Below are 109085 nucleotides of genomic sequence, written 5' to 3' on the forward strand. Positions count from 1 at the left end.
CCTCCCCGTCGCGGGCGACCTGATCGGCGAGCGAGCGCAGCACGGCCAGCAGCGCCGCCGCAAACGCGGCGCGGGCCGGTTGATCGTCCGGGTTGATGACCACCCCTGCCTCGCCGCTGGCGAGCGCCAGCACGGTGTCGTTGGTCGATGTGTCGCCGTCAACGGTGATCGCGTTGAAGGTTGGCTCGATCGCCTCGCGCAGCAGCTCGTGCAGCAGCTCCGGGGCGATCGCGGCGTCGGTGCACACGAACCCCAGGGTGGTCGCCATGTTTGGGTGGATCATCCCCGATCCCTTGGCGACCCCAAAGATCCGCACCGTCTGGCTCTGCGCGCCGCTGCCCGTCAGCGCGAGCGTTCCGTGGGCGACCTTGGTCATCGTGTCCGTTGTCAGGATCGCGGTTGCGAACCCGCGCGGATCCTCGCCAAGGTTGGTGCCCAACAACGGCATCGCCCCCACGAATTTTTTCGGGTCGAGCGGCACGCCGATCACCCCGGTCGAACAGGTGAGGATCGCAGACACCGGGGCCTCGAGCGGTCCGGCGGCGGCCTCGGCCATGGCCACGTTGGCGGCGACCCCAGCGGCGCCGGTCATCGCGTTGGCGTTGCCGCTGTTGACCAGCACCGCCCGCACGCCGGCAGCGGGCAGCAGGCTCGCGCAGCGATCCACACAGGCCGCGCGGACCAGGTTGCGGGTGAACACGCCAGCCGCGGAAGCGCCGGCCGGGCTCGTGCAGCGGATCAGGCCAACGTCTTTGCGCGAGCGCTTGATCCCGGCGTGGACGCCCGCAAATTGAAAGCCGGCCGGCAGCGAGAGCTGCCCGTCGAGAGAGGTCGAGACGCTGAACATGCTGTTGTCGCTCATGATCGTTACCCGTTGGTCGAAGCCGATGAAGCCGATGAAGTCAGAGTAGAGAACGCGGGCGCGACCCCAGCAGGCAAGCCCACGCGCGGCGCAGGCAGGCCCAGGCCAGGCGCGAGCCCAAGCCAGAGGTTGAGGTTGCACAGCGCCTGGCTGGCGGCGCCCCGCATCAAATTGTCGATGCTCGCAAACACGGGAACCAAGCCGCTGCGCTCGACCGGGCCGACCGCCAACAACGCTTGATGGGTGCCGACCACGTGGCCAAGCCCAAGCCCCTGATCCGGCTGCTCGAGCACGCTCACCCATGGGTGCGCGGCGTAGTGCTGGACCAGCGCGTCGCGCAGCTGCGCTGGCGAAGCGCGGGGCACGACGAAGCTGGTCACGATCATGCCCCGGATGATCGGCAGCAGCTGCGTCACGAAGCTGATCGCCGCGCCGCCGCCAAGGTGGTGCTCGATCTCCGGCACGTGGCGGTGCTCGCCAACCTTATAAGGAAAGCTGTTGCCGGCGAGGTTGCAGAAGTGCAGGTGGTCCGCCAGCCCCTTGCCGGCCCCGGACGCACCGCTGGTCCCCAGCACGGCGATCGGCGTGGGGTTGATCAGCTCGCGCTGAAGCAGCGGTCGCAAGCCGAGCAGGGTGGCGGTTGGATAGCAGCCAGGGTTGGCGACCACGCGGGCGCCCTCGGGCGGTCCACCAAACAGCTCGGGCAGTCCATAGTGGGCGTCGGGATCGCGGCGGCGCGCGTCCGAGAGATCCAGGATCTTGTTCACGCCAAGTCCGAACAGCGCGTCGGTCCACAGCCGCGCGGGCTCCCCAGGAAGCGCGAGCGCGACCACGTCACACGCAGCCAGCTGCTCGCGCCCACGCACTTCGAGATCGGACGGCGTCCGGGCGTCGGGGACCACGGCCTCCATGCATGGATGCTGCATGACGAGCGCATGAAGTACCTGGCCCGCGTAGCCAGAGGCGCCGATGATGCCAACCTTGAAGTGCTGGTCTGCCACGATAGCGGCCATCTAGCGCAGGAGTTGGCCCCGCCGCAAGACTTGGCGTACGCATGCAGCATAATTGCATGCGATGCGAGCGCTGATGCGCGCGGACCCGGGGCGATGTTTGGCTCGGGCGAGCACTTCTCTGCTCGCTGATTCACCGCGGACAGCGGACGGTCTCAGCACGTGAGTTGGGTCGGTATCGGAGCGACTTTTGAGGCTTGACTCGCGGATGCGCTCGGGTAGAGTCCGCACCCCAAGCGGGAGTAGCTCAGTTGGTAGAGCGCAACCTTGCCAAGGTTGAAGTCGCGAGTTCGAATCTCGTCTCCCGCTCGAAGCCCGGTTCCAACCGGGCTTTTTTGTTGGTTTTGGAGTGGCTCGACGGCCGTGATTTTTGCGTTGGGTCCAACACCTGCGCAGACGAAGGTGATCTTGGCGGGATCGGCGTCGTGTGCCAAGCGAGCCCCGACTGTCATGTTGGTCGGCCGCGGGTGCTTGCGCGGCCACGCGAGCGCGGATAGCCTCACCAGCGAAGGTGCGTAGTGGCGTCGACAAGCGGCCCGTGTTGGCCATCGCGTTGCGAGTGCTCGGGGCCGCCCTGATCCTCGTCTCGCTGGTGTTCCCGCGCGCGAGTGCCCAGGCCGCCAAGCCATCCAGCGCCGCGGCGCCCAGTCATTCGGCGTCCATGCGCCCCGCGCTCCCCATCCTCGTGAGTGAGGATGACGGTGGAGAATGCGGCGCGGATCCCCAAGTCGAGACCATCGATTGCGGCGACAAGCTCGCCCACATGGAGCCGCGGATCGACGAGCCCTTCATCATGACCTTGCTGCGCGCCGTCGAGCTGCAGAGCTCGAACATGAGCGAGCAGGCCTGCACGGAGCTGCTCACGGATATTTGGTCGCAAGAGTCGTGCTCGGCCCAGAGCGGCGAGTGCGGCAATATGAACACCGGTACCCCACCGGCCCCGGCCCCCAAGTTGGCTTCGAGCTCTTCGAGCGCGCAGTCGATCTGGTCCGGCCTTGGTCTTGGCGGCGCCGGCAGCCGTCGGCTCGGGCGCCACGCCAACGTGCGTCACCCAAGCTCGCGCGATCTCCAACCCCCCGTTCCGCCGCCTCGGATTCTGGGTCACTGATCACTCGTCATCGACGCCCCCGCCTGATCGAGCGCTCGCTCGATATCAGGGCCAAAAACGGAACCAGGGCGCCGATCCGGCGAGCGGTAGGTCGAGTCTGTCTCGACCGCGAATCGGTGTGAGCGCCCGGTCGACACGACCGGGCCACCCCAGAACCAACGATAGCGGAACCACAATGACATTCTCACTCGAGCCTGCTTCGACGGGGCGGACACGCATGGTGCGGGCAGGCCTCCTGCTCGCCCTCATGGGCCCACTGGTCGCGTGCCCGGCCAAGCCGGATCAACAGCAGGCGGCGGTCGACATCGATCTACGCCGCTTCGTCGTGCAAACCGGCGAGGACGACTATGCGATCGGCGGCGATCAACCCCTCGTGACGATCGTCGTGTGGAGCGACTACGCCTGCGCGCCGTGTGGGCGCTCTTGGCAAGTCATGAAGCACCTGGTCGAGGACTACGGCGAGGATCTTCGCGTGGTCTACCGCGCGGGCACCGTGCCTGGGTTCGCGCATGGCGAGCGGGCGGCCGAGGCCGCGTTCGCGGCCGGGGGCCAGGGCAAGTTCTGGGACATGCACTGGCGCTTGTTCTCGTACCCGGACGACTTCTCGCGCCCGATCCTGCGCAAGCACGCCGAGGCGATCGGCCTCGACGTGCCGCAATTCATGGATGATCTCGACACCGGCCGCTACGCGTCGCCGCGGGTCCGAGATCGACGACAGGCCGCGGCCTTGGGCTTGAGCCCGCTGCCCGCCGCGTTTGCGAACGGCCTGTTCGTGCTTGGCTTCAAAGACGAAGCCGGCTGGCACGCGCTCATTGACCGCGAGATCGCCAGCGCCCGCAAGATGATGCAAGACGGCATCAAGCGCGCTGACATCTACGAGGAATTCATGCGAACCGCCAAGCGCGGTCGCGTTGACGACAACGACGAGGCCAAGCGCCTGCAAGGTGAGCGCAACGCCGCCGCGGAGGCAGCGGATCCCGCCCAGCTCGCGGGCCCCAGCGTCAAAGCCCGCTACGCGGTCCCGACCGGGGCCGCGGGGTTTGGGCCCGCGGACGCGCCGGTGGTCGTTGTCGAGTTCGTCGACTACCAGTGCCCCTACTGCCGCAAGGCCCACAACGAGGTGCTGCCCGCGCTGCGCGAGCAGTACCCCGACGACGTGCGCGTCGAGATCCGCCACCTGCCCCTCGAGATCCACCCGGCCGCAGCAGCGGCAGCCCGGGCCGCGATCACGGCGGGGGAGCAGGGCAAGTTCGGCGAGTTTCATGCGCGCCTGTTCGCCGAGGACATCGGCGGCCTGGGGTTCTCGACCTTCGTTGAAGAGGCTGAAAAGCTCGGCCTCGACATCGAACGGTTCAAGCGCGACTTCCAGACCCGCGAGGTCGGCGACAAGCTCGCCAGCGACGTGCTGCTTGCCCGTCGCCTCGGGATCCAGGGGACGCCAGGCTTCTTCGTCAACGGTCGCTACATCGACGGGGCCCGCAGCGCGGCCACGTACACCGAGATGGTTGACGAAGAGCTCGCGCGCGCCAAGCAGCTCGAGGCGGGGGGCACCCCCCGGGCCAAGCTTCACGCCGCGCTCATGCAAGGGGCGCTCACGCCCGATCAATTTCCCAACGCTCAGCTCGCGGTCGCAGCACACGAAGCGACCCCGAACCCCGAGCCAAACCCCGATCAAGAACCAGTTCCACGACCCGCGCCAGCCACCGACGCTGGCCAACCCTGATCGACTGATCACCAGACAAGGACAAACATCATGAAGCGTTTTGCACTTCAAACCCTCATCGCCGCCGGGCTCCTGTTCGGACTTGGCGCGACCGCGACCACTGGCTGCGTGGCTCCGCCACCCAAGTCTGGGGCCGCTCAAGCTGGCACCGGCACCTTCGTGACCATGGACGAGGTTGACGCCTCGATGAACGACAAGGTCACCGGCGATCGCTACCAGATCACCTACGAGAAGGATGACCTGTGGCACGGCGCGCCCGATGGCGCGCTGGTGACGATCGTCGAGTACTCGGACTTCCAGTGCCCGTACTGCTCGCGCTTGGCCAACTCGCTCAAGCAGATCTCCGAGGAGTACCCCGACGACGTGCGCGTGGTGTTCAAGCAGTTCCCGCTGCCGATGCACGACCGGGCCAAGCCCGCGTCCGAGGCGGTGCTCGCCGCCCACGCCCAGGGCAAGGGCTGGGAGCTGCACGATCTGATCTTCGAGAACGCGCGGCAGCTCAGCGACGATGATCTGATCCGCTACGCCGAGCAGGTCGGCGTGCCGGACATGGCCAAGTTCAAGGCCGATCTCACCGGTCACACCTTCGGCGCGAAGGTCGACGCCGAGATGGAGCAGGGCAAGAAGTTTGGCGTCGGCTCGACCCCGAGCTTCTTCATCAACGGTCGGCCCGAGCGCGGGACCAAGAGCCCCGAGCAGCTCAAAGAGATGATCGAGGCCGAGAAGGTGATGGCCCAGGCGCTGCTCGACGCCGGCTCCAAGAAGAGTGAGATCTACGCCCGGATCATGAAGGCCGCCAAGGCCGAGCGCGCCGCCCCCGAGCGGCCCGCGAACGCCGCGGCCAAGGGCAAGCAGCAGCAGCAGGCGCGCCCCGGCAAGCCCGATCCCGCCAAGAACTACGCCGTGCCGGTCGACGACCGCCCGGCGAAGGGTGAGGCCGGCGCGCTCGTGACGATCATCGAGTACTCGGACTTCGAGTGCCCGTACTGCCGCAAGGTGCTGCCAACCCTCAAGCAGATCGAGGAGAAGTACGGCGCCGACGTGCGCGTCGTGTTCCGTCAGCAGCCGCTGCCGATGCACAAAGAGGCGGGCCCGGCCGCGAGCGCCGCTCTGGCTGCGCATCAGCAGGGCAAGTTCTGGGAGATGCACGACGCGCTGTTCGCCAAGGCCGAGACCCGCGGCCTCAACGACGCGGCCTACATCGAGATGGCCAAGCAGCTCGGTCTGGACATCGACAAGTTCAACGCCGACCGCAAGAGCCCGGCGATCGCCGAGCTGATCGCTGGCGATCAGAAGATTGCGATGCAGTTCGGCGCTGGCGGGACCCCGGCGTTCTTCGTCAACGGCCGCCCGCTGTCTGGCGCGCAGCCCTTCGAGGCGTTTGACGCCGTGGTCAGCGAGGAGCTGGCCAAGGCCAAGGCGTACATGGAGGCCAACAAGGTCGAGCCCGAGCAGCTCTACGAGGAGATGTCGAAGGGCTGGGAGACCGAGGTCAAGCCGCCCCCGATCGCCGATCACATCCGGCGTGACATCGACGTGTCCACGCTCGCGGGCAAGGGCAACCTCAAGAATCCGAAGCTGACCTTGGTCGAGTGCTCGGACTTCGACTGCCCGTACTGCACGCGCGGCGCCGAGCTGGTCAAGGCCGTGTTCGAGGATCCGAAGTACAAGGACGTCACGGCGTTCTACTTCGCCAACTTCCCGCTGCCGATGCACAAGACCGCCGAGGCAGCGCACCGCGCCGCGATCGCGGCCGGCAACCAGGGCAAGTTCTTCGAGATGCACGACCTGCTGTTCGCGGACCGCACCAAGCGGACCGAGGGCGACTTCAAGGCGATGGCCGCTCAGCTCGGGCTTGACGTTGACAAGTTCATGACCGACTGGAACTCCGAGGCGACCAAGCAGAAGATCGTTGACGACAAGGCGCTGTGCTCGAAGCACGGCGTGTCCGGCACCCCGAACTTCTTCATCAACGGTCGCTCGATGCGGGGCGCCGTGCCGCTGCAGATGGCGGCGACGGCGTTTGATGAGGAGCTCGCCGGTGGCTTCGAGGCCGCGGCCAAGGCCGGCGACAAGCCGGCCGAGGGCGCCGCGAAGGACGAGAAGGCGGAGAAGCCCGCCAAGGTGGCCAAGGACAAGGCCGAGAAGGAGGGCTAGCCCTCCCCATGACCCACCGGGCTGGCCTCTCGCGGGTCCGGTGCGGTCCTGGCGAGCCTGGCTCACGACACGCGCGCGTGAGCCCGGCTCGCCAGGGCTGGATCCATCCATGACCTCCTCATTCACCTGCATGTGTGGCCCCCTCAGCGGGGACTGTGGACGCAATTTTCGTGTCCATGGGTCGCACCACGTGCGAGAAAAAAACCAGACAGTAAGCTTCCGCGACCCTGGGCCACCGCCCAGCTGAGCACTCGGAGTCACAGATGTCCGAAGACGACAAGCAAGAGAACGAGCCCGACACCGCGCCCGACACTGACGACCAGCCGGACCAGACGATCGAGGAGTCCTCGCTGCTCGAGCGAAAGGATGCGGCCGACGACGAGCCCGAGGTCGCCGCGGCCAAGCCCGCCAAGTCGGACACGGCTGGCGGGGCGGGGGACAAGCGCAGCAAGTTGCTTGGCAACCTGGTGTTCGTGCTTGGGTTCCTCGCGACCTTGGTGCTCGGCTACTTCGTTGGGCAGTGGGTGCGGGTCAAGTTCGGCGACAAGCCGGTGCCCGAGACTGGCGATCGCTACCACGTCGAGCTACGCGGCGACGAGCCGCAGCAGGGCCCCGACGACGCGCTGGTGACGATCATCGAGTTCGCCGACTACCAGTGCCCCTACTGCGCGCAGTCGGTCGAGCCGCTCGCCGACGCGATGTCTGGCTACGAGGGCGACGTCCGCTTGATCTTCAAGCACTACCCGCTGCCGGGGCACCGGGCCGCGGCGCCGGCCGCCTACACCTCGTGGGCTGCCCACCAGCAGGGCGACTTTTGGGTGTTCCACGATCGCTTGTTCGAGGCCAAGGCTTCGATCGAGCAGGTCCCCGAGTGGGTCAAAGAGCGTGGCCTGGACGCCAGCAAGTTTGGCCAGGACATGGAGTCCCCGGAGGCCAAGGCCGCGGTCGACTCGGACATGCTCGCCGGCTCGAAGGTCGGCGTGACCGGGACCCCGGCGTTCTTCGTCAACGGTCACCTGTACCGGGGCAAGCGCAGCGCGATCGACTGGAAGAAGATCATCGAGGCCGAGCTCGACTACGCCAAAGAGGTCGTCGATGACGGCGTCCCGCGCGGCGAGCTCTACGCCCACCTCATGAAGGACGCGCTCGAGCACCAGGTCGGCGCGCCCACGGGTCCGCCCAAGGCCAAGCGTGAGCGTCGGGCCGGCGAGCCGGACGATACCTCGGTCTACAAGATCCCCATCGAGGGGCGGCCCGTCAAAGGCCCCCACACCGCCTTGGTGACCGTCGTCGAGCTCGCGGACTACCACTGCCCGTACTGCTCGAAGGTCAAGACCGACCTCGATCGTCTGCTCGAGGCCCACCCCGACGAAGTCCGCTTGGTGTACATCCAGCGGCCGCTGACCTCGCTGCACCCGAAGGCCCGCGAGGCCAGCAAGGCCGCGCTCGCGGCCGCCCAGCAGGGCAAGTTCTGGGAGATGCACGAAAAGCTGTTCTTGCGCCAGCTGACCTCGATGCAGCAGTTCGAGAAGGTCGCCGAAGAGCTCGGCCTCGACCTCGAGCAGTTCAAGGCCGACTTCGACAGCGAGCTGATCAACAAGCAGCTGCTCGAGGATCAGCAGCTCGCCGATCGCTTTGGTGTCAACGGCACCCCGGCGTTCTTCATCAACGGTCGCTATGTCTCGGGCGCGCTGGGCTACCAGGCGTTCGAGGCGCTGTTCCAAGAGCACCTCGCTGAGGCCAAGCAGATGGTCGCCAACGGCACCGCACCCAGCGAGGTGTACGGCAAGCTGATGGCCGCCGCGAAGACCACGGTGGACTGAGGTGCGCGCTTGACCAGCGACACACCCAGCGAAGCCAAGGCGGCGCCCGATTTGGCGCCAAGTCGGGCGCCCGACTTGGCGACGGGCGAGCCTGCGGAGCCGCAGACGGAGCCGCCCGCCACGGGTGGGCAACCGCGCGTGCTGATCCCCGCCCCGGACTTGCGCAAGGCGAAGGCGACCCGCGGCGTCGATCCGCTCGGGATCGCGGCCACGCTCACCTTCGTGCTCGTCGGCGGCCTGCTGGTGTTTGGGTTTGCCCAGGCCCTGGTCCCCGCCGTCGAGGCCCAGCTGGGCGCAGCCTGCCGCCCGCTGACACCAACGCCCAAGTCAGGGGCGATCCCGGCGATCGAGCTCGAGGAGCTCGACGGCACCCCGGTCTCGCTCGACGATTTTCGCGGCAAGTTTCTTGTCGTGAATTTCTGGGCGACCTGGTGCGAGCCGTGCACCCGCGAGTGGCCGGACCTCGACATGCTCGGCTCACGCATGGCCGAGCGCGATGACGTGGCCGTGATCGCTATCAGCGTCGATCAGGACCCCGCGTTAGTCGGCCCCTACCTCGAGCGCATGGGCCTGCGCGAGTCGGCGGTCCGGGTCTTGCGGGCCAAGGATCCCGAGGCCTACAAGCTGTTCGGCAGCGAGAAGATCCCCGACACCTACTTTGTCAACGCGCAGGGCGAGTTCGAGGCGGTCTTCATCAACGTGCGCGAGTGGGGCAAGGCCAAAGCCGTCCGCTGCGTTGAATCAAAGGTGTAGTTTTTACCCCCACAGGCGCCTTCGCACTTCGCAGGTCACTCGCTTCGCTCGCTCCCAACGGGCTAGCTGTTTGCGGGCGTATGTGTGGCCCCCTAGGAGGGGGCTCTCGTCTGGCCACCTGTAGCCACCGGATGGCGCTCCAACAACGTGTCGATCCTGGTTCGCTGGTCCGCAAACCAGAAGAGAGGATGGAGCGCCATCTACAACGACCGGACGACGCTCCAACCACGTGTCGATCCTGGTTCGCTGGTCAGACGAGAGCCCAGGCCTAGGAGGGGGCTCTCGTCTGACCACCGGACGACGCTCCAACCACGTGTCGATCCTGGTTCGCTGGTCCGCGAACCAGAAGAGAAGATGGAGCGCCGTCCGGTGGTTGTAGATGGTCAGACGAGAGCCCCCTTCCAGGGGGCCACACATACGCCTGCAAACAGCCAGCCCGTTGGGAGCGAGCGAAGCGAGTGACCTGCGAAGTGCGAAGGCGCCTGTGGGGGTAAAAAATTACAAGCAGGAGCACTCGTCGAGGTTGGGGCCGACCTCGAGATCGACCATGAGCGTGTAGTCGCCCGCGTCACCAAGCGCGAGGTTGCGGCCGTCGGCGACGATCGTGAACCAGTCGGTCTTGAGCGCCTCGTACTCGATCGTCGCGGGATCGGGGGTCTCGCTGCAGACCTTGGCGTTGCCGACACACTCGGCCTCGTCGTGGATCTTCAGGCGCGCGACCCAGTTGTTGGGGTTTTGGGTGACGGTGATCGTGTCGCCCTGGACCAGCCAGATCCTGAAGAAGTGATCGGGGCCCTGATCCAGGTTGACCGGGATGTCGACGGGACCGCAGGCGCCGTTCTCATCGTCGGTCGCGGACCCCGTGTTGCCGCCGAAGAAGAACCCACCCTTGGCCGCGGTCCGGCCGATGAAGTAGGGCCCGTCGCAGGTGTTGGGGGTGCTGTCGATCTTGCCGTCGCACTTGAGGACGCAGGGGTCTTCGGGCTCGCCGTCGCCGTCGCCCGAGTCGCCGTCGCCATCGCCCGGGGTGGTGTCGGCGTCGCCGTCACCCGTGTCGCCGTCGCCCGGGGTGGTGTCGGCGTCGCCGTCACCTGGATCGTCGTCACCGTCACCGTCACCGTCACCGTCACCGCCCATGCTGGCGGTGAAGCTGGCGCTGAAGCTGGATGGGGACTCTTCGCTTTCGCCCCCGGCACACGCAGTGAACAGAAGCAGGAGAGGGATCGAGCGTTTGAACATCATGGAAGTCTCGCCAAGCTAGGCGGCACACGGCACGCGTGCGCCACCCATATCCTAGACCGCCACGGAATTATTTTCAGCTCGGGCGAGGGCTTCTCGCCCGCTTGCGGACGCCTTCTTGGACCTCGCGCTAGACGCTGCTGCACCAGGTCAGAACCTGGTTGAACAGCCCGAGCTCGCCCGGCAACCCGAGATCCATGTTGGCCGGGAACCCCACGTGGCCGCCGCGGCGGGCCCATCGCACGTCGACTCCGGCGCCCGCGCGCGCGAGGTACGGACGCAGCGTCTCGGCCGGGACCATCGGGTCACCCGTGGTCGCGACGAACAGCAGGGGCACGCCGACCTCGCGCAGCTGCGGACCCGCGCTCTGTGAGCGCCAGTAGTGCTCGACGCTGTCGAAGCCGTAGCGTGGGACCACCGTGGTCATGTCCCACTGGCGGATCGAGCGAAACCGCGGGCTGCGGCCGTGGACCTTGACGTGGATCTTGGCCAAGCCATCGAGCACGTGCCGGCGGTAGATCCACGCGCGCGGCTGGTCGATCAGCTCCACGGTTCGCGCGAGGTCGAGTGGCGCACAGATCGCAACGACCGCGGCGATCCGCGGATCGCGTGTAGCTCGCAGTCCGAGCTGAATGCTGACGTGCCCACCCAGCGAGAAGCCAAGCACGAACACGCGCGCGTAGCCGGCGAGCGCGGGGTCTGCGAGCACGCGCTCGAGGTCCGAGGCGAGGCCCGCGTGATAGAAGTCCGCGCTGCTGCGGCCGGCGCCACGCATCGAGACTCGCAAGCTGGCGTGGCCAAGAGCGCGGATCGCCGCGGCGGCCTCGCGCATGTAGGGGCGCTCGGCGTCACCCCCGAGGCCATGGACGAGTAGATAGAGATCACCCGAGTTCGGTCCCCCACGCAGTCCCGCGAGGCGAACCGGCCCGGCTGGGCCCTCGCCGCCTTCGGGATCGTCGATCAACATCGACCAGGGATGATCGTCGAGCCGAGGTGCGCGCACGCGCCCGCGTAGGTCCGACGTGATCGTCCACCAATGTCCGTGCGCGGTCGCAGCCAAGTCCGCGCGATGATGTTCGGCGCCGGTCGCTCCCGCAAGACGTTCTCAGCTCGGGCCGCGAACGGCCAATACCACTGCGATCAGATGTGCCGAGTCTCGCAAATGTTTCTGGGCTCGCTCGCGTTGACCTGTCCAACAGTGCCGAGTAGGTTCGGCGCGCGTGGCGAGGCTCAATGATGGGCAGGATGCCCACATCGACGATCGTGAACGGCCCATCGAGGCTGACCCCGAAGCCGTCACCCCGTCGCCAGGTGGTTCGACCGCGAGCGTGGACAGCTCCCTAGAGTCGGGCAGCCCCGCCGCGGAGCCCGACAACAGCCTCAAGTTCGTGTTCACCGCGATCGCGCTGATCAGCGTCGTCGTCGGTGTGCTCGGCTATTGGCGCTACGCCAACTCCGAGCGATGGGTCGCGCACGGCATCGCCAACATGGACGAGCGCGGCCCCACGCTGGACGCCGAGGGCTGCATCGACGAGGTCGTGGGTTGGTATGGCGCGTGTGATCAGCACGACGCCAACGCGGCCGTCTGCCTGCAGGGCGTTGGGATCTTGATGCAGCACTGTCTGAGCGCGCGCGAGCGCGACCAGACGTGTGAGCAGTATCTCGATCCAGACTCGGGCAAGCACGACGCGAGTGAAGACATGCGTGATCGATCCCGAAATCCGGCCACTGCGGGCGAGAGCGGGCGCTGGGTCTACGCGCGCTGTGAAGATCGGGGCATGGTCTGCCGGAACAAGCGCGAGTGCGCATGTGCCGAGGCCTATCGAGCCATTGACTCTTTCTGTCGGACAGGGCAACAGGCGGTCCAGCTGTGACCAAACCAGCGGATCCGAAGACCAGCCCCGCGCGGGACTACCTGGCGCTGACCAAGCCCGGGATTGTCCGCATGTGTCTGATCATGACGGCCGGTGGGTTGTGGCTCGCGCCTGCGAGCAGCGAGTCCGGCGGCTGGATCGTGTGGGTGGCCGCGCTGATCGGCTCGGCGCTCGCCGTCGCTTCGGCCAACGCGTTCAACATGATCGCCGAGCGCGAGGGCGATCGCAGCATGGCCCGCACGCGCAACCGTCCGCTCGCGGCTGGCCGCTTGAGCGTGGCGCGGGCGAGCGTGTTTGCGGCGGCGCTCGGTGTCGGGTCGATGCTCGTGCTGGGCTTCGGCACCAACGTGCTCACGGCCGGCCTCGCCGCGTTTGCGCTGCTCAGCTACTGGCTGGTCTACACGCCGCTCAAGCGCAAGACTCCGCTCGCGCTGGTGATCGGCGCGGTCCCGGGGGCGGTGCCGCCGGTGCTGGGCTGGACGGCCGTGACGGGCTCGCTGGATCTACCCGGCGCCGTGTTGTTTGGGATCTTGCTGGTCTGGCAGATGCCCCACTTCCTGGCGATCTCGATCTTCCGCAAGCAAGACTACGCCGACGCGGGGATCCGCGTGGTGCCGGTCGTCCGCGGTGAGACCGTCGCCAAGGTCCAAGCGATCTTGTGGGCGGCCCTGCTGATCCCGGTGAGCCTGGCGCTGACGCCCCTCGGCGTGACCAGCGAGGTCTACATGGTGATCGCCGGCGCCGCGGGCCTGGTGTACCTGGGCTTCGCGATCAAGGGCCTGACCACCCACGAGCACGCGGCCGAGCTGCGCTGGGCTCGGCAGCTGTTTGGCTTCTCGCTGATCTACCTGCCGGTCGTGACGCTGGCGCTGGTCATCGATCTGTTGTGGTTCTCGGGGGGCGGGCTGTGACCAGCGCGCCAACCCCGACCACCGCGCAGCCGTGGGACCAGCCCGCGCCGTGGATCCTGTTCCTGCGCAAGCACATCTGGGTGATCGGGATCCTGTTCTTCCTCACCATGATCACGGTGATGCGCCCGCTCTTGGTCCGGCGTCCGCCGCCCCCCGAGGTCGTCGGCGAGGTCCCGGCGTTCACGCTGGTCGACTCGAGCGGCGAGGCCTTCGGTCGCAACGAGCTGCTCGCGGCGGACAAGACCTGGGTCGTTGGGTTCGTGTTCACCCGCTGCCCAAGCACCTGCCCGGCGATCAGCCGCGCGATGCTCTCGTTCCAAGAGCAGATCAGCCGCTCGCGCCTCGAAGAGCACGTCGAGCTGCTCACGATCACCGTTGACCCCGAGTACGACACCCCCGAGGTCCTGGCCGCCTACGCGGCGTCGATCGGGGCCAACCTCGACAACTGGCGGTTCGTCACCGGCGACAAGCAGGCGATCGAGGACTTCGTGGTCGGTGGCTTCAAGCTCGCCGTTGGCGACGCCGAGCAAGTGGCCGACCGCGAGCCTGGCGTGATCGACATCGCCCACTCGACCAAGCTCGCGCTGGTCGATCGCTACGGCAACATCCGCGGCTACTACTCGACCGACGAAGACGGCCTGGCCGAGCTCTATCACCGAACCCTGCGGGTGATTCGGCTCGAGGAGGGCGAATGACCGGCGCAGCTCAGGCTTCAGCGGGATCCATGGCGGGCTTCACCGTGGGGTTGACGCTGCCTGCCATGATCTTGGCTGCCTGCAGCCAGGGCGCGCCCGCGTTCACCGAGCCCATGACGCTCGGCGGCGCCGAGGTCTCACCGGCCACGCTCAACGCCGGACGCGATCTCTACAATCGTCATTGTGTGTCTTGCCACGGCGACGCCGGGGCAGGGGACGGGCCGGCCGCGCGCAACCTCAAATTCCCGCCCTTGGATTTTCGCGTGGGCCAGTTTTCGTTCGTCGCCGACGGCGAGCTGCCAACCCACGAGCAGCTGATCGAGCGGATCCAGACGGGCGTGCCCGAGCGTGGCATGCCGCCTTGGAAGGGCATGCGCGTCGAGGATCTGTCCGCGTTGGCCAACTACATCAAGACTTTTTCACCCCGTTGGTCCACGCCGGCGGCCGAGGTCGCGTCATGAACATGCCGCGAGCTCGCCACACCACCGGCCACCGCACGGGTGTCCACTCGAGCCCTGCAATGCGGAACTGCCGCACTGCGAACCCCATCGACCGGCCGCAAATAGCTACCTGCACCCGTTATTCGGGAGGTTGCCACCAGGTCGGCCGACTGATAGTTTCCGCGCCCGGAGAGCTTCGTTTGGGCGCGAATCACAGCGTTTTGGCGATTTCTCAGCCGAATTCGGGTGGTCGGGGATCGTCCTCGTACCGCAGCCCGCTCACCCGCGGAGTCCCGAGCGAGTCCTGCTCCTCGCCCGCCTGTGAAAGGTGAACTCTCGTGCCGGCCATCTTCCCTCGCTGGACAAACAAAATCCCCCTCGCCCTTGGCGTCGTCACGCCGTTGGTTGGGGCCTTCCTCATCTTCGCCGTCTGGTACTGGTGGTCTCCGCTGTACACGGACGTGGGCTACCGGCCCAAGCAGCCCGTCGAGTACAGCCATGCCCTGCATGCTGGCGACATGGGCATCGACTGTCGGTACTGCCACAACACGGTCGAGAGCGCGCCCCATGCCGCGGTGCCGCCCACGCAGACCTGCATGAATTGCCACTCGCAGGTCCAGACCGAGAGCCCTCGGTTGGCGCTGGTTCGCACCAGCTTCGAGACCGGCGAGGCGATCCCGTGGGTCCGCGTCCACATGCTGCCCGACTACGCGTTCTTCGATCACCGCCCGCACGTGGCCGCCGGCGTCGGCTGTGCCACCTGTCACGGTCGGGTCGACAACATGGTCGTGGTCGAGCAGGCGCAGCCCATGTCAATGGGCTGGTGCCTGGACTGCCACCGCAATCCTGAACCCAACCTTCGGCCGCTCGACCAAGTCACCAACATGGATTGGGACGACTCGCCAGAGAAGGCCGCGTACGACTTCAAGAAGGACCCGGAGCGCAAGCGCATGCCTTCGCCGCCGGTCCACTGCTCGGGGTGTCACCGATGACAAGCCAGCCTAGCGAGACCAAGAAGCCCAACCAGGCGCTCAAGACGTACTGGAGCAGCATCGCGCGTCGCAAGACCAAGCTCAACGTGCTCGGCAGCGCGGGTGCAGGGGCGGAATTCCCCCCGGGCGCCGACGAGCTGGTCGTTGAAGGCGGCGCTTCGCGTCGCAAGTTCATGGGCCTGCTCGGCGCCTCGACGGCGCTGGCCGGGCTCACGTCGACTGGCTGCGTGCGCAAGCCGGTCCAGAACATCATGCCCTTCGCCAAGCGCCCCGAGGATCTGATCCCGGGCGTGCCCACCTACTACGCCACCGCGGTGCAGGTTGGGGCAACGGTCATGGGTCTGCTGGTCGAGAGCCAAGACGGGCGGCCCACCAAGATCGAGGGCAACCCGCAGCACTCGGGCTCGCAGGGCGCCACAGACGTCTGGGCCCAGGCGACGATCCTCAACCTCTATGATCCCGAGCGCTCGACCACGCCGCGCTCGAAGACCGTCAGCGCCCACGCGTTCGCGGCCCCGGGCCAGGGGGTCCAGGCCAAAGAGCAGGTCGCCCACGGCATGTGTGAGCGGCTGCGCGAGCTGACCCTCGAGGACACCAAGTCAATCGACGCTGGCAACGCGGCCAAGACCAAGTGCGAAGCGCTGATCGAGAGCAGCGGCGTCTGGAACGTCTACATCGGCGAGGACGGCCGCGAGGTCACCGAGCTCAGCGTCGAGTGGGACACCCAAGTCCCGACCAACTGGGGCGACGCTTGGGCCGCGCTCAGCGAGAAGTTCGCCGCGCTCCACGGGGCTGGCGGCGAGGGTGTGGCGTTGGTGGTGCCGGGCAGCTTGTCGCCCAGCTTCCGCGCGCTGCAGCAGCGCTTCGTCCAGACCTATCCCAAGGCCATGGTCGTGCTCGACGACCCAACCTATCCAATCAACTCGATCCGCGCCGCCGAGATGGTCGCGGGCGAGGGCGCGCGCGCGTTCCATAGCCTGGAAGAGGCAACGGTCATCGTCGCGGCGGACTCGGACTTCCTGGGCATCGAGCAAGACCACGTCCGCTTGGCCCGCGAGTACGGGAAGCGGCGCAAGCTCGCCAAGCCCGAGGACACGGCCGGGATGAACCGGCTCTACGTCGTCGAGCCCCACCTGACCAGCACGGGCGCGCAAGCCGACGAGCGGCTGCGGCTGCCGGCCGGTGATGTGATCGACTTCCTCGCGGCGCTGATCGTCACGCTGGTCGAAGATCACGGCGTGGCGCTGCCGCCCGGGTCCGAGCAGTTCGCCTCGGTGATCGGGCCGCGCGGTCAGTTCGACCTTCGCACCCAGCGCTTCGTCGCTGCGCTCGCCGAAGATCTGTTCAAGCGGATCCAGCCTGGCGCGGCCGATCAGATCGGCCAGTCCAAGACCGAGCGCGTGTGCGTGCTGGTCGGCGAGCGTCAGCCGCCGCTGGCCCACGGCCTCGCGTACTTGCTCAACGCGACCTTGCTGTCCGCGAGCGCCAACCCGCCTGGGCCGCTGCGCTTCAACCACCGGCTCGACACGGTCCCCTACGCCGATCTGACGGCGCTGGCCGCCGGGCTCGAGGCCAAGACGATCCACACCGTGGTCTGCCTTGGCACCAACCCGGTCTACGACGCGCCCGGCAAGCTCGGCCTCGCAGACAAGCTGGCCAGCGCCAAGCTGGTCGTTCACGCCGGCACCCACCACGACGAGACTGGTCAGATCGCCCACTGGCACCTGCCGCTCTCGCACTTCCTCGAAGCGTGGGGCGACCTCGAGGCGATCGACGGCACGACCTCGATCCAGCAGCCGCTGATCGCACCGCTGCACGACAGCCGCAGCGCCCTCGAGATCCTCTCGATGCTGGTGCCGCACCAAGACGCGGCCAGCGGTGAGTGGGCGCTGAGCAGCGTCGAAAAGCCAGGCGACAAGCTGGTCCGCGACTACTGGAACTCGGAGATCGCCAGCGCCAGCGCGCGCACGGGCAACCCCGCGACCTTGTCGGATCGGGTCTGGCGTCGCTGGCTGCACGAGGGCCTGGTCTCTGGGATCGCCCGCAGCCCAACGATGGTGCGGCCCAACAAGTGGCAGCCCTTCGCGGACATGATGGTCGGTCGCCGGGTCGAAGAGGGCCCCTACGAGATCAACTTCCATCTCGACCCCAAGGTGCTCGCTGGCGAGTTCAGCAACAACGGTTGGATGCAGGAGCTCCCGCACCCGATCAGCAAGCTGACTTGGGACAACGGCGCGTACATCTCGGCGGTCACGGCCCGCGAGCTCGGCGTCGAGAACGGCGACAACCTGGCGATCAAGGTCGGCGACGCGAGCATCTCGGTGCCCGCGTGGATCGCCCCTGGTCAGCATGATCACACCGTCTCGCTCGCGCTCGGCTACGGCCGCCGCGGGATCGGGACCGTCGCCGACGAGGCCGGCTTCGACGTCAACCCGCTGCGCCGCGACGAGGCTCGGTGGTTTGTGCGCGGCGAGGTCAGCCGCGGCTCGGGCAACCACCTGCTGGTCTCGACCCAGGACTACGGCCTGCTCGATCCCGACGGCGAGGCCGGCACGCCGATCCTCAACTACGACGCGCGTCCGATCTACCGCGAGACCGACACTGCGGGGTTCAAGAAGGATCCGAACTTCTCGCAGAAGGGCGACCTGATGCCCAAGGAGCGGCTCAAGGAGCCCTGGTCGCGCTACGACCAGGCCACCCATCCCACGCTGTCGGTGCCGATCATGCACGGCCCGCATCAGTGGGCGATGAGCATCGACCTCAACAGCTGCATCTCGTGCAACGCGTGCGTGATCGCCTGTCAGGCAGAGAACAACATCCCGGTCGTCGGCAAGAAAGAAGTCTCCAACGGCCGCGAGATGCACTGGATGCGCATCGATCGCTACTACACCGGCCCGGAGGACAACCCCGACGCCGTCGTGATGCCGATGCTCTGCCAGCACTGCGAGACGGCGCCGTGCGAGAACGTGTGCCCGGTCGCGGCCACGGTGCACAGCCCCGAGGGCCTCAACGAGATGGCCTACAACCGCTGTATCGGGACGCGCTACTGCGCCAACAACTGCCCGTACAAGGTCCGGCGCTTCAACTTCTTCCACTACAACGAGTACATCCCGCTGACGGAGCAGATGCAGAAGAACCCCGACGTCACCGTCCGGTTCCGCGGCGTCATCGAGAAGTGCAGCTACTGCGTGCAGCGCATCAACTCGGCCAAGATCGAGGCCCACATCGACGGGCGCGACAAGGTCCGCGACGGCGAGGTCGTCACCGCCTGCGAGCAGGTCTGCCCGACCCAGGCGATCGTCTTTGGCGACATCTCGGACCCCGGCAGCCGGGTCTCCGAGCTCAAGTACTCCACCCGCAACGAGGACTACCGTGAGCGCGAGCAATCCTTGCGCGAATACGCGGTCCTCCAAGACCTCCTGACCAAGCCGCGGACCACCTACCTGGCCCGCGTGCGCAACCCCAACCCCAAGCTCGCGTGAACCCGGCGCAGGCGTAGCAGGCGTATCATGGCTTCTAAAGAACGCGATCCTCTCGATCCAGTCCGCGGTCGGAAGCTCCTGGTCGAAGGCGGCCCGAGCTTCCACGACATCACAGAGCAGGTCTGCACGCCCGTCGAGCAGCCCAGCTTGGCGTGGTGGCTGGCGTTCCTGCCTTCGCTCGGTGCCCTCGGCATCTTCGGGGTGTCCCTGTTTTGGCTGCTGTGGCGCGGCGTCGGCGTGTGGGGCCTCAACAACCCCGTCGACTGGGGCTGGGCCATCGTCGACTTCGTGTTTTGGGTCGGCATCGGTCACGCCGGTACGCTGATCTCGGCGGTGCTGTTCCTGTTCCGGCAGCAGTGGCGCACGGCGGTCAACCGATCCGCCGAGGCCATGACCATCTTCGCGGTCATCTGCGCGTTGATGTTCCCCACCTTCCACACCGGCCGCCCGTGGCTGCTGTACTGGGCGCTGCCGCTGCCCAACCAGATGCAGATGTGGCCCAACTTCCGCAGCCCGCTGCTGTGGGACGTGTTCGCGGTCTCGACCTACTTCACGGTCTCGCTGCTGTTTTGGTACATCGGTCTGGTCCCGGACTTGGCGACCATGCGCGACCGCGCAACCACCAAGATCCGCCGCGTCGCCTACGGGATCTTCGCGCTGGGCTGGCGCGGCTCAACCCGCCACTGGCAGCACTACGAGAAGGCCTACCTGCTGCTCGCTGGGCTTGCGACCCCGCTGGTGCTCTCGGTCCACACGATCGTCAGCTTTGACTTCGCGGTCTCGCAGCTGCCCGGCTGGCACACCACGATCTTCCCGCCCTACTTCGTCGCGGGCGCGATCTTCTCTGGGTTTGCGATGGTGCTGACGCTGCTCATCCCGATCCGCAAGTGGTACGGGCTCGAGCACATCATCACGATCAAGCACCTCGAGAACATGGCGAAGATCATCCTGCTGACCGGCAGCTTGGTCGGCTATGCCTACGCGATGGAGTTCTTCGTTGCCTGGTACTCGGGCAACCCCTACGAGAGCTTCGCGTTCGTGAACCGGGCGTTCGGGCCCTACGCCTGGGCCTACTGGATCATGATCAGCTGCAACGTGATCTCGCCGCAGCTGGTGTGGTTCGAGAAGATTCGGCGCAGCCCGGCGGCGCTGTTCGTGCTGTCGATCTTCGTCAACATCGGCATGTGGTTCGAGCGCTTCGTGATCACGGTGACCTCGCTCAGCCGCGACTTCCTGCCTTCTAGCTGGGACTACTACACGGCCACCATTTGGGACGTGGGCTTGCTGGTCGGCTCGTTCGGGCTGTTCTTCACCCTGTTTTGCCTGTTCGTCCGGTTTCTCCCGATGGTCGCCATCGCCGAGATCAAGTCGGTCATGCCCGCTGCCAACCCCCACCCACCGGGTGATCACTAGGAGCTGACTGCCATGGACAAGCCCAAGCCGCTCTCCAAGCAAGCTTCCAAGCCAAAGAAGTTCGGCGTGCTCGCCGAGTACGACAGCGCCGCGGCGATCTTCAAGGCCTGCGAGAAGGTCCGCGACGCTGGCTACAAACGCTGGGACTCCTACACCCCGTTCCCGGTCCACAACCTGGACAAGGCCATGGGCCTCAAGCCCTCGGTCCTGCCCTTCATCGTGTTCGCGTGTGGCATGACTGGGGCGGCCTGCGGCCTGCTCTTGCAGTGGTGGTCGTCAACGATCGCGTACCCGCTGATCGTCGCCGGTAAGCCGCTGTTCTCGTTCCAGGCCAACGTGCCCGTGACCTTCGAGCTCGGGATCCTGTTCTCGGCGTTTGGCGCCGTGTTCGGGATGCTGGGCTTGAACAAGCTGCCCCAGCTCCATCACCCGCTGTTCAACGTCGCGCGGTTCACCCGCGTGACGGACGATCGCTTCTTCATTGCGATCGAGGCCAGTGACCCCAAGTACGACCTCGACAAGACGCGCAAGCTGCTCGAAGCAACGGACGCCGTCGCGGTCGAGGAGGTCGACGACTAATGCGCACGCCACAACAACACGCAACCTTCCGGCGCGGCGGGCAACTCGTGCTTGGCCTCGCCGTGGCCGCGACGATGACGGGCTGCTGGGGCAACCGCTCCGAGGATCCGCCGGTCCACGTGATCTGGAACATGGACTTCCAGGACAAGTGGGACGCGCAAGAGAAGACCGAGATGTTCGAGGACGGGCGGGCCATGCGTGCGCCGGTCGAGGGCACGGTCGCGCGCGGCTACCTCAAGGACGATGACCTGCTGTGGCGCGGTCGTGACTTCGACGGCCGCCTCGCCGACAAGCTGCCCGAGAGCATCAAGCTCGACGCGGCGCTGCTCGAGCGTGGGCACGAGCGCTACGACATCTACTGCTCGCCTTGCCACGATCAGAGCGGGCAGGGGATGGGGCCGGTCACGATGCGCGGCGGCGGCTTCAAGGTCGCGCCGGCCAACCTCCACCAGGAGCGCTTGCTGCCGATGCCGCTTGGCTACTTCTACGAGGTCATCACCGACGGGAAGATGCCGAACATGCTGCCCTACGCAGCGCAGATCCCCGTCGAGGATCGCTGGGCGATCGCCGTGTGGGTTCGGGCCCTGCAGATTCACGGCAAGGACAAGGGCTGGGCAGCTGAGCCGGTTGCCAGCGCGGCGGCCAACCCGGCCACGCCGGCTGACCCGGTCAACCCGCACACGGCTGAGGAGGGCGCACAATGAGTGCTCACCACAAACACGTCTCCGACATCGAAGACAAGCAGATCCAGATCGACAAGGCGTCCCTGTGGGCCAAGCTCCCGATGATCGGGGTCGTGCTGGCGGTCATTGGGTTCGCGGTTGGTTACTTCGCGCCAAGCCCCGGCGGCGTGTTCGCCGAGGATGAACACCTGTGGCACGCCAAGCAGTGGACGGCGTACCTCAACGCGTTCATGTTCGTGATGTCGCTGGGCTTTGGTGGGTTGATCTTCGTGATCATCCAGCACCTGGTCCGGGCCAACTGGTCGATCGTGGTCCGGCGCATCGCCGAGAACGCGATGTTCACCCTGCCGTTCATCGCGCTGGGTGGGCTGCCCTTGTTGATGGGCGACACCGGCCAGAACGTGTTCGAGTGGATGCACGTCGAGGAGATGCTCCACGACCCCATGCTCAAGGCCAAGGCCGCGTACCTGAACAAAGAAGCGTTCGGGGTCCGGTTTGGGTCGTACTTGGTGCTGTGGGGCGGCCTGAGCTTCCTGTTCTGGAAGTGGTCGCGGGCCCAGGACAACGCCAAGACCACCGAAGAGGCCGAGGCGCTGTCGTACAAGCAGCGGTTCTTGGCGCCGATCGGTCTGGTCATCTTTGGCCTGTCGATGACCTTCGGGGCGTTCGACTTCATGATGTCGCTCGACCCGCACTGGTTCTCGACGATCTTCGGCGTCTACTACTTTGCCGGCATCGCCGTCAGCTTCCACGCGTTCTTGGCGATCGTGTGCTTCTTCCTGCAGCGCAGCGGGAAGCTCCAGGGCGTCGTCACGCCGGAGCACTATCACGACCTCGGCAAGTTCATGTTCGGGTTCACTGTGTTCTGGACCTACATCGGGTTCAGCCAGTACTTCCTGATCTGGTACGCGAACATCCCCGAGGAGACCGACTGGTTCCAGTATCGGGCCCACGGCCAGTGGCTGACCCTCAGCATCGCCGTGATCCTGGGTCGCTTCGTGCTTCCGTTCTTCTTGCTGCTTCGCCGCAGCTGGAAGCGCAACCCGAACTACCTGGTGTGGATGGCCTTCTTCGTCGTCGGCATGCAGTTCGTCGACATGTTCTGGCTGATCCAACCGCCCTTCGCCCACCACGCGGCGTCGGCGGCGGACAAGGCCGGCGCGGTCGAGGTCGCCACCTACTTCCAAAACAGCATCACGCTCACGGGCGCTGACGTCGGCTACTTCGTCGGCTTCCTCGGCGTGTTCCTGGCGCTGTTTGGGTGGTCGCTGGTGACCAGCAAGCTGGTCCCGATCCAAGACCCGCGGCTCGAAGAGTCGCTCAACCACGAGAACTTCTAGGGAGCTGCCACCATGTCAGACCACGGACATCACGATCCCGGCGGACACGAGCTCGAGGCGGTCAACACCAAGCTGTTGTTTCGCCTGCTGATCTCGCTCTCGTTCATCACCCTCCTGGCCTGCGTGGTGGTGGTGCAATGGTTCTACTCGCAGCGGCGTGAGCTCGACGCCCAGTACGCGGCCGAAGGCTCGACCTTCTTGCTCGAGTACAAGGCCAAGATGGCCAAGGACCTCGAGGGCATCGATCGGGTCGCGCAGGACGTCGCCGGCAACCCCTCGCTGCTGGTCGCGCCGCCGCCTCCGTCCGGTTGGATGCACCCCGACGACCTCGTCGCGGGTGTGGTGGCGGCTCCGGCTGACGAGCCCGCGGGCGATGCCCACGGTGCAGAGGAGCACGACGTCGAAGCGCCCGTGCCCGTCGAGCCCCCAGAAGGTGACGCAGAGGGCGAGCCGGCAGAGGATGACGGCGACGTCGAGGACGACGCCGCGCCCGAGCCCGCCGAGCCCAAGCCCGCCGACGCCGAGAAGCCGGCCAAGCCCGCTGACGGCGACGACGCCGAGAAGCCGGCCAAGCCCGCGCAGCCGGCCAAGCCCGCTGAAGACGAAGCCAAGCCCGCCGATCCCAAGCCCGCCGACGACGGCGAGTGAGATCGCAGCCGAAGTCCCCACTTTTTGCTGAGCCGTCCAAACTGAGCCGTCCAAACGAGTCCCCCATGACCCCGCGCTCCACAGCCTCCAAGCTCTTCGACGTGATCGTCACGTCGCTCGGGCTATTGGTTGCGGGGTTGCTGGTGTTGGGGACCGCGCAGGCCCGCCCGGGCCGCGACGGCCCGCGCCTGGGTGACGCCCGCGCCGGCAAGAACCTCTCGCCCGAGGCCAACGAGATCGCCGTCGACGAGATGCTCGGCGGTCGGCTCGACATGGATCTTGCGTTCGTCGATCACAACGGCAAGTCCGTGAAGCTCGGCGACTACTTTGACGGTGAGCGGCCGGTGCTGCTCACGCTCAACTACTTCCGCTGCCCAACCCTGTGCAGCCTGCAGCTCAACGGCCTGACCCGCACGCTCAACCAGTTCGACTGGCAGCCCGGCGACGAGTACCGGATCGTCACGGTCAGCATCGATCCCCGCGAAGGTCCCGAGCTCGCCGCCAGCAAGCGGGCGTCGCACCTCGAGGAGCTCGGGGTTCAGGATCTAGACTGGAGCTTCCTGACCGGCGACGCCGCGCAGATCCGCATGCTCGCGGCCCAGCTCGGAATCGGCTACGCCTACGACGCGGAGCAAGATCAGTACGCGCACCCGGCCGTGCTGATGTTCGCGTCCCCCGAGGGCAAGGTCGCCCGGTATCTCTACGGCCTCGAGTATCAGCCCAGCGACGTCAAGTTTGCGCTGATCGAGGCATCCGAGGGGCGCGTTGGCAGCCCCGTCGACAAACTCATCTTGTCCTGCTTCCACTACGACGCGTCGTTGGGGGAGTATGGTCCCTTTGCGATGGGGATAATGCGCCTTGGCGGCGCATTCATGGTCCTCATCGTCGGAATTCCACTGGTCTTCGTCTGGCGGCGCGAACGTCGTCGGCGGATTCACCCCCTGGGTGGAAACCCCAGCGAGCTGGAGGCAACGGCGTGATCGCTACTTTCATCCCTCCCGAGAAACTCGGCACTCCCCAGATGTCGGAAACCCCCTGGGAGCTGCTCCCGACCGCCTCGAACCATGCGGCCTCGCTCGATGGCCTGTATGTGTTCTTGACGATCGTCTGTGGCATCTCCTTTGTGCTCGTCATCGGCGCAATGTTGTACTTCATGGTGAAGTACAAGAAGCGCAGCGATAACGACCGGACCTCGCCGCTGACCCACAGCGGCAAGCTCGAGTTCGCGTGGAGCGCGATCCCGGCGGTGTTCCTGATGCTGTTCTTCGTCTGGGGCGAGCTCGACTTCGTCAAGCTCAGCGCGCCCCCGGCCGACGCGATCGACATCCGGGTGACCGGCCAGAAGTGGTACTGGACCATCGAGTACCCCGGGCGGCCCGTGGCCGCGACGGTCGCCGCGCTCGACGGCGAGGTCGCGCCGCTGCTCGTCGTCCCGCTGAACCAGCCGGTCCGCCTGCTGATGACCAGCAAGGACGTGATCCACTCGTTCTACATCCCCGCGTTCCGCGTCAAGAAGGACGTGGTCCCGGGTCGCTACGCCTCCGTGTGGTTCACAGCCATCGAAGAGGGCACGTTCCCGGTGTTCTGCACCGAGTACTGCGGCGACGAGCACTCCTCGATGCTGGCGATCGTCAAGGTCGTCCCAGCCGATCAGTACGAAGAGGCCGTCCGGGCCGCGACCACCCTCGAGCAAGGTGAGGGCGAGACCGTCGAGCAGTTCGGCGAGAAGGTCTACAAGTCGTTCGCCTGCAACTCGTGCCACAACACCGACAGCACCGCCAAGGTCGGTCCTGGCTTCGGCGGCGTGTTTGGCAAGTCCGAGTCCTTCACCGACGGCAGCAGCGGCGTCGTCGACGAGAACTACATCCGCGAGTCGATTTACAGCCCCAACGCGAAGGTCGTCTCGGGTTTCACCCCGCAGATGCCGTCGTTCGCGGGGCAGATCAACGACGACCAGATGAACGCACTGATTGCGTACATCAAGTCGCTCAAGTGAGTCGGGAGCAAGAGCATGTCTGACGACAGCAAGAAATCCCCGCAGGCCGACAAGTCGGCCTCGAAATCGGACAAGTCGGCGTCCACGCCGGAGCCCAGCTATCTGACCGCCAAGCGCGGCCTGATGTCCTGGCTCGTCACCATCGACCACAAGCGCATCGGCCTGATGTACTTGACGGCCACGATGTTCTTCTTCTTGGTTGCTGGCCTGCTGGCCATCACCTTGCGGACAGAGCTGTTCACTGGCCAGCAGGACTTCATGTCGGCGGCGACCTACAACAAGGTCTTCACGCTGCATGGCGCGATCATGGTGTTCTTGTTCATCATTCCGTCGGTCCCGGCGGCGATGGGCAACTTCGTGCTCCCGCTGATGCTCGGGGCCAAGGACGTCGCGTTTCCCAAGCTCAACCTGCTGAGCTTCTACATCTACTGCATCGCCGCGGTCATGCTGATCCTGACCTTGGTGTTGGGCTCGCTCGACACCGGCTGGACCTTCTACACGCCCTACTCCAAGACCACCGGCAGCGCGGTGATCATGGCAACGATGGGCGCGTTCGTGGCGGGGTTCTCGTCCATCCTGACCGGCATCAACTTCGTGGTCACGACCCACAAGATGCGCGCGCCGGGCATGACCTGGAACCGCATGCCCTTGATGGTGTGGGCGCTCTACGCGACCGCGCTGATCCAGGTCATGGCGACCCCGGTCCTCGCGATCACGCTGTTCTTGCTGGTCATCGAACGGACCTTGAGCATCGGCATCTTCGATCCCGCGATGGGCGGCGACCCGGTCCTGTACCAGCACTTCTTCTGGTTCTACAGCCACCCGGCCGTCTACATCATGATCTTGCCGGGCTTCGGGATCATCTCGGAGCTGATCACGGTCCATAGCCGCAAGCACATCTTTGGCTACCGGGCGATCGCCATGTCCTCGGTCGCTATCGCGGTGATCTCGTTCGTCGTGTGGGGCCACCACATGTTCGTCTCGGGTCAGTCCGAGCTCGCGGGCATCGTGTTCTCGTTCCTGACCTTCGTGGTCGCGGTGCCCACGGCGATCAAGGTGTTCTCGTGGGTCGCAACCCTCTACGGCGGCTCCATTCGCTACACCACGCCGATGTGGTACGCGCTGGTGTTCCTGTGGACCTTCACGATCGGCGGGCTCACGGGCGTGTACCTGGGCACCTTGTCGATCGACGTGCACCTTCACGACACCTACTTCGTGGTCGCGCACTTCCACTACGTCATGGTCGGCGGCACCGTCGTCGCGTTCCTTGGCGGGCTGTTCCACTGGTGGCCCAAGATGTTTGGCCGCATGTACAACGAGACCCTGGGCAAGCTGTCCGCGATCTTGGTGTTCATTGGCTTCAACGCGACCTTCATGACCCAGTTCTTCTTGGGCCATCAAGGCATGCCGCGCCGCTACTACGCGTACCTGCCCGAGTATGAGGCGCTCCACCAGGTCTCGACCATTGGGTCGTGGATCCTGGCGGCCGGCTTGTTCCTCGTGCTGTTCACCCTCGTTCAAGCGATCAAGTCCGGCGAGCGGGCCTCCAGCAACCCGTGGAACGCGATCTCGCTCGAGTGGCAGACCGCCAGCCCGCCGATCGAGCACAACTTCCACACCACCCCGACCGTCACCGGCAGTCCCTACGACTTCCCGGAGATCGACAAGTCGGGCAAGCACTGACATGCGATTGCGACTGGAGCGATTTCCATGAGCACCAAGGCATCAGAACACGAGGAGCGTCCGTGGTTCCTCGCTCACCACTTCGACACCGTCGGCCAGCAGATGAGCTCGGCCAAGCTGGGCATGTGGCTGTTCGCCTGCACTGAGGTGCTGATGTTCAGCGGCCTGTTCTTGGCCTACTTCATCCTTCGGCAGCTGTACCCCGAGATGGTGCTGACCGCGTCCGAAGAGCTCAACAAGACCGCCGGTGGTTTCAACACCATCGTGCTGTTGACCTCCTCGTTCACGATGGCGCTTGGGGTCCGAGCGGCTCAGACCAACAACAACAAGGCGCTCGAGCGCAACTTGTTGATCACGATCGGCTGCGCGATCGCGTTCATGGTCGTGAAGTACTTCGAGTACACGGCCAAGATCGAGCACGGGCTGCTGCCCGGCGCGTGGTACAGCGCGCTCGAGCACGGCTACATGCTGCCCAAGTACTCGCGCGTGTTCTACGGCGTGTACTTCACGATGACCGGGCTGCACGGCGTCCACGTGCTCGTTGGGATCGGCGTGCTGTCGTGGATCTACATCCGCGCGCGGCGGCGCGAGTTCAGCTCGGAGAACTACGTCGCGGTCGAGAACGTCGGTATCTACTGGCACATCGTCGACCTCGTGTGGATCTTCCTCTTTCCGCTCCTGTACTTGGTGAAGTGAGGCACAGCCATGGCGCACTCTGACTCCACTGAAAACACCACCGTTTATCTGAACGGTAAACTGGTCGAGAACCCGCACGAGGACCACCACCACGTCAGCCCGGTGTGGGAGTTCTCGCTCGTGTTCGGCGCGCTGCTGTTCCTGACGATCATGACCTACGTGGTCTCGTTCGCCGGGCTTGGGCCGGCGAGCTTGCCGGTCGCGATGTTCATCGCGTTCCTCAAGGGCTCGCTGGTCGTCGGCTTCTTCATGCACCTCAAGTATGAAGATCGCTTCTACTCGTTCTTGTTCTGCGTCACGCTGTTGTTTGTCTCGATCTTCTTCACCTTCGTGTTGTTCGACATGAAGACGACCGCCGAGCTCAACGAAGAGGCCGGCATCGAGTACAAGCGGCACGTCGAAGACAGCGCCGAAGCGGCCGAGGCCGCCGCCGCGCGCGAGGCCGCCAAGGCGGCTGGGGCTGCGCCCGAGCCCGCTCCCGCAGCGCACTAATATGACCCCCACATAGAGCTGGGACTTCGCCGACTGCAGCCGCTTCGCGGCTGGTCGCTTCGCTCCTCGGGGTCGTTTGTTCGCCTTCGTATGTGTGGCCCCCTGAAAGGGGGCTCATTTTTTTAGCCACTCGGCGACTGGGCTCGTGCTAGCGAAGTTGGCGCCGGAGGGCGTTGGCGCCGCAACCTCTCGCATCCGCGCGCGTGCGGGTGGGTGCACGGGACCCCGCGCTGTGGCAAGCTGTCGACGCGAATGGGGCGTTTTTTTCACGTGTGCGCCCGTTCTCTGGTGAGTTCTCGGGCCGCTTCAACCGAGGCTGGGCGTCGAGCCCGGGGGCGGCCATGAGGCTGGTCCAGGTCCGTCGGGTGGTCGGCGCTGGCCCGGAGCTGTCCGCCCAAGCCAGTGCGTCGCCGGTGTTGGTCGATCGGCTCGAGCGCCGGGTTCGGTACCTGCGGGTCTCGCTGACGGATCGCTGCAGCATGCGCTGCACCTACTGCATGCCGCCCGAGGGGATCGAGCACGTGGAGCGCAGCGAGGTGCTCAGCCTCGAAGAGGTCGCGCGCATGGTCGCGGCCTTCGCCGCGTGGGGGGTCGAGCGGGTGCGGCTGACCGGCGGCGAGCCAACCTTGCGCCGCGGCCTGACCTGGCTGGTCGAGCGCTTGGCCGCGCTGCGCACAGACACGGGGGCGCCGCTGCGGGTCGTGATGACCAGCAACGGCGAGCTGATTGCACGGCTCGCCGGGCCCCTGAAGGCGGCCGGGCTCCACACCCTGACGATCAGCTTGGACAGCCTCGACCGCGAGCGCTTCGCCAGCATCACCCGCCGCGATCGGCTCGAGCAGGTCATCGCGGGCTTCAAGGCCGCCCACGCGGTCGGCCTGCCGCTCAAGCTCAACACCGTGGCCGTGCGCGGGTTCAACGACGACGAGCTCGGCGCGCTGTGCCGGTTTGCCTGGGCTCACGACGCGACCCCGCGCTTCATCGAGCTGATGCCCATGGCCGCGGGTCGGTTGTTCGTGCCCGGCGAGCTGATGCCAGCGGCGGCGATCCGCGAGCGCATCGGCGCCGAGCTCGGCGCCGTCGTCGAGCCCGAGTCCATGGATCCCACCCAGGGCGCGTTTGGCCCAGCCCAGTACTTCGTGCTGCGCGGTGGCGCCCACGACGGACGCCGGTTTGGCACCATCGCCGCGATGACAGAGAATTTTTGCGGGAGCTGCAACCGGCTGCGCGTGTCCGCCACGGGCCAGCTGCACGCCTGCCTCGCGCGCGACGACGCTGGGGATCTACGCAGCGCCTTGCGCCATCCCAGCCAGGAGTCTGGCCAAGGGTCTGGCCAGGGGTCTGGGGCGCTCGAGCGGGTCGTTCGCGCTGCGTTGGGTCACAAGCGTGACAGCCACGGTTTCGAGCAAACTGGCAGCGGCGGCCCACAAAAGGCGATGATCAGCATCGGCGGCTAATCGGAGAACCACATGGCACTGAACACAGGCACTCAGATTGGCATCGGCTTGGCCGTCATCGGCGCGGTCGCGTTCTTGGTCTTCTCGTCCCCCGACGAGGGCGTGCTCGAGTACGTGTACGCTGACAAGGTCGTCAGCTCGCCGGGCGACTTCGTCGATCGCGAGTTCAAGGTCCACGGCAACGTCGTCGAGGGCTCCCTCTCGCAAGACGCCAACGACGACACCTACCACTTCGTGATCGAGTTCAAGGGCAAGCGGCTCAAGGTCGTCTACGACAACTTGTTGCCCGACACCTTCGTCGAGGGCGGCGAGGTCGTGCTGACCGGCACCTTGGATGATGAGGCCATGGTCATCCGCTCGACCGAGATGACCGCGAAGTGCCCGTCCAAGTACGAAGAAGAAGAAATCGCGCCCACCAAGCGCACCTGACAGACCGACTGTGAGCACTCAATGAGCGTCGCAACCCTCGGCACCATCACCCTCCTGGTCCTGTTCGCGGTGTGTCTAACGACCATCGCGCTGGCGATGATCGGCGCGCACCGCAAGTCGGCGCGGCTGGTCGAAGCCTCCGTTCAGGGCATCTACGCCGTCGCCACGCTCGCCGCGTTTGGATCGTCGCTGATCATCTACGCGTTCTTGGCCGACGACTTCTCGATCCAGTACGTCCACAACACCAGCGACTCGGCGATGCCGCTGTTCTACAAGATCACCGCGTTCTGGGGTGGTCTAGACGGCTCGCTGCTGTTTTGGGTGCTGCTGCTGAGCGTGTTCTCGGCGCTGGCGGTCAAGGCCAACCGCCGCCGCCACGAGGACATGATCCCGCACGTGATCTGGATCCTGGCCGCGATCGATCTGTTCTTCATCGCGGTCCTGATCTTCACCAAGAACCCGTTCGAGCCGTTCATCCTCGAGCCGGAGCTGGGCGGGAACTCGCGCGGGCTCAACCCGCTGCTGCAGAACGTCTACATGATCATCCACCCGCCCAGCCTGTACCTGGGCTACGTGTCGCTGGCGGTGCCCTATGCGTTTGGCATGGCCGCGGTGATCACCGGGCAGGTCGACGCGGCGTGGCAGCAGAGCGTGCGTCGGTGGACCCTGTTCTCGTGGACCTTCTTGGCGCTGGGGCTGATCCTGGGCGGGCTGTGGGCCTACGAAGAGCTGGGCTGGGGCGGCTACTGGGCCTGGGACCCGGTCGAGAACGCCGGGCTGATCCCCTGGTTCACCGCGACCGCGTTCTTGCACTCAATCATGATCCAAGAGCGCCGCGGCATGCTCAAGCGGTGGAACATCTCGCTGGTGATCCTCAGCTTCTGGCTGAGCATCGTCGGGACCTTCTTGACCCGCTCGGGCATGGTCCAGAGCGTCCACGCGTTCGGTAAAGATCCGCAGCTCGCGTGGATCTTTGGCGTGTTCTTGATCGTGATCTTCGTTGGCAGCTTTGGCGCGGTCGCCTGGCGCTGGCGGCTGCTGCGTTCCCACGCCGAGCTCGAGAGCCCGCTCAGCCGCGAGTTCGCGTTCTTGCTCAACAACTGGGTGCTGCTGGCGATGGCCTTCTTCGTGCTCGGCAGCACGATCTGGCCCACGATCAGCGAGTGGCTGCTCAGCGATCGCATCACGATCCGCGAGAGCCACTACAACCACTACATGGGCCCCGCCGGCCTGGCGCTGCTGTTGTTGATGGGCGTGGGGCCGCTGTTGGCCTGGCGCCGGACCTCGACAGAGAGCTTGCAGCGGCAGTTCTTGATCCCGCTGGTGTGCGGGGTCGTGGCCACCCTGGTGGCGATGGGCTTCGAGTGGTTTCGCCTGCGCACCCAGCTTGGCGGACCCGAGGTGATGCCAAGCGCGAGCCAGCTCGGCGCGGCCTGGCGCGACCACGTGTGGGCGCTGTCCGGGTTTGGCCTGTGCGGGTTCACGCTCGCCACGATCATCCAAGAGTTCGCGCGCGGGCTCGCGGTCGCCAAGCGCAACAACCCCAAGCTGTCCATGCTCGACGCGGGCATCCGGCTGCTGGTTCGCGCGCGGCGGCGCTACGGCGGCTACATCATCCACCTCGGCGTGGTCTTGATGATCTTCGGGTTCATCGGCAAGGCCTACGGGATCGAGCGCAAGGTCAACGTCGTCCCGGGCGAGGTCGTCCCGCTTGGCGACTACGAGATCAGCCACATGGGTCTGCTCGCGACCGAGGACTGGCAAAAAGAGATGATCACCGCCGAGCTCGGGGTCCTGCGCGACGGCGAGCTGGTCGACGTGCTCCGGCCCGCGCGCTGGTGGTACTTCCAGCTGCCGGATCAGCCGACCACCGAGGTCTCGCGCTACATGACCGTCAGCGAAGACGTCTACGCGTCGATGCAGACCGTCGACCTGACCACCGGCAAGACCCAGCTGCGGCTGTTCATCAACCCGCTGGTCAACTGGGTGTGGCTGGGCACGGTGATCATGCTGTTCGGGGCCGCGGTCTGTATTGGGACCCGGCGCGAGCAGGGGGCCAACCATGGCTGAGGCTCGCGCCGAGTCGGCGGCGGGCAAGCCGGCCACGGACCCGGCCGCCAAGCCCGACGGGGGCAGGTCGTTTTGGCTGTTCGTCGCGCTGTCGTTCGCGGTCGCGCTCGCGGTCCTGTTGGGGCTCGCGCTTGGGGCGGGGGCCGAGCTCAACGCGCCCACGCTGGCGCTGGCGGTGGCCGGCGTCGTGATGATCTGGGCGCTGCGGGCCATGTGGGGGATCGTCGTTGCGCTCGCGCGGCCCGGCGTGCAGACGCTGATCGTCGAGGCCGATCTGGGCGCGGATCACTCGTCGTTCGGCGAGCTGCGCGAGGAGAAGCGCCGGGTGTTGCGGGCGATCAAAGAGCTCGAGTTCGACCACGCGATGGGCAAGCTCTCGGACGAGGACTTTCGTCAAGTCGGGGATCGCTACCGGCTGCGCGCGATCGAGGTCATGCGCCTGCTCGACGACGACGATCAGCTGCACCCGCAGCTGGCCGAGCACCTCGCCGCGCTGGGCCTCAAGCTGGCCGCCGCGGGGGTAACACCCAACGTCGAAGCCGGCTCGAACGCCAAGGTGGTGCCCTCATGAGTCGCGCCGGTGTTCGTCCCGTGCTGTTCAGGGCCGCGCTGGCGTGCGCCGCGACGATTGCGTTCGTCCCGGCGCCAACCCAGGCCGCGCCGCCGCCGGGTATGCCCGATCCCGCCCAGATGTCCGGGATCCCGCGGCCGGATCCAAACCTGATGCCGGGCACCGTCACGGTTCGCTGCCTCGACGGTGGGTTCGCCAACCCGGCGATCGGCGTCGAGGTTCAGCTCGAGATCACGACCGCCGCGGGTCAGCAGGTCCGCACGGCGACCAGCGCGGATCAGGGCCGGGCGATGTTCACCGGGCTCGACGAATTCCTGGGCAACCAGGTGGTGGCCACCGCGACCGTGGCTGGCCAACCGCTGCGCTCGCAAGCGTTCACCTTGGGTCCGCAGGCGGGCGTCGCGTTGTTGCTGGTCGCGACTGGCGGCAACGCCGGGACGGCGGGGGCCGATCCTGGCGCCGCGCCGGGCCAGCCGCCGCACACACCACCGGCCGCTGATCCGCACGGCGGCCAGGGGGCGCAGCCCGTGCCCGGCATGCCGTTCCCGCTCGCGGGCCGACCCCGCGGCACGCTGATCGTGGGCGCCTTGGATCTCGGCACCGCCGATCCAGCGGTAGGCGGGATCGCGGGGCCGATCGCCGACATCGAGGTCACCCTCACCGCGACGATCCCCGGCTCCGACCAGCCGCTCGTCGAGCAGGCGACCACCGACGCGGACGGCCGGGCGATGTTCGAGGGGCTCGACCAACGCCTGCCCGAGGGCGCGACGATCATCGTAGAGGCCGTCTTGAAGCCCGGCGAGGCGCCCCGGCGATCGCAGAGCTTCACCCTGGGCGAGAGCGCCTACGCGTTGATCCTGACCCGCGGCGAGCAGGCCCAGCAGGCCGCCCCGCATCAACCCCCGCCCCAGCAGGGCCGCACGCAGGTCCCGCCACCCCGGGTCGATCGCGGGCTGAAGCCGGGCCAGGCCCGGGTGTTGGTGTTCGACGCCCACGATCAGCCCGTCGCGGATCTGCCGGTGATCATCAACAGCAGCCAGTCAACTGGCGGCGCTGGCAATCGCGTGGGTCGGACCGACGCCCAGGGCATGGCGATCATCGACGGTGTCCCCGTCGAAGACGACATGCTCGCGCAGGTCCGGGTCGTCTACGAGGGCGCGCCCTACTCCAGCACCCTGTTCGAGATGCCAGCCGACGCCGGCGCGGTCGTGATGATGCGGGTGTTCCGGCCCACGGGTGACCGCACCCGGGTTCGCAGCGCCCTGCAGATCGACGTGACCCCGCGCGAGAACGACATCGCCGCGGTCAGCTTCAACTACGCCGTGTTCGTCGACGGCGACGAGGCGTTTTGGTCGCCTGGCGGCATGACGTTGTTCGGCCCGCCCGGCACTCGCAGCATGCACATCATGGAGGAGTCCAAGGCGTGGTTGCTGCACGACGGCGAGACCCCTTGGGCCCAGCTCGACCGTCCGCTCGAGCCCGGCGTCGAGCTGCGCCTGAGCTTCGCGGTTGGGCTCCAGCACGACGGCAAGCTTGCGATCGAGTGGAGCACCCCGTTTCCCCTGGTCGAAGACGCCTCGCTCGTCAGCGTGCCCGAGGCCCTCGCGGTCACCCATGGGGTCGGCGGCGCGCCCGAGGTCGATCCCCACGCGGGCCGCGACGGCGGGCCGATCAAGCTGTACGAGCTGGGCTATCAGCCGTTTGCGATCGGCGTGTGCGATCTGCTGGCCCGCTCTGGCCATGGCTGCCCGTTCAGCAGCTGGGGCGGCACCGACGTCTCGATCGAGGTCGAGGGCCTGCCAACCCGCAACCGCGCGTGGCCCTACACCGCGTGGGGTCTGCTTGGCGTGACCGGCTTGGGGATCGCCATCACCATGCTCTTGCGCCGCCGCGTCGGCGTCCGCGAGGCCCTGCTGGCCCGGCGCGACGCGCTGATCGCCGAGCTCGTGAGCCTCGATGAGCGGGGTGGCGACACCCCCGAGCTTCGCAAGCAACGCGCCCAGATGTTGCGGACGCTGGATCGGGTGTACCGGCAGCTCGAGGCGCTGGGCCCCCACGGAACCAATAAGGTCGCGTAGGGGAGGCCGCGTGCTGGATCGCGTGGGCGCCCCAACCAACACCGCGTCGATCTTGCCCGTCGAGCTGCGCGGGGTGACCTGCCGGTTCGGCCGCAAGGCGGTGCTGCGTGGCGTCGAGCTCGAGCTTCGCGCCGGCGAGATCGTCGGTCTGCTCGGGCAAAACGGCGCCGGCAAGACCACGCTGTTCACGATCCTCGCTGGCCTGCGTCAGGGCGACGCGGGCGTGCGTCGGTTCGCGGGCGCCGAGCACCGCGAGGTCGGGCTCGAGGTCCGCGCCCGCCTGGCCTGGCTCGCCCATGATCCGCAGCTGTATCCGCTGCTCAGCGCCCGCGAGAACGTCGAGCTGTTCGTGGATCTGGCCGGCAGCACCCGCCCAAGCAACGCGCCCACCCCGACCGCCGTGCTCGAGCGCCTGGGCCTGGCCGACGTCATCGATCGGCCCGTCGGCACCTTCTCGCGCGGCATGGCTCAGCGGGTCGCGCTCGCCCGGGCGCTGGCGCTGGTCCCGGAGCTGCTGATCCTCGACGAGCCCTTCACCGCCCTCGATCGCGCGGGCAGGGAGCTGCTCGCCGATCTGCTCCGCGCCGAGGCCGATCGCGGCGCCGCCGTGTTGTTGTCGAGCCACGATCTAGACGTCATCGCCCAGCTCGTCGATCGAGCCTTGGTGCTCGAAGCCGGCGTGATCCAGACCGAGGTCCAGCGCGAGCCGCAAGCGACCAGCGAAGCGTTTCGGCAGCGCCTGAGCGCCAGCCTGTGAACACGCAGTCCCACCGGGGTATAAGCCAGCCTGCGCATGCGCCTGCTGCGACAGACCTGGCTCCTGACCCGCAACGACCTCCGGCAAGAGGCGCGGCGGCTCGAGCTGGTGTTGACCGCCGGCTTCTTCACGCTGGTCGTGGTCGTGATGTTCGCGCTCGCGTTCTTTGCCCTCGACGGCGTCGTGCAGCGCAAGGCGATCCCGGGCATGGTGTGGCTGTGCATCGCGTTCGTCGGCGCGCTCACGCTCACCCGGGTGTTCGATCGCGAGCGCGAGTCCAACACCCTCGCGGCGTTGTTGGCCGCGCCGGTCGACCGGCTCGCGATCTACCTGTCCAAGCTGGCGGTCACGCTGGTCGTGCTGCTCACGTGCTCGGCCTTGCTCGTGCCTGGGCTTGGCCTGCTGTTCCCGGCCTCGCAGGTGTTCGCCGCCGATCCGCTCGCGCTGATCGTGCTGATGGTGCTGGGGTGCCTGGGCTACGCCGCCGTCGGCACGCTGTTCGCGGCTGGGCTCGCAACCGGCAACGGCAAGAACGTGCTGTTGTCGGTGATCCTCTATCCCTTGACCACGCCGGTGCTGTTGTTCGCGCTGGTCGCCACGCAGCGGCTGCTGGAAGGGCACCCCGAGCTGTGGGCGACCCTCTCGCAGATCGCCGCGCTCGACGTCGTGCTGATCGGCGTGGGCGCATGGTTGTTCGAGACCGTGCTGATCGGCGCCGCGCACTCGAGCCAGCCGGCCCGATCGCCCGACGCGTCGTCTCGCGCCGCAGCGGCTCGTGCACGATCCACCCCAACGAACTGAGGAGCTAAGCGCATGAAGTACATCCCCTACGCGCTCTTGCTGGCTGCCGCCGCGCTGTTTCCCTACTGTGTGCAGCGCGTGTTTCTGCACACCCCGATCGAGGCAGAGATGGGCACCGCGCAGAAGATCTTCTACTTCCACGTCCCGCTCGCGTGGATCTGCATGCTGTTCGCCGTGATCTGCGGGGTCGCAGCGGGCGTGCAGCTGCGGCGCCGCTCGGACAAGGCCGAGGCGCTCGCGGTCGCGGCCGGCGAGATGACCGTGCTCGCTGGCGTCGGCGTGTTGATCACCGGCCCGATCTGGGGCGACGCGACCTGGGGGACCCCGTGGACCGGCGACGCCCGCCAGGTCTCGACCGCGCTGCTGTGGCTGGTGTTCGTGGCCTACTTGCTGGTCCGCGAGTACGGACCACCCAACTCCGAGCGCATCGCCGCGGCGCTGGCGATCTTCGGTGCGATCGACGTGCCGATCATCTACTACGCCGTGAAGATCTGGAAGACGACGCACCCGCAGACCGGGGTGGTCGGCTCGCTGCCCCAGAGCATGTGGAACACCCTGTTCGTGTGTCTGGCGGCGCTGATGATGTTGAGCATCGCGCTGGTCTGGATCCGCGCAGCGCAGGCGCGGATGGCGATCGCCCTCGACCAAGCGTGGATCGCCGCGGACACCCAGCCAGGGGCGGCGCAGCCGGCCTGAGGAGCTTTTTGTCATGAACGAACTCGACTTCGAGCAACCCGAGCAACCCGAGCAACCCGAGCAAGTCGGCGAAGCAGCCCAGACGCAGGCGCCCGGCACCAAGAAGGTCGAGGGCCGCGACCCGGCCACCGTCCGGCTCAAGCGCGCCTATGAAGCCGAGGTCGAGAACAAGGTCGCCTCGGACTACAGCCACATCGTGTGGGCCTACGGGGTGATCTGGGCGATCTTCGCGATCTACGGCGCGCTCTTGTGGCGCCGCGCCGTCGCCCAACGTGCCGACCTCGCCGCCCTCCAGGCCAAGCAAAAATGACCCTCGGCCACTTCATCTACATCCCTGGCATGTTGTTGCTCGGGATCGTGATCGGCTACGTGATCGGCGGTCGCAAGGCCGAGCTCGCAGCCGGGGATCAGGCTGACAAAGATCAGCGCAAGGCCGCCCGCGACGCGCGTCGACGTGCGCGCGAGTCCTGACGGATCGCCGCTGTGCCAGGATGAGCCGCGGGGGACTGCTTGCGACCACTCGACGCGGCGGCTATCAATGCCCGCCCGAGGAGGTCCCATGTACAACCCACAGATCAGCGACGAGCAAAACCAGCTAGTCGGAACCGCGCGCAAGTTCACCGCCGAAGTCATCATCCCGGCAGCGCACGAGTACGACGAGACCGAGACCTTCCCCACCGAGATCTTCCGCCAGGCGTGGGATCTGGGCCTGATGAACGTCGAGATCCCCGAGGCCTACGGCGGCCTCGGGCTTGGCACCGTAGAGGGCTGCCTGATCGCCGAAGAGCTGGCCTATGGCTGCCCCGCGGTTGCGACCTCGATGATGTGCAACCACCTTGGCGCGCTGCCCTTGATGGTCGGCGGCAGCGAAGAACAAAAGCACACCTGGCTCGAGCGGCTGATCGAGAACTTCGAGTTCATCAGCTACGCCTGCTCCGAGCCCGACGCCGGCTCCGACGTCGCCGGCATGAAGTCGCGCTTGGTGGCCAAGGACGGCGGCGGCTACTCGCTGACCGGGCAGAAGCGGTGGATCACCAACGCCGGCCAGGCCAGCATGTACACCGGGTTTGCGACGATCGACCCGGCGCTCAAGCACAAGGGCATCACCGCGTTCGTGGTCGATCGCCAGACCAAGGGCGTCAGCGTGGGCCGCAAGGAGAAGAAGCTGGGCCAGCGGGCCTCGGAGACCTCCGACGTGCTGTTCGACGACGTCGAGCTGGCTCCGCAGAACATCTTGGGCGAGCCCGGCAAGGGCTTCTATATCGCCATGGAGGTGTTCGACAAGTCGCGTCCAATGATCGGGGCCTCGTGCGCCGGGATCATTCGTCGCTGCCTCGACGAGTCGCGCAACTACGCGCTCGAGCGCAAGACCTTCGGCGTGCCGATCGCCAACCACCAGGCCATCCAGATGATCTTGGCCGACATGGCGATCGCCTACGAGGCCACCCGCGCGCTGTACCTCAAGGCCGCGTGGGAGGTCGACAACGACGTCAAGCGCACGATCACCTCGTCGCTGGCCAAGTGCTTTGGCGCCGACGCGGCGGTCAAGGCTGCGACCGATGCCGTGCAGGTGTTCGGCGGCTACGGCTACACCCGCGAGTACCCGGTCGAGAAGCTGTACCGTGACGCGAAGTTGATGCAGATCTACGAGGGCACCTCGCAGGTCCAGCGGATGGTCATCGCCAAGAACCTCCTGCGCTCATAGTCATGACTATGACCCCCACAGGCGGTTTCGCACTTCGCAGGTCACTCGCTTCGCTCGCTCCCAACGGGGTGGCTGTTGGCATGCGCATGTGTGGCCCCCTGGGAGGGGGCTCTCGTCTGGCCACCTGCAGGCACTGGGGACCGCTCCACTCACGTGTTGTGCTTTGTGAACCGGGTACCCCTCCACTCACGTGTGGTTGTTTGTGAACTGGGGGGAGTCTCTCGCTGATGCCTGATTTGGGGAGCGCCATCGGTGTGTTCGACAGCGGGGTTGGGGGGCTGACGGTGCTCGCGGCGCTGCGTGAGCGGCTGCCCAACGAGCGCTTCTTGTATCTTGGTGACACGGCGCGGCTGCCTTATGGGAGCAAGAGTCCTGACACTGTGCGTCGCTACGCTCGCCAAGCTGCGGGGAAGCTGGTCGAGCGTGGGGTCAAGCTTTTGGTTCTGGCTTGCAACACGGCTTCGGCGGTTGCTGTCGATGATCTGATCCAGGCGTTCGCGCCGCTTCCGGTGATCGGCGTGGTCGAGCCCGGGGCCGCGGCCGCGTGCGCGGCGACCCGCAGCGGGCACGTGCTGATCACCGGCACCGAGGGCACCGTGTCGGGCGGGGCGTACCAGCGGGCCATGCTCGCCCGCCGCCCCGAGCTGAAGATCGACGCGGTCGCGTGCCCGATGTTCGTGGCCTTGGCCGAAGAGGGGTGGATCGAGGGTCCGATCCCCGAGGCCGTCGCCCGCCGCTACCTCGAGCTCGAGCTCGCCGGGCCCGAGCGCACCCGTGTGGACACCGTGGTCCTCGGCTGCACCCACTTCCCGGTGCTTCGCGGGGTCCTCGAGCGTGTCTGCGGTGGAGCCGTGCGCTTCGTCGACTCCGCGCAGACGACCGCGGCCGTGGTCGCCGAGGTGCTCGCGCGCGAAGGTCTCGCCAACCCCAACACCGATGGCACGGCGCGCGTGCGCCTGCTGGCGACCGATGCCCCGGAGCGGTTCGCCCGTGTCGGCTCGGTGTTCCTCGGTCACCCGCTGGCGTCCTCCGAAGTCGAACTCGTCGACCTGTAGACGCGCAGAGACGATCTCCGGCCGCGTCAAATCAACACTGGGCAGGTGTACCGGTCCAGACACCCAAGTGAGCCAAGAACCTGGCTCGCGCCCATGAAAAGCCGCACCCGAGCTGAAAAACAGGTGGCCCGTGTCTCTCGTACTTGTAGTACCGTCCGGGTACGAGACATGTAAGTCGGCAACTCGCGTCCCGTTGCCCGACGAGCTTCCAACCTGCGCTCGCGCAGCTGTTTGCACGCTGCCCGAGATCGTGTCCCAAGAACCACACCATGCCCGATCCTGCTCGCGCGGGTCGACTGCTCGCGCGGCAAGTCGAGCATGCTGCCCTGCATGCGCTCGAGCCTGTTCAATCTGTCCTGAATGATCACCCCTGACAGCACCCGAGAGACATCGAACGATGTCAGGAACCGGTAAACAGCTGGGGGCTCTTGTGATATATCAGGCCGCCTTGGTTACTACCCGTGCGGCGCGTCCGACTGGTTTCGCACCGACAAGGAGCCCCCTCCTGTGAAGCGTTCCCTGCTCAAGTCCCTGATCTCCGTCTCCCTGGTGACGGTCCCTGGCTTCGCGCTGCTGCTCACCCCAGAGCTAGCAGAGGCTGCGCCACCGTCCAGTGACAAAGGCGTCATCAATGGCGTCGTCAAAAACTCGACGAACAGCCAGCCGATCGAAGACGCGATCGTCATCCTGCAGTGCACTTGCCTCAGCGGCGAGGTCGAGCGCAGGACCAACAGTCGCGGGATCTACTCGTTCGCGGATCTGCCCTCGGGCAACTACACGATCCAAGTGCTCTCGGGTAAGGCGAACGTCTCCAAGATCACGCAGCTGCCGCGTGGCGCCAAGTTCCGGGCCAACTTCTCGCTCAACCCCGAGCAAGATCAGGTCATCGAGATCGTCGTCGAGGCTGCGCCCGTCGCCTCCAACCCGGCGGCCGCGATGACCATCGGCATGGAGGAGGCCAAGCAGCTCCCGGTCGGCTCCAACACCAGCCGCGACTTCACGGCTGTCGTCGACATCTCGCCCACGGCCAGCCGCGACGCCGCCGGCATCTCGCTCGCTGGCACCACCGGCGCCGAGACCAAGTACACCGTCGACGGCGCCAACATCACCAACCCCGCGTTCGGCACGGTCGGCGCCTCGATCGTCCAGGAGTTCATCCAGGACGTCGAGATCAAGGAGTCCGGCTACGACGCCGAGTTCGGCGGAGCCTCGGGCGGCCAGGTCTCGGCCCGCCGCGTCGCAGGTACCAACACCCTTCGCGGTGAAGCGGGCGTCCGGTTCACGCCGCGCCTCGCCGAGCCCCGCCTGATCACCGCAACGGACGAAGCCCTGCGCGTGACCCAGGTCGGCGACTTCCAGGCCCAGGCCTACGCGGTCGTGTCTGGCCCGATCAAGAAGGACAAGGTGTTCTTCACGGTCGGCCTCGCGCCCGGCGGGACCCAGTTCACGCTGACCCAGAGCTTCTATAACCGGCAAGATCTCGACGGATCCGGCGGCTACGAAGACTGCCCCTACGAGAACGGCACCAACGACTGTGTGGAGGGGGGCAACTACATCGCCTCTACGAAGTTCGCCTCGCAGAAGTTCCGGACCGGCGCGATCAATTTCCAGTACATCGCCGGCATCGACTGGGCCGTGACCCCGCGCCACAAGCTTGGCTTGACCGCGCTCGGCGGCCCCAGCTTCTTGCGCACCACGTACCGGCTGCCGTTCAGCTTCGATCCAAACGCGTTCGGCACCAACCCGAGCTCGGATCCGCTTGGCGGCGCCGCTCGGATCGCAACCGGCGTCGTCAACGATCACTTCGGCACCACGCTCGGGCACACGACCTCGGTTGGCCTCAACTACGAAGGCCGCGTGCTCGACGACAAGATGGAGATCGACGCGGGCGTCTCCTACTACCAGTCGGTCTACGAAGACGCCTGGCGGCTCGACAACCCCAACCTCAAGAACCTCCCGGCGACCCAGGAGCAGGACTCGCAAGGTCGCAACCTCTACGAGTTCCTCGATCGCGCTGGCGCGGTCGGTGACGTAGAGGGCGTCGACGAGGCCTGCAACGGCGCGGATCTGCCGGGCATCGCCTGTCCAACGCGGCGCTGGCTCTCGGGCGGTATCGGCGAGTACGACCGTGACATCCAGCGGCGCGTGCAGGCCAACTTGGCCTTCACCCACTTCTTCGAGGCCGCGGGCTCGCACCAGGTCAAGTGGGGCGGCTCGATGTCGTGGGACAACCGCCGCAGCATCTACACCTACTCCGGCCAGAACGAGGCAGACTTCTACGACAACTGCGCCGCTGGTGACGAGGGCGGCGGCGAGTACTGCTACAACGCCGCGGACAACACCTACGAGTTCGATCGCTCGACGCGGGTCAACAACCACCGCTTCATCCGGGTCGACACCGACAACCCCGACAACCGCTTCACGCGTGGCTTTGGGTCGATCCGCCACGAGCAAAAAGACCTGCGCGCCATCGCAGATCCGCTTGGTCGTGGTGTCCGCATGGACAACTACGACGAGACGCTCTCGACCTTCAACTACGGCGTCTTCCTGCAAGACAAGTGGGCGATCCTGTCCAACCTCTACATCAGCGGCGGCGTTCGCTGGGAGGTCCAGGACATGCGGGACATCTTCGGCGACACGAAGATCCTGATCTGGGACAACGTCGCGCCCCGCGTCGGCGTCGTCTACGACTGGACCGACGAAGGCAAGAGCCGGCTCTACGCCAGCTACGGGTGGTTCTACCAGCCGCTCCCGCTGCAGCTGAACAGCCGCGTGTTTGGTGGCCTCGTCGGCGTCAACCGCTTCTACAACCAGAGCGACTGCTTTGGTCAGACCACCACGGTCAACGGCGACACGCATCCGCGCGTCGATGACCAGGGGCAGCCAACCGAGTGGTGCGTCGACACCAACCAGGGCACCACCGGCCTGACCGAGGGCGCGATCGTCCCGCGGCTCAAGGGCAACTACAACCAGCAGTTCCAGGTCGGCTACGAGCAAGAGGTCGTCGAGGACTTGGTCCTCGGGTTCCGCTGGCTGCACACCGATCTCGGCCGCGCGGTCGAGGATGTGTCCGTCAACGGCGGCCAGACCTTCATCATCGCCAACCCTGGCGAGGCCGTCAGCGACAAGCACATCCAAGAACAAAGGCAGCTCTGCTCGGATCTGCAGTCGCAGTTCGACGCGTTCGATCCAAACGACGAAGAGAAGAACACCGTCGCCCGCGAGCTCAACGCGTGTAACAACAAGACCCTCGCGTTCGAGCAGATCAACGAGCAGTTCGACAAGCCCACCCGCAACTACGACGCGTGGACCTTCCAGCTGCAAAAGCGCTTCGCCAAGAACTGGCTGTTGCTCGCCAGCTACACCTACAGCCGCCTGGTCGGCAACTACGACGGCTTCGTCGACCCGATCAACGGCTCGGTCAACATCGGCGCCAGCGCCCAGTACGACACGCCCGAGCTGGTCCGCAACAGCTACGGCCCGCTGTCCAGCAACATCCCGCACCGCGCCAAGATCGACGGCTTCTACAGCTTCGACCTCAAGCAGGCTGGCCGGCTCACGCTGGGCACCAGCTTCCGGTTCCAGTCCGGGTTCCCGGTCAACGTTCGCTCGGATACCCCGAACTTCAACTACGCCGGGTCGTTCCTGATCTACATGCTCCCGCGTGGGTCCGGTGGCCAGGTCCAGCCCAACTACCAGTGGAACCTGAGCGCTGGGTATGCCTACCCGCTGCCCAAGGACCTCGAGATCGAGTTCAACGCGCGCGTGTTGAACGTGACCAACGCCAAGGCCGTGCTCCGGGTCGATGACGTCTACACCTTCCAGGCTGCTCGCCCGATCGCTGGTGGTGACCTTGGGGATCTGAAGCACGCGAAGGTGTGGGCCCAAGGCGGCGGAGCTGACAACTTCTTTAATCGCACGATCGTGCAGCCGCAGGGCAACTACGGGGTTGAGACCTCGTTCCAGCAGCCGTTGTCGGCGCAGTTCGAGCTGAAGCTTCGGTTCTGAGTTGTCGTTAGAGCCTACTGTTTGAGGGGGGCGGCCTTTGGGTCGCCTTTCTCAATTTTGGGGACCTGGGTTGGGGGCCGGGCCCGGGCTGGCTGGTTGGGCGCGTCCGGGCTGCAACCACCGACCGGGATGGTTGGTTGTTCGCGGTGGGTAGCGTGCCGATGTTGGGCGGGCCCGGGCTGCAACCCCTGACCGGGATGGTTGGTTGTTCGCGGTGGGTAGCGTGCCGATGGGGGCGGGCCCGGGCTGCAACCCCTGACCGGGATGGTTGGTTGTTCGCGGTGGGCAGCGTGCCGATGGGGGCGCGCCCGGGCTGCAGACGACCCCAACCCGGCTACGGTCTACTCCAGTCTCGTGACCCCGCTTCCTTTGGAGCTTTCTTCTTGGCCCGACCTCGCTTCTCTTCGCTAATCTCCACGTGCGTAGATACGCCGGGTTGGGGCCGTCTCCGGCCTGGTGGGCGCTCGTCGCTTTTCGGGCGTGGTCTCCGATCTGGGCAATCGGACGGATGTCGGTGGTTGCGTCGATGAGTCATGCGGATGACCGACGCTTCGCGGAGAGGCCCGTGCTTGCGTTGAGTTCTACGCGTGGATGCGGGGGGGCGGGCCAACAAGGCTCGTCGTGTGACGAGCATCTTTGGGGTCGCAGATCTTCAGCGAGTTCGAGCGGCCGCGACGCGCATATCGACGGCGCCCGATCGCTCGGATCGGAGACCACGCCCGAGGACGACGAGCGCCCACCAGGCCGCAGACGGCCCCAACCCGGCGTATCTACGCACGTGGAGGTTAGCGAAGAGAAGGCCAGTCGGGCCAAGTAGAAGGGACGGGAGGAAGCGGGGTCACGAGACTGGAGTAGACCGTAGCCGGGTTGGGGTCGTCTGCAGCCCGGGCGCGGTGCCCCGTCGGCACCCGACTCACCGCGAACAACCAATCCGAGCTCGAGCATCGAGAGCCTGGTTACGCGTAAGTCCAATTGTGTGGGTGCGTTGCTGGGAGGAACCCGTCGCGAACCGGGGTCGAATGCTCGGGGCCCGAATGCGAGGCCGAAGTGTCACGATATACGCTGTCTAGGCTTGCGGTGGTTGCATCGCTGCTGGCTACGGGGATCTGCATGCTGGGGGTGGTGGGGGTGGTCCAGGCTGCGCCGCCGTCTAGCGCGAGCACCAGTGGGAGTATCTCGGGGGTTGTGAGCAGTGGCGACGACAAAGAGGCGGTCGCGGGGGCGCTGGTCGTGCTCTCGTGCAGCTGCTTGAAAGATGAGATTCAGGTCTACTCCAATGCGCGGGGGGTGTATTCGGTGTCGGGGCTGCCGGCGGGGTTGTACACGGTGCAGGGGTTTTACGACGATCAAGAGGCGAGTAGTCGGGTCGAGCTGCAGCGCGGGGGCAAGCTGCGGGCGCACTTGGGGCTGCGAGGGGGGCGGCGGGCGAAGGACACGGTACTCGTGGTTCGGACACCGGTTGATACCAGGACGCCGACGACGGTCACCCGCATCACGGGGGACGAGCTGCGGATTCAAAATGGCGGGGACGGGATCAATAATGATGGGTTCTCCGGCGTGATGGATCTGGTCCCGACCTCGAATGACAATGGGCCGCGCAAGGCGATGGTGGGGCTCTCGGACGCGGAGCAGAACTATTCTGTCAATGGGCACAACGCGAATGACGCGACCATGGGCGCAGCGGGGGCGGCGATCATTCGTGAGTTCGTTGCCGAGGCGGAGGTGCTCGAGGCCGGGTATGAGGCGGAGCACGGCAACGCCTCGGGCGGGCAGATCAACGTGCGGCGGCTGGCGGGGACCAATGATCTGCGGGGAACGGCGGGGGTCCGGTTTTCGCCGCGGTTGGCCGATCCGCGCACGATCCTGGCGACCGACGAGGCGCTGCGGGTCACGCAAAACCCCGACTATGGGGGTGGGGCGTATGTGGCGATCTCGGGTCCCATTGTTGAAGATCGGTTGTTCTACTCGGTCGGGCTCAACTTTTCGGGGGCCAAGCACACGCTGACCCAGAGCTTCTACCATCGGGTCGATCTCGACGATTCGGGCGGGTACGCCGATTGCCCGTACGAAAACGGGACCAACGACTGCGTGACAGACGGCAACTACATCGCCTCGCAAAAATTTGCGGACCAGAAGTTTGCGACCGGGGGCGTGCAGATTGGCTGGCTAGGTGGGCTGGACTGGCGGATCCGGCCGCAGCACACCTTGGGGCTCACGGTGCTCGGCGGGCCGTCGTTCTCGAAGACGAGCTATCGGCTGCCGTTTTCGGTGGATCCGGTCGCGTTTGGGACCAACCCCGACGCGGCGCTGGGTGGCAGCGCGCGGATCGCAACGGGGATCGTGGATGATCACTTTGGCACGGATCTGGGCATCAGTAACTTGATCGGGCTCGAGTACCACGGCCGCGCGCTCGACGGGCGGATGGAGATCGACGCGCAGGTCAGCTACTGGCAGGGCTCCTCGCAGATGGCGTGGCGGCTCGAGGATCCATCGCAGAGGACCCGACCGGCCACCCAAGAACAGACCGCGAACGGTCGGAGCTTGATCGAGTACCTCGACCGCGAGGGGCGGACCAGCCTGGTGCCAGGGGTCGAGTCGGCCTGTAATGACGCGACGCTGCCCGGGAACGCGTGTCCGGTGCGGACCTGGGTGTCGGGCGGGCTTGGCCAGTACGAGCGCGACGTCGCCCGGCGGGTCGAGGGCAGCTTGGATCTCACCCACTTCGTGGACTCCAAGCAGGCCCGCGGCGGCAGCCACCAGGTCAAGTACGGCGCGTCGGTGGGGTGGCTGCAGCGCCAGAGTCAGTATCAGTACTCGGGCAGCAACGCGGGCGACTTCATGGATCATGGCTGCACGGCCGACGAGGTCGGGGGCGGGGAGTACTGCTATAGCGACGAGGGTGGATACCGCTTCACCAAGTCGGATCGGGTCAATAACCATCGCTACGCGATCGTGGACGGCAACAACCCCGACAACATCACCACATTTGGCTACGGCACGGCCCGCCACGAGACGGGTGAGCTGCGGGCGTTGGCGGATCCGCTTGGCCGCGGGGCCCGGGTCGATGGCTACGAAGAGACGCTGTCGACCATGAACTACGGGGTGTACCTGCAAGATCGGTGGGCGGTCACCCCCAGCTTGGTGCTGACCGGCGGCGTTCGCTGGGAGCTGCAGGACATGCGCGACATCTATGGCCGCAGCCAAGTGCTGATCTGGGACAACGTCGCGCCCCGGGTTGGGGCCGTGTACGACTGGACCCAAGAGGGCCGCAGCAAGCTCTACGCCAGCTATGGGTGGTTCTATCAGCCGCTGCCCTTGCAGCTCAACAGCCGCGCATTTGGTGGGTTGGTCCAGGTGACCCGCGGCTACCAAAACAGCGACTGCTACAATCGAGTGACACAGGTCAACGATGATGCCCACCCCCGGGTCGACAATGGCGGGCAGCCGACCGAGTGGTGCGTTGACGGGGGCGGGTCCACGACCGGTCTGACCGGCGGGGCCGTGGCGCCCGGTCTGAAGGGGCCCTACAACCAGCAGTTTCAGCTTGGCTACGAGCAAGAGCTGGTCGAGGATCTGGTCGTCAACATGCGCTGGGTCCACCAGGATCTAGGTCGCGCCGTCGAGGACGTCTCGACCAACGGCGGCACCGACTTCATCATCGCCAACCCCGGCCGCGAGGTGTCCAAGTCCGCGATCGCGGCCCAGGATGCCATGTGCGCCGAGCTAGAGGCCAAGTTCGAGGGGCTCCCGGATGACGCCGACGACCGCGGCCAGCTCGCCCGCGAGCTCTCGCGCTGCGAGTTCACGGCCGGTGCGTTTCGTGAGCTCGGCAGCATGTTCCCCAAGCCGATCCGGACCCTGGACGCATACACCGTGCAATTGACCCGGCGCCTGGCCAAAGGCTGGAGCGTGCGCGCGAGCTACACCTACTCGCGCAACGTCGGCAACTATGATGGCTACACCGATCCGGTCAATGGCTCGATCAACCTCGGCGCCAGCACCCAATACGATACGCCCGAGCTGGTCCGCAACAGCTATGGGCCGCTGACCGGGACCGTGCCGCACATGCTCAACCTCGACGGCATCTATAGCTTCGATCTACGCAGGTCGGGGCGGCTGACCCTGGCGACAAACGTTCGGGTTCGCTCGGGGGTGCCGATCAGCGTGCGGACCGACTCCGCGAACGCGCAGTATCGCGGCGCGTACTTGACCTACCTGCTCCCGCGCGGCGCGGGTGGCCGGGTCGAGACCAACTACCGGGTGAACTTGACCGCCTCGTACACCTACCCGCTGAAGGAGGATCTCGAGCTCGAGTTCATTGGCCGGATCGTGAACGTCACCAACGCCAAGGCCGCCCTGCGCGTCGACGAGGTCTACAGCTTCGACGGCGCCCGGCCGATCGCGGGGGGCGACATTGGCGATCTCAAGCACGCCAAGGTCCATCGGCCCGGCGGCGGCTCGGGGTTCTTCAACCGCGAGATTGTCCAGCCGCAGGGCAACTTCGGGGTCGAGACCCGGTTTCAGCAGCCGGTGTCGGCCCAGTTCGAGCTCGCGCTGCGGTTTTGAGCAGCTCAGTGCTGGATCGAGGGGGTCGGCGGTGGCGCGCCACCGTAGTCGGCCCCGCCTTCGTCACCGTCGCCGTCGCCGGTCGTGTCACCGTCGCCGTCACCATCACCATCACCATCGCCATCACCGTCGCCATCGCCGTCGCCGTCGCCGTCACCATCGCCCGGGCCGCCGTAGTCGGCGCCGCTCTCTTCGGCGGTGGTCTCGGCGGTGTCGGTGGTGTCGGTGGTGTCGGTCCCGCCGCTCTCGGTCTCGGCGCCGGTGGTCATGCCGGTGCTGGTCATGCCCGTTGTCTGTGTGGTGCCGTCACCACCGCTGTCGCCGCAGCCCAGCATGCTCAGACCGACGACCAAGACCATGGTGCCGAGTCGGGTTGGACTTGGCGCGGCGACGGTCTGGATCGACGCGCCGCAAAATGGGCACGCGGACTCGTGGACTTGAACGTGGCGGTGGCAGCCGTGGCAAACGAGCATTCCCCAGCATACCGAAGTTGCGGCGCGTCTACCGGATTTTTTGGCGCGGGTCGCAACTGCCCGCGCAGGGCTCATCGCGAGGGCTTGGGGGGCCGGCTTGGACTACGAGCGCCCAGGATCGGCGACGCGGCCCATGAACAGCGCCGCGCCGCTGGTTTGATCGTGGATGAAGAACAAGAACGGGCGATCGAAGGTCATGACCATAGGGGGCGGCGCCGTGCCCCGACCGTAGCCCGTGGCAACCGCGGTCGCGGCCGCGGCCTCGGTGCCCATCTCGTCGACCTTGACGAAGGTCTTGTGGAACACCTGCGAGATGAAGATGCGCTCCTGCGGATCTGTAGGGGCGGCGATATCAGTGAAGTCTGCGCTCGCGCGATCGAAGGCCGCGACGGCGCCCAGCGCTCGCAGTGGCTTCGCGAGCTCGAGCGAGTCGGCCGGGGACAGCTCGAAGCGCGGCAGGGACAGCTGGACTTGCCGCTCTGCGCCGGTTTCACCGCTGAGCCACCGCTGAACCGTGGCGAGCTCCAAGCCTGCTTCGACCTCGGCCAGCTGCTTGCCCTCGCGCGGCAGCACCAGCGTCATCGCAAACCCCGGCGCCGAATACCGCAACGTGACGACTTGAACCTCCTCGCTCTCTTCGTAGGTGTAGTAGTGCGTCGCGTGCATCATCTTCACCTTGGTGTTCGCGCCAACGGCATGAAAGCTCGCGCTTGTCGTCTGCTTGGCTTCGAAGGGCTGGCGCCAGTCGGCGAGGAAGTAGATGGCGTTGGTCAGGACCAGGCGGGTCTGGGCGTCGACGCCCCCGGGTGGGATCAGATCGACGATCCGCGCTTGGGTCTGGTCTTTGACCCAGGCGTTGATGTGGGCCCGGGTTGGCTCGACCGCCCCGACAAAGTCAACGAGCTCGAGGGGCGCGCGCAGCTTGGACGCGAGCGCGCTCATGTACGCCGCCTCGAAGCTGAAGGTCTGCTCACCAAACAGGCGATTGGCCGCGAGCAGGGTCAAGGCTGGCACGCCCGTCCAGCTGTCCAACAACGCGCCGGTCGAGGCCGCTACGTCGGCGGTCGCGGGGAGCTCGTCGAGGTGCAGCGCGCTCCCGAGCTGGTCGCGGGTCGCCCCTTTGGCGCCGAGCCAGGTCATGGTCAACGCCACGTGCACGCTGGCCGGGGAGATCGTCAGGTTGCCCGGGCGCTCGCGCAGCTGGCCCCACAGATCCAGGCCAAACCCATTGATCGCGGCCCCGAGGGGATCGGGGATCACGACCGCCTCGGCCGAGGGATCGGCGACAGAAACGGGCGCGGGCTCGGGCTTCGGGGCCGCGGCCTTGGTGGCCGGGTCGACGCTGGTGGTGCTCACGGGTGGAGGCTCGTTCGCCGTCGAGCACCCGCTCAGTCCGATCACGAGCAGGCTCGCGGGCAGGACACGGGCCGCGAGGGCTGAGAAAGACACGAGCGCGCGGAGGCGGGGCATGCCCCAGGATTGCCTACCAAGCGCGCGCTGTCACCCCGCACAGGCTCAGGTCGCTGGCGCTACTTCTCGAACGGAACCCGCCCGTCGGGCAGCTCATCGGCCCGGATCGGCCTGCCTGAGCCCATCTCCTCGACCAGCCTGGACACCCGGGGCTCGGTGATCTCGATTGGCCCTTCGGCCTCGCGGCGGGCGGGATCCTTGTGCTCGCGGATGATCCGAAACAGGCCGTTGTCAAACGGTACGCCCTGGGCCGCGGCGACTGGCTCGATCCGCTCGCGCATGTCCATGCGATCCATCTCGATCGCGCGGTGATGACAAAACGGGTTGTTGCCCGGTCGCCCAAGCAGCGGCTCGTTGGCGGCGGTGCAGCCCGACATGCACGTGGTCGCGTAATAGCACTCACGGCAATAGCCCCACAGATCATCGATTGTGCGGCGCCGGATATAGGTCATCTCGGGCGCGCCCTGCCAGATCGGATCAAAGCCGTGCTCGCGCCACGAGCCCGCGACGTTGGCCGGCCCACCCAGACTCGGGCAGTTCTTGAGCATGCCGTTGCTCTCGATCCCGATCGTTGACTTGCCGGCCGAGCAGCCCCGGTAGTGCAGCTTTTGGTAGCGGCGCAGCTTGGCCTCGAACGGCCCGAAGTAGCCAAGGTTGTTGGCCGGCCAGATCCGCACCTTCAGCTCGTGGGCCCGATCCGCGATCCGGTCGAGCTGCTCGAACAGCTCGAGGAAGCGGTAGGGCTGCAAGATGATGTCGGCGTTGTCGGCCGCGTTGCCGTGGGCGACCGTGATCTGTAGCTGCCACGAGTGCGCGCCGGCCTTGGCGATCAGCTCGAGCAGCGGCTCGTGGTCGCCAAAGTTGACTTGATTGATCTGCGAGTTGACCGAGACCTTCGCGCCCGCCGCTCGGAGGTTGGCCAGGGCTTCGAACGCGCGCTTCCAGCTGCCCTCGCGGTTGCGCAGGCGATCGTGCGCGGGCTCGAGCCCGTCGATCGAGACCGACACGCTCTGGATCCCGGCCTCGACCATGGCCTCTGCGCGGGTCTTGGTCACGCCGAGACCCCCGGTCGTCATGGTGCAGGTCATGCCGCGCTCGCGGATCCGCCGGATGACGAGCAAGAAGTCGTTGCGCAGGTACGCCTCGCCGCCGATCAGGACGACCTCACCGACGCCAGCCTCGGCCAGATCATCGACGAGCCGCAGGGCCTCGTCGGTGCTCAGCTCATCCGCCCGCGGCTCGCCGGCCCGCGGCCCGCAGTGGAGGCAGCGGTGGTCGCACGCGAGCGTGAACTCCCACACCGCCAACGCCGGCCGCGGCGCGTCCTCGTTGGTCATGAACTTGCGCCCGCGGCCCTTGGGCAGCGGCGAGGTCACGACAGGCAGGCGCTTGCGAGCATCCTTGAGGCGCATGCGAAGAGCATACGCCAGAATGGATGCGTTCTGGCGCGACCAAGCGCAGCCCGAAGCCGACCGAGAGATACAGCAGACCCGCGAGCGCAGTGCGAAGGCGGCCGGCGAGAATGGAGCGCCGTCCGGTGGCCGTGGGAGCCCAGACAAGAGCCCCGCTAGGGGGCCAATGATGCCCCCGCGGACCGCCAACCCATTGGGAGCGAGCGAAGCGAGTGACCGCGCAGTGCGAAGGCGGCCGGCGAGCACATCGCGAGAATGGAGCGCCGTCCGGTGGCCGTGGGAGCCCAGACAAGAGCCCCCTGCTAGGGGGCCAATGATGCCCCCGCGGACAGCCACCCCATTGGGAGCGAGCGAAGCGAGTGACCGCGCAGTGCGAAGGCGGCCGGGGGGGTCATAACTAATGCAGGACGACTTTGAGGAGGATGAAGGAGCCGACCAGCAAGATCGTGAACGCGATCGTCACCAGGTTGAAGTAGCGATCGATCAGGTCGCGGGCCTGATCACCAAACCGGCGGATCACGGCGGCGACCAGGAAGAAGCGCGCGCCACGGCCCACGATGCTGGTCGCAATGAAGGCTGGCAGGTTGATCTTCGCGACGCCAGCGGCCACCGTGAACACCTTGTAGGGGATCGGCGTGAACCCAGCTGCGAACACGACAGGGACCCCGTACTGATTGTAGAGCCCCGTGACCTGCTCGAACTTCGCCGCCGAGAACACCCGGGGGATCAGCATGGGCTCGACGGTCGCCCACAGGCCCCAGCCGATGTAGTAGCCCAGGATCCCACCGATCACCGAGCCGGCCGTACACCACGCCGCGAAGCGGAACGCCCGAGTGGGTGCCGACAGCGCCAGCGCGATCAGCAGCACGTCCGGCGGGATCGGGAAGAAGCTCGACTCCGCGACCGCCAGCAGAAACAACGCGGCCACGCCGTAGGGCGAGTCGGCCCAGCTGAGCACCCAGTCGTAGAGCCTGCGCACCACGTTGGGTTTGGCGGCTGGCTCGGGCTTGGGCTCAGGCGAAGTGGTGTCAGCCTGCTCGGAGTCGCTCACAGCGGCGGAATCTAGCGGTTTTCGGTGACACCGACCAGAGTGCCAACCACGCGGGCGCACGCGACCCAAACCGGGCGGCGCGCACCACCGTCATTTTTCGCAATCGCGACCTGCCCGCGATACTCTAACGACTGACCACGGACGCGACCCTTGGACAAGGCTCATCCAGTGCAGGACTACCTCAAGATGTTCTTGATCGCGCTCGTCACCTCGGTGGCGGTGCTGTTCTCGCTGGGGCCGTTCATGATGAAGATGCAGGCTGTAGAAGGGCCGCGGCCACAGGCCGAAGGCCCCACGCAGCCGGCCGCCGTGGACCCGCAGCCGCAGCAGCCGGCCGCACCCGCGCAGCTGACCGCGCCCAACCTGCAAGGTCTCGACCTGCGCGAGGCCCGGGATCGCTGGCGCGAGGGCGGCATCGTGATCATCGAGGACAGCCAGCGAATCGACGCGACCGTCGAAGCGGGCACGATCTTGTCGCAGAGCCCCGCTGGTGGGGCCCCGCTGCAGACCAAGGAGATCCGGGTCGTGGTCGCGGCCGCGCCAGAGCTGGTCACCGTGCCCAGCGTGATCGGCAAGTCGGCGACGACGGCGACCGAGGCGCTGGTCAAGGCCGGCTTCGAGGTCCCCGCGCCAGAGACCGAGGCCTCGAGCGAAGCGGCTGGCGTGGTGCTTCGACAAGAGCCCAACGCCGGCAGCAAGAGCGAGAAGGGCTCGCTGGTCCACCTGGTCGTGGCGGGAGACGGCGGCGCTGAGGGGAGCCCCGCCAGCGAGGGGCTGATCGAGGTGCCCAAGCTGCGCAACCAAGCGATCGGGAGCGCCCGCAAGAAGCTGGAGTCGGCGGGGCTCAGCGTTGGCTCGGTGCGCGAGCGCGAAGACCCCGAGCTCGGTGGCGGGCGCGTGCTCTCGCAGAGTCCAGACGCCGGTTCGAAGGTCGCACCGGGTACGGCCGTCGACCTCGTCATCGTCGCGCCGAATTGAATTTTACCCCCACAGAGAGTTTGGCCCTTCGCCGACTGCAGCCGCTGACGCGTCTGGTCGCTTCGCTCCTCGGGGGTGTTTGTTCGCATCCGCATGTGTGGCCCCCTTGTATGATGCAGGTGGCTTCGGCGGACGTGCACGGGTGCTTGGTCGACGCTCCTCGGTGTTTGTTTGCATCCGCATGTGGGCCCCTGGGAGGGGGCTCGGGTGGCTTTGGCAGACGTGCGCGGGTGCTTGGCCGACGCTCCCCGGGGTGTTTGTTTGCATCCGCATGTGGCCCCCTGGGAGCCCTGAAAGGGGGCTCAGGTGGCTTCGGCGGACGTGCACGGGTGCTTCGCCGACTGTGGCCGCTTCGCGGCTGGTCGCATCGCTCCTCGGGTGGCTCCGGCGTGGGTCTTTGGTGATCGTTGAGCGGGAGATCGTTGGCGATGGGCGGGGCAGACCGCCCTCGTTCGGCCGCCTGTGTGTGGGGGTCGGGAGCCGGCTGAACGTTGTTTGGCGGTCGCCGTGCGGATCCGGGCACTGCGCGAGGCCGGTGCGGCGACACCGGCGTGATCGGATCATGCGCTGTGGGTACTCTCGGATCGGGCCCCTCGATCGCCATGCGCCGTCTATCTTCGACTCATCTCGTGTTGGGCTTGGCGATCTTGCCTGCCTGCTCCTCCGACCTCAGCGGCGGCGATGCCCCTGAGTCCTTCAGCTCGGAGGGGACGGACAGCGGGCCCGACACGGGGGACGGCGACGGCGATCCCCCCACCGGTGACGGCGACGGGGACGACGGCGCGGATGCTGGCGACGGCGACGGGGACGGCGACGGCGACGGCGACGGCGCGTGTGGGCTCGACTGCGGTGAAGGTTACTGCATCGAGCTTGGCAACGAGCAGTATTGCGAGTGTCCCGAGGGCACCGACTGGGGTCCCCACTATTGCGATCCATGCTCGGTCACCGACGCGGCGGGCAGCCACGACCTCGAGCTCGAGGTGTTGAAATTCGATGGGCGGTTCTTGCTCAACGGGGCGCCGCCGCCCAAGTCCGAGTACGACGATGCCAACTTGTGGTTGGAGAATTCCGCGACGGCCGACCGCGTCTGGCTTGGCAACACCCATGACGGGCAGTTCGCCGTGCGCGTCACGCCAGGCATCTACGACGTCATCTATGAGGTCGAGACCCCAGGCGCTCTGATGCCGCACAACCTCCGGGTTCGGCTCGAGCGGCTGGCGCTGTTCGAGGCCGGCAGCGCCGACATCGACATTCGGGTGGCGTCGCGCACCGGAGACATCCTGCTCGATGGCGTCGCCCCACCGGTCAGCGAGTACGACGACGCCAACCTCCTGTTTCGAGATCCGGCGACCGGCGCCGAGGTCAAAGCAGGCAACACCCACGACGGCGCATACGCGATCCGTCTGGTCCCGGGCGAGTACGACATCATCTATCGGGTCGAGACCCCAGGGCCTGTCACGCCGCGCAACGATGGAGCGGTGCTGGCAACCGTGGTCGTGTCCAACGACGCCGACTTCCCGATTCTGATCTCGAGCGTGAGCCGCGAGGGCGCGTTCACGATCAACGGCGCGCCCGCGCCTGCCAGCGAGTACGACGACGCCAACATCGAGCTCGTGTCGGACGTGGCCGGGACCGTGGCGCTGGGCAACACCCACGACGGCAGCTACGCCCTGCGGGTGATCCCGGCCGAATACGCGGTGGTCTACGCGCACGAGACCGGCCCGAATGTGCCGCAAAACCAACGCGCCCAGTTCGACACGATCACCGTGTCCGAGGACGCCGCGGCGGCGGCGATCGACATCCCCATGGTCACGCTCGGGGGCATGTTGACGATCAACGGGGCGCCGCCGCCAGCCAGCGAGTTCGATGACGGCATCTTGCACCTGCGCGACAGCGAGACGGGCGACGCCGTATTGCTGGGTAACTCCCACGACGGCAGCTACCAGGTCAACCTGATCCCCGGCAGCTACGACGTCTACTACTCGCAAGAGACCGCGGGCGGCACCGTTCCCAACAACAAGAACGCCCGGGTGTTCACGGGCGCACAGGTCAGCGAGTCCGGCAGCTTGGACCTCGACGTGCAGGCGGTGACGATCTCGGGCGCGTTCACGTTCGCGGGCGGCCAGCCGCCTGCGTCGTCCTATGAAGACGGGCGCATCTACCTGCGTAACACCGCAACCGATGACGCCGTGCTGCTTGGAAGCACCCACGACGGCAGCTACGCGGCGATCGTCGTGCCCGGCGACTACGAAGTGTTCTACGTGCAAGAGAGCGGCGGCGACGTGCCGGGCAATCAAAACGCGATGCTCGAGAGCGTGGCGATCGGTGTGGGCATGACCCTGGATCTCGATGTCCCGGTCGTCAGCCTCAGCGGACAAGTGCTGCTCTCCAACGGCCAAGCGCCAGACAGCCCCGCCGACGGTGGGCAAGTGTACCTGCGCAACCTCGCGGGTGACTCGGTGTTGCTCGGCGACTCGTTCTCGGTCTACGCGACCAACTTGGTCGCCGGGACCTACGGGGTCTACTACCGATCCGAGGCCAGCGTGACCATGCCGCAGAACGAGAACGGCCGGTTCGCTTGTGTCACGATCGAGTGAGCATGGGATCCACCGCCCGGCTCTTGTCGGCGATGAACATCATCGGCCGACCATCCCACTTGGGCGTTGTCGCGCTGGCGTCGATGTGTAGGTCCGCAGGAATCGCTAGCCCCAAATCAAGCGCTGAATTGGAAAAGGTGAGTGATTTGGGGCTAGTACGAGCCGACAGGCGAGCGTTTGGGGTGAGCGAAGGGGGCTCCGCCGCCGAAGCGAGGGGCTTTCGAAAGCCCCCTTGAAGACATAGTAGGCCCGAGTCGAGCGCGCAGCGCTTGATTCGGGGCTAGGGGGAGGTCGATTGTGACCGCCAGCGGCGGCTTGGCGATTCGCCGCCTGCCGCCGCTGGCGTGGTGCTCGACTCAGCCTTGCGCAGCCTGAGCCCGCGCGGACGCTGGCTTGGCCTCTAGCGCCAACCCGTCGCCGCTCGGATCCAGCGTGACCACGACCGTGTCTCCGCGGCCGTACCCGCCGGCCAGGATCCCGCGTGACAAGGGCTCGAGGATCCGCCGCTGCAACAAGCGCTTGAGCGGCCGCGCGCCAAACTCGGGCTCATAGCCGCGGTCCGCCAACCATTGCTTGGCGTCGTCGCTGAGCTCGAGCTCGAGCTCGCGCTCGCGCAGCCGCTTGGCGACCCGGCGCAGCTGAATCTCCAAGATCCCCAGCATGTGTTCGCGGCCGAGCGGATGAAACTGGATGATGTCGTCGAGCCGGTTGAGGAACTCGGGGCGGAACCGTTGGCGCAACAATTTGGCCCGGGCCCGCTCGAGCTCGGCCTCGGGCAGATCCTCCGCGAGCAGCTCCGAGCCAATGTTCGAGGTCATCAAGATCAGCGTATTGCGAAAGTCGACCGTGCGGCCTTGGCTGTCGGTCAGGCGGCCATCGTCGAGCACCTGCAGCAACAGGTTGAAGACCTCGGGGTGGGCCTTCTCGATCTCGTCGAGCAGGACCACGCTGTAGGGCTTGCGGCGCACGGCCTCGGTCAGCTGCCCGCCCTCGTCGTAGCCGACGTAGCCGGGCGGGGCGCCGATCAAGCGCGAGACGGAGAACTTCTCCATGTACTCGCTCATGTCGATCCGCACCACGTTGCGCTCGTCGTCGAACAAGAACTCGGCGCAGGCCTTGGCCAGCTCGGTCTTGCCGACGCCCGTGGGGCCCAAGAACAAGAACGATCCAATTGGACGGTCGGGATCGCCGAGCCCCGCTCGCGCTTGGCGAACCGCAGACGCGATCGCGGTGATCGCCTGCCGCTGGCCGATCACGCGCTGCTGCAGGTTGTCTTCCATGGCCAAGAGCTTGGCTTGCTCGCCCTGCAGCATCTTGGCGACCGGGATCCCGGTCCACTTGCTGACGATCTCGGCGACGTCCTCGTCGGTCACGACCTCGCGCAGGAACGAGCCGTTCGCTTGGGCTTGGTGCAGCTGCTCGCGGGCGGCGACGCGCTGGGCCTCGAGCTCGCGCAGGGTCCCGTAGGTCAGCTGCGAGGCCCGCTCGAGATCGCCAGATTGCTGCGCTCGCGCGGCGTCGGCCTTGACCCGCTCGATCTGCTCGCTCAGTTGCTTGATCTCGGCGAAGCGGTCGCGCTCGGTCTGCCAGCGCCCGCGCAGCGCCGCGGCCTCTTCGCGCAAGCTCGCTAGCTCGGCCTCTACGACCCGCAGTCGCTCGGCCCGGCGCTCTTGCTTTTGTTGATCTTCGTCGCTCTGGCTGCCAAGCATCGCGCCCAATTTTTCTCGCAGGCCGCCCCCTTTGCCCTCGCGCTCGAGCGCTTGACGCTCCATCTCGAGCCGGGTGATCCGGCGCTCGAGCTCGTCGATCGGCAGCGGCACGCTCTCGACCTCCATCTTGAGCCGGGCCGACGCCTCGTCGATGAGATCGATCGCCTTGTCGGGCAAGAACCGGTTTTGGATGTAGCGGTGGCTGAGGTTGGCGGCGGCGATCAGCGCGGCGTCCTCGATCTGGATGCCGTGGTGAGCCTCGAAGCGATCGCGCAGACCCCTGAGGATCGAGACCGTATCCTCGACCGAGGGCTCGTCGATCATCACGGGCTGAAACCGGCGCTCGAGCGCTTTGTCCTTCTCGATGTACTTGCGGTACTCGTCGAGGGTCGTCGCGCCAATGCAGCGCAGCTCGCCGCGGGCGAGGGCCGGCTTGAGCATGTTGGCGGCGTCTTGGGTGCCCTCGCTGCCGCCGGCTCCAACCAGCGTGTGCAGCTCGTCGATGAACAGCAGGATCTGGCCGCCAGCTTGCTCGATCTCGGTCAGCACGGCCTTGAGCCGCTCCTCGAATTCACCGCGATACTTGGCGCCCGCGACCAGCGACGCGAGGTCGAGCTGGACCAGGCGGCGATCGACGAGCGACTCGGGCACGTCGCCGGCCGCGATCCGCAGCGCGATACCCTCCGCGATCGCGGTCTTGCCGACCCCAGGATCGCCGATCAACACCGGGTTGTTCTTGGTCCGGCGTGACAACACCTGGATCGCGCGCCTGATCTCTGCGTCGCGACCGATCACGGGATCCAGCTTTTGCGCGCGGGCCAGACCCGAGAGATCACGCGTATATTTTGCGAGGGCTTCATAAGTGCCCTCGGGATCTTCGGTTGTGACGCTCTGGCTCCCGCGCATCTCTTGCAGGGCCGAGAGCACCAGCTCGCGCGAGGCGCCGAGCTCACGCAGGACCCGGGTGGCCTTGATCTGAGCCTTGTCGGCCCGGTCCGACAGCATCGCGAGGACGAGGTGCTCGCTGCTGATGAACTTGTCCTTGAGTGCCTCGGCCTCGTCGGCGGCGATGTCGAGCGCCGCATGCAGCTCGCGCGAGACGCTGAGATCACCGCCGCTGACCTTCGAGCGCTTCGCGAAGGCATCGGATACGGCCCGCTCGATCGCGGAACCGTGGACACCCGCGCGCTCGAGCAAGGGCCGCACGAGCCCGCCGTCTTGCGAGATCGCGGCGAGCAACAGGTGCAGGCTGTCGACCTGTGCGTGGTGGAGGTCGCGGGCCATTGCCTGCGCGTGGGCGATTGCGTGACGGGTCTTGACCGTCGCCTTCTCGGGATTGAATGCCGCCATCTTGATGTGTCTTTCTGCGCCCATCCGGGCGCGGGGGGGGGCTCTTGCGCTGTCGCGTGCCCGCTTGCGACCCGAAGGTGTGCATCTGATCTGGCAGTGCAACCCCGGCGTGACCTGGCGCGCGAGCTTGCCTCGCCGGGCGAACGCGGCCATCCTCGGGCGCAATGTTCTCGCTCCTCGCGACCGTGCTGTTCTCGGGAACGACGATCGCTGCGGCGCCGCCAACCGAGACGGCGCCGGGCGGGTACCGAACGCTGAGTGAGCAGCGCGAGCGCGAGGGTCCGCCGCGCGACGGCGAAGACGAACTGACGATCGGCTCGGTGTTGTTCTCGCTCGGGTTGCTGCGCGCGGGCGCTGGCGTGCTGACCGCGGTGATGGCCGATCGCCCTGGGATGTGTCCGGACCCAGAGCAAGGTTGCGGATCGCTGCGCGCCTACGGGTGGGCCGGCCTTGGCGAGGGGGTGCTGCTCACCGGCACCGGGATCGTCTACCTCGCGATCGGTGCGTCGCGGCGGGGCCAGTATCAACGCTGGGAGCGAGGCGAGCCGCTGGCCAAGCGGCTGCAGCTGAGCCCATGGGTCACGACTTCGCGCGGGTGGGTGGGCTCGGCTGGGCTCGGGCCGGTCCGGCTCACCGGCGGGGGCGCGTCCGTTCAGCTGCGCTTTTGAAGCGTGAGCTCGGCGGCCGGTTCAAACTCCGTCGCGGCTGCGAGCTCGGCTTCGGCGGTGTCTTGATCCGCGTGCAGCAGCAGCCCAAGCACCCCGGCATGGGTCTGGCCATAGCAGTCGGGCTCGCGGTTGGCTGCGCACCACAGGGCCATCAGCGCCAACGGCAGGTTGGGCGCGGGCCGCAGCAGCAGCTGCCTGGCTTCGTCGAAGTTCGCGCTGGCCACCGGATCGATGACCCTGCGCTGGTATTTGGCCGTCAAGCTGGCGACGGCCGCCCCCTCGTCGAAGCTCAGCTGGACGAGCGTCAACACCGATTGCAGGTGAGCGCTAGCGCGCTCGACAGTCTCTTGGATTAGCATCAACTCGGGCATCGACCTCATCAGTGTTGGCTCCTATGAGTTCGTTGTCGTATCAGGCTGAATGATCGGAAATTGGCAGCTGAGAATACTCACTGACCCAGAATGGGCCGGTTGTGTACACTCAGCGCAAGGTCTACGGGTCAAATGAGGGCTTGTGTAGTGAAAGCTTTGCTGTGATTGGTCAAAAGGACAGCTCCTCCGCCCGGGGCAGACCCGCTCACAAATGTCGCCTGTAGGCTGCCAGGACGTTCCCAAGCGGAAAATGGACTGCAGGTAGACGTCGGCACATTGATGCATGGACTGCAGATGAGTTGGCCGCCATTGCGAGTCGGACCGAAGGACGCAACATTTGCTCACTGTCCCCGCCAGGTCTTGGCGAGCCTGGTTCGGTAGCGAGAGCCAGCCGCTGGACGCGCCGTCGGGCCGCCGTTGGGCCAAAGGTCGCTTGCGGTGGGTTCGGCCAGCTGGAATCGTGCCGGCCGATGTCGGGCACGATCGACCACCCCAGCTTCCGCGTGATCGATGACTTCCTCGAGGAGGACGCGTGGACCGAGGTCTGGAGCCACTTTCAGTTCATGGAGCTGCTGCCGGTCACGCGCAGTCGGGGCGCGTGGAAGCTCGACGATGGCGTGCCGCTGGGTGGCCATGAGCTGTGCACCGACGGCCGCGATCCCGACGCTCGCCACGATCCGGCCCGGCCCCAGCGCTATCCAGGCCAGACCCCGCTCGATCGGGTCGTCCACGCGCTGCTGGCCCGCCCCGAGCTGCACGAGGGGCTGATCGCCGACACCTGGGACCGACTCAGCGCCCGGGCCTACGTGTACCCCCACGGCACGGGGCTGTCGTGGCACGTCGATGATCACCAACTCTATGCCGGGGCGTTCATCTACTACGCGCACCCGCACTGGAACGCGCACTGGGGTGGCGAGCTGCTGATCGGCGAGCTCGAGGCCGACACGGATGCCAGCGATGACGAGGCGGAGCCGCTCCCGATCATGGGCTATCGGTTCGAGACCGAGGACTACTCCGCGCGGCTGCTCGACATGGGCTGCGGCAGCTTCGTGATGCCAAAGCCCAACCGCTTGGTGCTGCTGGCTGGCGCTCCCCACATGATCGCGGCGGTCAGCCCCGCTGCGGGGCACAACGTGCGGGCCAGCGTGTCGGGGTTCTTCCTCACCCCCGAATGAGGCACGATGGGTCCAGCTCATGGCTCGCCCCGCCCCCGTTCCGCTGTCCAAGCTCCACCCGGTGCGCTTCCCCGATCGCTGCCCCGTGTGCGGCAAGGTCTCGCCTGGGCACACCCTCGCGCTCGACCAACTGTTTGGGATCTACCGGCCGGTGTCCGACGATGTGTTCGGCCGCTGGCAGTCGCAGCTGCCGGTCTGCAAGGAGCACGAGCGGCGGCTTCGGCTGGCGCGGCGGAGCGACCTGCTGTCGGTCGTCGGCTTCGCGCTCGCAGGCTTCGCGGGGTTGCTCTACCTGGTCCGATTCGAGATGTTTGCAGCTGGCTGGTGGTCGTGGGCGGCCGTGCTGGCGACCGGGCTGCTGCCGATCGGTCTGATCCGGCTCGCGCTGCGGCCGATCTTCGACATTGCGCCAGATGACGATCTCGTGGAGTTCGAGCTGCGCAACACTGCCTACGCCAAAGACTTCATTGCGCTCAACCGCTAGCAGCCTCGCACGCGCCTAGAACAGTGCGTATGCTAGCTGTTCATGCAGTCGCTCGCTCTCGTGCTAACCGGTGCGTGGTTCGCCGTGGGTCCGATCCCCGGACCCGGCCAAGTTGATCATGACCCGCTCGATCCGCTGATCTACGGCGGCGACCCGGTCGTGCCAGGGGCGTGGCCAGCGGTGGTCTCGGTCCAGACCAACAAGCTGTGTACAGGCACCCTGGTCGCGCCCAACCTGGTGCTGACGGCCGCGCACTGTTTTGACCCGGCGCCCCTGGGCGAGATCCGCGTCAGCTTTGGCGACGACCGGCTCAGCGGCGTGCAGATCATGTCGAGCGAGTGGGGCAGTCACCCGGACTTTTGCTTGCCGTCCGAGTGCGGCGAGGATCTGCACGACTTCGCGTGGGTCCGCCTGCCGGGCGACATGCCGCTCGAGCCGATCTTGCCGATCACCAACCAGGCGGAGTTCGACGAGCTGATGCAGGTCGGTCACGAGGCGGTGTTCGTTGGCTTTGGCGAGGACGAGGCGGGGGTCGTCGGGATTAAGCGCGAAGTGACCGCTTCGGTGACCGGGTTCAACGAGTCGGGCCGCGAATTTCGGGCCGGCGGCGACGGCAACGACACCTGCCTGGGCGACTCGGGCGGGCCGGCGCTGATCCAGCTCGCAACCGGAGATTGGCGGCTCGCGGGCGTGATCTCGCGCGGCGGCGAGTGTGGACTGGGCGGCATCTACGGGGTGCCGCTGCCAGAGCTGTGCTGGCTGCGTGACGACAGCGGCGTGGACCTGCTGCCCAGCGGCTGTGATCAGTGTGACTGTGTCGCGCTCGCCGGCGAGCGGGCCGACGACGGCTGCGGCTGCGAGATCAGCGGCGCCGGCTCAGTCAACGACCCCCGCGAGCTCTCGTGGTGGCTGCTGGTCCAGCTCGGGCTATTGGCGGGCCTCGGTGTTAGGGTCTGGTGGCGACGATGAACACGGGAAACTACGAAGTCGACAACCTCGAGGGTGCGGTCCCGATCAAGCGCTGGACCAAGGGGGTCCCGATCGAGGACGCGGCGCTGCGGCAGCTGGCCAACGTGGCGCGCTTGCCCTTCATCCACAAGTGGGTCGCGGCGATGCCCGACGCGCACTGGGGCATGGGCGCCACGGTCGGCTCGGTGATCCCCACCAAGGGCGCAATTGTGCCAGCGGCGGTCGGCGTGGATCTTGGCTGCGGCATGATGGCGGTCGAGACCTCGCTGCGGGCGGAGGACCTACCCGACACGCTTGGGCCGGTGCGCGCGGCGATCGAGCGGGCCGTGCCCCACGGCCGCAGCAACAACCGGCGCAGTCGCGACAGCGGCGCGTGGGGAGACATCCCCAAGCAGGTTGGTGGGCGCTGGTCCAGCGAGCTGTCATCGCGCTTCGACGTGATCGTGGACAAGCACCCCAAGATCGCCGACGCCAACCACGTCGTGCACCTTGGCACGCTCGGGACCGGCAACCACTTCATCGAGCTGTGCCTCGACGAGCGCGAGCAGGTCTGGGTGATGTTGCACTCGGGCTCGCGCGGGGTCGGCAACCGGATCGGCTCGTACTTCATCCGCCTGGCCCGCGAAGAGATGCGGCGGTGGTTCATCAACCTGCCCGACGAGAACCTCGCGTACTTCCCAGAGGGCACCGAGCACTTCAACGACTACGTGCAGGCGGTTGGCTGGGCCCAGGACTTCGCGCGGATCAACCGCGAGCTCATGATGGCCGCGGTGCTGGCTGCGCTCGAGCAAGCCCCGGGTCTGCGCCCGTTCACGACCCCCAGCGTGGCCGTGAACTGTCATCACAACTATGTCGCGCGTGAGCGGCACTATGGCGCCGAGGTGTGGGTCACCCGCAAAGGGGCGGTGCGCGCTGGCGACGGCGAGTACGGGATCATCCCCGGCAGCATGGGCGCAAAGTCGTTCATCGTGCGCGGCAAGGGCCACCCCGAGAGCTTTTGTTCGTGCAGCCATGGCGCCGGCCGGGCGATGTCCCGAACCGAGGCCCGCAAGCGCTTCACCGTTCAGGATCACGCCGAGGCCACCAAGCACGTCGAGTGTCGCAAGGACGAGGGCGTGATCGACGAGACCCCCGCGGCCTACAAGCCGATCGAGGCGGTGATGGCCGCGCAGGCCGACCTCGTCGAGATCGTGCACACGCTTCGCCAAGTTGTGTGCGTCAAAGGCTGACACAGACCCCCGCACTTCTCCGCGCGCGTTGGACGGGGGGTGTGGTAAGGGTCCCGCGATGGCATCCACTCGGACCCGGGACAAACAGCTCGTCGTCGTTCGCAAGCTCCGCAAGCGGGATCTCGAGCAGGTTCGAGACCTGCAGCGGGAGTGCTTCCCCGGCATCGCCCCCTGGTCGAAGGCCCAATTCAACCGGCTGATCGAGATGTTCCCCGAGGGGCAGCTGTGCGTCGATCTCGACGGAAAGATCGTCGCGACGTCCAGCTCGCTGCTCGTCAACGGCGCCGCCTATACCCAAAACCACGCCTTCAAGGATCTCGAGATCACCGGCTCGGCCAGCGCCTTCGACCCCGAGGGTGACACCCTGTACGGCATCGACATCGCCGTGCGGCCGCGCAGCCGCGGGCAGCGGTTCGCCCGGCGCCTGTATGAAGCGCGCAAGGAGCTGGCCCGAACCCTCAACCTGCGGCGCATGTTGATCGGCGGCCGGGTGCCAAACTTCCACAAGCACCAAGGCGAGCTCTCGATCCACGACTATGTGGCGCACGTCGTTCGCAAGCAGATCCGCGACACGACCCTCAACGCCCAGCTCGCCAACGGCTTTGCGATCCGTCGGGTGCTGCCAAACTACCTGCCCTCGGATGCCGAGAGCTGCGGCTTCGCGGTGCTGATGGAGTGGCTCAACCCCCACTACACGCCGCCGCAGGCGCTCGCGCCCGACTCGGTCCGGGTCGCAACCGCGAACTACCAGATGCGATCCGTCGCGAGCTTCGAGGAGTTTGCGACCCAGTGCGAGTTCTTCATCGACACGGCGGCCGACTATCACTGCGACTTCGTGCTGTTCCCCGAGCTGCTGACCAACCAGCTGCTGGGGCTGCTACCGCCCGAGCGCCCGGCGCTGCAGGCTCGCAACCTCGATCGCTTCACCGAGCAGTACATCGACTATTTTCAGCGCAGCGCGATCAAGTACAACGTCAACGTGATCGCCGGGAGCCACCTCACCGTCGAGAAGGGGCGCTTGTTCAATATCGCGTATTTGTTCCACCGCGACGGTCGGGTCGAGAAGCAATACAAGCTCCACATTACCCCGGCCGAGCAGCGCTGGTGGGGCGTCGAGCATGGCAACGACGTCCAGGTGTTCGACACCGACATGGGCAAGGTCGCGATCTTGATCTGCTACGACGTGGAGTTCCCCGAGCTGGCCCGGGTCGCCGCCGGGCGTGGGGCGCGGATCATGTTCATCCCCTACAACACGGACATTCGCGCAGCCCACATTCGGGTCCGCTCGTGCGCCGCGGCCCGGTGCATCGAGAATCACGTGTACTGCGTGCTCTCGGGCCCGATCGGCAACCTGCCGCAGGTCGAGGGCGCCGACATTCACTACGCCCAAGCGGCGATCCTGACGCCCTCGGACATCCAGTTTCCACGCGATGGGATCGCGGCCCAGGCCAACGAGAACGTCGAGGCCCTGATCATCCACGACCTGGACATGGCCGTGCTCCGGCGAACCCGCAAGCTCGGCAGCGTGCGGCCGTGGGTTGACCGGCGGACGGACCTTTACAAGGTCATGATCAAAGACGGCGACAAGCCAACCGAATACTGAGTTCAGGTCGTCAGCGGCGGGCGACGTGACAGGTCGCGGATCGTGTCATCGCGTTGGCGGGCGGTGGCGTCGGTGGTTGATCGGCGGCCGCGGTGTCGCCGGGCGGAGGCTCGACGACATCCACGCTGGGGCCGTCTTGGGCGGGGGCGGGGTTGGGGGCGCGCGCAGGGGTTGGGGGCGTGTCGGCGGCGAGCAGCTGGGCCAGCAGCACGATCACGGCGGTCAACAAGATCAACGCCGCCGCGCCGCCGATGATCGCTAGCCACATCGAATAGGTCACGGCGGCCCAACCGTGGTCGATGATCGGGCTGGCTTGGGACCTGAGGAGCGGGGTCGAGACCGAGTCCTCGCCGGTCTCGGAGAGCTCGTGCTTGGCGACCCGCTCGGGGTGCGCACAGCTGCTGTGCGCGGGCAGGACCTCGGTGGCCACGATCCGCTCGCAAGGCTCGTGGTGCTCGCCCGTGTGGGTTGCGTGGGCCTCGGGCGCTGCGAGGGGCGCGATCGGGCCTGCCGGTGGATCTCGCTCCGTGACCTCGCGGTGGGGATCATGCTCGGGGATGCCGTCGAGCTGGGGGCGCTTGGCGATCTTGGAGTCCGCCGCGTCCTGACCGATCTGCACGCTCAAGCCGTGGAGGTGGGCTTCGTCGACCCCGCTGAGCAGCTGCGTGACGCCCGAGCGCCGCCGGCCGATCAGCCGCGCGTAGTAGTTGGTCTTGAGCCGCTCGCCAGCGGCGAGGTAGCGGGGGCAATGCTCGATCAACACCGCCCGCGCCTCGCTGGCGCGCGGTCGATCTCGGTGATCGGTGGCGACCATTCGCCTGCGCAGATCGTCGAGCCACTTGGGGACGTCGGTGCGTGTCAGCTCGGGCGGCGGCCCTTCGAGCACGCGCGAACGAAATTGGTCGGGGGTGCAGCCGTCGAGGAAGCGGTTGCCATCGAGCATCTCGTGGAGCACGACGCCGAGCCCGTAGATGTCGGTCTCGCGCTTGGGATCGCCCACGAGCTGCTCGGGCGACATGTAGCGCGGGGTCCCGATCGCCCGGGTCATGGGGCCGGCGGTGGCCGCAAACCGTGCGATCCCAAAGTCGGTCAGCTTCACCTCGCCGCTGGACGAGATCATGATGTTCCCGGGCGTGACGTCCGAGTGGATGATGCCCGCGTCCGCGCCCCCGACCGTGCGCTCGTGCGCGTAGTCGAGGGCGGCCAACACCTCGCCAATGATGAATGTCGTGATCTCGATGTCGAGCGGGAGCAGCTCCTCTTTTTCAGCCTCCTTGAGGAAGCTGCGCAGGTCGATGCCGTCAACCCGCTCCATCACCAAGAACGGGCGCCCACCCTTGTCCGTGCCGATGTCGATGACCTTGACGATCCGGCTGTGATCGAGCTGCGTGGCGATGCGAGCCTCGTCGAAGAACAGCTGGCGCTCGCGGGTGGTCTCGGTGAAGTCGAGGTGCAGCAGCTTGATCGCGCAGGGCACCACGACATGGTTCTCTTTGATGCGCGCCGCCTCCCAGACCTCGCCCATGCCACCGCGGCCAAGCCGTCTGAGCAAGCGGTACTCGTTGTTGAGCATGTGCATGCGAAAAGCACCCAAAGATCAGACTGTACTCCAGACCGGCGGGCGAGGAGCGGGGCAGCGCCAAGACAAGACCGCAGCATTGAGAAAGTGGCATTGTTTGGCTCCGGTTGCAAAGCCAGCGGATAACCGCGAACTGGAGCGTGTGGGTCTGGCACGGCGTGCCTCAGCGCATCGCCCATGAGTTGCAATGGGTTCACTTTGTGCTGTGGGTATGTGGATTTGGATCATCGCATCGATTGCGCGACTCCATTCAGGCGGCGAGTTGCCGGCCAGGAACGCTGTAGCCGGCCCTGGATGACCCCGCCGTGTTCGCGGTCGCGGTGAGGCGGGCGGGTACGGAACGCTCCCACCAAACCGGGCGATCGCGTGCGCGGGCCCGCTCTCGAGAGGGAAGATCCACGGCGGCGGCGAGCAATGATTGCAGGTGAGCCTGCGCGCCCATGCAGTGATTGCAGCCCGATGCGTGGCAGTTGTCGGGCGTTTCGTGGCCAGTGGGCTCGTCCCGGTCGCCCGAGCGCGCGCGGCGGATCCCTGCGAGCGCGGGTGACCGGGGTGTTAGGGTGACGCTCTCGTCAGTCATGATCCCTTCGCTTCAAGCCAATCGGTCGCAGTGGTCGGGTCGCGGATTCGAGATCTGGTTCTTCGTCGTGCTGGTGCCCGGGATCGAGCGCGCGCTGTGGGTTCGCTTCACTCGCTTCGCCAGCGACCGCTCGAGCGACGCGCGGGTCTGGGCGGTGGTGTCGGAGCGCGGGGCGACCACAGCCGCACGCGAGATCCACCCGCTCACGGCGATGTCGACCCACGACGACGCGGGGGAATTTCGTGTGCGGGTCGGCGACGCGGAGTTTGGCCACGGGCGCTCCAAGGGGAGCTGTGCTGGCAGCGGCGCCCCGATCCGCTGGGAGCTTGGCTACGACGCAACCGATCCGCTGGTCGAGCGCGTGCCGAAGCTGCCTGGCTTCGTGCCCTTGGGCACCCACGCGACCCACCCCCACGCCGACGCGGCGGTGACCGGCTGGGTCGAGCTCGACGGGCAGCGGCTCGATCTCGACGGCGGCCTGCTCACGCAGATGCACATCTGGGGGAAGCAGCGGCTCGAGTGGCTGCGCTGGGTCTGGGCGCCGCGCTTCACCGCAGGCGACGCCTCGCTCGAGCTGACCGCGGTCGCGCCCAAGGCTGGCGGCGCCAACCTGTGCTCGCTGTGGGCCAAGCTCGGCGACGAAGTGGTCGACAACACCAGCCTGACCAAGTCAGCGCGGGCGAGCGTGGCGTCGATCCGGGCCGGCGTGCTGCACCACGCCACCACCTACTCGGGCGGGCGGATGCTGGTGCGCGGCTGGGCCCCTCCGGCGACCTACGCCGGCTGGGACTACCGAAAGCTCGAGGGCGGCGATCTGCACGTCGCGCAGACCAACCTCGCGCAGGTGGAGGTCGAGCTGTACGAGCGCGCCGGCTTGGGAGCGCTGCCGAAGCAACGCTTGCGCTCGAGCTGCGCTGCCATCGAATTTCATGGACCCGAGGACTACGAGGAGTTCTCGTACGTCGGCTGGGACGAGCCCAAGGCCGCGATCCGAGCGCGCAGGGCCACGGATGCATCGCTGCAATCAGATCCGCGGGCAGAGTTGCGGGCCGAGCCGCGGGCCGAGCCGCCGGGCGCGGGCGCGTGGATCGACACCCCGGCGCCAACGGGGATCATCGCGCTGGGGCTCACGTACAAGGCCCACGCCAAAGAGACCGCGAGCGGGCCTGATCCGGTCGTGTTCGACAAAGATCCCGCGGTCTGGTCGCCCGGTGCGGGTGAGCTGTTGCGGCCCTCCTCGTCGCGCTTGCGGGCGGTGCTCGAGGCCTTGGATCCAACCTTGTCCAAGGCCATGAGCTCGTTCGGGTTCGTGCCGGCCATGCTCGACTACGAGGTCGAGCTTGGCTTGATCTTGCTCGATGGCCTCGCGGATCCTGGCAAGCTCGACACGCTGGCCAGCGGGGGGCGGGTCGCCCTGGTGGTGGCCAACGACGTGACCGCGCGCAGCGTCCAGATCCTTGGCGAAGGTCAGCCGAATCGTCTGGCCTACTGGCGCGCCGCCAAGTCGCTGCCGGGCTTCGCTCCGACCAGCGCGCGCGCGTGGGTGCCCGCGCAGTTCAACCTCGACGCCTGGCCAGCGCTGCGGCTCGAGACCCTGGTCAACGGCGAGGTCCGACAAGACGCGGGGCTAGAGCTGTTGCTCGAGACACCTCGCCAAATGTTGACGCGCGTGTGCGAGGCCCGCGGGGCGATCCCGCCGGGTACCTTGTTGCTGACTGGAACCCCGTCGGGTGTGGCGTTCACGGTCCCGCGCTGGAAGCGGGTCATGGGTGAGCGCCTGCTGGACCGGTTGGGCAAGCTGCGGGCCGCGATCCGAAGCTTTGCCACCTCAACCATGTTCCTGCGGCCTGGTGATGTCGTCGAGGTCCGCGCGGGCTACCTCGGCTCGATCGAGCGCGTGGTTGGGGTCGAGCCCGATGACTGACGCCCAATGATCGATGCCCGCACCGGGCCCTATCCTGGCGAACGGCGGTACACTCCGGGCCCCGACGATGGTTGAGCCTCGAGACCCAAACCCTGGCGCCGATACCATCGCCAGCCCGGCCGCCCACGATGACGTGACCGTGACCGCGGACGCGGACCAAGCGACGATCGTTGGGTCGGGTCCAAGCAGCAACCAGCCTCTGGGCGTGGGCTCGCAGCTTGGCGCCTACAAGCTCGATCGCAGGCTTGGCGCGGGGGGCATGGGCGAGGTGTTCGCGGCCCGCAAGACCAAGGACGGCCCGTTTGTCGCGCTCAAGGTCCTGTCGGACATCCACGCGACGCGCCTGTATCGGTTCAAGCGCGAGTTTCGGGCGCTCGCCGACGTCAAGCACGACAACCTGATCGCGCTCGACGAGCTGGTGGTGCTGCCGAGCGGGCAGGCGTTCTTCACCATGGAGCTCGTCGACGGCGAGTCCTTCGTCGACTACGTCCGCGGCGACACGCCAGCTGGTCAGCTGCCAAATCTTGTCCGGCTCGAGCTCGCGCTGGGTCAGCTGATCGCGGGGGTCCATCACCTGCACCTCGCCCGCTGCGTGCACCGTGATCTCAAGCCTTCCAATGTGTTGGTCACGCGCGAGGGGCGAGTGGTGATCCTCGATTTTGGCGTGGTCTCGGAGCTGTCCGAGGTTGACGACGGCATGACCCGCGAGGGCCAGATGATGGGCACGCCGGCCTACATGGCGCCGGAGCAAGCCGGCGGCCAAGTGGCGGGGACCGCCGCCGATTTCTATGCGCTGGGCACCATGCTGTTCGAGTGCTTGACCGGCACGCTCCCGTTCGCGGGCTCGGTGATCGACGTGTTGGTGAGCAAGCGCCACGGCGACATCCCGGACCCGGCCGCGCGCCTGGATCCGGGGGTGACCCGCAGCGGCCAGGTCGAGACGCTGCTGGACCTTTGTCGTCGCGCGCTGCGAGTCGAGCCAGACGAGCGGCCAAGCAGCAAAGAGTTCGTCGCGTACGCGGGGCGCGTGTCGGCATCGAACGCGAGTCAAGCGGACGGACGGATCAGCAGCATCCCCGGGGGCGTCGTGCCCGGCACAGCCGGCGCTGCGGCGATCGAGGCGGCGCCCTTCGTGGGTCGCGTCGCCGAGCTCGCGCGATTGGAGGCCGCCTTCGAACGGGTCCGCGACAGCGTCTCGCCCGTGACCGTGCACGTGCGGGGCCACAGCGGCCAAGGCAAGTCGACGCTGATCAATCAGTTCTGGACCACGCTGCGGCGCAAGGGGGACGTCGTGCTGTTGCGCGGCCGCTGTCTCGAGCGCGAGTCGGTCCCCTACAAGGGCGTTGACGCGGTCGTCGACGCGCTGTCGATCTACCTGCGGCGGCTCGAGGCGATCGAAGCCGCGCGCCTGCAGCCGCGCCACGTCGCCCCGCTCTTGCAGCTGTTTCCGGTGCTCGGCGACGCGTGGCCAGACGGCGCGCGGGTCATGGACATCGACCCCGGTGAGCTGCGTCGGCGCGGGCTGGCGGGGCTGCGCGAGGTGCTGGCGCGGGTGGGCGAGCGGCGCCCGCTGGTCGTGCACGTAGATGATTTTCAGTGGGCCGACGTCGACAGCGCGCGCCTGATCACCGAGCTGATGCGCCCGCCCGATCCGCCGGCGATGCTGCTGATCATCAGCTTCCGCGACGAGGTTGACGAGCGCGAGGCCCTGCAGCTGCTGACCGGGACCGAGGCCGTCAGCGGCCGGGACGTGCGCGCGCTCGAGATCGGTCCGCTGTCCAGCGACGAGGCCCGCGAGCTCGCGGACGCGTTGATGCGCGAGCGCGACCCCGAGCGGCCCGACACGGGCGCGGCCGAGGTCTTCGCTCGCCGGGCGCAGGGCAACCCCTTCTACATTGGGCAGATGGTGATGGGCGACGACGCCCACAGCAGCAGCAGCGACGCGTCGCTGGACCGCCTCGTCGCCCGCCGGATCGTCGCGCTCGAGCCGATTCAACGCAGCATCTTGGCGACCGTCGCCGTCGCGGCTGGGCCGACCCCGCTCGCCGTCGTGCTGCGGGCTTGCGGCGCGGACGGCTGGGACGACGACGGGCTCGTGACCTACCCCGAGGGGGACCTCGAGACCCGGCCGCAGTCGTCTGCCACGGCGATCTCGCCGGCCCGTGCGGGGCTCGAGCCGGCCGCGATGGCGCTGGCGATCGCCGCGTTGGTCCACGCCAACTTGTTGCTGCGTCACGCAAAAGACGGGGCCAGGGAGGGGGCCGAGAAGGGGGGGGCCGAGAAGGGGGGGCCCGAGAAGGGGGCCGAAGCTGACGCGAAGCGCGGCGTCACCCTGCTCGAGGCTGCCCACGATCGGATCCGCGTGGTCGCGGTTGGCGAGCTGTCGCCGGCCGAGCTGCGGGCCACTCACCTCGCGCTTGGTGAGGCCTTCGAGGCCCTTGGCGGCGGTGAGTCCGAGGCGCTCGCCGAACACTTCGCGGTCGGTGGCGATCCTGACAGGGCGCTCGACTACACGGAGCGGGCGGCAGCAGACGCAGCCGCGGCCCTGGCCTTTGATCGGGCGGCGCAGCTGTACCGACGCGCGCTCACCCTGATCCCCGGTGATCAGCACGATCGTCGCCGACGGCTCGAGCTCGCGCTCGCCGAGCAGCTCGTGGATCTGGGTCGCGGGGCCGAGGCCGCCGCGATGTTCATTGGCTTGGCGCCCGGCGCCGACAGCCCGCAGGCTTCGCGCGAGCTCGAGCGTCGGGCCGCGAGCGAGCTGGTCAAGGCTGGCTACCTCGACGAGGGCATGGACACGATCACGCCGGTCCTGCGCGCCGTCGGCATCTGGCATCCGCGCGGCACCTTCATGGCGATCGTCGGCACGCTGTGGAACCGGCTGTTGCTCGGCATTCGTGGCTACGCGTTCAAGCAACGCCAACAGTCCGAGGTCCCGCCGCAGCTGCTCGAGCGGATCGACACGCTGTTGGCGACCAAGACCGGGCTGACCCACCACGAGGCGATCTTCACCGGCTACCAGCAGTCTCGAGCGATTCGCCTGGCGCTGCGGGCTGGCGAGGCCCGGCGCTTGATTCGGTGTTTGGTGCACGACGCCGCGATCTTCGTGGCGATCGGTCGCAAGCAGAAAGGTCGGGCGCTGATGGACGTCGCCCGCGAGCTGGTCAAAGGGGTGAGCGAGCCCGAGTACCACCGCGTGGTCGAGTACGTCACCGCCAACCACCACGATCATTCGGGGAATTGGCTCGAGGCCGCGAGCGAGTTCGAGGAGCTGCAAGAGCGGCTCGACGAGAGCCCCAACTCTGGGTGGATTCGCGGCGCGAGCACGGTCCAGTGGATGTACGTGAGCAAGCTGCTTGGTCGGTTTGGGCTGCTGCGCGCGCAGCTGCCCGAGCGCGTGGCCACGGCGCGGGATCTGGGCAATCGCCACGAGCACATCTCGCTCAGCGCGCTGCTCTCGCTGGTGACGGCGATCTACATTGACCCGGGGACGGGGCCACAGACCGATGCGGCGTTCGCTGAATGTCGCCAGCTGCTGGCCGAGGTGCGCGAGCAGTGGCACCCGCGGCAGATCACGTTTCAACACATCATCATGGCGATGACCGAGGTCGAGATCGCGATGCTCGCGGGTGATCCGGCTGGGGCCGTAGGAACGGCCGAGCGCGTGCTTGGGGACACGCGCGCGCGAATCGTGGCCATGATGATGCCCAGCCACATCGACTTTTACGAGCTACGGGGCCGAAGCCGGGTCCGCGCGGCGCTAGAGGGGATCGACACGCAGCGCTCGCTGGAGTTGGTGCGTCATGACTTGAAGCGACTGCGCGGGGGTCACAAGCCGCAGGTGGCCGCGCAGGCGATCGCGCTCGAGGCCGCGCTGCACAGCTGCTTGGGGGATGACGCGGCTGCACAGGCGGCGTGGCGGCGGGCGGCCGAGAGCTTCGAGGCGTTGGCGATGGGGGCCCACCTTGCTTCGGTGCGTACGCGGCTTGGGGGGCTTGGGGATTCGGCGGCGGGGGAGCTGGCGCGGGGGTATTTCGAAGCGCAGGGGATTACCGCGCCGATGCGGCTGGTGGACGCGCTGGCGCCCGGTCGGGGGTGATGTGGAAATTTTAGTTCAAGAAGCAGAGGGTTGTCTCGGTGGGGGATATCGGGTCGTGTTTTCCTGTGAGGCAGGAAAGGGGCGGTCTGGTTGGTCAGGGCAGGAGCCGCCCGTGGTCGGCGCAACCTACGACGCGGAGTTGGACGTAGAGGATTCGATTGAGCTCGGCCGCAACGCCACTATCACCAGCGATGGAGACAACGGAATTTCCATGGAAGCCGGCAAGGTCGTTGTCACTGGGGTCATCGAATCGAGAGACGGCGACGGGATGACCTATCTTCGGGTGGCGCGTGACTGTTTGCTCATGATCGAGTCAGATGATGATGACCTTGGGGTAGGGTCTCGTGTTCGGATCTCGTTGTCCGGCGGCGAGCTACAGTTGACCCCAATGGGCGGATGAAGCGAACCGTCTCTCCAGCCTTGCCTGGCGCTACAGAAGCCCGTGGCGCAATGTGTCGTGCGCCGCACGCCGGAATTTTCGTCGAGGGCGCGAAGCCGAAACGCCGTTGTGGTCGGCCCTCGCCGAAAGGTGATGCAACCCCTGTGCGGGTTGGCGGCGCCGTCAAGACGCGGCGTGTACGTTTGCGGCCAGCTGATCCAGCTCCGCCTCGGCCTTCCGCATGTAGTAGCCCCCCGCGCTGATGCCGTTGTCGTCGCTCCCGTTCCCGTTGTGCAGGGTCGCGTCGAAGAAGCGCAGGACGCCCTTTCCTTCAAAGCGTACGTCGGGACTGCACGACCCCCAGCTGAGCGCGTCCTTGATCTTCCCGGACAGCACCCCCCCCCAGCGCTCCCGGCCTCGTCGCCCGTGCTCATTCGCAGGGTCGCGCCTTCCACGGCCACCGCGTTGCCCTTGATCGTGATCTTGCGCGTACCTCTGGTCAGATCCGCGGTCCGGGCGATGTTCGGGTAGGCAAGGCGCGTCCGCTCACCCAAGCATGTTCAAGCGGGAGGGCTGCCGCGGTGGGGCTCAGAGCATCGCAGCATGCTCGCTGTGGTCGCGCAGCTTGGCGGCGATCCGCACCACCGTTGACTGGCTGAGCCCAGTCCGCTTGGCCAGCATCCGCGTGGTCCAGCGCGGCGCCCCGACCGGGGGCGGCGACTGCCGCAAGCGCAGCAGCTCCGTGACCTTGCCCTCCGAGATGGTTGGCGGCGCCCCAGGCCGCGGCCGATCCCACAGCGCGTCAACCCCACCCTCGTCGAACCGGGCCCGCCACTTGCTGATCGTGCGGCGCGAGGTCTCGAGCAGCGCCGCGCTCTGGGCCCCGGTCGCGCCGGCGGCCCAGCTGAGGATGATGTGGGCGCGCACGCGTACGGCTTCATCGCGGGTCTCGGGCGATGACAGCCGCATCAGCTCGAGGCGCTGCTGGGGAGTCAGGTTGACGGTTCGCTTGGTCCGGCGGGTGTTTTGCATGAGTCGATCCGGCTGCGCGCCCGGGGCGTTGGCACACATGTTGGTGGTGTCAAAACTCGCCGGATCGATTTGGAAAAATTCGCCCAAAGTTCAAAATACCAGCTGGGTGACAAAAATGACCGGTGGCGGGGGATTGGTGGTCGGCGTCAGGCCGCCGCCGCGCATGGACCGCGCCCGCCAGCTGGCCCAACGCGGAGATCCCGGGCAATCTCGCCGGGATGCCGCGCGAGATCCTGACCGCCATTCTCTTGTGCACATGTGTGGCCGGCCTTGGCTGCGACGCCAAGCCAGCCAAGCCGGCCGAGCAAGCGAAGGCCGCCCAGCCCAGCGCCCCGCCGCACGCCTCACCCGCAGCAGACCCACACGCGAACATGGGCGCGCCCGGTCCCGCCGCGGGCCACGATCCCCACGCCAAGTTGCCAGCGGCCAAACCCCCAGGCCCCCCGCGCGACGTGACGCCCACCGGTGAGACCCGCGAGGAGCTCGTCGACGGCCTGAAGCTGATGGTGCCCAGCGAGTGGGAGCGGGGCGCCGGCTCGAGCATGATGCGCAAGGCCGAGTTCACGCTGCCGGGGCCGGGCGGTGACGCGACGCTGGTCGTCTACCGCTTCGAGGGCGGCGCAGGCTCGACTCAACAGAATATCGAGCGATGGAAAGCACAGATTGTGCTGGCCGAGGGCGCCGAGGCCCAGACGGCCGAGATCCAGGCGGGTACCCTAAAAGTGGCAAGCATCGATGTTCGGGGGGCCTACGCGGGCCAGTCGATGCCGGGGGCGCCACCACAGCCGCCGATCGCCGAGGCGCGGCTGCTCGCGGCCGCAATTGAGGGTGCCGGTGACCCTTGGTATTTCAAGCTGGTCGGCCCCGCGGGGACGATTGATGTGTGGGGCGAGGCCTGGAGCAAGCTCCTGTCCGAGCTCGCGCCAGCGGCCTGAGCACGGCCGGCGGCAGCGCGGGCTCGCGCATTTGTCCCGACTGTTGTTAACTGGTAGGCGTGGCGGTTCGGCAAGTCTCGCTAGCGCTGGCGACCGCGCTGCTGCTCGGCTGCCCGCGCACGACCACAAGCGCGCTCGAACCCAAGCCATCCGTCAAGACCGGCCGGGAGCTCGTGCGCGAGTCGGGTGACTCCCGCGTGGATCCGTCGCGCTGCGTTGGCGACGGGCTGGATCTGCTCACGCTGGTCGGCGCGGGCCCGTGCACGATCACGGCGAGCGAGGCCTCGCCGCTGCCCGACCCCGAGCTGCTCGTGGTCGAGGCCCCGCGCAAGCTCGAGGTTCAAGCCGGGCAGCGCCTCGAGTTCGAGCTGTTGCTGCGCAACCAGAGCAAGCAAGAGCTGGTGATCGATCTGGCGTTCCAGAGCTTCTTGCCGCTCGCGGCCGTGCGGACCGTGCGGCTTGGCAAGGGGCCGGGGCCCGACGACGCCTGCACGCTGCAGGCGGTCTCGACCGAGCCGCCGCCCGAGCGCGTGACCTTGCCGCCCAGGGGTGAGCTGGCGATCCCGTGTGATTGGTACGCCAACACGCGGCTGGTGGATCCAAGCAGCTACGTCGGCAGCGAGTGCCCCGACTTTCCGCCGCTGCCCGCTGGGCGCTACCGCAGCGTGTTCACGATCGGCGGGGGCGCCGGCACGACGCGGACCATGGACGTCGAGATCGTGGTGCGGTGATCGAGTAGCATGCGCGCATGTACACCCAGATTTTCGGACAGATGAAGAAGCAGCTGGCCCAGATGGACAGCTGGTTGATGACCGCGGCGACCTACGCGGACGCGAAGAAGTTCGACGTCGATGTGTTCATGACCCAGCGGCTGGCGCCCGATCAATTCGCGCTCGCGCGGCAAGTCCAGATCGCGTGTGACGCCGCCAAGCTCGGCGCGGCCCGGATCACCGGCAAAGAGGCCCCGTCGCACGCGGACAGCGAGCAGACGATCGCCGAGCTGCGCGAGCGGATCGCCGCGACGCTGACCTACCTCGAAGGGCTCACCGCGGCCGACTTCGGCGACGTCGGCGAGCGGACCGTCACCCAGTCACGCTGGGAGGGCAAGGTCATGTCGACGCACGACTATCTGTTGGAGCACGTGATGCCCAACTTCTACTTCCACTCGGTCCACGTCTACGCGATCTTGCGTCACAACGGCGTGGGCCTGGGCAAGCGCGACTATCTGGGCACGCTCAGCAAGCGCGACGCCTGAGCAGGACCAGGCCGAACAGGCCCAGCAAGCCGAGTAAGGCGGGCAGGGGGCGCGCGTCTTGGTCGCTCGCGCAGTGACAGCCGCCGCCCGTGTCGTCGCCGGGGGGGCCGTCGCCGGTGTCGGTGGTGGCCTCGCCGGTGTCGGTGGTGGTGTCGCCATCGCCGCTGGGCCCTTCGAGGGTGATCACGGCGCTCGCGGTCGAGCTGTTGCCAAAGTAGTCGATCGCTTTGAGCTCGAGCAGGTGTTCGCCCGTGGCTTGGACCTCGACCCCCTCGAAGCGATAGGGGGGGACCTCGTCGGCGGCGACTTGGCCGAGCGGGGTCAGCCATGGCGCGCCGTCGACAGACAGCTCGACCCGCGCAACGCCGACGCCCGCGTCGCTCGCCTCTGCGAGCACGTTGAACACGACGGCCGCCGCTGGAAACGTGTCGCCGTCGACGGGGTCGACGAACGCGACGCTGGGCGGCTCGCCATCCACGAGATCCGTCCACGGCGGTCCGCAGCGATCCGAGGGACCCGACACCGCGCTCGGGCAGCCCTCGGCCCACTGCGCGCCGGGCTCGGTGGCGACGTAGAAGCCCTCGCACTCGGGGGTTGGCGCCCAGCTGCCGTCACCCGCGTGACAGGGCGTGATGTCGATGCCGCTGCGATCTTCGATCCACTCGATCACCACGGGCGCAGGCACGTACTGGACCGAGGCCCCGTCACCGCCGCCGCCCGAGACGATCCCCAGCAGCCGCCAGCTACCATCCTCGAGCTGGACAAACGCCGGCCCGCCCGAGTCACCCGCGTCGGCGCCAACCCCCATGCCGCCGATGCCGACCGTGCTCACGTAGCCGACGATCGCGGTGGTCGCCTCGTGCTTGATCCCGACCTGCTCGGGGGCGTCGATCGTGGTGTCACCAAACCCGACGATCGTTACTGGCGTGCCCACTTGGATCAGCGCCGCGTCGCAGCCGACCAGTGGCGGCGTGATCGCGATGTCCGTGACGGGCTCGGCGAGCTCGCAGTAGGCGTAGTCCATCGAGCTGACCGCGAACAGATCCGAGTGCCGCTCGCAGCGGAGCGTGGGCACCTCGCGGGTCGGGGCGTTGGCGTTCTCACCAAACAACACGGAGGTGTGGAAGGTGCCGCAGTGGGCCGCGTAGACGACGACCCGCGGGTGCACGAGGGTGCCCGTGCACAGCCCGCCCGTCTGCAGCGCGACGACGCTTGGCCACGCGCAGGTCGAGCTGGGCTCGCCACCCACAATCCCGGCCGGCTGCGGGGCGATCGCGTCAGGCGGTGCAGCCCCGGCGACCCCGTACGGGACCGCGGCCAGCATCAGCCCTGCGAACATCCTGGCGCGCACGCCATGAGTGTGCCCTACACTGACGGCGAGCGCCCCCATGTCTGCACCCAACGAGACCCGCGAGCACATCCTCGTCGAATTCGACGCCGGCATCTGCACCATCAGCTTCCGTCGGCCGCACAAGAAGAACGCGTTCAGCGTGGCGATGTACACGGCGATCAACGCCGGCTTCGAGCAGGCGCGCGAGCGTGGCGACGTGCGGGTGATCTTGCTGCGCGGCAGCGAGGGGGTGTTCACCGCGGGCAACGATCTGCAGGACTTCATGCAGGCGCCGCCAACCGGGACCAACAGCCCGGTCGCGCGCTTCTTGGCCCACCTCGTCGCCTGCGAAAAGCCGATCGTCGCCGCGGTCGAGGGGCCGGCGATCGGGATCGGCGTGACCATGCTGTTGCACTGCGACCTCGTGTACGCGGGGGAGAGCGCGCGCTTCCACATGCCCTTCGTCAACCTGGGTCTGTGTCCCGAGGCCGGCTCGAGCTACTTGCTGCCGCGGCTGATGGGCTACCAGCGCGCGGCCGAGCTGCTCTTGCTTGGCGAGCCCTTCACCGCCCAGGTTGCCTACGAGTATGGCCTGATCAACCAGGTCTTGGCCGACGCGGCCGTCCTCGATCGTGCGCACTCGATCGCGGTGAGCCTGAGCAAGAAGCCGCCCGCCGCTCTGCGCAATTCCAAGCGCTTGATGCGTGACGGCTATCGCGCGGCGGTCACCCAGGCCATGGCGGCCGAGTTCGAGTCGTTTGGCGCGGGCTTGACCTCGCCCGAGGCGGCCGAGGCGTTCGCGGCGTTCTTTGCCAAGCGCGAGCCGGACTTCTCCAAGTTCGAGTAGCGTTCATCGCCGGGCACCAGCATGAGCGCCGAACCACCTGTCGAATTGGCTACCGACCCCCCCTCCGAAGTGGCCAAAGATCACTGGGGCGAACGCCTGCCGCGTCGGCTTGGGACCTTCAGCGCGATCGCGGTGCTGGTTGGGTCCACGATCGGCAGCGGGATCTTCCGTTCACCCGCGGTCGTGGCCCAAGACATCAACGCGCTCGGGCCCTTCGTGCTCGCGTGGGTGCTAGGTGGGCTGGTCGCGCTGGCCGGCGCGCTGACCTTCGCCGAGCTTGGCGGCATGTTTCCCCGCACGGGCGGGATCTACGTGTACGTGCGCGAGGCCTTCGGCGAGCTCCCGGCGTTCTTGTTTGGCTGGGCGGAGCTGGTGATCTTGCGGCCCGCGGCCTACGGGGCGATCGCGGTGACCTCGGCGGAGTACACCTGGCGGGTGCTTGGGCACGACGCCGGGCGGGCGCTGTGGGTGGTGATCCCCCCGGGGCCCGATCCCGACAGCGGGCTGGTGATCAGTCTGGCGCAGGGCCTGGCGGCGCTGATGATCGTCGTGGTGGGGATCGTCAATTTTCGCGGGATCCGGCTCGGGGCGATCATTCAGAACGTGTCGACGGCGCTCAAGGTCGCGGCGATCCTGGGCTTGGTGGGGGTGGGCTTGGCCATGGTCCCCAACGCGCTCCCGCCCATCGCCGAGCTGCCGGTGCGCCCAGATCACGCCCCCGAAGTGGGCGGGCTCGCGGCGTTTGGGCTGGCCATGGTCGCGGTGCTGTGGGCCTACGATGGCTGGTCGGACGTCGGCTTTGTCGGCGGCGAGATCAAGGATCCCGCGCGCAACCTCCCGCGGGCGTTCATTGGCGGGACCGCGCTGGTGGTCGGGCTGTATCTGTTGGTCGACATGGTCTACCTGCGCGTGGTGCCGCTCGATCAGATGCCTGGGCGGCCGTTGATCGCGGCCGACGTGGCCGAGGCGTTGCTCGGTCCGATCGGGGCGGTGCTCGTCGCCGGGGCCGTGGCGATCAGCACCTTTGGCACCCTCAATGGCTCGATGATGACGGGGCCGCGGGTGTTCTTTGCGATGGCCGAGGACGACCTGTTCTTTCGCAGCCTCGCCAAGGTTCACCCAAAGCACGGCACGCCGGGCGGGGCGATCCTGCTGTCGATCGTGCTTGGGGTTGGGTTCGTGTCGTTTCAGGGCTTCGCGGAGCTGGCGGATCAATTCGTGATCGGGATCTGGCCGTTCTATGCACTATCGGTCGCGGCGGTGCTGGTGTTGCGGCGGCGGCGACCCGAGTTGGAGCGGCCGTATAAAACCTGGGGCTATCCATGGGTCCCCTTCGCGTTCTTGCTGGCTACCATGTATTTGCTGGGCAACTACGCGATCCGGGAGTCAGGCAAGTTCGCGCTGGATGTTGCGATCGTGCTGTCGGGGGTGCCGGTGTTCTGGCTGTGGCGGCGGCGGCGGGATCGAAGCTCGCCTTTGTGAATTGAAGCCGTGCTCGCGGGACGATGCCCCGCGAGCACGGCCATGTTCGCGGCCTCGATCTCAGCTGGGGTCGCACTCGAGCTGGGCTTGCTCTTCGGCCTCGCACGCGTTGCCGGGCTCGCTGTCGAGGTACGCGATGTACTCCTCGCAGGTGAGGCTGGCCTGACACATGGAGAGTGCGAGGGTCTTGTCGAAGCAGTCACCCTCGAGCTCCTGATAGCCCTCGATGCACAGTTGCTCGCACTCTGCCCACGGGAACACGCAGGTGGACCACACCTGGCACGAGGTCGCGCACGCCTCTTGGACCGCGGCATCCCCGTCGCCGCCGGAGTCGGTGTCGCCGTCGCCGTCGCCAGAGTCGCCGTCGCCGTCACCGTCACCGGAGTCGTCGCCGTCGCCGTCGCCAGAGTCGGACTCGGAGTCGGAGTCGCCGTCGCCGGACTCGCCATCTCCATCGCCGCTGTCGTCCGTGTCACTAGTATGTTGCGTGTCCTGGCCTTCGCCGCCGGGTGGTGGGTCATCAGCGCACGCGAGCCCGAGGATCGAGAACGCCAGGGTCAAAACAATACGGGCGGGAATCGTCTCATGAATCATCATTGTGGTAGTTTTTCGTCTAACGATTGTTAGGTTGCAGTGTTGCGATTGGGCGGCCGTTGCGGTCCGCGTCTCGACCGGGCTTGGATGCGAGATGACTGTGTAATTCGCTGCCTCGAGTCGATCGGCAAGTGCCCTCGCGAGGGACTTTTCTCGTAGGAATTCGACGCGTTGCGTTCTGCAACCGTCGGTCTGGAGCTGGGGCATTTTGGCCCTCAGGGGACCACGCCAAGGCCGTCGCGCGCGTCGATGATCACGTTCGCGTGGGCCGTGCACGCGACCGCCTCGGGGGCGCCAAGGTGGTCGCGCGCGAACGCTTGCGTGCAGTGCTCGCTGCCATCGTGGGCGTAGGCGTGAAGCCGCAGGGTGAGCGCCTCGGGGACCTCGCCGATCCACCAGATCGCCCACTCCCAGCGCTGGCGGCCAACGTCGCGCGGAACCATGACGAACTCGGTCCCACCCTCGTCCACGCGGACACCCTCGCGCAGCAGCGGCGACCAGCGGCCGTTGGCATCACGCACTTCAATCTGAACGCGAGGCCAGCTCGGCGCCGCCCAGCTCGGGGCGCTGGCCTGCAGGTGCAGGCGCGGGAGCAGGTCCAGGCTGGTCTCGATGCCAAGCTGTTCGTGCACACTCTGCTCGAGTTTGGCGAGCACGCGGCGGGCGTGGGGGCCCGGGCGCAGGGCAAAGTCACGATGAAAGCCTGGGGCCACCCGCGCCGAGTTGCCCGCGCCGCTCGAGGCGAACGCGGTCGCTTCCATGCCCACGCCGCGAGCGAGCGCGCCGAGCTGCTCGGCGATCAGCGTGCCCGCGTATTGACCCCACAGCGTCGAGCCGCCCTCGTAGTGCTGCAGCGCGTACTCCTGCGGCGTGGTGAAGTAGCTCAGGTATTCGTCGGCCAGGCCGATGGCGATCGGTCGTGGCGCGGTGTCGGGGTTGCTGGCCGCGACCGCCTGGCGGATCCGCATGCCCATGACCGTCGAGAATTCCCCGGGCAGGCCGATGAAGGTCAGCGGGCCAACACGATGCACGGAGATCGGGACTTCGTGGGGGATCGCGGGGCCCGGGAAGATCAGCGCGAACACGGCGGGCGGGATCGCGGGCCGCTTGGGGCCGTGACCGGGACGCCGCTCACGGGTGACGGTCTGGCCCTCGGGCCGACGCGCGTGAAAGCGGGTGCGGCCATCCTCGGCGCCACCGAGCACCGCCTTGCCCGCGAGCGGGCGGTGGGCCGTGTGGGCGGCTGGCGGGCCCTCGATCGCGTGATCCCGAAACGACACCCGCGTGAACCCGCTCTCGATCGCGCCCGCGCTGGCCGGGCTCGCGGGTCGTTCATCGCTCAGGCTGGCGTCGACGATCGCCGCGCCCAGGGTGGTCCCAAGCGCGAGGGTGTCGGCGCGGCCCTGCGTGGTCCAGTTGGGCGAGACGTCGCCCTCGGGCCCGTTGAACAGGGCGACGACCGGCGCCGCAAGCTGCGGTCGCGCGCGCGTGAGGGCAGCCTCGGCGTGGGCCGTGGCGACCGCGAACAGGTCGCCGTTGTAGACGTCGGTGGCGTTTAGCATCGCGGTCGCGTGGACCGCAAAGAAGGCCGCGACCGCGATTGGCTGACCGTGAAGATCTTCGATGCGCAGGGTCGTCAAGGTTGGGTCGACCGCGTGGCAAGCATCGACACCGGCCGGGACACCCGGGTCTTCCGGCTGCGTGCACCCTGGCAGATCCGCGTTGTGAGCGACGAGCAGATCCGCCTCGGGGTTGCGCAGGAACGGCGCGAGGCTGCGGTTGCGCCCCAGCCGTGGCACGACGCTGGTGTTCAGCCGCAGCTGCGCTGGGCTGCGAGCGGCGGCGGCCTCGGCGATCGCCGCCGCGATGCGATCGGTCAGAAACTCGAACAGCTCCGGGTCAAAGCCCATGCGCGTGGACGCGGCGTGATTGTAGTAGGCGGTGTCCGAAAAATTGCCCGGGCTGTGGTGGGTGTGGGTGCCCGCCAACAACAGCTGCGCCCGACCGATCTGCGTGAGCCCGTGCTGCTCGCGGACCCGCGCGACCACGGCGTCGGACAGCCCCGCCGGGATCGCCCACAGATCCGCGGCGACCAACACCAGCGGCTCGCCGTGCTGATCCTCGAGGTAGATCGCGCGGGCTGTTAGCCGGGTCCACACGCTCAGACCCACCCCGCTCTCGACCGAGTGGCCACCAAGCGGCACGCCGGGCAGCGGGGTGATGTCGAGCTTGGCGGCGCCGGCCAGCAGCTGACCCGATCCGGGCTGGGGCGTCGGTGGGGCGTGGCTGACCGGCCGCTGCCCACACGCGAGCAGCAGCGCGGCGACGATCGTCAGCACCCCGTGGCACAGGTGCAGGCGCAGGCGCAGGCGACTCACGGGAGCGGGCGCCAACGGACACCAGCCTCGAGCAGGTAGCGCTCGGTGTACTGCTCGTCGTCCGCGGGGCTGACCTTGCGCTCGACGCCGCCGTCCGCTTTGAAGGTCCACGACTCGTCCCAGCGATCGTCGCGATCGATGTCGACCTTGGCCCGGTTGAAGCGCAGGCCGTCGTCGCTGTACACGTTGATCTTGAACGACCGGCCCTTGCTCGCGTCCTTGATCTTGGTCTGCACGGGCTGCGTGAGCAGCTCGAGCATGAGCTGGTCGACCTCGCGCAGGTCCGGGCCGGTCGGGTCGCCATCGGCTTCGCCTGCGGGTACGGGCACCGGGCTCGACGCGGGCTCGATGGGTGGGGGGGGCGCGGGGACAGGCGCGGGGACAGGCGCCGCGCCGCCGCCCACGACCTGCTCGGGCCCATAGTTGTCATCGTCGGCCGGGGCGACGGCTCGATACACGACGCCGTTCGACCACCGCCACTTCTCGTCCCAGCGCTCGTCGCGATCGAGGTCCAGCTTCGCGCGCGCCCACACGCCATTCTCGGCGTAGACGTTGAGCTTGGGCCCGTTGGCGCCGAGGTGGTCCTTGATCTTGTCGCGGCCCTGCGCGGAGGTACCAAACATCTCGAGCAGGGTCGTCTCTACCAGCTGCGACTCTTGCTCGAGCGCCAGGACGATGGAGCTGTCGTTGGCGCTGATCGCCGCGCGCCCCAGCCAGAACACCAGCGCGCCGCCAACGATGATCCCCGCGCCGATCATCAGCGCCCGAAAGGTCTTGAATTTCATGTTGGGCCTCGGGTTGTGTGGGTGGTCTCGCGCGCCGCCGCGCGGGGCATCATGCCGCGCGCGATCGGGACGGTGCAGTTGCAGTAGCGATAGCGGCAGGGGGCGGGCAGGGGCGCGAGCGTGAAGCTACCGTCGAGCAGGTTGCCAAGCCGCTCGGTCCGGTAGCGGCGGGCGGGATAGCAGCGATACGCCTCGCCGCGATCATCAACCACGAAGTAGCGGGCGCCCGCCCAGCACGGCTGCCCGGCGTAGTCTGGCGCGATCGATCCGGTCAGGTTGTGGCCGCCAAGCTGCACGAGCGCCTGGCGTTCGCCGGGGGTGTAGGCGATGACCTCGCGATCTTGCTTCTCTGGTTGGATCTTGAACGTGAGCCCCGCGGCGGCGAAGCGCTCGCGCAGCCGCGGCAGCGCGGCCAGGTTGGCGCGGGTCGCCACACACGTCACGCACACGCTGGCGCCAGCGGGGGCGTGGTCGCGGGCGAAGCTGCAGCGATCGATGAACGCCGACAAGGTGTCGCGCTGATCCGGCCGGTCGTCGATGTCGACGTACTCGAGGTGCAGCGAGCAGCTGAGCACGCCCAGCTGCGGACCCACGGCCTGCATGAAGTCCGCGAGCTTGGCCTGGCTCGCCGACAGGTTGGTGACCACGCTGACCACGAAGTCCAGCTTGGCCAGCCCCGCGACGGCCTCGAGGAAGCCGGGGTGCACGAACGGCTCGCCGCCCGAGAGCTTGATCTCCCAGGCCCCCGGCAGCGCGGCGAAGGCCGCCATGAACCGGGGCAGATCCGCGGCCCAGCGCCCGCGGTCGTCGATGAAGCGCTGCGTGCAGTAGCTGCACCGGTAGTTGCAGCTGGTGTTCATGTTCCACGAGATCGCGCCGCGCGTGGGCGGGGGCGTTGCCGGGTACAGCTTGCGGCCGGCGGGCACCGGCGGGGGCGCGCCGCGCTTCATCGGGCGACTCCTTCGATCATGCCGCGGTTGGCGGGGACGGTGCACGGGCAGATCGAATAGGGGCAGCGGATCGGACCGGGCCGCAGCTCGACCTGGCCCCGCACGACGTTGCCGAGAAACCCCTGGTCGTGGCGCCGCGCGGTCCGGCACGCCCACGCGTCGCCGGACTGCAGCAGCACCAAGTAGCGGGCGCCCGTCCAGCAGCGCCGCCCGGTGTAGGCCGGCGCCATGTTGGCGCTGCGGGTCCGGGTTGCGAGCTCGAGATCCCCGATGATCGCCTCGACCTCGCGCATTTGCGCTGCGGTGTAGGGATGCAGCCCGCGCTTGACCTTCATCAGCTGGCCAAACCAGCGGAACCCGGCGGCCTCGACCTCGCGCTTGGCCGCCGCGACCTCGGCCAGGCGATCGGGCACCAGCACCATGTTGACCACGAACCGCGCGTTGGCGTGGGCGTGGTCGCGCAGCAGCTCGAGCCGCGCGATGAAGTCGGGCACCCGCGTGAACTCGAGGTGCAAGCTGGCCGAGACGATCCCAAGCCGCCCGTGGGTCAGCGCCGCGAAGCGCTGCAGCTGCTTGGTCGAAGCCGAGAGGTTGGTGAGCGTCGAGATGGTGTGCGACCCCGCGACCAGCCGCGGCACGATGTGATCCAGCAAGAGCCGCGAGGCGAAGGGCTCGCCGCCGGTCATCTTGACCTCCCACTGACCCGGCAGGCCGTTGAGGAAGTCCAGCGCCGCGTCGAGCTCGTCACGGGTGGGGTAGCCAACCCGGTACTTCTTGGACTGAATGCAGTAGCTGCAGTCGTAGTTGCACTGCCCGCAGACTTGCCACTCCACGGTAGGTTGGTGGGGCCACGGCGGGGCGGCGCCGTCATCCTCGAGCGGCTGCGGCTCGGGCGACCAGGTGTTGGTGAGGATCGGCAGCTGATGGGCCATGCAAGGGCTCCTAGCGCAGCACGGGCAGAGACAGGCGGCGCATCGCGCTGGCGACCGCGTCGGCGCTTGGGGGCGCGCCGGTGGTTGGTGCTGCGGCCTGGTGGTTTGCCGTGCCGCGGCCGGTGAGCTCGAGCCAGCGGGCCTCACCGTGCGCGGCGCGGACCCGCTCGGACCAGGTCAGGTTTTGGTTGAACTTGCCGCACTGTGAACAGCTCGGGAGGTACCGACCCTGGCGCAGGCGCTCGCGCAGGGCGGTCCAGCTGGGCCCGTGCCACAGCTGCGAGAAGCGCGTGTTCGCGTCGAGCTGGCCAACAACGACCTCGGTGTTGCAGCAATACAGCACCGTGCCGTCCACGGTGATCCGACTGTAGAGCTGGCCCATGAAGCACCCGACCTGATCGATCGGCGCGGTCGCCAAGCCGCCGGCCTCGAGCTGCAGCGCGAACGCGTCGAGGTTGTGCGCGAGCCCGAGCGCCTCGGCGCGCTGCTTGGCGGCCGCGAGCTCGCCCGATCGCAGCCGCGCGCGCTGGTCCGCGTCGATCCCCACGACCTCGGTCCCGGCCCGCAAGGAGGCCAGCTTGAAGTTGACCCGCGCCGCGTGCAGGCGCGCGGCCTGTTCGATCATGGCGATCAGCTCGCCCGCGTTGTGCTTGCAGATCACGTGGACGTGCTTGTCGCCCCGGCGACCGGCCGCGCTGAACTGGGCCAGCGTGGACTGCAGACGCTGCCAGTCGCGGGCCGACCAGCTCGGGTGAAAGTCCAGGTACGCCCGCTCGCTCGCGGCGTGGATCCCCAACAGCAGACAGTCAACCTCGAGCTCGAGGATCCGCGCTGGATCGGCGGCCAGCAAGTTGGTGATCACCGTGAGGTGCAGCCCGCGACGCTTGACCGCCGCGAGCAGCTCGTAGATCTGCGGGTGGGTGAAGGGCTCGCCCATGCCCGAGACGATCACCGCCTCGAGCCCACCAAGGCTGTCGATGTCGGCCAGCAGCTGCTCGAACTGGGCTGGATCGGCGCGCTGGCGCTTCCAGCTGATCGGCCGGGGCTGCTGCAAGTGCGGGCTGTGATCCCAGCAGGTCACGCAGTCGATGTTGCAGGCGTTGGTCACGTCGATGTGAACCGAGGCCGGCCCAAGCGGGAGCTCGCCGGTTGCGAACGCCTCCAGCCGCGCGCGTTGGTTGGCCTTGTGGGCCGCGACCCGGGCCGCTCGGCGTGCGTGGGCTTCGGTCACGGTGGCGCCCCCTCGCCAGGGCCTGTTGGGGGCGCGCGCAGCTGCGAGTGAAGGCCTGCGTACAGCCGCTCGCCCGCGAGCCCCGGTGGTTGCTCGAGGATCACCCGCGCGAGCGCGAGCAGGTCATGGCCAGTGTGGGCGGCGGTGTCGAGCAAGCGCAGCAGCCGGGCGACGAACGCGGGCGCGTCCAAGCTGCGATCGCCCGGGAGCGCGTCGAGGACCATGGTCAGCGCCGACCACTGGCCGGCGCTGGCGGGGGCGCGCAGGACCGTGAGCAGCAGCTCGCCAAGCAGCTCGGGGTTGATCGCCTCGGACTTGATCCGGCGGGCCATGAGCTTGGCCAGGCGCGACAGCTGCGGCAGCGGCACGCCGAGCTCGCGGGTCTCGGCCAGCAGATCGAGCGTGGGCGCGAGCGCGAGCTCGCTGCGATCGACGGGGGTCCGCGGATCCTGCAAGTCGACGCTCAGCTGAACCAGGTCCGCGAGCGAGACACCGCTCGCGCCCAGCTCCGTCAGCAGCGCCTCGTCGAGCGCATCTTTGGCGTGGTCGAGGATCGCCGCGGGCAGACACAGGCCCAGCAGCTCGCTGGCCGCGGCGCGTGCGTTGTTGGTGGGGACCCGCGCGCGGGCTTGGGTTGCGAGCGCGGGGCCGCGGTTGGGGTCCAGCAGCTCGCGCAGCGCGGCGAGCAGCTGGGGATCCGCGCGGGGTTGGGGGGAGAGCTCCACGCACAACGCCGCGCCGGCCTCGACGAAGCCGCGCACCCGATCATGCTGGTCGTCGGCGATCTTGCGCTGCGGCACGAAGGCCGTTGGCACGCCCGCGAAGCTGAGCTCGTGGACGGCGTTGAAGCCCCCGGCACAGATCGCGGCGTCGAACGCCGACAGCAGCGGGGGCAGATCCGGCGTCGTCCACCAGATCCGCCGCGACCCGGTCAGCGGGCGACCGCGAAACAACGGCCCCGCCGCGAACACCAGCCACAGCGGGGGCGCGCTCGCAGACTCGGCCTCGAGGGTGCGCGCGCTGGCCTCGACCGCCTCGAACAGGCGGGCGACGTCGTCGTCGCCCCCGCCGCCACCGGACACCAACACGCAGCGCGCCTGCGCGGGGATCCCAAGCCGCGCCCGCGCCTGCGATCGGTCGAGCCGCTCGAACGCCTCGCCGCGCATGATCGGCCCGACGAAGCGCAGCCGGTCCGACGCCAGCCCCAAGGCGGCGGCCAGGCCAGGCTCGCTCGCCGCGTCGCTGGGCACGATGACCCGCTCATACAGGCCCGCCAACGCCCGAAACGAGGGCCGCCCCGCAAACTCGGGCCGCACCGGTCGCAGCACCAGCGCGGGGTGCTTGCAGAGATCCAAGACCCCAAGCAGCTCCTGAAACGAGCCACCGGGGAAGGTGTCGACGACGAACAAGTCTGGCCGCAGCAGCGCGACCGAGTGCCAGATCCACTGCTTGGCCAGGGCCAGGTAGCTGGGCTTGGAGATCCCCGCCTCCGCGACCACCGACTTGCTGGGCAGCTTGAAGCCAGCGAAGCCCTCGTGGAACAACAGCGTGTCGGCCTCGGAGGTGGTCAAGAACCAGTGCTGGCTGCGGATCCCCGCGAAGGTGGCGTAGCGGCGCAGCCACCGATGGATCGCCACTTGCCGCGAGAGGTGCCCGAGCCCGCGCCCGTTGACGGCGTAGCTGACGATCGAGAGCGTGCGCGGCAGCTCCATTAGCTGACGTCGTCCCACGCCTCGCGGTCGTTGCTTGGGTCGGCGTAGCCCTCGTGGATCAACGCCGCCATGGCTTGCTCGCGCGGGTTGTCCCCCGATCCGCCGCCCGATCCCTCGCGCTCGGACTTGGGCCGCGCGTAGTACTCCCCGACCTCGGGGATGAACCTGGCCTTGACCTCGCCACCGGTCATCAGGTGCCACCAGATCGTCTGGTCGCCCGGGCGGTAGTCGTCGTAGCTGTCGTAGTCGCGCACGCGCGAGTAGGCGGTGTCCAGCTTGTTCCAGCGCTTGTTCCAACCGTCCGTGGGCACCTTATACTTCGACTGGATCTGGTGCGCGTCGAACAGCGAGTGCGCGTTCTTGTTGCGCTGGTACTTGTCGATGCCGCGCTTGGCCTTGACCAGGCGTCGCTGCAGCTGGGCCAGCGGGGCGGCAATCCAGGTCGCACGCATGGCGCTGATGTAGCGCAGCTTGGCCCGGATCCCCGCGACTCGCTTGGCCGCGTAGAGCCCGGGCTCGTAGCCAGACAGCAGCGTGAGCAGGTCGTCGTCGAGCGCCGACAGGTGCTCGTGGACGCGACCGCGGGTGAGCGCCCAGTGGCGATCCTCGATCGTGCGCAGGGACTCCTGCAGCTGGGCGTGGCGCACGGCCATCGCTTCGATATGCGCCCGCTCCGAGACCCACTTGGCGAGCTCGGTCTCCAAAGTTCGGCGCGCGGCCGCTTCTTGTTCGTAGCGCTCGCGCAGCTGCGCGAAGCTGGTCAGCCCACGCGGCTCGCCGAACTGCTCCACGATCGAGTCGCCGTGCTTCCAGTGCCGGTAGTAGGCCAGCTCGTACCACTTGGTCTGGTAGTTGGGCGTGCCGTAGTCGGCCACCATCAACGGATGGAACATCGGGTGGGCTTCGAGCGGATCCAGGGCTTCTCGCAAAGGCGCGAGCGGGCGCTCGAGCTCCGCGATCTCGATTGTGCACGCGTTGATCTTCAGCTCGCGGTCTTGAAAATCGGGGTTGGCGTCGAGCGCCGCGAGCTCGCTGGTGAGCTTTGATCGGTCCTGCTCGATCCGGGCCTGGACCGGCGCGCTGGCGATTGAGGGCAGGTGGATCAGCGACGCCGCCCAATCTAGGTGTTCCGCGACCAAGCCCGGGACCACCGTCACGGTCAGCTGCTCCCACGCCTGGGCCAGTGAGGCCGTGAGCGCTTGTTGATCCGCGGCGATGACCCGGTCGGACTCGCGCAGTCGCTCGCGCTCTTCCGCGTACGCGGTCGCGCTTCGCTTGGCGATCAGCGCGGCGGCGTGCCCGGTGATCCGGCTCATGTGCCCTCGTTGGGTGCGGCGTCGCGGCGCTCGGCGACCGCGTCCAAGAACCGCTCGGCCGCCCACTCGAGATCCTGAACGCTGTCGACCTCGTGCTCGTCGATCAACAGCATGAACAACTCACCGCGCTCGATCATCGCCCCGAGCACGGCCATCTCGTCGGCCGTGAGATCCAGGTGATCCCCAGCGGCATGAGTCAGGTACTCGAAGCCAACCTTGGCGGCGGCGTCCCAGCCATCTGCCGTGAACGCGACGCCCTCGAAGCGCAGCTCGATGTCGCGGGCCAGTGAATAGCCGCGGCGCTCGAACACCTCCGCCAAGACGGCGCAGCCTCGTTGCTCTGTGACCACGAAGGTGAGAGTAGGCGGCCGGGCGCGTGGACGGCAAGTCTGTTGATCGGCCGCCGGCCATGACGAGCACGATCAGGGCTCGACCAAGTCGCACCAGCACATGACCGGGTCAGGGACGTCGACGAGTCGCCGCCCGTCATGGGTGAAGCCGCGAACGCTGCGGGGAGCGTTGGTGTCGGTGCAGCCATCGGGCGCGAGCACAGCCAAGAAGGTGTCGGCCGTGGTGTCGCAATCGGCGACGACCAGGTGCTCTGCGAACCCGGGCATGGTCACGTCGTCCGTGATGACGCCTTCGTTGGCGAGCAGGACCACGAGGTCAGCCCCCTCGCGCGCGCTGATGAACACCCAGCCATCTGCGAAGCTGACGGTAGACAGCCGCTCGAGACCGGGCGCCAAGGTGATCGCGCCGACCGTCGGCGACGCGCCATGGTGAAACTCCTCGCCAACCTTCATCCCCGCGAAGCGCCCACGCGCTTCAACCTGCTCCGGTCCCGGTCCCGGTCCCGGTTCAGGATCTGTCTGCGCGACTTCGGTCTCGCTCGGTTGCGCTTGCGGGGCTGCGTGTGGGCCAGTCGGTGGAGCCGGGGTCGGCTTGGACGGGCAGCCGACGAGGCCAAGGACGGCGAGGCACGCGATTGGGGCGAAGCGCATGTCAAAGTATACGAACTCGACTCGGCGAGCGTGCTACCGTCGGCGCAGGTTCCCGAGGGCGCTTGGGTCATCCCCCACTGAGCGCAGCGTTCTCATGCGCCGGCCATGACCTGAAGGCTCTTTTGGGGCGATCGAGCGGGCGGCTGGACTGTCACGGGCGCGTGGGCGGCAAGCGTGTTGATCAGCCGCCAACCGTGACAATCACGACGCCGCCGTCAGCAAGGCGGATCGCCAGCTCGTCGTCGCCGTCTCCGTCGTGATCACCCACCGCGAGCTCACTGGCGACCGCCCCGGGGTCGAGCTCGAGCGCCCGAATGCAGCCCGCGTCCGAGTCCGGTCGCTGCAGCGAGACACCACCGCCCTCGGTTCGCAGCGCGAGCTCGTCGTCGCCGTCGCCGTCGAAGTCTGCCACGGCGATCTCGACAGTCAGCACCTCGAGGCCCCATTCGCTCTGCTTGGCGCCCGCCGGGTCCCACTGCTCGAACAAGGTCCAGCGCGAGATCTGACTGCTGCTCAGGTTGTAGGGCACGCCGCCGGTCATGTAGGCCGCGATCGGGCTCGATCCGTCAACGATCGCGCTTGGGCTTGGCGACGCCGCGGCCACCAAGCTGCCGCCCAGATCGTAGAACTCGAGCTGCAGCGGACTGCGGAGCATCAGGCCCGCGCCAGCGAGCCCCTGCTCGCGCACCGCCGCGGCGTGAGTGGTCTGCATGCCCAGCGAAGTCAGCTGGCCGCCGCCGTGATCGATGACCGCGCCCTGATCACCAAACAAGAGGAGATCGGTGCTCGCTTGGCCGTCGAAGTCGCCGGCGCGCAGCCCTGACACGGGACCGATCGGGCTCGGGACCACGCTGGGTCCAACGAAGCCCGCGAGCCCGTCCGAGCTGTGGATCATCAGCTCGCTGCCGACCGCGAGCACCACGTCCTCACCCGGGTTGGCGTCGAATTGGCCAGCGGCCGCCGCGTCGACGGAAGGGGAGGTGACTTGGCGTGGACTCGCCGTTGGCGCGCCACCGCCAGCCTCGAACACGAGCAGTTGATCCTGCGTGACGACGACCAGCTCGTCGTCGCCGTCGCCGTCGACATCCGTGAACGCCAACGCCAGCGCCTGGCCGTCGAAGTTGACCGGAATAGCGAGGTCGGGGCCGGCTGGATCACACGCGCTCGGCACCGCGACCGGGTTGCAGATGTAGGACTCGCACACGGACAGCGTGCCGCACTCGTCATCGACATAGCACTCGTACCAGAGGTTTCCGTCGAGGTAGCCCTCGTACTCGCACGTCCCACCGTTGCAGTAGTAGCCTGCTGGGCAGTCGCTGCTGTTGACGCACTCGTCCCCGGTCTCGTCGGTCTCGCCCGTGCTCGCGTCGGTGGAGCTCGAGTCCGTACCCGCGTCGGTGGAGCTGGTGTTGGACGTGCTCGCGTCACCGGTCCCCTCCGCGGCCGAGTCCGCGCTGATCGTCCGCCCCCCGCAGCCGCCACCAAGCAGCGCCAGCCCAGCGAGTCCAGCGACGATGTTCCAGGGGCGTGGGTCGAACTCAGCCGTCATCCGCCGATTGTGGCACGCCCCGCGGCGCCCCGTGCCATGAATTGCGTTGACAGATCGCCACGCGCGGTCGAGAACTCCCCGGTGCTGGTCGTCCAAAAATTTGGCGGCACGTCGGTCGGGACCCTCGAGCGGATCCGTGGTGTCGCCGAGCGTGTGCTCGCCCGCCAGCGCAGCGGCGATCGGGTCGTGGTCGTGGTCTCGGCGATGGCCGGCGAGACCAACCGCCTGATCGAGCTGGCCAACGCCCTGCACGCGATCGCCCGGGACCGCGCCGTCGCGGGCGCGAGCGCGAGCGCAGGCAAGGACGCCAAGGGTTGGGTCGCCCCGCTCAAGCGCGACGACCCGGGCTTCGAGCGCGAGCTCAGCCAGCTCATGAGCACCGGTGAGAAGGTCAGCGCGGCGCTGGTCTCAATGGCGATCCAGGATCTTGGCGGGGCCAGCGTCTCGCTGGTCGGCCATCAACTCGGGGTCGTGACCCAGGGCAGCTACACCAACGCGCGCATCGTCTCGATCGACGCCGAGCGGATCCACGCGCTGCTCGACGCAGGCATGATCGTCGTGTGCGCGGGCTTTCAGGGCCTCGACGAAGCCGGCGACGTGACCACGCTTGGGCGCGGCGGCTCGGACACCTCGGCGGTCGCGTTGGCTGCGGCGATCGTCGCCGACGAGTGCGAGATCCTGACCGACGTCGACGGCGTGTTCACCAGCGACCCACGCGTGGTCCCAAGCGCCCGCAAGCTCGACCGCATCACCCACGAAGAGATGCTCGAGCTGGCCTCGCTCGGCTCGAAGGTCGTCCAGATCCGCGCGGTCGAGTTCGCCATGAAATTCAACGTGCCCGTGCACGTGCGCCACAGCCAGCACCTCGAAGAAGGGACCAGGATCGTGCCCGAGACCCCCAACATGGAGGCCGTCTTGGTCGCGGGCGTGGCCCTCGATCGCGACGAAGCCAAAGTCACCTTGACCAATTGCCCCGACGTGCCCGGCACGATCGCCACGCTGTTCACCGCGCTCGGCGAGCGCGGGATCATCGTCGACATGATCATCCAAAACGCCAGCCGCGACGGCAAGACCGACGTCACCTTCACAGTGCCGCAGGACGAGCTGCAGCGCACGACCGAGGTGATCGGCGAGCTCGAGCTGGTCTGCTCACCGGGGGTGACCCTGCTGACCGACGCCAACATTGCCAAGATCTCGATCGTCGGCGTGGGCATGCGGACCCACGCAGGCGTGGCGGCCAAGGCCTTCTCCGTGCTCGCGCGCGAGGGTGTGAACATTCAGATGGTCTCGACCTCGGAGATCAAGGTCTCGGTCGTGGTCGATGACAAGTACGGCGAGCTGGCGCTGCGGGCGTTGCACGACGGCTTTGGACTGGGTGCGAGCTAACCCCACCCTGTCTTGCTCCGGTCGGGCCTTCGTCGTAGCCTGGCGCGGACCGCCGCCTGGGCGCGGATGTGCGCGCCATGAACCCCGAGAACCCGCGACGCTCCGGCCGCCACGATCGCCTGTACGACACGGCGGCGGTGGTGGTGTTGGTGGTGATGAGCGTGGTCGCGCTGCTGACGTGGCAGCGGTTTGGGATCACCTGGGACGAGCGCTACCACCTCGAGTATGGCGATCACATCCTCGCGTTCTACGCGAGCGGGTTCGAAGACAAGACCGCGCTGACCTTTCGCATCGACTACCTCTACGGCGGCGGCTTCGACCTCAGCGGCGCGCTGTTTCGCAAGCTCGCTGAACCGCTCGATCAATACGAGGCGATTCACCTGTTTGGCACGATCGTTGGCGTGCTTGGCCTGTGGGGGACCTGGAAGCTCGGCCGCGTGCTCGGGGGTCCGCGCGCGGGCTTGCTCGCCGCGCTGTTCATTGGCGCGACCTCTGTCTACTGGGGGCACATGCCCAACAACCCCAAGGATCTGCCGTTTGCGGTTGGCTATGTGTGGAGCATGGCGTTCTTGCTCGAGGCGATCGGCACATTCCCGCGGGTGCCTCGGGCGCTGGCGATCAAGCTGGCGATAGCGATCGGGCTGGCGATGAGCGTGCGGATCGGCGGGATGCTGCTGGTCTGCTACCTGGTCGCAACGATCGCCCTGTGGGTGGGCCATCAGGGCGTGCTGCGCCGCGACCTAGAGGCGTCTTATCACTACGCGCGGCGCCTGGTGCTGACCGGGATCGGCGTGGTCGCGGGGGCCTGGGCGGTGATGTTGGTGTGGTGGCCATGGGCGCTCTACGACCCGGTCAAGCGCCCGTTGGCGGCCGTGCGGCGGATGTCGCAGTTCATGGATCACCAGCGCAAGATGCCCTTCGCGGGTGAGATGGTGTCCAACTTCGACATCGATTGGCGCTACTTGCCGCACTACTTTGGCTTCAAGATGCCCGAGTTCGTGCTGGTGCTGTTCGTGCTGGGCACGCTCGTGGGCGTGGCCACGCTGGTCTGGCGCGCCCGTGACGTGCGTTGCTTCACCCACAACCTGGTGCTGGGCACGCTGCTGGTCTCGCTGTGGTTTCCGTGGCTGTACGCTGTCTACAAGGGGTCGGTCCTGTACGACGGGCTGCGTCACTTCTTGTTCGTGGTCCCGGTCGCGGTCGCTGGCACGGCTTACTTTGCCGACGTCATCATCACCAAGGCGATCGCCCGGTTTGGCACCAAGGCGGCCCTGGTCTCGGGGGTGATCGTTGGCGTGCTGTGCATGGATCAGTACGCAATGATGATTCGCCTGCACCCGCACCAATATGTGTACTTCAATCGCTTCATTGGTGGGCTCGAGGGCGCGGTGGGGGAGTACGACACCGACTACTACGCCGAGACCTACGAGGACACCTCCGAGCAGTTTGCCCGCCACCTGTGGCAGACCGAGCCCGAGGTGTACCTGAACACGATCTACCGGATCGCCGGGTGTGGTGGCCCGCTCCGCACGATGCGGCGGCTGCCGCCCAACTTCGAGTACCACCGCAAGCGCTACGACTTCTTCATGGGCTACACCCGCGGCAACTGCCACTTGCGGCACCGAAAGAGCCCCGCGATCTACAAGCTCACGCGCGAGGGCGGCCTGCTCAACATCGTCCGGGACCGCCGCGAGGCGAACCGTCGCAACGCGGAGAAGGCCAAGGCCCAGCGAACCCAGTCCAAGAAGAACGCCCGGCCAAAGCCCGTGAAGGACTCGCCATGACCAAGCCCGAAGCCGACAGCGCGAAGGTGCTCGATGCGGCCGCGGCCGAGCTGCGCAGCGCCTATACCCTCATCGCGGATCCGCAGTGTGATCCGATCACGGCCGCGCCGCATGTCCATCGTGCCTGGCAGGCGGTCGCGTGGCTCAGCCGCGGTGAGGTCCCAGACGGCGCGGGGGAGTCGCTCGCGGACTGGCTCGCGGACGAGCAGCTCGAGGCTGTCCCTGCCAAGTCGCGTGAATCGGTTCACGCGACGCTTCGGGTGGTCTGCCAGCACGCCTCGCACACCCAGCCCTGGGTCGACGCCAAGTCAACGCCGCCCGAGCTGCCGTCCACCAAGGCATTGGTGGCCCACCTGCGGGTGCTAGGCGGGGTCATGAGCGCGCTCGAGCAGCGGCAGCGCGGGCCCACGCCAAAGGCTAGGCTCGCCGCGCGCTGGGGCATCCGCGCCGCGTGGTGGGTGGGCGGCGCGACGGCGTTCGTGCTGCTCGCGCTGCGTCCTTGGCAGAACGAAGACGAGGGTCAGTGGCGCGGCGCCTACTACCCCACGCCCGCGTTCGAAGGGGATCCAGATCTGCGCCGTGAGGCCGACGTCGCGTTCGATTGGCGCAAGCAGGGGCCGACCGACTCGATCCCCTCGGATCGCTTCAGCGCCCGCTGGGACACCTGCCTGGTCTTGGAAGAGGACACCGACGTCGCACTGCAGGTCGTCAGCGACGATCGCTCGCGCCTATGGCTAGACGGCGAGGTCGTCGTCGACCACTGGAAAAAGCACAAGCGCGCCGCCAAGGGGGCGCGGGTGTCGGTCGAGGAGGGCACTCACCACGTACGCGTGGAGTTCGTGGAGGACGCCGGCAATGCGTCGATCCATGTGACCGCCTCGTTCGACGAAGACGAGCCGCCCGCCCCGATCCCGGACGACATGCTGGAATTCCCGGGGATGGAGTTTGAAGCCGACGCCAACCCCTGCGACTTGGACTAGCCCGAATCAAGGGCTGCGCGCTCGACTCGGGTTGGGCGCCAATGTGAGCAGGTGTGCGTCTGATGGCTCGAGACCGTGCGTATTTGCGCCGCCCCCAATCGAGTGTCCTATCCGCTTGGTCGATCAGAGCGCGTATTCGACCGACACTCTCGAGTTCGATTTGGTTGATGTGCTCCGCGCTGTACCGTGATAATGTATTGTCGTTGAATCGCCATAGTTGGCGAGCACAGGTAGACGGAGACCGATGAAACCACAGCCACGTACCCCTCGTTGTCGCGGAGCCATCCCGGCGGCCCTCTTGGCCCTCACGACCCTCACCCTCGGTTGCGAGGGACAGATGGAGGATGACTTCGACGACCCGAGCCTGCGCGGCATCGAGATCGACCCGGACCCTGATCCCGATCCCGACCCTGATCCCGATCCCGACCCTGATCCCGATCCCGATCCCGACCCTGATCCCGACCCCGATCCCGACCCTGATCCCGATCCTGACCCCGACATCCTCTTCCAAGACGACGTGTGCGTCGTCGAGCAAGGCGACCTCTGGGGTTCCCACGACGAGGTCCTCGTCGACGCGCTGCTGCGCTGCCCCTCCAGCCGGATCCGTACCCCCGAGGTAGCGATCGACGCGAGCGGGCTGTGGGGCAGGCTCGACGGTCAATACGACGTGCACTTCTACATCGAGCACGGCGACGACCAGATCGACTTCGAGATGCTCGACGAGCTCCCGGGCAACGGCTTCACCGGCCAGGCGCCCGACGGCACTTTGTATCGCTTCACAAATAATGTAGCGAGCTACCTCTACAACCAGGGCAAGGACTGGATCGAGGTTGATGTAGACGGCCTCCCCGAGCTGTTTTGGCCCTACGGCGGCTTCAAGATCCGCCCCGACAGCACCGGGCAGCTCCACGCCCAGTTCGAGACCAACGGCTTTGGGGAGTACCTGTTGTGGGCCGCGAGCCTCGACGGGGGTGAGTGGAGCTGGGCCCAGGCCGGCTCCCTGACGGGCACCAGCTCGATCCGCTACGCGGGGCCCGACGCGTGGGATCGCCCGGTGACCATCCTGCGCAAGGCCAAGAACGGGATCATGCGGTGGACCCTCGACGTCGCCGGTGCGGACGACCTCATCGTCGGGCAACAGGCCGACTTCGCTGGTTTCCTCGCCGCGCCGCCGCGACCCGAGTCTGGTGAAGATGTCCCGATCGCCATGATCCAGCGCATCAACGCCAACAACCTCGCTGTGATCACGGTCGTCGACGGCGACAAGTGGTCGGAGCATCCCATCGCCGCCGACACCCCCCTCGTGCCCAAGTTCTGCGAGATGGCGTTTGGCTCGAACCAGCCAGACTGCCTGCCCTGCGGCTACCAGGCCACAGGCATCGAGGCCGAGACCTTCAGGATCGTGCGCACGAACAAGGGGCCGATCTGGGGCGTGTGGGTGGTCTCGGACGTCACTGCCAACTACGTGTACGACGGCGTGCAAAAGAAGGTCGACTTTTGGACCTGCAGCGCCAACCTCGACAATTCTTCGGTCAACGCGAACGCAACTCTCGTCGTCGCCCAGCTCGCCAGCGACGGCAGCATCTTGCGCTCGGTCGAGCACGACATCGGGAGCATGTGGGTCAACGATCGCCCCGATCGCAAGATCGCAGCGACCGCGTTCGGCGACGACATCGGCGTGCTGATCCAAGTCGACACCGGGCCGAGTGAGACCGCCGGCCGAGTGCTGCGCATCGACACCACCAAGATCGACTGACGCCCTGGGTTCGACCGACGCACGGGTCCCCCTCGCCCCGCCCACCCTCGATGGTGTGGCGGAGGCGATTGCGTGACTCCATGTCCGCGAGGGCCTGAGCGACCCCGACGCTGCACAGATCCTCGAACGCAGGCTCTGAGTGGGGCTATCATGAGGGATGGCCGACGGAATGCAGACGCGGATCGACACACGACGTCGACGTTTGGAGCGAGTGTTGCTCGCAGCCCTTGGTGCACCGCTGGCCTGCGGGCCTGGGCCGGTCGACGGTGGCTCGGGCGAGCAGGGCGACGCGGAGAGTGGGGGGAGCACCGACGACAGCGGTGGGAGCACCGACGACAGCGGTGGCATCGAGCCCGAGCCGTTGCCGGATCCCGGCATCTGCCTGGCCGAGATCGACGCAAACGCGGAGGGAGACTGCGCGGAGAGTCTTGGCTTTCGCTGGACCGTTGGCGGCTGCGAGCCGCTGATCGGCTGCGAGTGCGTTGGCGCCGAGTGTGATCAACTATTTGCGGACCGGCAGACCTGCGACGAGGCCTACCTCCACTGCGTGCTGTGTGACCCGTGCCCCGACGACATGCTGTGCGTGGTCTACTGCGGCGGCGCCGGCTTCATCACCGACATGTTTTGCCTCGAGAGCCACGTGTGCCTCGACGGCTACTCGCCAAACTACGGCTGCCCCTACACCGACGAGAACGGCCAGTCCGTCAGCGCCAACATGACCTGCTCGGGCCTTGGTCGCGCGCTGTTCGACGACGATCCGTTCACCGGGTCACCCGCGTTCGACAACGACCAACAGCGCGCCGCCGCAGCCTGGGCTCGAATCGCCGCGGGCGAGCTGGCCTCGATCGCGACCTTCGAGGCCCTCGCGGCGTGGCTCGAGGCCCACGCCTGCCCGCCCTCGTTCGCCGCTGGCGCGCGCACCTTCGCGGCCGACGAGACCCGTCACGCAGGCTTGGCTTGGTCCATTGCGCAGTCTCTCGATCCTGCAGTCGAGTGGCCCGAGGCCAACACGATCCCGTTCTCGACCCTGCCCACGCTCGCCGAGCTCGTCGAGCACACGGTGTTGTCGGGCTGCATCGGCGAGACCCTGTCGGCGCTCGAGCTCGAGCACATGGCCGCGTGCTGCGAGGACGAAGCGCTCGCGGCCACACTCGCAACCATTGTCGAGGACGAGTCGCGCCACGCCGAGCAGGCCTGGGTGTTGCTCGCGTGGCTGCTCCGCGCCCACCCCGAGCTGCGCGCGGTCGCGGCCGACGCGTTCGAACGGGGGACGCAGACGATGGCGCTGGGCGTCACCGACCCACTCCCGATCCATGGCTTGCTCGACGACGAGACACGCGCCGCGCTTTGGGCCCGTGGCCGCCGTCGGGTCGTGGGGCCGCTCGCGGCTCAGCTCCTGGCGAGCACCAATTTGGTGCGGCCCCATCACGCGCGGGCACTCTCGCGCGTGTTTTGCTGAGCTGCTCAACCGAGGTCGGCGGGGATGCCTTCATTGGCCTGGTCGCCACAATTCGGCATCGGGGCGCGAGTTGGTACCAATTCGGGGGTGGTGCTACGCCCCCTCGGCCATGAACACACGAAAAGTCCTAGTTGCAAGCGCGGCCTCCGTGGTGATTGTTGTGGGGGCGGTAGTTGCTGTTGTTGTCTCGAGGAACGCGGCGGCCCAGGAGCCCGACAACGGGTTTGGACAACAGGCGCCGAGCTGGATCGCCAGCGGCGACTCGGGCGCCCTCCTTGCCGCGCCGCCATGGGTACGGGTCGGCATCGGAGCGAACCCCTCTGCCACGCTTCACGTGGTTGGGGACTCCGTAACATCCAGCCCCGGCACAGGCACACTCGCAGTGGGCGAGCAAGGGGGGCTCCACATGCGCGTGGATCGCAACGACCTGCTGGTCTCGGGGGGCACGAAGGGCACCTACGGTGCCCTCTATCTCCAACGGTACGGCGGACCCATTGTTGTCCACGGGGGGCGCCCCTTGAAGGACCGACTGTACATCACGGTAGAAGGCGACATCGGAGTTGGCACGGCCGATCCGGCGAAGTTTGCCGACGACCGCAAGTTGGGCCACTGGCCGGACGGGGCCGGTCTTCCGAACGGGGTTGTCGCAGTAGACGGGAAGGTGGTTGCCATGGGCCTGAGTGCAAAAAAAGCGTCGATAAAAGAAACGCTCTACGTGGGGCGCCCGGTGCTCTACGACCACTGGGCGGCGGGAGCGGACACCCTCCATGGCGACGCCGTGGTCCAGGTAGCCGGCAAGCTCACAGCCCAGGCGATCGTCGTTCACCAGGATCATTGGGCGGATGATGTGTTCGACGCGGACTATGAGTTGCCGCCGCTCTCCGATGTTGAACGGTACATTCGGAGCGAGGGGCACCTTCCAGGTGTTCCCGTGGAGGCCGAGGTGGCGACGGGCCTCGACCTGGGAGATGTGACGGCGGCGCTGCTGCGCCAAGTCGAGGAGCTGACGCTCCACACGATCGCGCAGCAAAAGCAACTCGAGGAGCTTGGCCGGAAGGTGGCGACGTGCGGGCGCTAGCCGCAGTGGCGGGACTGGTGGTCGTGGTGGCCTGCGAAGTTCCGGGGGAGGAGGAGACAGACGAGTCACCGTCACCCCCGGCGCCTTCAGGCACAACCGCGTTGGTCTTCGAGGACGCAGCCGACGAGAGCATCTTGACGGATGCCTCCAATTTACGCCCTCCCGAGATGACCGAGAGGGAGTACCTCCGGCTGGAACAAGAGGCGGAGCGGGACCAGTACCGTCAAATGTGGCCCCTCGTAAAAATGGCATCTCCTGCGGACCTCGAGCAGCTGCGCGTCCGGTGGTTCATCACGGGCACCGGGGTCACCGTCCAAAATCCGGGGGAGCGGCACTTCCATATCGCAGGACGATTTACCTCGAGTTCGAAGGAGTGCAGGGTTGGCACGGCGTGGCAATACATCGGCCCTCGGTCCTCCGCGATGATCCTCGCACCAGAGGGGACGTGCAAGCCGGACGTGGCCGAGCTGACGGTTGTCGACCGTCAGGGTTTTTACCTGGGCTCGATTGATGTGCAGCGGCCAGCGGAGAATGAGCCGTGAAGCCTCTACGGGTGGTCCTCATGGCGGCCGCGGTATGGTTGACGGCGCCCGCTCCGGCCCAGGGATCCGAATGTGCCAATGGATGGCCCATACCCGCGCACTGCTACCCCGATGTACTGTGTCCGGGCTTTGAGCCGTACTGGGACTGGCGGCGTGGGGTCGTCCTCATAGATGGGCCTGACGTTTCGGGGACCGGAGTGCTGATCAATACCGCAGGCTGCGACAAGGGGCAGGAGGCGTGCGGCACCCCGTACTTGCTCACGGCCAACCACGTCGTCACAGGGGGAGGGGACATCACTGACGGGCAGAGGATAGCGATCGAGACGGAGTCGACGTTCGTCTTCGGCTTCGAGGCCGGTGTTTGTGGAGGCCCCACCGCCAGCGGTGCGGTCGGGATCACAGGAGCTGCGGTGGTTAGGAGCTCGAAGGAGAAAGACCTCCTTTTATTGCGTCTCACGACGACGCTCCCGCACGAACTCGGTGCCTACTTCTTCGGCTGGTGCGATTTGGATCTTTGGCAGGGTGTAGCAATCAGTCATCCCTGCGGTGCGCCCAAGACCATAGCTGTCAGCGAGTTTGGCGAGGTAGATCATGTGAAAGTCTATCAAAAGGATGTGTATGACGTAGCCTGGTGGGAGGAGGGAGCCCTTGCGGCGGGTTCTTCGGGGGCCCCGCTGCTAAGCGAGTCGAGCGGGACCTTGCGGGGGATCTACACAGGTCCAGTGCAGGCAGGATCGGAGGCGTGCAGCGACCCAGGCAACGTCCCAGCGCAGGACCGATTCACGGCGATGTCGACCATTCTGGAGTTCTTGCCCGAAAAGGTGCGAGGAGGAGCAACGTGCGTGGGGACGTACGACGACGACGACTATGGGTCGCTGCTCAGTACCGTGGAGGACGCATCCTATTATGGACCTGGTGCGGTCGTTACCCTCACCGCCAAACACTCGGTGTGGCTCCTGGACGGCTTTTTCGCCGACTATGGCGCCCAGGTCATCGTCGTCACCGGCGCTCCTCCCTGATCGCCGGGCGCGGACGAGGGGAGCCGAGATCAGCATCGCACACAGCATCTCGGCACACTCTCGCTCGCGGGGGGAAACGATCCGCTGCAGGCCTGGGAGTTGATCGCGTGGCTGCTCCGCGCCCACCCCGAGCTGTGCGCGGTCGCGGCCGACGCGTTCGAGCGGGGGACGCAGACGATGGCGCAGGGCCTGACCGACCCGCTCCCGATCCAGCCTGGGCTCAAAGCCTTCCCGCTCTCTGGAGCGCGCGACACTTCCGGTACTTGACAGTTCTAGAACTCGCCAGTACAAGATTGTCGAGCGGCGCTCCTCGGCGACCAAACGCTGTTCAGCGCCCAATCACAAGCAAACCCCATGTCCGTTCAAAGCACCACCCACCTCAACTTTCGCGGCGACGCTCGCGACGCGCTCACCTTCTACCAGTCCGTGTTCGGCGGTGAGCTCACGCTCGTCACCTACGCGGATGCCCACGCTGCTCGGGAGCCGTCAGAGGCGAACCAGGTCATGTGGGGCCAGGTCGCGGCCGAGAACGGGTTCAGCGTGATGGCGTATGACGTGCCGTCGTCGCTGCCGTTCAGCCAGGGCGAGAACGCCTTCTTCGTGTCCGTTCGCGGCGACTCGGAGGCGGAGATCCAGGCGTATTGGAACAAGCTGTCGGAGGGTGCGAGCGTGATTCAAGCGATCGGGCCTTCGGGGTGGGCGAAGATCTACGGCATGCTGAAGGACCGCTTTGGAGTGGTCTGGGTGCTCGACGTCCTCGCCCCCTACGACGCCTCCTGAGCAGGTACGCTACGATCTTCTCAACGTGGCGAAAGATCCGAAGACCTCCACTGAGGAACCCGTCGGCGAAGCCCGCCTCGGTCGCAAGCGCGACCCGTCGCGGGACGCCGACATCTTGGATGCCACGCTAGACGTGCTCGCCGAGGTCGGGCTGAACGGGTTCACGATGGACCTGGTTGCCGCCCGAGCACGAGCTGGAAAGGGCACGATCTACCGGCGTTGGTCCTCGAAGGGCGAGCTCATCGTCGACGCTGTCGGCCACATGAAGCGTGCACAGGTCGACCTCGAGCGGCTCCCCGACACCGGCACCCTGCGGGCAGACCTGCTGGCGCTCTACAAGCCCGAGCCGGTGGAGCTGGGGGAGCGAAAGCTTCGGATCATGGCCAGCCTCGCCGCGATGATGAGCTCCGAGAACGAGGCGCTGGCGACAGCAGCGAACGCGGCGATCGTCGAGCCATGGGCGAGCGCGCACCACCGGCTGATGTCGAGGGCGCGAGACCGCGGTGAGATCTCGCGGGCGGCCGACATCGACACGCTCTCGCAGATCGTTGCGTCGATGGCCGCCTACCGTGCGCTCGTGCAGCGCAAGCCGTTCGAACTCGAGTTCCTGGTCACCATGGTCGACAAGGTCTTGCTGCCAGCCCTGAAGTACGAGCCGACACACGCTGAGTTGTCCGCCGGTTCCTAGAGCGCCGATCCGTTTGGAGACGCACCTGACGACGCGACTCCAAACTGATCGGCGCTCTAGCCTGGCATTTGGATGCCGAGGCTGTCGAAGTACGCCTGCTTGTCGAACACGAAGGGGCCCAGATCGTAGACCCAGTCCCGGTGGAACTGCTCGAAATCGGACCAGACCACAATGTCGTCGAGCACCCGAATGTTGGCGAGCAAGAACCAGCACTCGTCGATCCCGCAGGTGCAGGTCAAGAGCGTAGTCTTGATTCGCCGCGGGTCGTCGTCGTCGGTTTCGAAGGCGCGTACCTCTGCCGAGCCGACCCCGCCGGCGAGCTGGTACGGCGCAGGGAAGCGGGGGAGGTACTCGCCGGCGAAGTTGGCTTCGGCGATCTCCTCGCCAGCTTCGCGGCGCAGCTCGAACTCGGCGGCGACCAAGGGGTGTTCGACGGCGGCGATGAGCTCGAGAAAGTCGCGGCCGTTGATGGCGACGCCGCAGGGCCTGTAGGCATGCTTGCCGCGCCACGACACGGACGGGACGTCGCGAAGCTCGAAGCGATCGCGGTGGGAAGATGTGGCGAGGGCCGCGAGCTCCTCGGCCCCGAGCCGCCGCCGACCTCGAGGCAGGATCAGCAGCTCGTGCCTCACGCGTAGGTCAGGGTGCTCGAGCACGAACTGAGGGCCGGGTTCGAGTGGCAACCAGCCTGCGGCGAGGCCGTCGCGGACATAGCCCGCGACGTGGGCGGGCGTGACCGCGAACGAGCGGCGCGCGGCCTGGTTGAGGGGGTGTGGCTGGGCGTACACCAACAGCGAGGGCCCCGCACCCGCCTCGGCTGCAACGGCGATGATCAACGGACTCCGACCACAGCGCTGACCGGCCGTGGGTCGCTTGCGAATCCGCCAGCGAAACCGGACACCGTCGACCGTGATCGGCCGCGAACCTCGACGCGCAATGCTCACGACACGACGATAGCCGATTCCTGGAAGCCGGGTCGGTCAGGGCACACGCAGATACCCCGAAACGAGTGATGATCTAGCGCGATAGCGGCCGAGCCAGTCGGCGGCGCTGGGGTTCAAAGCCAAGATCTTCGTAGAAGCGCATGGCCCCGGCGTTGATCTCCCAGACCTCGAGTTCGAGCTCGCTCGCGTCGCGCTGCTTCGCCCAACCAGCGACGGCGTCGACCAGCGCGACGCCGAGCCCACGTCGTTGCCAGCGCGGGCCAACGGCGAAGTTGTCGATCAACACGTAGCGACGACCGACGTGGATGCCCTGTTGTGGGACTTCTCGGACGATCGCGTGCGCGAACCCTGCGAGCTCCCCCTCGACCCACGCGCCGATGAGCAGCGCGTCGGTGTCCGCGAGCAGCCCCTCGAAGTACGCGCGCGTGCGCGGCGGGCCAGATTCAGGGGCACGAAACACGTCGGGCAGCGCGTCGCGGTGGACCGCGTCCAGCTCGTCCACACGCGCGAGGTAGGCCTCGTAGTCGGCGGTGCTCAGCGGGCGCAGCTCGGTGGCCATGGCCGCAATCTAGCAGCCCAACTCAGCGAGTGCCTCGGTCGACGCGTGACCCATGATCATATCAGCGCCCAGCTGTCCAGGTCCTCCTGCCGCGCCGAGCGTGCTGGGACTCGGCCTCAGGGGATCGGCTTTCCGTGATCGATTCAACCACGGGTTCGACAGACCCAACGAAGATGAACACCCAGCACAACTTGTTTCGTGACCTCTACAGCGCCATTCCAAGCACCGTCAAGCTGCTCGTCCCGCTCTTGATCGTCGCGCTGATCGGCTACGAGATCTTCGACGCGATCAGGATCTTCGTCCACGACATGTCCCAGCTCCTGACCCTCGCCGATATTCTCTCTGGGCAGGGCTTGAACTCCTACGTTCATCTGGACTGGTCCAACGACGTGCGTACGCTGACGGTCACCGTTGACCGGATACCGGCCAAGTTGAGCGCGGTCCAAGACACGATCCGCACCTTCGCCGAGACGCAGCTGCACGACATCGACGCCATGGTACTGTGTCGACCCGTGGCCAATGGGATGACTTGCGAGCAGTTCCTCTAACGACTCTTGCATGGCGTTCGGCGCAGGGGGGGGGGCGCTTGTCGCGCGATGCTCCCCGCGGTTCCTTGCCCTCGTGATCGCGCTACACTGTCGGGCGTGAGTGACGAAGCCAGGCGCATCTTCGAGGCTGCGATGCGGCTCCCCGACGCGGAGCGTGCTGCCCTCGCTTCCGTACTTAAAGATAGCGTCGGCGAGGGGTCCTCGCTCGAGGAGATCGAAGCAGCTTGGGTCGCGGAGGCCGAGCGACGGCGCGATGATCTGCGGGCTGGGCGAACCAACGCTGTCCCGTGGCAGGATGTCCGCCGCGAGATCTTCGAGATGGTCGAGCGAGCCCGCGAGCAGCGGGCCACCGTTTGAGCAGCAAATGCGACTCGAGTTAACGCCTCGGGCTAGGGCGGAGGCCATGGAAGCTACGGCTTGGTACCTCGAAGAGGGGGAGATCGAGGTTGGGCTTCGGTTCGCGGAGGAGCTTGATCAAACCTTCGAGAGGATCGCCGCGAACCCGTTCGCGTGGACCGAGCTCGAGCGGGGTATGCGGCGTGCGTTGGTCCATGGCTTTCCTACGCGGTGCTCTACTCTGTCGAGGCCGAGCGGGTGGAGGTGTTCGCGGTCATGCATCAGCGTCGCCACCCCGACCAATGGAGGCGTTGAGAGTTGGTGTTGCGGACGACCGACGCCATGAGTACGCCCTCACGAATCGCTTTGTTGGCGATCGGACGTTTGGGTGGGCTGGGGCCTCGAGGGCGCGCCAACGCGGCGTTTCACTTGTGCCGGGTGTGGGGACCACGTCGATCTGGAGTGCTCAGCGGGCGCAGCTAGGAGCCCGTGGTGCAACGCCTCACGCCGCCTCGCTTGGTCTTTCCGCCGAGCTCTTCGTCGCCGAAACTTCCAGTACGCCCGGTACAGGTGCGTTTCGGCTCCTCAATCTCGACGAAAATCCCGGCGCGAGGCGACGCGATGCATTGCACCACGGGCTCCTAGGAGCCATGGCCGCAATCTAACAGCCCAATTCCGAGGATCCAGTCGCGTTGATGCGTGGCAGCGGCCGAGGCCCCGGCTTTCTCGGTCTTGGCGTAGACTATGGCCCCCCTGAGGTGTCGCTCTGCGAACGCCCTCTTGCTTGCCGGTCACCCTCGCCAATGAGCGACAGGAGTTCACGATCCGACCGTTCCACGCCGTCGACTCTGCCATGGAGCCGCGGCGCGCTGGAAGCCAAGCCGCTCCGCAAGGTGGATAGCGCCTTCTTGGTGGCGCAGGTCCTGCGTGAGGCGAACGAGCCCGATGCGGCGGTCGTCGTGGGCGACCGCTACGAGCTGGTGCGCAAGGTCGGCGCGGGCGGGT

The 109085-nt window shown here is 67.3% G+C and carries 91 protein-coding genes, 1 tRNA gene and 1 pseudogene; 65 read left to right on the plus strand and 28 right to left on the minus strand.

All coding sequences use genetic code 11. The features are described from left to right. On the minus strand, positions 1-862 hold an 862-nt coding region (locus tag DB30_RS22460; protein WP_052552362.1), incomplete at its 3' end, for a bifunctional ornithine acetyltransferase/N-acetylglutamate synthase. 5 nt (positions 863-867) lie between these two features. Then, complete coding sequence (locus tag DB30_RS22465; RefSeq protein ID WP_165703897.1) at positions 868-1863, minus strand: Asd/ArgC dimerization domain-containing protein; 996 nt, start codon at positions 1861-1863, stop codon at positions 868-870. Between the two features lie 245 nt (positions 1864-2108). Here DB30_RS22465 and DB30_RS22470 point away from each other — a divergent pair. The 6 genes from DB30_RS22470 to DB30_RS22495 all read left to right on the plus strand — a co-directional run bounded on the left by DB30_RS22470 (position 2109) and on the right by DB30_RS22495 (position 9436). After that, a tRNA-Gly gene (locus tag DB30_RS22470) sits at positions 2109-2181 on the plus strand. 202 nt (positions 2182-2383) lie between these two features. Next, entirely contained in the window at positions 2384-2980 is a 597-nt protein-coding gene (locus DB30_RS22475; protein ID WP_052552366.1) for a hypothetical protein, read from the plus strand. Positions 2981-3227: 247 nt separating this feature from the next. Then, positions 3228-4703 carry a DsbA family protein gene (locus DB30_RS22480; RefSeq protein WP_165703898.1) on the plus strand — a complete coding sequence of 492 codons (1476 nt, stop codon included), beginning with the start codon at positions 3228-3230 and terminating at the stop codon, positions 4701-4703. Positions 4704-4733: 30 nt separating this feature from the next. Next, entirely contained in the window at positions 4734-6860 is a 2127-nt protein-coding gene (locus tag DB30_RS22485) for a thioredoxin domain-containing protein (protein WP_052552373.1), read from the plus strand. Positions 6861-7123: 263 nt separating this feature from the next. Continuing rightward, a complete protein-coding gene (locus tag DB30_RS22490) occupies positions 7124-8683 on the plus strand; it encodes a DsbA family protein (RefSeq protein WP_052552374.1) in 1560 nt (519 codons plus the stop codon). A 9-nt stretch (positions 8684-8692) separates the two neighbouring features. After that, positions 8693-9436, plus strand: coding sequence for a TlpA family protein disulfide reductase (locus tag DB30_RS22495; protein WP_052552376.1), 744 nt, complete (start codon positions 8693-8695; stop codon positions 9434-9436). 498 nt (positions 9437-9934) lie between these two features. On the opposite strand, the gene DB30_RS22500 is transcribed toward DB30_RS22495, so the two are convergent. Both DB30_RS22500 and DB30_RS22505 read right to left on the minus strand, forming a co-directional pair. Then, positions 9935-10678, minus strand: coding sequence for a hypothetical protein (locus DB30_RS22500; protein WP_052552377.1), 744 nt, complete (start codon positions 10676-10678; stop codon positions 9935-9937). 127 nt (positions 10679-10805) lie between these two features. After that, complete coding sequence (locus tag DB30_RS22505) at positions 10806-11678, minus strand: alpha/beta fold hydrolase (RefSeq protein ID WP_052552379.1); 873 nt, start codon at positions 11676-11678, stop codon at positions 10806-10808. A gap of 217 nt (positions 11679-11895) precedes the next feature. Between DB30_RS22505 and DB30_RS22510 the strand changes: the two genes are divergently transcribed. From DB30_RS22510 to DB30_RS22655, 30 genes are all read left to right on the plus strand, one after another. Continuing rightward, positions 11896-12549 (plus strand): hypothetical protein, encoded by a 654-nt coding sequence (locus DB30_RS22510; protein ID WP_052552382.1) that lies wholly within the window; start codon positions 11896-11898, stop codon positions 12547-12549. Beyond that, the gene (cyoE, locus tag DB30_RS22515; protein WP_052552384.1) at positions 12546-13460 is read left to right on the plus strand and encodes a heme o synthase; all 915 of its coding nucleotides are present in this window, start codon (positions 12546-12548) and stop codon (positions 13458-13460) included. Before DB30_RS22510 ends, cyoE begins: the two co-directional genes overlap by 4 nt. Beyond that, positions 13457-14155 carry an SCO family protein gene (locus tag DB30_RS22520; protein ID WP_052552386.1) on the plus strand — a complete coding sequence of 233 codons (699 nt, stop codon included), beginning with the start codon at positions 13457-13459 and terminating at the stop codon, positions 14153-14155. The genes cyoE and DB30_RS22520 overlap by 4 nt, the downstream gene beginning before the upstream one ends. Beyond that, complete coding sequence (locus tag DB30_RS22525) at positions 14152-14616, plus strand: c-type cytochrome (RefSeq protein ID WP_146660128.1); 465 nt, start codon at positions 14152-14154, stop codon at positions 14614-14616. Before DB30_RS22520 ends, DB30_RS22525 begins: the two co-directional genes overlap by 4 nt. A gap of 317 nt (positions 14617-14933) precedes the next feature. Then, complete coding sequence (locus tag DB30_RS22530; RefSeq protein ID WP_052552390.1) at positions 14934-15587, plus strand: cytochrome c3 family protein; 654 nt, start codon at positions 14934-14936, stop codon at positions 15585-15587. Continuing rightward, complete coding sequence (locus DB30_RS22535) at positions 15584-19069, plus strand: 4Fe-4S dicluster domain-containing protein (protein WP_052552392.1); 3486 nt, start codon at positions 15584-15586, stop codon at positions 19067-19069. The genes DB30_RS22530 and DB30_RS22535 overlap by 4 nt, the downstream gene beginning before the upstream one ends. 27 nt (positions 19070-19096) lie before the next feature. Next, a complete protein-coding gene (nrfD, locus tag DB30_RS22540) occupies positions 19097-20482 on the plus strand; it encodes an NrfD/PsrC family molybdoenzyme membrane anchor subunit (protein ID WP_052552394.1) in 1386 nt (461 codons plus the stop codon). A 12-nt stretch (positions 20483-20494) separates the two neighbouring features. Beyond that, the gene (locus tag DB30_RS22545) at positions 20495-21061 is read left to right on the plus strand and encodes a DUF3341 domain-containing protein (RefSeq protein WP_052552396.1); all 567 of its coding nucleotides are present in this window, start codon (positions 20495-20497) and stop codon (positions 21059-21061) included. After that, positions 21061-21765, plus strand: coding sequence for a c-type cytochrome (locus DB30_RS22550; RefSeq protein ID WP_052552397.1), 705 nt, complete (start codon positions 21061-21063; stop codon positions 21763-21765). The genes DB30_RS22545 and DB30_RS22550 overlap by 1 nt, the downstream gene beginning before the upstream one ends. Continuing rightward, a complete protein-coding gene (locus tag DB30_RS22555) occupies positions 21762-23084 on the plus strand; it encodes a hypothetical protein (protein WP_052552399.1) in 1323 nt (440 codons plus the stop codon). Before DB30_RS22550 ends, DB30_RS22555 begins: the two co-directional genes overlap by 4 nt. 12 nt (positions 23085-23096) lie before the next feature. Next, entirely contained in the window at positions 23097-23732 is a 636-nt protein-coding gene (locus tag DB30_RS22560) for a prolipoprotein diacylglyceryl transferase (RefSeq protein WP_052552401.1), read from the plus strand. A gap of 65 nt (positions 23733-23797) precedes the next feature. Beyond that, positions 23798-24712 (plus strand): SCO family protein, encoded by a 915-nt coding sequence (locus DB30_RS22565; RefSeq protein WP_052552403.1) that lies wholly within the window; start codon positions 23798-23800, stop codon positions 24710-24712. Positions 24713-24753: 41 nt separating this feature from the next. Continuing rightward, positions 24754-25728, plus strand: a complete 975-nt coding sequence (gene coxB, locus DB30_RS22570) for a cytochrome c oxidase subunit II (protein WP_052552405.1) — start codon at positions 24754-24756, stop codon at positions 25726-25728. A 15-nt stretch (positions 25729-25743) separates the two neighbouring features. Then, entirely contained in the window at positions 25744-27411 is a 1668-nt protein-coding gene (gene ctaD, locus DB30_RS22575; RefSeq protein WP_052552406.1) for a cytochrome c oxidase subunit I, read from the plus strand. 27 nt (positions 27412-27438) lie between these two features. Continuing rightward, the gene (locus tag DB30_RS22580) at positions 27439-28107 is read left to right on the plus strand and encodes a cytochrome c oxidase subunit 3 family protein (protein ID WP_052552408.1); all 669 of its coding nucleotides are present in this window, start codon (positions 27439-27441) and stop codon (positions 28105-28107) included. 9 nt (positions 28108-28116) lie between these two features. Then, positions 28117-28599, plus strand: a complete 483-nt coding sequence (locus DB30_RS22585; RefSeq protein ID WP_146660131.1) for a cytochrome C oxidase subunit IV family protein — start codon at positions 28117-28119, stop codon at positions 28597-28599. A 341-nt stretch (positions 28600-28940) separates the two neighbouring features. After that, positions 28941-30056, plus strand: coding sequence for a GTP 3',8-cyclase MoaA (gene moaA / locus DB30_RS22590; RefSeq protein ID WP_052552412.1), 1116 nt, complete (start codon positions 28941-28943; stop codon positions 30054-30056). Between the two features lie 12 nt (positions 30057-30068). Beyond that, positions 30069-30485, plus strand: coding sequence for a cytochrome c maturation protein CcmE (locus DB30_RS22595; RefSeq protein ID WP_052552414.1), 417 nt, complete (start codon positions 30069-30071; stop codon positions 30483-30485). A 21-nt stretch (positions 30486-30506) separates the two neighbouring features. Next, positions 30507-32555 carry a heme lyase CcmF/NrfE family subunit gene (locus DB30_RS22600; RefSeq protein ID WP_052552416.1) on the plus strand — a complete coding sequence of 683 codons (2049 nt, stop codon included), beginning with the start codon at positions 30507-30509 and terminating at the stop codon, positions 32553-32555. Continuing rightward, positions 32548-33126, plus strand: a complete 579-nt coding sequence (locus DB30_RS22605) for a hypothetical protein (protein ID WP_052552418.1) — start codon at positions 32548-32550, stop codon at positions 33124-33126. Before DB30_RS22600 ends, DB30_RS22605 begins: the two co-directional genes overlap by 8 nt. Then, entirely contained in the window at positions 33123-35204 is a 2082-nt protein-coding gene (locus tag DB30_RS22610) for a hypothetical protein (protein ID WP_165703900.1), read from the plus strand. Before DB30_RS22605 ends, DB30_RS22610 begins: the two co-directional genes overlap by 4 nt. Positions 35205-35214: 10 nt before the next feature. Next, the gene (gene ccmA, locus DB30_RS22615) at positions 35215-35961 is read left to right on the plus strand and encodes a heme ABC exporter ATP-binding protein CcmA (protein WP_052552421.1); all 747 of its coding nucleotides are present in this window, start codon (positions 35215-35217) and stop codon (positions 35959-35961) included. A 36-nt stretch (positions 35962-35997) separates the two neighbouring features. Then, the gene (locus DB30_RS22620) at positions 35998-36762 is read left to right on the plus strand and encodes a heme exporter protein CcmB (RefSeq protein WP_052552424.1); all 765 of its coding nucleotides are present in this window, start codon (positions 35998-36000) and stop codon (positions 36760-36762) included. A gap of 12 nt (positions 36763-36774) precedes the next feature. Continuing rightward, positions 36775-37458 carry a cytochrome c biogenesis protein CcsA gene (ccsA, locus tag DB30_RS22625; RefSeq protein ID WP_052552426.1) on the plus strand — a complete coding sequence of 228 codons (684 nt, stop codon included), beginning with the start codon at positions 36775-36777 and terminating at the stop codon, positions 37456-37458. A 13-nt stretch (positions 37459-37471) separates the two neighbouring features. After that, a complete protein-coding gene (locus DB30_RS22630; protein ID WP_052552428.1) occupies positions 37472-37768 on the plus strand; it encodes a hypothetical protein in 297 nt (98 codons plus the stop codon). Continuing rightward, a complete protein-coding gene (locus DB30_RS22635) occupies positions 37765-37929 on the plus strand; it encodes a hypothetical protein (protein WP_153258389.1) in 165 nt (54 codons plus the stop codon). The genes DB30_RS22630 and DB30_RS22635 overlap by 4 nt, the downstream gene beginning before the upstream one ends. 88 nt (positions 37930-38017) lie before the next feature. Next, complete coding sequence (locus DB30_RS22640) at positions 38018-39163, plus strand: acyl-CoA dehydrogenase family protein (RefSeq protein WP_052552429.1); 1146 nt, start codon at positions 38018-38020, stop codon at positions 39161-39163. A 227-nt stretch (positions 39164-39390) separates the two neighbouring features. Further along, positions 39391-40218: a glutamate racemase gene (gene murI, locus DB30_RS22645; protein WP_052552432.1), complete on the plus strand. Its 828-nt coding sequence runs from the start codon at positions 39391-39393 to the stop codon at positions 40216-40218. 507 nt (positions 40219-40725) lie between these two features. After that, positions 40726-44226 (plus strand): TonB-dependent receptor, encoded by a 3501-nt coding sequence (locus tag DB30_RS22650; RefSeq protein WP_052552433.1) that lies wholly within the window; start codon positions 40726-40728, stop codon positions 44224-44226. Between the two features lie 1185 nt (positions 44227-45411). Further along, positions 45412-48792: a TonB-dependent receptor gene (locus DB30_RS22655; protein ID WP_052552435.1), complete on the plus strand. Its 3381-nt coding sequence runs from the start codon at positions 45412-45414 to the stop codon at positions 48790-48792. Positions 48793-48797: 5 nt separating this feature from the next. On the opposite strand, the gene DB30_RS41600 is transcribed toward DB30_RS22655, so the two are convergent. The 4 genes from DB30_RS41600 to DB30_RS22675 all read right to left on the minus strand — a co-directional run bounded on the left by DB30_RS41600 (position 48798) and on the right by DB30_RS22675 (position 53198). Beyond that, positions 48798-49265, minus strand: a complete 468-nt coding sequence (locus tag DB30_RS41600; RefSeq protein WP_052552436.1) for a hypothetical protein — start codon at positions 49263-49265, stop codon at positions 48798-48800. Positions 49266-49367: 102 nt separating this feature from the next. Beyond that, on the minus strand, positions 49368-50621 hold the full coding sequence (locus DB30_RS22665) for a serpin family protein (protein WP_165703902.1): 1254 nt from the start codon (positions 50619-50621) through the stop codon (positions 49368-49370). Between the two features lie 173 nt (positions 50622-50794). Continuing rightward, a complete protein-coding gene (locus tag DB30_RS22670) occupies positions 50795-52147 on the minus strand; it encodes a radical SAM/SPASM domain-containing protein (RefSeq protein WP_052552440.1) in 1353 nt (450 codons plus the stop codon). 397 nt (positions 52148-52544) lie between these two features. After that, positions 52545-53198, minus strand: coding sequence for a YqaA family protein (locus tag DB30_RS22675; RefSeq protein ID WP_146660135.1), 654 nt, complete (start codon positions 53196-53198; stop codon positions 52545-52547). A gap of 168 nt (positions 53199-53366) precedes the next feature. Here DB30_RS22675 and DB30_RS22680 point away from each other — a divergent pair, with 168 nt between their 5' ends. Together DB30_RS22680 and DB30_RS22685 are read left to right on the plus strand one after the other, a co-directional pair. Then, positions 53367-54176 (plus strand): PASTA domain-containing protein, encoded by an 810-nt coding sequence (locus DB30_RS22680; RefSeq protein WP_146660137.1) that lies wholly within the window; start codon positions 53367-53369, stop codon positions 54174-54176. 602 nt (positions 54177-54778) lie between these two features. Further along, a complete protein-coding gene (locus tag DB30_RS22685; RefSeq protein ID WP_146660139.1) occupies positions 54779-56773 on the plus strand; it encodes a hypothetical protein in 1995 nt (664 codons plus the stop codon). Positions 56774-57129: 356 nt separating this feature from the next. On the opposite strand, the gene clpB is transcribed toward DB30_RS22685, so the two are convergent. Beyond that, positions 57130-59832 (minus strand): ATP-dependent chaperone ClpB, encoded by a 2703-nt coding sequence (gene clpB / locus DB30_RS22690; protein ID WP_052552445.1) that lies wholly within the window; start codon positions 59830-59832, stop codon positions 57130-57132. Positions 59833-59996: 164 nt separating this feature from the next. Between clpB and DB30_RS22695 the strand changes: the two genes are divergently transcribed. Then, on the plus strand, positions 59997-60500 hold the full coding sequence (locus DB30_RS22695; RefSeq protein WP_052552447.1) for a hypothetical protein: 504 nt from the start codon (positions 59997-59999) through the stop codon (positions 60498-60500). On the opposite strand, the gene DB30_RS22700 is transcribed toward DB30_RS22695, so the two are convergent. Next, the gene (locus DB30_RS22700) at positions 60485-60811 is read right to left on the minus strand and encodes a hypothetical protein (RefSeq protein WP_146660140.1); all 327 of its coding nucleotides are present in this window, start codon (positions 60809-60811) and stop codon (positions 60485-60487) included. The two genes, DB30_RS22695 and DB30_RS22700, sit on opposite strands and share 16 nt — an antisense overlap. 530 nt (positions 60812-61341) lie before the next feature. Between DB30_RS22700 and DB30_RS22705 the strand changes: the two genes are divergently transcribed. Genes DB30_RS22705 through DB30_RS22725 form a run of 5 tightly spaced genes read left to right on the plus strand, consistent with a single transcriptional unit; the run spans position 61342 to position 66331 of the window. Continuing rightward, positions 61342-62046 carry a 2OG-Fe(II) oxygenase gene (locus DB30_RS22705; RefSeq protein ID WP_052552450.1) on the plus strand — a complete coding sequence of 235 codons (705 nt, stop codon included), beginning with the start codon at positions 61342-61344 and terminating at the stop codon, positions 62044-62046. 19 nt (positions 62047-62065) lie between these two features. Continuing rightward, positions 62066-62530 (plus strand): hypothetical protein, encoded by a 465-nt coding sequence (locus tag DB30_RS22710; RefSeq protein WP_052552452.1) that lies wholly within the window; start codon positions 62066-62068, stop codon positions 62528-62530. Positions 62531-62572: 42 nt separating this feature from the next. Beyond that, positions 62573-63499, plus strand: a complete 927-nt coding sequence (locus DB30_RS22715) for a S1 family peptidase (RefSeq protein WP_052552454.1) — start codon at positions 62573-62575, stop codon at positions 63497-63499. After that, positions 63496-64728 (plus strand): RtcB family protein, encoded by a 1233-nt coding sequence (locus DB30_RS22720; protein ID WP_052552538.1) that lies wholly within the window; start codon positions 63496-63498, stop codon positions 64726-64728. Before DB30_RS22715 ends, DB30_RS22720 begins: the two co-directional genes overlap by 4 nt. Positions 64729-64786: 58 nt before the next feature. Further along, the gene (locus tag DB30_RS22725; RefSeq protein ID WP_052552456.1) at positions 64787-66331 is read left to right on the plus strand and encodes a bifunctional GNAT family N-acetyltransferase/carbon-nitrogen hydrolase family protein; all 1545 of its coding nucleotides are present in this window, start codon (positions 64787-64789) and stop codon (positions 66329-66331) included. A gap of 10 nt (positions 66332-66341) precedes the next feature. On the opposite strand, the gene DB30_RS22730 is transcribed toward DB30_RS22725, so the two are convergent. Next, complete coding sequence (locus DB30_RS22730) at positions 66342-67910, minus strand: serine/threonine-protein kinase (protein WP_146660142.1); 1569 nt, start codon at positions 67908-67910, stop codon at positions 66342-66344. 578 nt (positions 67911-68488) lie between these two features. Between DB30_RS22730 and DB30_RS22735 the strand changes: the two genes are divergently transcribed. The 3 genes from DB30_RS22735 to DB30_RS42405 all read left to right on the plus strand — a co-directional run bounded on the left by DB30_RS22735 (position 68489) and on the right by DB30_RS42405 (position 74913). Further along, positions 68489-70414 (plus strand): fumarylacetoacetate hydrolase family protein, encoded by a 1926-nt coding sequence (locus tag DB30_RS22735; RefSeq protein ID WP_052552461.1) that lies wholly within the window; start codon positions 68489-68491, stop codon positions 70412-70414. Positions 70415-70481: 67 nt separating this feature from the next. Further along, positions 70482-74513, plus strand: coding sequence for a serine/threonine-protein kinase (locus DB30_RS22740; RefSeq protein ID WP_052552463.1), 4032 nt, complete (start codon positions 70482-70484; stop codon positions 74511-74513). A gap of 112 nt (positions 74514-74625) precedes the next feature. Next, positions 74626-74913 carry a hypothetical protein gene (locus DB30_RS42405; protein ID WP_052552465.1) on the plus strand — a complete coding sequence of 96 codons (288 nt, stop codon included), beginning with the start codon at positions 74626-74628 and terminating at the stop codon, positions 74911-74913. A 162-nt stretch (positions 74914-75075) separates the two neighbouring features. Here the strand turns inward: DB30_RS42405 and DB30_RS42410 are convergent, their stop codons facing one another. From DB30_RS42410 to DB30_RS22750, 3 genes and pseudogenes are all read right to left on the minus strand, one after another. Beyond that, positions 75076-75288: a PAAR domain-containing protein gene (locus DB30_RS42410; protein ID WP_052552467.1), complete on the minus strand. Its 213-nt coding sequence runs from the start codon at positions 75286-75288 to the stop codon at positions 75076-75078. A 14-nt stretch (positions 75289-75302) separates the two neighbouring features. Beyond that, positions 75303-75446 (minus strand): annotated as a pseudogene (locus DB30_RS43155) (PAAR domain-containing protein); the annotation flags it as partial. A gap of 34 nt (positions 75447-75480) precedes the next feature. Next, positions 75481-75963 (minus strand): helix-turn-helix domain-containing protein, encoded by a 483-nt coding sequence (locus DB30_RS22750; RefSeq protein WP_146660148.1) that lies wholly within the window; start codon positions 75961-75963, stop codon positions 75481-75483. An 83-nt stretch (positions 75964-76046) separates the two neighbouring features. On the opposite strand from DB30_RS22750, the gene DB30_RS22755 reads away from it, so the two are divergent. The 3 genes from DB30_RS22755 to DB30_RS22765 are packed head-to-tail and all read left to right on the plus strand — an operon-like array spanning position 76047 to position 78114. Then, positions 76047-76859, plus strand: a complete 813-nt coding sequence (locus tag DB30_RS22755; RefSeq protein WP_146660150.1) for a hypothetical protein — start codon at positions 76047-76049, stop codon at positions 76857-76859. A 59-nt stretch (positions 76860-76918) separates the two neighbouring features. Continuing rightward, positions 76919-77590, plus strand: a complete 672-nt coding sequence (locus DB30_RS22760) for a hypothetical protein (protein WP_052552473.1) — start codon at positions 76919-76921, stop codon at positions 77588-77590. A gap of 17 nt (positions 77591-77607) precedes the next feature. Beyond that, positions 77608-78114, plus strand: a complete 507-nt coding sequence (locus tag DB30_RS22765; protein WP_052552475.1) for a DUF1993 domain-containing protein — start codon at positions 77608-77610, stop codon at positions 78112-78114. Here DB30_RS22765 and DB30_RS22770 read toward each other — a convergent pair. Beyond that, positions 78095-79465, minus strand: coding sequence for a trypsin-like serine protease (locus tag DB30_RS22770; protein WP_165703903.1), 1371 nt, complete (start codon positions 79463-79465; stop codon positions 78095-78097). The two genes, DB30_RS22765 and DB30_RS22770, sit on opposite strands and share 20 nt — an antisense overlap. Before the next feature lie 37 nt (positions 79466-79502). Here DB30_RS22770 and DB30_RS22775 point away from each other — a divergent pair, with 37 nt between their 5' ends. Both DB30_RS22775 and DB30_RS22780 read left to right on the plus strand, forming a co-directional pair. After that, a complete protein-coding gene (locus tag DB30_RS22775) occupies positions 79503-80291 on the plus strand; it encodes an enoyl-CoA hydratase (RefSeq protein ID WP_052552479.1) in 789 nt (262 codons plus the stop codon). A 69-nt stretch (positions 80292-80360) separates the two neighbouring features. Further along, positions 80361-81773, plus strand: coding sequence for an APC family permease (locus DB30_RS22780; protein ID WP_052552481.1), 1413 nt, complete (start codon positions 80361-80363; stop codon positions 81771-81773). A gap of 60 nt (positions 81774-81833) precedes the next feature. Here the strand turns inward: DB30_RS22780 and DB30_RS22785 are convergent, their stop codons facing one another. The 11 genes from DB30_RS22785 to DB30_RS22835 form a co-directional block, all read right to left on the minus strand. Beyond that, positions 81834-82370 (minus strand): hypothetical protein, encoded by a 537-nt coding sequence (locus DB30_RS22785; RefSeq protein WP_146660156.1) that lies wholly within the window; start codon positions 82368-82370, stop codon positions 81834-81836. A 212-nt stretch (positions 82371-82582) separates the two neighbouring features. After that, the gene (locus DB30_RS22790; RefSeq protein ID WP_052552484.1) at positions 82583-84745 is read right to left on the minus strand and encodes a neutral/alkaline non-lysosomal ceramidase N-terminal domain-containing protein; all 2163 of its coding nucleotides are present in this window, start codon (positions 84743-84745) and stop codon (positions 82583-82585) included. Further along, positions 84742-85530 carry a hypothetical protein gene (locus DB30_RS22795; protein WP_052552487.1) on the minus strand — a complete coding sequence of 263 codons (789 nt, stop codon included), beginning with the start codon at positions 85528-85530 and terminating at the stop codon, positions 84742-84744. The genes DB30_RS22790 and DB30_RS22795 overlap by 4 nt, the downstream gene beginning before the upstream one ends. Beyond that, a complete protein-coding gene (locus tag DB30_RS22800; RefSeq protein ID WP_052552489.1) occupies positions 85527-86480 on the minus strand; it encodes a radical SAM protein in 954 nt (317 codons plus the stop codon). Before DB30_RS22800 ends, DB30_RS22795 begins: the two co-directional genes overlap by 4 nt. Continuing rightward, complete coding sequence (locus tag DB30_RS22805; RefSeq protein WP_052552491.1) at positions 86477-87412, minus strand: radical SAM protein; 936 nt, start codon at positions 87410-87412, stop codon at positions 86477-86479. The genes DB30_RS22800 and DB30_RS22805 overlap by 4 nt, the downstream gene beginning before the upstream one ends. A gap of 10 nt (positions 87413-87422) precedes the next feature. Continuing rightward, positions 87423-88643: a radical SAM/SPASM domain-containing protein gene (locus DB30_RS22810; RefSeq protein ID WP_052552492.1), complete on the minus strand. Its 1221-nt coding sequence runs from the start codon at positions 88641-88643 to the stop codon at positions 87423-87425. Then, positions 88640-90355 carry a glycosyltransferase gene (locus DB30_RS22815; protein WP_052552495.1) on the minus strand — a complete coding sequence of 572 codons (1716 nt, stop codon included), beginning with the start codon at positions 90353-90355 and terminating at the stop codon, positions 88640-88642. Before DB30_RS22815 ends, DB30_RS22810 begins: the two co-directional genes overlap by 4 nt. Then, complete coding sequence (locus DB30_RS22820; RefSeq protein ID WP_052552496.1) at positions 90355-91671, minus strand: hypothetical protein; 1317 nt, start codon at positions 91669-91671, stop codon at positions 90355-90357. Before DB30_RS22820 ends, DB30_RS22815 begins: the two co-directional genes overlap by 1 nt. Further along, the gene (locus tag DB30_RS22825) at positions 91668-92021 is read right to left on the minus strand and encodes a hypothetical protein (protein ID WP_146660160.1); all 354 of its coding nucleotides are present in this window, start codon (positions 92019-92021) and stop codon (positions 91668-91670) included. Before DB30_RS22825 ends, DB30_RS22820 begins: the two co-directional genes overlap by 4 nt. Before the next feature lie 72 nt (positions 92022-92093). Further along, complete coding sequence (locus tag DB30_RS22830) at positions 92094-92672, minus strand: hypothetical protein (RefSeq protein ID WP_146660163.1); 579 nt, start codon at positions 92670-92672, stop codon at positions 92094-92096. Between the two features lie 181 nt (positions 92673-92853). Next, on the minus strand, positions 92854-94221 hold the full coding sequence (locus DB30_RS22835) for a hypothetical protein (protein ID WP_052552502.1): 1368 nt from the start codon (positions 94219-94221) through the stop codon (positions 92854-92856). 36 nt (positions 94222-94257) lie between these two features. Between DB30_RS22835 and DB30_RS22840 the strand changes: the two genes are divergently transcribed. From DB30_RS22840 to DB30_RS22890, 10 genes are all read left to right on the plus strand, one after another. Continuing rightward, complete coding sequence (locus tag DB30_RS22840; protein ID WP_052552504.1) at positions 94258-95607, plus strand: aspartate kinase; 1350 nt, start codon at positions 94258-94260, stop codon at positions 95605-95607. 77 nt (positions 95608-95684) lie between these two features. Beyond that, positions 95685-97391 (plus strand): ArnT family glycosyltransferase, encoded by a 1707-nt coding sequence (locus tag DB30_RS22845; RefSeq protein WP_052552507.1) that lies wholly within the window; start codon positions 95685-95687, stop codon positions 97389-97391. Further along, positions 97388-98371: a PA14 domain-containing protein gene (locus DB30_RS22850; protein ID WP_052552509.1), complete on the plus strand. Its 984-nt coding sequence runs from the start codon at positions 97388-97390 to the stop codon at positions 98369-98371. The genes DB30_RS22845 and DB30_RS22850 overlap by 4 nt, the downstream gene beginning before the upstream one ends. Positions 98372-98708: 337 nt before the next feature. Next, a complete protein-coding gene (locus tag DB30_RS22860; protein ID WP_205633043.1) occupies positions 98709-100127 on the plus strand; it encodes a hypothetical protein in 1419 nt (472 codons plus the stop codon). Positions 100128-100338: 211 nt separating this feature from the next. After that, positions 100339-101586 (plus strand): ferritin-like domain-containing protein, encoded by a 1248-nt coding sequence (locus DB30_RS22865; protein ID WP_052552513.1) that lies wholly within the window; start codon positions 100339-100341, stop codon positions 101584-101586. Between the two features lie 109 nt (positions 101587-101695). Next, positions 101696-102664, plus strand: coding sequence for a hypothetical protein (locus tag DB30_RS22870; RefSeq protein ID WP_146660167.1), 969 nt, complete (start codon positions 101696-101698; stop codon positions 102662-102664). 101 nt (positions 102665-102765) lie between these two features. Further along, entirely contained in the window at positions 102766-103206 is a 441-nt protein-coding gene (locus DB30_RS22875) for a hypothetical protein (protein WP_165703904.1), read from the plus strand. A gap of 254 nt (positions 103207-103460) precedes the next feature. Beyond that, a complete protein-coding gene (locus tag DB30_RS22880) occupies positions 103461-104225 on the plus strand; it encodes a hypothetical protein (protein ID WP_338082206.1) in 765 nt (254 codons plus the stop codon). A gap of 354 nt (positions 104226-104579) precedes the next feature. Next, complete coding sequence (locus DB30_RS22885; RefSeq protein ID WP_052552522.1) at positions 104580-105005, plus strand: VOC family protein; 426 nt, start codon at positions 104580-104582, stop codon at positions 105003-105005. Between the two features lie 25 nt (positions 105006-105030). Further along, positions 105031-105693: a TetR/AcrR family transcriptional regulator gene (locus DB30_RS22890; RefSeq protein WP_052552524.1), complete on the plus strand. Its 663-nt coding sequence runs from the start codon at positions 105031-105033 to the stop codon at positions 105691-105693. Positions 105694-105749: 56 nt separating this feature from the next. Here DB30_RS22890 and DB30_RS22895 read toward each other — a convergent pair whose 3' ends face one another. Further along, a complete protein-coding gene (locus tag DB30_RS22895; RefSeq protein ID WP_052552526.1) occupies positions 105750-106637 on the minus strand; it encodes a hypothetical protein in 888 nt (295 codons plus the stop codon). A gap of 73 nt (positions 106638-106710) precedes the next feature. Continuing rightward, a complete protein-coding gene (locus DB30_RS22900) occupies positions 106711-107196 on the minus strand; it encodes a GNAT family N-acetyltransferase (RefSeq protein WP_052552529.1) in 486 nt (161 codons plus the stop codon). A gap of 173 nt (positions 107197-107369) precedes the next feature. Between DB30_RS22900 and DB30_RS22905 the strand changes: the two genes are divergently transcribed. The 3 genes from DB30_RS22905 to DB30_RS22915 form a co-directional block, all read left to right on the plus strand. Then, positions 107370-107744, plus strand: a complete 375-nt coding sequence (locus tag DB30_RS22905) for a hypothetical protein (RefSeq protein ID WP_052552531.1) — start codon at positions 107370-107372, stop codon at positions 107742-107744. Positions 107745-107840: 96 nt separating this feature from the next. Then, on the plus strand, positions 107841-108101 hold the full coding sequence (locus DB30_RS22910) for an addiction module protein (RefSeq protein ID WP_052552533.1): 261 nt from the start codon (positions 107841-107843) through the stop codon (positions 108099-108101). A gap of 782 nt (positions 108102-108883) precedes the next feature. Beyond that, positions 108884-109085, plus strand: a 202-nt coding sequence (locus DB30_RS22915) for a hypothetical protein (RefSeq protein ID WP_146660176.1), incomplete at its 3' end; no start/stop codon positions are given.

It is taken from the genome of Enhygromyxa salina (assembly GCF_000737335.2).
GTDB classification, from domain to species: domain Bacteria; phylum Myxococcota_A; class Polyangia; order Nannocystales; family Nannocystaceae; genus Plesiocystis; species Plesiocystis salina_C.

Bases quoted from the DNA above. Each gene is read 5' to 3' on its own strand.
- DB30_RS22795 (WP_052552487.1), bottom strand. From the start codon at position 85,530: ATGAAATTCAAGACCTTTCGGGCGCTGATGATCGGCGCGGGGATCATC.
- DB30_RS22840 (WP_052552504.1), top strand. From the start codon at position 94,258: ATGAATTGCGTTGACAGATCGCCACGCGCGGTCGAGAACTCCCCGGTG.
- moaA (WP_052552412.1), top strand. From the start codon at position 28,941: ATGAGGCTGGTCCAGGTCCGTCGGGTGGTCGGCGCTGGCCCGGAGCTG.
- DB30_RS22600 (WP_052552416.1), top strand. From the start codon at position 30,507: ATGAGCGTCGCAACCCTCGGCACCATCACCCTCCTGGTCCTGTTCGCG.
- DB30_RS22815 (WP_052552495.1), bottom strand. From the start codon at position 90,355: ATGGAGCTGCCGCGCACGCTCTCGATCGTCAGCTACGCCGTCAACGGG.
- DB30_RS22545 (WP_052552396.1), top strand. From the start codon at position 20,495: ATGGACAAGCCCAAGCCGCTCTCCAAGCAAGCTTCCAAGCCAAAGAAG.
- DB30_RS22905 (WP_052552531.1), top strand. From the start codon at position 107,370: ATGAACACCCAGCACAACTTGTTTCGTGACCTCTACAGCGCCATTCCA.
- DB30_RS22715 (WP_052552454.1), top strand. From the start codon at position 62,573: ATGCAGTCGCTCGCTCTCGTGCTAACCGGTGCGTGGTTCGCCGTGGGT.
- DB30_RS22605 (WP_052552418.1), top strand. From the start codon at position 32,548: ATGGCTGAGGCTCGCGCCGAGTCGGCGGCGGGCAAGCCGGCCACGGAC.
- ccsA (WP_052552426.1), top strand. From the start codon at position 36,775: ATGAAGTACATCCCCTACGCGCTCTTGCTGGCTGCCGCCGCGCTGTTT.
- DB30_RS22750 (WP_146660148.1), bottom strand. From the start codon at position 75,963: ATGTGTGCCAACGCCCCGGGCGCGCAGCCGGATCGACTCATGCAAAAC.
- DB30_RS22580 (WP_052552408.1), top strand. From the start codon at position 27,439: ATGAGCACCAAGGCATCAGAACACGAGGAGCGTCCGTGGTTCCTCGCT.
- DB30_RS22720 (WP_052552538.1), top strand. From the start codon at position 63,496: ATGAACACGGGAAACTACGAAGTCGACAACCTCGAGGGTGCGGTCCCG.
- DB30_RS22870 (WP_146660167.1), top strand. From the start codon at position 101,696: ATGAACACACGAAAAGTCCTAGTTGCAAGCGCGGCCTCCGTGGTGATT.
- DB30_RS22500 (WP_052552377.1), bottom strand. From the start codon at position 10,678: ATGATGTTCAAACGCTCGATCCCTCTCCTGCTTCTGTTCACTGCGTGT.
- DB30_RS22705 (WP_052552450.1), top strand. From the start codon at position 61,342: ATGTCGGGCACGATCGACCACCCCAGCTTCCGCGTGATCGATGACTTC.
- DB30_RS22775 (WP_052552479.1), top strand. From the start codon at position 79,503: ATGTCTGCACCCAACGAGACCCGCGAGCACATCCTCGTCGAATTCGAC.
- DB30_RS22830 (WP_146660163.1), bottom strand. From the start codon at position 92,672: ATGCGCTTCGCCCCAATCGCGTGCCTCGCCGTCCTTGGCCTCGTCGGC.
- DB30_RS22595 (WP_052552414.1), top strand. From the start codon at position 30,069: ATGGCACTGAACACAGGCACTCAGATTGGCATCGGCTTGGCCGTCATC.
- DB30_RS22710 (WP_052552452.1), top strand. From the start codon at position 62,066: ATGGCTCGCCCCGCCCCCGTTCCGCTGTCCAAGCTCCACCCGGTGCGC.
- DB30_RS22900 (WP_052552529.1), bottom strand. From the start codon at position 107,196: ATGGCCACCGAGCTGCGCCCGCTGAGCACCGCCGACTACGAGGCCTAC.
- DB30_RS22695 (WP_052552447.1), top strand. From the start codon at position 59,997: ATGTTCTCGCTCCTCGCGACCGTGCTGTTCTCGGGAACGACGATCGCT.
- DB30_RS22565 (WP_052552403.1), top strand. From the start codon at position 23,798: ATGACCCCGCGCTCCACAGCCTCCAAGCTCTTCGACGTGATCGTCACG.
- DB30_RS22670 (WP_052552440.1), bottom strand. From the start codon at position 52,147: ATGCGCCTCAAGGATGCTCGCAAGCGCCTGCCTGTCGTGACCTCGCCG.
- nrfD (WP_052552394.1), top strand. From the start codon at position 19,097: ATGGCTTCTAAAGAACGCGATCCTCTCGATCCAGTCCGCGGTCGGAAG.
- DB30_RS22620 (WP_052552424.1), top strand. From the start codon at position 35,998: ATGCGCCTGCTGCGACAGACCTGGCTCCTGACCCGCAACGACCTCCGG.
- DB30_RS22560 (WP_052552401.1), top strand. From the start codon at position 23,097: ATGTCAGACCACGGACATCACGATCCCGGCGGACACGAGCTCGAGGCG.
- DB30_RS22640 (WP_052552429.1), top strand. From the start codon at position 38,018: ATGTACAACCCACAGATCAGCGACGAGCAAAACCAGCTAGTCGGAACC.
- murI (WP_052552432.1), top strand. From the start codon at position 39,391: ATGCCTGATTTGGGGAGCGCCATCGGTGTGTTCGACAGCGGGGTTGGG.
- DB30_RS22765 (WP_052552475.1), top strand. From the start codon at position 77,608: ATGTACACCCAGATTTTCGGACAGATGAAGAAGCAGCTGGCCCAGATG.
- ctaD (WP_052552406.1), top strand. From the start codon at position 25,744: ATGTCTGACGACAGCAAGAAATCCCCGCAGGCCGACAAGTCGGCCTCG.
- DB30_RS22725 (WP_052552456.1), top strand. From the start codon at position 64,787: ATGGCATCCACTCGGACCCGGGACAAACAGCTCGTCGTCGTTCGCAAG.
- clpB (WP_052552445.1), bottom strand. From the start codon at position 59,832: ATGGCGGCATTCAATCCCGAGAAGGCGACGGTCAAGACCCGTCACGCA.
- DB30_RS22555 (WP_052552399.1), top strand. From the start codon at position 21,762: ATGAGTGCTCACCACAAACACGTCTCCGACATCGAAGACAAGCAGATC.
- DB30_RS22535 (WP_052552392.1), top strand. From the start codon at position 15,584: ATGACAAGCCAGCCTAGCGAGACCAAGAAGCCCAACCAGGCGCTCAAG.
- DB30_RS22785 (WP_146660156.1), bottom strand. From the start codon at position 82,370: ATGATGATTCATGAGACGATTCCCGCCCGTATTGTTTTGACCCTGGCG.
- DB30_RS22685 (WP_146660139.1), top strand. From the start codon at position 54,779: ATGCGCCGTCTATCTTCGACTCATCTCGTGTTGGGCTTGGCGATCTTG.
- DB30_RS22800 (WP_052552489.1), bottom strand. From the start codon at position 86,480: ATGAAGCGCGGCGCGCCCCCGCCGGTGCCCGCCGGCCGCAAGCTGTAC.
- DB30_RS22835 (WP_052552502.1), bottom strand. From the start codon at position 94,221: ATGACGGCTGAGTTCGACCCACGCCCCTGGAACATCGTCGCTGGACTC.
- DB30_RS22550 (WP_052552397.1), top strand. From the start codon at position 21,061: ATGCGCACGCCACAACAACACGCAACCTTCCGGCGCGGCGGGCAACTC.
- DB30_RS22730 (WP_146660142.1), bottom strand. From the start codon at position 67,910: ATGCACATGCTCAACAACGAGTACCGCTTGCTCAGACGGCTTGGCCGC.
- DB30_RS22820 (WP_052552496.1), bottom strand. From the start codon at position 91,671: ATGAGCCGGATCACCGGGCACGCCGCCGCGCTGATCGCCAAGCGAAGC.
- DB30_RS22850 (WP_052552509.1), top strand. From the start codon at position 97,388: ATGACCAAGCCCGAAGCCGACAGCGCGAAGGTGCTCGATGCGGCCGCG.
- DB30_RS22630 (WP_052552428.1), top strand. From the start codon at position 37,472: ATGAACGAACTCGACTTCGAGCAACCCGAGCAACCCGAGCAACCCGAG.
- DB30_RS22860 (WP_205633043.1), top strand. From the start codon at position 98,709: ATGGAGGATGACTTCGACGACCCGAGCCTGCGCGGCATCGAGATCGAC.
- DB30_RS22525 (WP_146660128.1), top strand. From the start codon at position 14,152: ATGACCGGCGCAGCTCAGGCTTCAGCGGGATCCATGGCGGGCTTCACC.
- DB30_RS22610 (WP_165703900.1), top strand. From the start codon at position 33,123: ATGAGTCGCGCCGGTGTTCGTCCCGTGCTGTTCAGGGCCGCGCTGGCG.
- DB30_RS22490 (WP_052552374.1), top strand. From the start codon at position 7,124: ATGTCCGAAGACGACAAGCAAGAGAACGAGCCCGACACCGCGCCCGAC.
- DB30_RS22635 (WP_153258389.1), top strand. From the start codon at position 37,765: ATGACCCTCGGCCACTTCATCTACATCCCTGGCATGTTGTTGCTCGGG.
- DB30_RS41600 (WP_052552436.1), bottom strand. From the start codon at position 49,265: ATGCTCGTTTGCCACGGCTGCCACCGCCACGTTCAAGTCCACGAGTCC.
- DB30_RS22735 (WP_052552461.1), top strand. From the start codon at position 68,489: ATGATCCCTTCGCTTCAAGCCAATCGGTCGCAGTGGTCGGGTCGCGGA.
- DB30_RS22740 (WP_052552463.1), top strand. From the start codon at position 70,482: ATGGTTGAGCCTCGAGACCCAAACCCTGGCGCCGATACCATCGCCAGC.
- DB30_RS22885 (WP_052552522.1), top strand. From the start codon at position 104,580: ATGTCCGTTCAAAGCACCACCCACCTCAACTTTCGCGGCGACGCTCGC.
- DB30_RS22585 (WP_146660131.1), top strand. From the start codon at position 28,117: ATGGCGCACTCTGACTCCACTGAAAACACCACCGTTTATCTGAACGGT.
- DB30_RS22485 (WP_052552373.1), top strand. From the start codon at position 4,734: ATGAAGCGTTTTGCACTTCAAACCCTCATCGCCGCCGGGCTCCTGTTC.
- DB30_RS22480 (WP_165703898.1), top strand. From the start codon at position 3,228: ATGGGCCCACTGGTCGCGTGCCCGGCCAAGCCGGATCAACAGCAGGCG.
- coxB (WP_052552405.1), top strand. From the start codon at position 24,754: ATGTCGGAAACCCCCTGGGAGCTGCTCCCGACCGCCTCGAACCATGCG.
- DB30_RS22845 (WP_052552507.1), top strand. From the start codon at position 95,685: ATGAACCCCGAGAACCCGCGACGCTCCGGCCGCCACGATCGCCTGTAC.
- DB30_RS22805 (WP_052552491.1), bottom strand. From the start codon at position 87,412: ATGGCCCATCAGCTGCCGATCCTCACCAACACCTGGTCGCCCGAGCCG.